The sequence below is a fragment of the Amycolatopsis sp. MtRt-6 genome (assembly GCF_017308975.1).
Classification (GTDB): Bacteria; Actinomycetota; Actinomycetes; order Mycobacteriales; family Pseudonocardiaceae; genus Amycolatopsis.
In genome coordinates, this window is sequence record NZ_JADWPD010000030.1 from 1 (window position 1) to 113,567 (window position 113,567).

Consider the following 113,567-nt stretch of genomic DNA (forward strand, 5'->3'; position numbering starts at 1 on the left):
CCACATCGAGGGTGGCACCATAATTGATCACGTGGGGCCTCTGGAACCTCGGACTTGATCTTCGCAAATCCAGTCCTACCAGGGGCCCCACGCCTTATCCACACACACCGCTACTGAGAAAACCTCATTGGGGCGCTTGGGACCAGGCCGGGCCGGCGAGCGGAGCGGGCGCGACGTCAGTGGCCCGGCACCACGCGGAACCACAGCGTGAACTCCGTCTTCTGCGGCACCAGCCGGTACTGCGGCAGCACCCCCGGCCCGCACGACGCCGTCCCCAGGCCGTGCTGTGCCACGTCCAGCGTCAGGTGCACCACGTCGTCCGGTACCAGGTCGTCCGTGTGCCGCGCCGCCTCCAACGCCGCCGCTGTCCAGCGGCGGGCCGTGAAGTCGAAGACCGGGTCGCCGTCCACGTGGATGCCCGTTCCGTCCGGATCGGTCCAGCGGGCCCAGCGGACCGCTGTGCGGTTGCCGTTCTCCTGGGGGAACACGTACGGCGTCTGCAAACCGTCGACACTGCTCGAGAACCGGCCGATCCGCGCCGCCTGGCGGCTGTCCGGGTACGCCTCGCCCGGGCCGCCGCCGAACCACTCCGCCGAGCCCAGTGTGCCCGGGACCGCCATCGCCAGCCCGAGGCGGGGGAGCGTGCCCGGCAACTCGCCGTCCGGGGTCACCTCGACGCGGAGGCGGAGGCGGTCCTCGAACGCCGTCCACGTGTAGTCCGCGAACAGCCCGAACGCCTGGGCCGGCGGGGCGACTCGGGTGCGCACCACCAGCTCCTCGCCGTCGGCGTCGACCGTGATCACCCGGTGCTGCAGGCGGTGCAGCCCCGCTTCGCGCCACACCTCGGCCGCCGGCCGACCGGCGAACCCGCCCCGGTCGTTGTCCGTCGTCGCGCGCCAGACGTCGAGGCGCGGTCCGCGCACCGCGTGCCCGCCGAGAGCCGACAACGTGCCTGTCGCCGGGTCGAACTCGCCGACGCCCAGCACCAGCCGGCCGCCGGTGCGGAACACCGGCCCGCGCTGGGGGAGCGGCGCCGCGGCCGGTGCCGCCGACACCGGCAGCTGCCCCCAGCCGACGACGTGGCCGGCCGGCGCCCACGTCGTCGCCGACGTCAGCGCCGCCGACACGGTCAACCACGACTCGCCGCTCGTCGCGGGCAGCGCCGGGAGCGGCACCGCGACGCTCTGTCCGGAAGGGACGGACGGGACGTCGAGCACGCCTTGGGCGACCGCGGTTCCCTCGTCCTCCAGTGACCAGCTGAAGGTCAGGTGCCCGGTGTCCACGAAGTCGTAGTGGTTGCCGACGCGGATTCCCGCCGGATCGGCGGAGATCCGGACCGGCTCGATGACCTTCGCGAACTCGGCCAGCCCCGGCGACGGCGTCCGGTCGGGGAAGACCAGGCCGTCGATGACGAAGTTGCCGTCGTGGAGCTGCTCGCCGAAGTCCCCGCCGTAGGCGAAGTGCCCGTCGGCGGCGAGGCCGTGGTCGATCCACTCCCAGAGGAACCCGCCCTGGCAGTTCGGGTACCGCTCGAACAGCTCGCGGTACTCCAGCAGCCCGCCCGGGCCGTTGCCCATCGCGTGCCCGTACTCGCACTGCAGGAACGGCAGGTCCCGGCGACGCGCGTTGTCGTCCTCCCGGCGGCCGATCCGCTCGACGTCCTCGTGCGTGGCGTACATCCGGCTGTGCACGTCCACGTAGGCGCAGTCGTGGTCGCCCTCGTAGTGCACCGGCCGGGTCGGGTCGCGGTGACGCACCCACTCCGCCATCCGCGCGAGGTTCTCGCCGGTGTGGCTCTCGTTGCCCAGCGACCAGAGGATCACGCTGGGCCGGTTCTTGTCCCGCTCCACCGTGCGCCGCATCCGGTCGAGGTAGGCCTCGGCCCACCGCGGGTCGCCGCTCGGGTTGCCGGCCCAGCCCAGCAGCTCGAAGCCGTGGGTCTCCAGGTCGCACTCGTCGATCACCCAGAGGCCGTAGGTGTCGCACAGCTCCAGGAACGCCGGGTCGGGCGGGTAGTGGCTGGTCCGGACCGCGTTGACGTTGTGGCGCTTCATCAGCAGCACGTCGGCCAGCGCCGTCTCCGGCGAGACCACGCGCCCGGTGCGCGGGTCGTGCTCGTGGCGGTTGACCCCGCGCAGCATGAGCGGCCGGCCGTTGACCTTGAGCTGCCCGTTCTCGATGGTCACGGTCCGGAAGCCGATCCGCACCGGCACCCGCTCGGCGGCGGTGGCCAGCGTGCCCGCGTACAGCCGCGGCGTCTCGGCGCTCCACGGCTCGACCGGCAGCTCCAGCGGCTCGCCGGCCGGGTGCCCGGTGACGCCCAGCTCGGGGATGTCCAGCACGACGTCCGGGCCGGTCTCGACCCGGACCGTGCCCAGGCCGGTGGTGTGGTCGTAGTCCGCGCGGACCCAGTAGTCCCCGATGCCGCCGGACGGTCGGGCGAGCAGGGTGACGGCGCGGAAGATGCCCGAGGCCCACCACATGTCCTGGTCTTCGAGGTAACTGCCCGCCGACCACTGGTGCACGCGCACCACGAGGACGTTGCCCGACGGCCGCAGCAGCGCCCCGACCTCGAACTCCGAGGGCAGCCTGCTGCCCTGCGTGACGCCGAGTTCGGTGCCGTTGAGCCAGATCCGCCCGCAGGAGTCGATGCCGTCGAAGCGCAGCACCGCCGACCCGGCGGGCCAGTCCGCGGGCAGGTCGAACCGCAGCCGGTGGTCCCCGGTCGGGTTGTCCGACGGCACGTGCGGCGGGTCGACCGGGAACGGGTAGGGCACGTTCGTGTAGGCCGGGCGTCCGTGGCCGTGCAGCTGCCACAGCGACGGCACCGGCAGCTCGTCCCACGCCGAGTCGTCGAACTCCTCGGCCTCGATCCCGGCGGGCGCGGCCGCGAGGCTCGGCGACAGCCGGAACCGCCAGGCGCCGTTCAACGACAGCGCCGGCGCGTCGGAGGTGAAGGCCGCGCGCGGCGGGAGCGAACCGCGGCCGGGGCCGGGGTCTTCGACGTACGACATGAGGTCCTTTCCACAGGTCCGTGAACGTTCCCGTGAACGTTCACGGCACACTTCGCAGTGTGCTTCGCGGCCGGAACGAGTGTCAAGGATCAGGCGGATTCGCGCAGGTGGAGACGGGCGCGGACGATCAGCTCGGCGGGTTCGAGCGGCTTGGCCCCGGTCACGAGCCGGGCGGCCTGCTCGACGGCCAGCGCGCCGACCGCGCGGGTGTCGATCGCCACGCTCGAGAGCTCCGGCTCGACGAGGGTGCCGAGGGCGAGGCCGTCGAACCCGATCACGGCGAGGTCGGCGGGCAGGCGCAGGCCGAACCGGCGGGCCTCGCGCAGGGCGCCGATGGCCATCACGTCGTTGAAGGCGAACACGGCGGTGACGTCGGGGTGGGCGGCGAGCAGGGCGGCGAGGGCGGCACCGCCGCCGTCGACGGACTGGGCCCCGACGGCGATCCAGCCCGGTTGCACCGCAACCCCGTACTCGGCGGCGGCCCGCAGGAACCACCGGCGGCGGACGCTCGGCGCGGGGTGCCCGTCGAGCATGCCGATCCGCCGGTGGCCGCGGGAGACGAGGTGGGCGACGGCCTCGCGGACGCCGTCCTCGCCGTCGATCCCGATGCCGGGGAACCGCGAGCTGCGCGGCTCGCGGCCGATCAGGACCACCGGGATGCCGGCGGTGAGGCGCGCCAGGTCGTCGTCGGACCGGCCGAAGTAGCCGGCGACCGCGTCGACCTGGGTGCCGATCACCCGCAGCGTGGCGAGCTCCTGCTCGGGGTCGTCGGCGGTGTCGTGGACGACGACGTGCCAGCCGCGGGCCCGGGCCGCCTCCAGCGCCCCGGAGGCGACCTCGGTGAAGAAGGGGTTGAGCAGGTCCGGCACGACGAGCCCGACGGTGGTGGTGTCCGGCCGGACCAGACCGCGGGCGAAGCGGCTGGGGCGGTACCCGAGCGCGCGGGCGGCGTCGAGGACGCGCTGCTTGGTCGAGCCGTCGATCTCGGCCTTGTCGTTCAGCGCCCGGGACACGGTCTGCCGGGAGACCCCGGCGGAGCGCGCGACGTCGTGGATCGTCACCCGCCGGGGTTCCGTGCTGCTCGAAGACACGCGTCGAGTATGCCCGCTACCCGGCCGAGGTGCGTGCGCGGCGCTTCACGAAGCGCCAGCCCACCGCCAGGATCACGGCCAGCACCGGGATCGAGGAGAACGCGATCTTCTCCGCGCCGTCCGAGAAGCCCATCAGCGCCACCACCAGGGCCAGGAACCCGAGGGTCGCCCAGCCGCTGTAGGGCGCCCACGGCATCCGGTACGACGGGCGCTCCAGCTCGCCGCGCAGGGCGGCCTGGCGCAGCCGGAGCTGGCAGAAGATGAGCGTCGCCCACGTGCTGATCACGCCGAGGGACGCGATCGCGATCGCGATGTCGAACGCCTCCTTCGGCACCAGGTAGTTCAGCACCACGCCCAGCACGTACGCCACCGACGTGAAGAGGATGCCGCCGTAGGGCACCTGCCTGCTGCTCATCCGGCTGACGAACGAGGGCGCCTCGCCCTTTTCGGCCAGCGAACGCAGGATCCGGCCCGTCGAATAGAGGCCCGAGTTGACGCTGGACAGCGCCGCGGTCAGGACCACCGCGTTCATCACGTCGCCGATGCCCGGGATGCCGAGCCTGCTGAACACCGTCACGAACGGGCTCTCGTCGCCGCTGTAGAACGGCCACGGCAGCAGCATCGCCAGCAGCAGCACCGAGCCGACGTAGAACACGCCGATCCGCCAGACCACGCCGTTGATCGCCTTCGGCAGCACCTTGCGGGCGTCCTTCGTCTCACCGGCCGCGATGCCGACGACCTCGATCGCCGAGTAGGCGAAGATCACCGCCTGCAACGTCATCAGCGCGACGCCGATGCCCGCCGGGAAGAGTCCACTGTGGCCGGTCAGGTTGTGCGCGCCGGCGGGGGTGCCGCCGATGTCGGCGCTCGTCAGCACCAGGCCGGCGCCGACGACCAGGAAGACGACGATGGCCAGCACCTTGACCACCGAGAACCAGAACTCCAGCTCGCCGAACACCTTCACCGACAGCAGGTTCACCGCCAGCAGGACACCGAGCGCGATCAGCGCGGTGATCCACTGCGGCACGTCCGGCAGCCACTTGTGCACGTAGATGGCGACCGCGGTGATCTCGGCGATCCCGGTCATCGCCCAGTTCACCCAGTACATCCAGCCGGAGACGAAGCCGGCCCACGGCCCGATGAACTTCCGCGCGTAGGTGACGAAACTGCCGGAGCTGGGCTCGTGCAGGACGAGTTCGCCGAGCGCGCGCATCACGAAGTAGGCGGCGATGCCGCAGATCGCGTACGAGAAGATCAGCGACGGCCCGACCTGGTGGAGCTTGCCGCCGGCGCCGAGGAAGAGCCCGACGCCGATCGCGCCGCCGATGGCGATCATCTGCACTTGGCGGTTGCCCAGTGCTTTCGAGTAGCTTTCACCTTTTTCGGTGAGCAGCGAGGAATCCATGGTTATCGGACGCTAGAGCGGTGTGCGGCAGGTCACCAAGCAGGCTAAGGAAGACTTAAGGTGTGCCGGACATCACTGCGAAGTTTGTTCCGCTATCCGCGGATTCGATTTGACACGGGGTGCCCGCCGCCCGCGCCGGGGTGCCTTCTACGCTCGGGGCCGTGGATCTCGCGGCGCTGCTGGACCGGATAGCCGACGACGTCGCGCCGGAGGTCGGCCGCGGCGCCGTCGCTGACTACATTCCCGCGCTGGCCAGGGTCGAGCCGTGGCGGTTCGGCATGGCGGTGGCCGAAGTGGACGGTGCCGTGCACGGCGTCGGCGACTGGGAGCGCCCGTTTTCCGTGCAGAGCATGTCCAAAGTGTTCACTCTCGCGCTGGCGCTTTCGCGCGGGGACGGCGTGTGGGCACGAGTCGGCCGCGAACCGTCGGGCGGCCCGTTCAATTCGCTGGTGCAGCTCGAACACGAGGACGGCATTCCGCGCAACCCGTTCATCAACGCCGGCGCCCTGGTGGTGACCGACGAGCTCGCCCGTCACGGCGACGCGGCGGACGCGCTGCTCGCCTTTCTCCGGCAGGAGAGCGGCCGCGCGGAAATCGCCGTGGACCCCGAAGTGGCCGCGTCGGAGTCGGCGCACGCCGACCGCAACCGCGCCCTCGCCTACTTCATGGCCTCCTACGGCAACATGCGCCACCCGGTGCCGTCGGTGCTGGACCAGTACGTCCGCCAGTGCTCGATCGCGATGAGCTGCGGCGACGTCGCGCGGTCGGCGTTGTTCCTGGCCCGCCACGGCCTCCGCAACGACGGCTCGCGCCTGCTCGGGCTGAGCGCGGCGAAGCGGATCAACGCGGTGATGCTGACGTGCGGCACGTACGACGCGGCGGGCGAGTTCGCCTACCGCGTCGGCCTGCCGGGCAAGAGCGGGGTGGGCGGCGGCATCGTGGCGATCGTCCCGGGCCGGTGCGCGGTGTGCGTGTGGAGCCCGGGCCTGGACGCGCGCGGCAACTCCGTCGCCGGGGTCGCCGCCCTCGACCGGTTCACGACGCTGACCGGCTGGTCGGTCTTCTGAACGAGGTTCTGAAGTCAGCGCAGGTAGTTGTAGACGCTGGCCCGCGAAATCCCGAGCACGTCCGTCAGGGCGGGCACCGCGTTCTTCAGCTCCAGGAAGCCCCGCTCCTTGAGCAACCGCACCAGCTCCTTCTTCGCGGCCGCCGGAAGGCTGCGCGGGGTGTGGCCGCGCTCGCCGGCGTAGTCCTCGACCAGGGCGCGCAGCTCGTCGGCCGTGCGGGCGCGCAGGGTCTCGGCGAGCGGGGCGGGGTCGTCGGCGGTGGCCAGCCGGGTCAGGGCGTGGGCCGCCGACCCGAGCAGGGAGACGTCGAGGTTGAGGCACAGCGCCGCGACGTACTCGCCGGCCGAGTTGCGGAGGCCGATCGACGTGCTCTTCGCCGGGCGGCCGTCCGGGAACCGGTTGGGGTAGTTCTGCAGCACGTCCGGGAACTCCGGGTCGGCGATGCGGGCCAGCCCCAGCTCGGTGGCCGGGTCGCCGACCGTCCGCCCGGACAGGCCGCCTTCGATCGCGCGGACCGCGTGGGCCGGGTCGCGCAGGTCGTGCAGCACCACCTCGCACAGGCCGGGGAACATCCGGCCGACGGCGTGGGCGATCTTCTCCGCCTCGCGCAGCAGCAGCTCGTCCTCGGTCATCCGACCAGCTCCCGCAGCTTGTCCGCGGCCTTCAGCCCGGAGCCGGTCAGCACGACGACCGTGGTTTCGCCGGGCCGGATGGCGCCGCGCGCGCCGAAGACGTCGATGGCCGCCGCGGCCGTCGCGCTGGTGGGCTCCGCGTAGAGGCCCAGGGACGCCAGCCGGCGGGCGGCCGCGGCGATGGCGTCCTCGCCGATCGCCGCGGTGTCCCCGCCCGAGCGCCGGATCGCCGCGACGACCTCCGGCAGCCGCACCGGACGGCGGATCGCCGTCCCCTCGGCGACGGTCGGGGCGAACTCCGGCGGCTCCCGGTCGTGGAAGGCGGCGTCGACGGGGGAGCAGTTCCGCGGCTGCGCGACGAGCAGGCGGGGGAGCCTGCTGATGGACCCCGCCTCGAGGAGCTCTCCGAACCCGAGGTCGCAGCCCAGCACGATGCTGCCCGCGCCGGCCACGGTGACGACGGCGTCCGGCGCGCGGAAGCCGAGGTCCTCCCACAGCTCGTAGGCGAGGGTCTTGGTGCCCTGGAGGAAGAACGGGTGCCAGTTGTGGCTGGCGTAGGTGGTGCGGTCCGCGCGGCGGACGGCTTCGGCGGCGGTGTCGTCGCGGGTGCCCGGCACCAGCTCGACGGCCGCGCCGTACGCGCGGGTCTGGAGGACCTTCGCCGGCGACGTCCCTTCGGGAGCCAGGACGGTCGCCGCGATCCCGGCCGCGGCGCTGTAGGCGGCCACCGACGAGCCGCCGTTGCCGGAGCTGTCCTCCAGGAGCTCACGCACGCCGGCGCCGGCCAGCGCGGAGACCATGACGCTGGAGCCGCGGTCCTTGAAGCTGCCGGTCGGGCTGAACCATTCGAGCTTGAACCGGACCTCTCGATCGCCCCAGACCCGCGGGACGAGCGGGGTGCAGCCCTCGCCGAGCGACACCGGGCGGAGGTCACCGGGCAGCGCGGCCCGGTACCGCCAGAGCGAGCGGACGCCGGTGTCGACGTCGTCCGGGCGCAGGCCGGGCCGGGCGGCCACGGTCAGCGGGGCGCCGTCGTCGCCGCGCCAGCGCAGCGGGTCGCCGGGATAGCGCGTCCCCGACCGCTCGTCGGTGTACCAGTACTCCACCGTCACCCTCCTGGTATGGACAGTGAGTCCAAGTGTAGACGTACTGTCTAGTACTACTCCCGAGTATGCGAAATGTCTTCAGCTTCTTCTCAGGAAAAGCTTGTAACGCGGAGACGGAAAATTACGATCACCGCTGTCCGGTTCGCGCCGGCCGAGGTGCCGGTCGTGGTTGCCCCAATACCGCGAGTCGAACCGGCCGGGCCGCCGATGCCCCCGTTCGTGGTCTTGTGAGCACCGAGAACCCCGGTGCGTGACCAATCCACAGTGGACTTCCGGTGTCGTGCGGGCCCGGCCCGCGTATTCTCCGGACGGTTCTTCCGGTGCTCCGGAAAAGCGTCGAGAAATCGGCGACGAAAACCGGTGAAGTGCGGTGGCGTTAGGGTGGGGAAGAGAACGTCTCCGGACCCGCGCTTTGCCGCCGGGATAAGCGGGGAAGGCGGCCGGGAAACGCCGGACCCGACGGTCGACGTGGTCCGGACCGGTCAACCGCGCCGCGTCCACCAGGCGGGATGGCTTGCGCCGTCCGGTGGCGCGTGCCGGGTGGACCACGGCGCGGAACGCCTCACACGCACGTCCACGCGGCAATCGTCGCCCCCCTCCCGGGGCGGGAACGTGACGGCGACGTTAAATTCTTGCGCCGTCGGCCTGGTCCATCACGAATTTTCTGAACCTCGGCTATGAAATCGCGGTGGGTTGTTGACGGCACGGAAGGAACCCGCTTAAGTACTCCCCGTTACCCATCACCCTTTCGTGCGTAGCGGGAGTTCCCATGCGTCTCTCGAAAGACGACTCCGTGCCGGCCGGGCTGGTCGTCGCCGTGTCGCCGCTGCGATGGCCGTCGGCGCGCGGGGTCGCCGCCGCCGCGCGCGGGGGCGGGCTCGGCGTGCTCGACCTGACGGCCGGGGGCCCCGCGGCCGCGGACGAGCTCGCGCTGCTCGGGGAATGGGGTGTCCCGGCCTTCGGGGTCCGGCTGGCCCAGCCGGCCGACCTGCCCGAGGCCGTGACCACCGTGCTGCTGACCGAAGACGCCCGGTGCGCGCCGCGGGACTTCCCGGGCCGGCGGGTGCTGGCCGAGGTCACCTCCCGGGCGGCGGCCCGCCGGGCGGTCACCACCGGCGCCCACGGCCTGATCGCCCGCGGGCACGAATGCGGCGGCCGGGTCGGGGAACTGAGCACGTTCGTGCTGCTGCAGGCCCTGCTGGGCGACGACACCCTCGACGTACCGGTGTGGGCGGCGGGCGGCATCGGGCCGCACACCGCGGCGGCCGCCGTCGCGGGCGGCGCGGCCGGCGTCGTCGTCGACACGCAGCTCGCCCTGCTCCCGGAAGCCGAGCTGCCGTCGGCCCTCACCACCGCCGTCACCGGCCTCGACGGTTCGGAAACGACCGTCGCCGACGGCGTCCGCGTGCTGGCCCGGCGCGGCACCGACCCCCTCGAAGCGGGCCAGGACGTCTTCCTCGCCACCCGGTTCCGCGACCGCTGGGGCACGGTGACCGCGGCGGTGCGCGGCCTGGCCGACGCCGTCGTCGAGGCCCTGAACGTGCCGGACGCGGTGCTGGGCCCCGGCACCGCGGGCAGCCGCGCGCTCGGCACGGAACTGCCGGTCGCGCAGGGACCGATGACCCGGGTCAGCGACCAGCCCGCCTTCGCCGCCGAGGTCGCCGCGGGCGGGGCGCTGCCGTTCGTCGCGCTGGCCCTCTCCGGCCCCGAACAGACCCGTGACGTGCTGGAACGCACCCGCGCGGCCGTCGGCGACGCGCCCTGGGGTGTCGGGGTGCTCGGGTTCGCCGCCGACGACGTCAAGGCCGCGCAGCTGGCGGTCATCCGCGAACTGCGGCCGACCCACGCGATCATCGCCGGCGGCCGTCCCGCCCAGGCCGTGGCCCTGGAAGACGCCGGCATCGCCACCTTCCTCCACGTGCCGTCGCCGGGGCTGCTGAAGCAGTTCCTCGAAGCGGGCGCCCGCAAGTTCGTCTTCGAAGGCTCCGAGTGCGGCGGCCACGTCGGCCCGCGCACCAGCTTCCCGCTGTGGGAGGCCCAGCTCGGCGTGCTCGCCGACTTCCTCGCCGGCACGCCGGACGCGGCCGCGGACCTGCGGCTGCTGTTCGCCGGCGGTATCCACGACGAGCGCTCCGCGGCGATGGTGGCCGCCCTCGCCGCGCCGGTGGCCGCGCGCGGCGCGGCGATCGGGGTGCTGATGGGCACCGCCTACCTCTTCACCCGCGAGGCCGTCGACGCGGGTGCCGTCCTCCCGCTGTTCCAGCGCCGGCTCCTGGAAGCCGAGCACACCGACCTCCTCGAAACCGCCCCCGGCCACGCCACCCGCTGCGTGCGCAGCCCGTTCACCGAGGAGTACGCCGCGATCAAGGCGGACCTCGCCGAGCGCGGCGTGCCCAGCCGCGACGCCTGGGAACACCTGGAGACGCTCAACGTCGGGCGGCTGCGCCTGGCGAGCAAGGGCATCGAGCGCGTCGGCGACGAGCTGCGGGACGTCGGCGAAGACCGGCAGCTCGCCGAAGGTATGTTCATGGCGGGCGAGGTCGCCGTGCTGCGCTCGGCCGTCACCACGATCGCGGACCTGCACCACTCGGTGGGCGAGGGCGCGAACGCGTTCCTGCGCGACCGGGCCGCCGAGTTCGGCGGCACCGAGACCGAACCGCCCGCGCCGGCGCCGCTGGACATCGCGATCGTCGGCATGGCCTGCATGTTCCCGCAGGCCCCCGACCTGGCCGCGTTCTGGGCGAACGTCCTCGCCGGCACCGACGCGGTCACCGAGGTGCCCCCGCAGCGCTGGGACACCTCGCTGTACTACGACCCCGAGGGACAGGGAGAGCGGACGCCGTCGCGCTGGGGCGGGTTCCTGCCCGAGATCGGCTTCGACCCGCTGAAGTACGGCATCCCGCCGTCGTCGCTGGCCAGCATCGAACCCGTGCAGCTCCTGGCCCTGGAGGCCGCGCACCGCGCGCTGGCCGACGCGGGCTACGCCGACCGCGCGTTCGACCGCGCCCGGACGTCGGTCGTGTTCGGCGCCGAAGCGGGCAGCGACCTGTCGAACGCGATGACCCTGCGGTCCGTGCTGCCGTCCTACCTGGGCGAGCTGCCGTCCGAACTGGACGAACGGCTGCCGCGGATCACCGAGGACTCGTTCCCGGGTGTGCTCGCGAACGTCATCGCCGGGCGGATCGCCAACCGGCTCGACCTGGGCGGGGCCAACTACACCGTCGACGCCGCGTGCGCGTCTTCGCTGACCGCGGTGGACGTCGCCTGCAAGGAGCTGACCGCCGGCACCAGCGACCTCGTCCTCTGCGGCGGCGCCGACCTGCACAACGGCATCAACGACTACCTCCTGTTCGCCTCCGCGCACGCCCTTTCGCCGACCGGCCGCTCGGCGACGTTCGACAGCGCCGCCGACGGCATCGCGCTCGGCGAAGGCGTCGCGTGCCTCGCGCTGAAGCGTCTCGCCGACGCCGAACGCGATGGCGACCGCGTGTACGCCGTGATCAAGGGCGTCGGCGCGGCTTCGGACGGCCGGGCTCTGGGCTTGACGGCGCCGCGGCCCGAAGGGCAGCACACCGCGCTGACCCGCGCCTACCGCAACGCCGGCGTCTCGCCCGCGCGCGTCGGGCTCGTCGAGGCGCACGGCACCGGCACCGTCGTCGGCGACCGGACCGAGCTGGGGACGCTGACGAAGGTGTTCACCGAGGCCGGCGCCGCACCCGGCGCGTGCACGATCGGCTCGGTGAAGTCGCAGATCGGGCACACCAAGTGCGCCGCGGGCCTGGCCGGGCTGATCAAGGCCGCCCTCGCCGTGCACACCGGCGTCAAGCCGCCGACGCTGCACCTGTCGTCGCCGAACCCGGCGTGGGACCCCGCGACAAGCCCGTTCGTGTTCCAGTCGGCGGCGCAGCCGTGGACCGCGCCGCCGGCCGAGCGGCTCGCCGGGGTCAGCGCGTTCGGCTTCGGCGGCACCAACTTCCACGTGGTGCTCGGCGCCCACGACGGCGTCCCGCCCGCGCAGGCCGCCGACGAGTGGCCCGCGGAGCTGTTCACCTTTCCGACGGAGGCCGCGGCGCGGGAGTTGCTGGCCACGGCTTCGGAAGTTCCTTCGCCGTGGCGGCTGCGCGATCTGGCGCTGGCGGCGGCCCAGCGGGCGCACGGGCGTCCGGCGCGGCTCGCCATCGTCGCGTCCACTGTGGACGAGCTGGTCGACTTGCTGCGCAAGGCGTTGGACGGGCACGACGCCCCCGGCGTGTTCCGCGCCGACGACGCGGTGCCGGGCGAGGTCGCGGTGGTGTTCCCCGGCCAGGGCAGCCAGCGGCCGGGCATGTTCGCCGAGCTGTTCGTCACCTTCCCCGAGCTGCAGCGTTACCTGCGCCTCGACCGGGCGACGGCCGAGGTCGTCTTCGGGCCGGCGGCGTTCGGGGAGACGGCGCGGCAGGACGCCGTGGACCGGGTCACCGACACCCGTGTCGCCCAGCCCGCGCTCGGGATGGCCGGGCTGGCCGCGTTCCGGTTGCTGACCCGCGCGGGCGTGCGGCCCGCGATGCTGGGCGGGCACAGCTACGGCGAGCTGACGGCGCTGGCCGCGGCCGGCACTTTCACGCCGGAAGGACTGGTGCACGCGAGCCACGCCCGGGCGACGGCGATCCTCGACGCGGTGCCTGGGGACGATCCCGGCGCGATGGCCGCGGCCTCGGCGTCCGCCGCCGAGGTGGTCGCGGTTCTCGGCGAATCGCGGGTCGTCCTGGCCAACCACAACTCGCCGAAGCAGACGGTGATCTCCGGGCCGACCGCCGACGTCGAGGCCGCGGTCGGGCAGCTGCGGGCCGCCGGGCTCGGCGCGAAGCGGATCCAGGTCGCGTGCGCGTTCCACAGCTCGCTGGTGGCCCCGGCGGGGGAGGCGTTCGGCCGGGCCCTGGACGCGATCGGCGTCGTGCGGCCCGCGGTCCCGGTGTACGCGAACCGGACGGCCGCGCCCTACCCGTCGTCGCCGGACGCGGTTCGTGGTGAACTGGCCGCCCAGCTGGGTGCACCGGTCCGGTTCGTCGAGCAGATCGAGGCGATGTACGCGGCCGGAGCGCGGGTGTTCGTCGAGGCCGGGCCCGGGGCCGTGCTGGCCAAGCAGGTCGCCGCCATCCTCGGCGACCGGCCGCACCGCACGGTCGGGTTCGAACAGCCGGGCCGCCGCGGCCTGCCGGGGTTCCTGGGTGCCTTGGCGCAGCTGGCGGTGTCCGGGGTGAGCGTCGAGACGGGCTGGCTGTTCCGCGGCCGGGACGCGGTGGACGCGTCCACGGCGCCGCGGCCGAAGCGTCCGGGGTGGACGGTCGATGGCCACCTGCTCCGCGCGGCGGACGGCACGATCCCGGCCGGAGCGCTCCGCCCGGCGGAGCGGGTCTCGTTCGGGGTGGCGGCCGCGGCACCGGCGGCCACGTCGGAGGCGATGGTCGCGGACTTCCTGCGCACGAGCCGCGAGATGATCGCGGCCCAGCGCGACGTGCTCCTGGGCTTCCTCGGCACCGACACGCCCCTGCCGGTCCCGGCCCCGGTCATCGAGCACCCCAATGTGGCGTTGGTTGCATCTGACGCACCGAACGCCACATTGGGTGCGTCTGACGCACCGAACGCCACATTGGGGTGCTCTGTGCTGGAGACCGTGGTGGCGGTGATCGGGGAGCGGACGGGGTATCCGGTGGAGATGATCGAGCCGGATCTCGATCTGGAAGCCGATTTGAGTGTGGATTCGATCAAGCGGGCGGAGATCGCGGGTGAGCTGGCGTCCCGGCTGGGGCTGGCGGGCGGTGATGTGGAGGAGTTCGCGAAGGCCCGCACGGCGGCCGCGATCGCCGAGCTGATCGGCGACGAACGTCCCGAGCCGGCGTCGGTGGCTTCGGTGCTGGAGACCGTGGTGGCGGTGATCGGGGAGCGGACGGGGTATCCGGTGGAGATGATCGAGCCGGATCTCGATCTGGAAGCCGATCTGAGTGTGGACTCGATCAAGCGGGCGGAGATCGCCGGCGAGCTGGCGACCCGCCTCGACCTCGACCCGGGTGGCGACGTGGAGGAGCTGGCCAAGGCCCGCACGGCCGCGGCGATCGCCGAGCTGATCGACGGCGAGCGCCCCAAGGTGGCCTTGGTTGCGTTCAACGCACCGAAGGCCACATTGGGTGCGTTGGACGCACCGAAGGCCACATTGGGGCGCTTGGCGCCGGGCGAGCCCGAGCCGCTCGTCGTTGCGCCGAAACGGCTGGTCATGGCCGAAACCGCGCTTCCGGCCGCCGAGACTCCCGGCGTCGCCGGGCGGAAGTTCCTTCTGCTCGGCGGTGGCGCGCTCGCGGAGGCCGTCCGGGACCACCTCGCCGCGCTGGGCGCGGTCGCCGAGGTCGCCGACGACGTCCGTGCCGGGTTCGACGGGGTCCTGTTCATGCAGCCCGTGCTGCCCGCCGCCTTCTCGCAGTACCAGGCCGCCCTCGCCACCGAACCCGCCTGGCTGCTCACCGCCGGCCCCGGCGAAGGCCTGCGTGGCTTCCACCGCAGCCTCGCCCGCGAATACCCGGACACGCTCACCCGCCTCGTCGAACTCCCGAAGGACGACACGCCCGCACGTCAAGCCGCCGCCTTCGTCGCCGAGCTGTCCACAGCGGACCGCGAACCCGTCGTCGTGCGGCACGGAGACCACCGGAGTGGCTTCCGGATGACCGAGCAGGACCTCGGCCCGCTCGGCAGCAGCGGCGCGGGTCCGGCGGGCGACGGCGCCGCCGAAGCCGCCGCGATCGGCCTGACGCGGGACTCGGTCGTCCTGCTCGTCGGCGGCGCGAAGGGCATCACCGCCCGGTTCGCCGCCACCCTCGCCACGGCCGCCCGGTGCCGGATCGAACTCCTCGGCCGGACGCCGGTGCCCGCACAGCAGGACGACTATCCGCAGGCCAGAACCGCGAAGGACCTCCGCGCCGCGCTCATCGGAGCCGGGCTGAAGAGCCCCGCGGAGATCGAACGGACCGTCCGCCGGATCCTCGGCGAACGCGAAGTCCGGCAGACCCTGGCCACCCTCGACGCGCTCGGCAGCCCGGCGCGCTACCAGTCGGTCGACATGCTCGACGCCGAAGCCGTGCACCGCGCGGTCAAGGAGATCCACGCCGAGCACGGCCGGCTCGACGGCATCGTCTACGCGGCCGGCGTCATCGAGGACAAGCTCGTCGCCGAGAAGACGCCGGAGTCGTTCGAGCGCGTGTACGGCACCAAGGTCGACGGCGCCCGCACCCTCCTCGACGCGACCGCCGACCTGCCCGGCGAACCCGCGTTCGTCGTCCTGTTCGGCAGCATCGCCGCGACGCTGGGCAACCGCGGGCAATCCGACTACGCCGCCGCGAACGACGCCCTCGAAACGCTGGGCCGGCAGTGGCCCGCCGGGCGCGCGGTGACCGTCCACTGGGGACCGTGGGCGCCGACCGGCGACCACGACGGCATGGTGACGCCGGAGCTGATGCGCGACTACGCCCGCCGCGGCATCGCGCTGATCGACCCGGAGGAGGGCACTCTCGGTCTGCTGCGGGAGCTGGCCTGGGGCCGTCCGGACACCGGCGCCGTCGTCCACACCGCCTCGGGCTGGTGACGCGGATGCCGGACCCTGTTGCCATCGTCGGGATGTCCGTGCTGCTGCCCGGCGCTCCCGACCTGGCGAGCTACTGGCGCAACCTCACCGGCGGCGTCGACGCGATCACCGACGTGCCGCCCGGGAAGTGGGACCTCGCGCACTACGCGCCGGACGCACAGCGCCGCGCCGACCGGGTCTACTGCCGGCGCGGTGGGTTCGTCGACGAACTGGCCGAAGTGGACGTCACCGGCTTCGGGATCATGCCGAACTCCGTGCCCGCCACCGAACCCGACCAGCTGATCGCGCTGCGGGTCGCGGCGCAGGCCGTCGCGGACGCCGGTGGCCCGGACCGCCTGCCCGCCGACCGCGCGAAGATCGGCGTCGTGCTCGGCCGCGGCGGCTACCTGACGCCGGGGCTGGTCCGGCTCGACCAGCGCGTCCGCACCGCGAGCCAGCTCGTCCGCACCCTCGGCGAGCTGCTGCCCGACCTCGACGCCGACCGCCTCGACGCCGTGCGGCAGGCCTTCACCGACCAGCTCGGCCCCGAGGCACCCGAGTCCGCGATCGGCCTGGTGCCCAACCTGGCCGCGTCGCGGCTGGCCAACCGGCTCGACCTGCGCGGCCCGGCCTACACCGTGGACGCCGCGTGCGCGTCCTCGCTGATCGCCGTCGACCACGCCGTGCGGGAGCTGGCCACCGGCCGGTGCGATGTCGTCCTCGCCGGCGGCGTGCACCACTGCCACGACATCACCTTCTGGAGCGTGTTCACCCAGCTCGGCGCGCTGTCGCCGTCCGAGCGGATCCGGCCGTTCCACCGCGACGCCGACGGCGTGCTGATCGGCGAAGGCACCGGCGTCGTCGTCCTCAAGCGCCTCGCCGACGCCGAGCGCGACGGCGACCGCGTCTACGCGGTGATCACCGGGACCGGCGTCGCCTCCGACGGGCGGACGGCGAGCCTGGCCAGCCCCGACTCCGGCGGGCAGGTCCGGGCCGTCCGCCAGGCGTGGGCCGCGGCGGGCCTCGACCCCGCCGCGGCCGACTCGATCGGCCTGCTGGAGGCGCACGGCACCGCGACCCCGGCCGGCGACGCCGCGGAGCTCGCGACCCTCGCGGAGGTCTTCGGACCGCGGGGGAGCGCGGTGCTCGGCTCGGTCAAGTCGATGATCGGCCACACGATGCCCGCGGCCGGGATCGCCGGGCTCGTCAAGGCGGCGCTGGCCGTCCACCACGGCGTCCTGCTGCCCACCCTGCACTGCGACGACCCGCACCCGGCGCTCGCGGCCACTCGCTTCTCCACTTTGGACACGGCACGACCGTGGGACGCGCCGGTGCGCCGCGCCGGCGTCAACGCGTTCGGCTTCGGCGGCATCAACGCCCACGTCGTCCTGGAACAGGCGCCGGGCCGCGCGAAGCCGGTCGTGGTGCGCGAGCCCGAACGCGTGCTGCGGCTCGCCGCGCCGACCGTCGACGCGCTGCGCGAAGCGTTCGACCGGGGCGGTCACCAGGAGATCGGCGCCGGGCCGGTCCGGCTCGGCATCGTCGACCCGACGGAGAAGCGGCTGGCCCTGGCCAGGAAGGCCCTCGCGCGGGGCCGGGCCTGGCGCGGCCGCAACGACGTGTGGTTCGCCGACCGCCCCCTGCTCGGCCCCGGCGGCGGCAAGATCGCCTTCCTGTTCCCCGGCCTGGAATCGGAACTGACGTTGAACTGCGGCGACGTCGCCCGCCACTTCGGCCTGCCGTGGCAGCACGAGGACGTCGAGGTCGGCGACGTCGGGCGGCAGGGTGCCGCGGTGTTCGAGCTGGGCAGGCTGCTGCACGCCGCCCTCGGCAGGCTCGGGGTCACGCCGGACGCCGTCGCCGGGCACAGCCTGGGCGAGTGGACGGCGATGGCGGTGGCCGGCGTGTACGCCGAAGCCGAGGTCGACGCCTTCCTCGCCGGGTTCGACCCGGACGCGCTCGTCGTCCCCGGGCTCGCCTTCGCCGCGATCGGCGCGCCCGCGCCCCGGGTGCTCGACGAGCTGGCCGGGCGGGCGGACGTCGTCCTGTCGCACGACAACTCGCCGAACCAGGCCATGATCTGCGGTCCGGAAGCCGCCGTCGGCGCGCTCGTGCGGCGGTTCCGCGACGCCGGGATCGTCGCGCAGGTGCTGCCCTTCCGCTCCGGCTTCCACACCCCGATGCTGCGGCCGTACCTGGACCCGATCCGCGAAGCCGCCGAGCGCTTCACACTGCACCCACCGGCCCTGCCGCTCTGGTCGGCGACCACGGTGTCGGAGTACCCGGCGGACGAGGCCGCGGTCCGCGAGCTGTTCGTGCGGCACCTGCTGCAGCCGGTCCGGTTCCGCCCGCTCGTGCGGGCGCTGCACGAGGCCGGGTTCCGCGCGTTCGTCCAGGTGGGCGCCGGGCAGCTCGGCTCCCTCGTCGGTGACACCCTGCACGGCGAAGAGCACCTGGTCGTGGCGGCGCACTCGGCGCAGCGGCCCGGGCTCGCGCAGCTGCGCCGGGTCGCCACGGCGCTGTGGGCCGACGGTCTTGACATCGACTTCGCGCGCCTGCCGGGCGAGCGGCACGTGACACCCAAGGCGGTCAAGCTCGACCTCGGCGGCCGGCTGATCTCCCTGGACGAGCAGGTCCGCGCCCGGATCGCGCTGCCGGCCATCCGGAAGTCCACTGTGGACGACCTGGCCGCGAAGGGCCCGCTCGCCGCGGAGTTCGCCGCCCTGCTGGCCGACACCGCCGAGCTGGCGTCCACCGTGCTCGCCGGACCGGCCCGCCGCCTCCCGCCGCCGCGGGAGCTGGACACCACGCTCACCGTGTCGCTCGAGACGATGCCGTACCTGCTCGACCACTGCTTCTTCAAGCAGCCGCCGCAGGCCGACCCGGGCGACCGCTGGCCGGTCGTCCCGGCCACCACGGTGATCGACCACCTGATGCGGTTCGCCGAGCGGGCCGCGCCCGGCCGGCACGCGGTCGCCGTGCACGACGTCCGGCTCAGCCAGTGGATCACCGCGGTCCCGGCGGTCACCGTGCCCGTGCGCGTCCGGCCCCAGGGCGCCGACCGGGTGCACGCGGCGATCGCCGGCTACTCGCAGGCCGTCGTGGAACTCGCCCCGGAGCACTCGGCCGGCGCGCCGGCGCCGTGGCGGTTCCCGGCGTCGGCCGAGCAGGTCCCCGAGACCACGGCGGCGCAGCTGTACGACGAACGCTGGATGTTCCACGGCCCGCGGTTCCAGGGCGTCACCGAGCTGACCGCCGTCGGCGACCGCCACGTACGGGCCGTGCTGACCACGCCCGCCGCGCCCGGCGCGTTGCTCGACAACGTCGGCCAGGTGCTCGGTTACTGGATAATGTCCCGGCTGCCCGAGCGGACCACCGTCTTCCCGGTCGCGATGCGCGAAATCCGGTTCCACGGCCCGCACCCGGCGCCCGGCGAGCGCCTGGAGTGCCTGGTCCGGATCACCGGGCTGACGGACGAGTTCCTCGACGCCGACATGCAGCTCGTCCACAACGGAGCGGTGTGGGCCGAGTTCACCGGCTGGCGCGACCGGCGGTTCGACAGCACCGCGCACATCCGTCAGGCCGACCGCACCCCCGAGCGCTCGACGCTGTCGCACGAGCAGCCGGGCGGCTGGGCGCTGGTGTGCGAGCAGTGGCCGGACCTGGCCACCCGCGAACTGATCATGCGCAACTACCTCGCCGGCCCCGAGCGCGACGCCTACGACCGCCGTCCACCGCGCGGGCGGCGCCAGTGGCTGCTCGGCCGGATCGCCGCCAAGGACGCGGTCCGCCAGTTCCTCTGGGCCCGCGGCGAACCCGAGATGTTCCCGGCCGAGCTGCGCATCGGCAACGACGAGGCCGGCCGGCCGTTCGCGACCGGCGCCTACGGCCGGGACCTGCCGCCGCTGGCGATTTCCGTGGCGCACCGCGCGGAAGCGGGGGTGGCCATCGCCCGGCACGGGCCGTGCGGCATCGACGTCGAAGAGGTCGCGCCGCGCTCGGAGTCCACTGTGGAGACCGCGCTCGGCCCGGGCGAGCTGGCGCTGTTCGCGAGCCTGCCCGGCGACCCGGAGCGGTGGTTCGCCCGGTTCTGGACCGCGAAGGAAGCCGTCGCGAAACTGCGCGGCACCGGCCTGCGCGGCGAACCCCGGGACTTCGAGGTGGTCGCCGCGACCCCGGGTGAGCTGACCGTCCGCGTCGCGGGCCACGAGTACCGGGTGTGCTGCGCCGACGTCGAAAACCCGCCGGGTGCCCCGCCGCGCCGCTACGTCGTCGCCTGGACCGAAGAGACGAAGGAGACTGCCGGATGAGCATCGAGACCACGGCCGCGAACGAGGTGACCGTGCTCGCCCAGCTGAGCGGGATGCTGCGTGAGCTGCTCGAGGAGTACGGCCTCGACGACACCGAAATCACCATGGAGACGACGTTCCACGACGACCTCGAACTGGAGAGCGTCGACCTCGTGGCGCTGTCCGGGCAGCTGCGCGAGCACTACGGCGACCGCGTCAACTTCGCGAACTTCATCGCCGAGCGCGACCTGGACGAGATCATCGCGCTGACCGTCGGCGAGCTCGTCCGCTACATCGTCGCCTCCCTGCAGGCGACGGCGTGAGCCGGATCCGCGCCGGTGAGCTGGACGTGCACGTCCAGCGGCTCACCCCGGACGTGCCGCCGGACGGGGACGCGCCGATCGTGGTGTGCGTCCACGGCCTGCTCACCGACAGCCTGGCCAGCTACTACTTCACCCTCGGCCCGGCCTTCGCCGCGCGCGGGCTCGACGTGCTGATGTACGATCTGCGCGGGCACGGCCGCACGACGCGGCCGGCGTCCGGGTACCACCTGGAGCGGTTCGTCGACGACCTCGTCGCGGTCCTCGACGCGGCCGAGGTCACCCGGCCGGTGCACGTCGTCGGGAACTCCTTCGGCGCTTCGGTGGCGCTGGGGCTGGCCGCCGCCCGGCCCGACCGGGTGGCCAGCGTGGTCGTGATCGAGGGCGAACCGCCGACCGAGGGGTGGACCCGGCACATGGCCGACGGGCTCGCCGACGCCAAGACCCGGCTGGCGATCGACGAGGTCATCGGCTGGATCGCCGACAACCACGGCGCGCACACCGCGCGGCTGTCCAAGGCCGCGAACAAGATCCTGCAGACCACCACGATCGCCGAGGACATCCCGCGCAGCGCGACGATCGCGGCGGACCTCTCGGCGGTGCGCTGCCCGGTGTTCGCGATCTTCGGCGGCGACTCCGGGCTGGCGGCCCAGGTGCCGCACTTCGAGACGCACCTGGAGAGCTGCCGCTGCGTCGTGCTGCCCGACCAGGGCCACTCGGTGCTGGTCGAGCGGACCGCCGAGGTGATCGAGCTGATCTCGGAGTGGGTCCGCGACACCGCGCGCACGCAGGCCCGGGTGCGGTAGTGGCCCGGTTCCTCTTCGTCGTCCCGCCCCTGGTCGGACACGTCAACCCGGCCGTCGGCGTGGCGGCCGAGCTCACCGCGCGCGGCCACGAGGTCGCCTGGGCGGGCCACGACGAGCTGCTGTGGCAGCTGGCCGGCCCGGAAGCACTCGTGTTCTCCTGCGCCGTGCCGCGCGACCTGCCGGTGCGCCCGGCCGAGCTGAAGGGCCCGGCCGCACTGCGGTTCCTCTGGCAGGACTTCCTCGTTCCGCTGGCCGACGCGATGGCGCCCGGCGTGGCCGCGGCGCTGGCGGCGTTCGAGCCGCACGTCGTGGTCGCCGACCAGCAGGCACTGGCCGGCGGGCTGCTCGCCGAGGCCGCCGGCCTGCCGTGGGTGACGTCGGCGACGACGTCGGCCGAGCTCGTCGACCCCCTGGCGGGGATGCCGAAGGTCGGGGAGTGGGTCGACGCGCTCCTCGACGGGCTGCGGGCCCGGATCGCCGGCGGCCGGGGCGTGGCGGACCCGCGGTTCTCCCCGCACGGCGTCCTCGCCTTCACGACGCGCGAACTGCTCGGCCCGGCCACCCTGCCACCGTCGGTCCGCCTCGTCGGACCCGCCCTCGGCGCGCGACCGGCCACGGCGGACTTCCCTTGGGAGTGGCTTGACCCGCTGTGGCATCCGGGGCTTCGCCCCGGGCCGGGGGCTCCGCCACCCGGAACCCCCGAAAAGCGACTACGGCCGACCGTGCTGGTTTCCCTCGGCACGGCCAACACGTCGGCGGGCGCCGGGTTCCTGACGGCGACGGCGGAGGCGTTCGCGGACCTGCCCGCGCGAGCGGTGATCGCCGACCCGGGCGGCGTGCTCGGCGACGTCCCGCCGAACGTGCTGGTGCGGCCGCAGGTCCCGCAGCTGCCGCTGCTGCCGCGGGTCGACGCGGTGCTGTGCCACGCGGGCCACAACACGGTCTGCGAAGCGCTCTGGCACGGCCTCCCGCTGGTGGTGGCCCCGATCCGCGACGACCAGCCGATCGTGGCGGCCCAGGTGGTCGCGGCGGGCGCGGGCGTCCGGTTGCGGTTCGGCCGCGCGAACGCACCCCGCATCGCGACGGCGGTGGAGGAAGTGCTGACGGAGCCGTCGTACCGGCGCGCGGCCGAGACGGTGGCGGCGTCGTTCCACGCGGCGGGCGGGAGTGCCGCGGCCGCGGGGCACCTGGAACAGCTGGCGTTGGAAAGCCTGGCGCACCTGGCGCTCTGAAGTTGTAATTTACAAGGAAAAAGGCCGCCGTTACCGTCGTTGAGATGATTGTTTCCGAATGTCGTCCCGACGACGTTTCCGAACTTCTCGCCTCGGCCGCCGCCTTGTTCGCCGAGGACGGTGGGAGCCACGATCCGTTCATGGACACCGGCTGGCCCGCCCGCGAAGGGCAGGCCTATTACGCGGGTCTCGTCGAAGACCCGCAGTGCCTGTGCTTGCTGGCGGACGGGGGCGCGGGCCACCTGATCGGACGGCTGCGCCGGCCGGACCCGCTGCGGCCGGACGCCGTGACGGCCGTGCTCGAAAGCATGCGCGTCGCTCCGGAACGCCGTCGCGAGGGCGTGGGCGGCGCGCTCGTGGACCGGTTTCTCGACTGGGCGCGTGCGCACGGCGCGAACGAAATGACTGTGCAGGCGTACGCGCAGAACGCCGGTGCATTCGCTTTCTACCGTGCGCACGGGTTCCGCCCGTTTCTGGTGGCCTTGACGCGCACCTGAGCCGGTCCGGCGTCACACTGGAAGCCATGGGCTTCCTGGACGGGCGGGCCGTCGTGATCACCGGTGCCGGACGTGGGCTGGGGCGGGCTTTCGCGCGGCACGCCGCCGGGAACGGGGCCGCCGTCGTCGTCAACGACGTCGACGCCGAACCCGCCTGCGAGACCGCGGCCGCGATCGTGGCCGACGGTGGGACCGCCGTGGCGAGCGTCGGGTCGGTGGCCGACGCCGGGTACGCCCGGTCGCTGATCTCCCTGTGCGGCAAGCGGTTCGGCTCGCTGGACGGGCTCGTCAACAACGCCGCCGTCGGCTACCACGCGCCGCCGTGGGAAGACGACGATCCCGAGCGGACCCGGGTGTTGGTCGAGACCAACGTCCTGGGGCCGCTCCACTGTGGTACCGCGGCCGCGAAAGTCATGTGCGCGCAGGGGCGCGGTGTCATCGTGAACGTCACTTCGGGGGCCATGATCGGGCAGCGCTGTGCCGCCGCCTACTCCGCGTCGAAGGGCGCCGTGGCCTCGATGACCTACTCGTGGGCCGGGGACCTGGCGGAACACGGGGTGCGCGTCAACGCCGTCAGCCCGATCGCCTGGACCCGCCTGATGGCGGCCGATCCGAAGGGGAACCCCGACGCGCCACCACCGGAACGGGTGGCGCCCCTGGTGACCTACCTGCTCAGCGACCTCTCCGCCGGCGTCACCGGGCAGGTGCTGCGGCTGGCCGACGGGCACCTGCACGCCGTCCGGCAGCCGGCCATCATCCGGCCCGTCCTGCACCGGGAAACCTGGACCGTGGAGGAGATCGCCGCGGCCGTCGGCAGCGAGCTCGTCCTCGAATCGCCGCCGCGGGAGCGCTGGACGCTCTGACCGCGGACCACCGGAACGGGTGGCTATCCACAGTGGACACCGCGCACTAGCTTGAAGAGATGACGGCCACCCCCGGCGCGGCGGCGCCGCCCGTCCTGAGCCGCGGCCGGGTCAACGCCGTCTTCGGCGCCGTGCTGCTGGGCATGCTGCTGGCCGCGCTGGACCAGACCATCGTCGGGACCGCGCTGCCGACCATCGTCGGCGACCTCGGCGGCGCCGGGCACCTGTCCTGGGTGGTCACGTCGTACCTGCTGGCCGAGACGATCATGACGGTCGTCGTCGGCAAGCTCGGCGACCTGTTCGGCCGCAAGCTGATGTTCCAGCTGTCGGTCGTCGTGTTCGGCGTCGGCTCGTTCTGCGCCGGGTTCGCCGACAGCATGGTCTGGCTGATCGTCTGGCGCGCGGTGCAGGGCCTCGGCGGCGGTGGGCTGATGGTGACCTCGACCGCGCTCATCGCCGACGTCGTCCCGCTGCGCGAGCGCGGCAAGTACCAGGGCGTGCTCGGCTCGGTGTTCGGCGTGGTGACGGTGGCCGGCCCGATGCTCGGCGGCTTCTTCGTCGACCACCTGTCGTGGCGGTGGGCGTTCTACGTCAACATCCCGCTGGTCGTCGTGGTGCTGGTGGTGGCGTCTTCGGCGATGCCGAACGCGCGCGCGGCGGTCAAGCCGGTCATCGACTACCTCGGCATCCTGCTCATCGGCCTCGCCGCGACCGGCCTGACCCTGGTCACGAGCTGGGGCGGCACGCAGTACGCGTGGGGCTCGCCGGTGATCGCCGGGATGGCGATCGGCTCGGTGGTGCTGCTGGCGGCGTTCGTCTTCGTCGAGCTGCGGGCGAAGGAGCCGATGCTGCCCATGCGGCTGTTCCGCAACCCGGTGTTCACCGTCGGCGGGATCATGAGCTTCGTCGTCGGCTTCGCGATGCTCGGCGCGCTGTCGTACCTGCCGACGTACATGCAGTACGTCCAGGGCACGTCGGCGACGACGTCGGGGGTCCGGCTGCTGCCGATGGTGCTGGCGCTGCTCGTCGCGTCGATCGCCGCGGGCAACGCGGTGAGCCGCACCGGGCGCTACAAGATCTTCCCACTCGCCGGGGCCGCGGGCATGACGATCGGGCTCTACCTGCTTTCGCGGCTGGACACCGACACCGGGTTCTGGGAGGCGTCGGCGTACATGGCCGTGCTCGGCCTCGGCATCGGGCTCGGCATGCAGGTGCTGACGATCGCGGTGCAGAACACGGTGGACTACGCCGACCTCGGCGTCGCGACCTCGGGCGTGACGTTCCTCAGGTCGATCGGCAGCTCGTTCGGGGCGGCGATCTTCGGCACGGTGTACGCCAACCAGCTGACTCCGAAGCTGGCCGCGCTCCCGGTGCCGCCGGGCGTCGACCCGCGGGCGCTGCAGGTGCCGACGGCGTTGCACGCGCTGCCTTCGCCGGTGTCGGCGCCGGTGATCCGCGCGTACAGCGACTCGCTGCACGTGGTGTTCCTGGCGGCGGCGCCGGTCGGCCTGGTGGCGTTCGCGCTGGCGTTCTTCCTGAAGGAGGTCCCGCTGCGCGACACGGCCCGCGCGGCGGCCCCGGACCTCGGCGACGGCTTCGCGATGCCGGAGGCCCGCACCGACGACCGCGAGCTCGAACGCGCGGTGGCGACGCTGTTCTTCCGCGAGCGCCGCCAGGTGGCGCCGGCGATCGTCGAGCGCGCCGGTGGAGACCTCGACGAGGGCGGGATCTGGTGCCTGCTGCAGGTCCACCTGCGTCGCCGCCGCGGTTCGCCGGCGACGCTCGGGGCGATCGGGTCGTTCTTCGGCGTGCCCGCGCCGGTGCTGGAGCCGGCGTTCAACCGCCTCGAGCTGACGGGGCACCTGCGGTACACGCGGGACGGCTGGGAGCTGACTGCCTCGGGCCGGCAGGAGTTCGACAAGGTGGTCCGGGCCTGGCACGACTGGCTCGCCGAGCGCCTGGGCGATTGGGGCACGGCCGACCGAGCCGAACTGGACGCGGCCATCGGCCGGGTGGCGGCGCGGCTGATGGACCAGAGTGCGGAGTCCCGGACTTACGGCCGCCACGCCCTCGCCTGACGGCCGACCGCGCGCCGGGCGTTCGCCGCGGGTCGGCTGGTTCGGCATGCGCCCCAAGCGCCCCAATGTGGCCTTCGGTGCGTTCAACGCACCGAAGGCCACCTTGGGTGCGTTGGACGCAACCAAGGCCACATTGGGGCGCTGAGGGGCGGCTCGGTCAGCGGCGCCAGAAGTCGTGGGGCGTGCGGCCTCGGCGGAAGCCGCAGGACTCGACCAGGGCTGCCGCCTCGGCGAAGCCGTGGCCGACCAGGGCCGGCTCGTGGGCGTCGCTGCCGAACGCCACCACCGCACCACTTCGCCCGGCAGGGGTACCTTCGTGTTCACCTCCAACGCGCGGCCGCTCGCCTTCAGCGCGCGCAGCACCGTGCGGAACTTCTCCTCGAAGTCCGCCGCCACGAACGGGGGGTGCTCGCGCGGCCACGCACGCAGTGCGTAGTCGATGTGGGCGAGGACCGCGAAGTCCGCCGTCGACTCGACCAGGCCCAGCAGACCCGGCGAAATCGCCCGCTCGCACGAGCCGGCCATCGAGCACGTGACCGTCCGTCGGGAGACTCACCGAGCCGCCTGAGCGAGTAGCGTCTGTCCCATGGCGGACAAGGCTGTGGAGCTCGAAGTCGGCCCGCACACCGTGCGGATCTCCAACCCGGACCGCGTCTACTTCCCGGCCCGCGGTGAAACCAAGCTCGACCTGGTCAACTACTACCTCTCGGTGGGCGACGGCATCGTCAACGCCCTGCGCGAACGCCCCTGCATGCTCCACCGCTTCCCCTCCGGCGTGGCGGGGGAGAAGGTACACCAGAAACGCGTCCCGAACGGGGCGCCGCCGTGGCTGGAGACCGTCCGGGTCAGCTTCCCGCGCTACAACCGGCACGCCGACGAACTGTGCGTCACCGAGCTCGCGCACGTCGCCTGGGCCGTGCAGATGGCCACTGTGGAGTTCCACCCGTGGAACTCGCGGCGGGCCGACACCGAGAAGCCCGACGAGTGGCGGATCGACCTCGACCCGATGCCCGGCTGCGGGTACGACCGGGTCCGGCGGGTCGCGCACGTCGTCCACGAGATCCTCGACGAGCTCGGCGCGGTCGGGTGGCCGAAGACCTCCGGCGGCCGTGGTCTGCATGTTTACGTCCGGATCGAGCCTCGCTGGGGCTTCGCCGACGTTCGCCGGGCCGCGCTGGCCTTCGCCCACGAGGTCGAACGGCGGGCTCCGGATGACGTCACGACCACCTGGTGGCGGAAGGACCGCGATCCGCGGCTGCTCTTCGTCGACTACAACCAGAACGCGCGGGATCACACGATCGCCAGTGCCTACTCGGTCCGGGGGAATCCCGAAGGCACGGTGTCGACGCCGATCCGGTGGGAGGAGATCGACGACGCCGAGCCGGGCGATTTCACCATCGCCACCGTCCCGGGTCGCTTCGCCGAGCTGGGCGACCTCCACGCCGGTATCGACAAGGCCGTGTTCTCCCTCGACCCGCTGCTCGAGTGGGCCGACCGTGACGGTGTCGAGGAGCCGCCCGACCCCGGCTGACGTATTTTCCGCGGGCTGCCGTGGCTCTGCGCGGGGTGAAGGTTGTGCTGTCGGGTTTGGACGCGGCCGCGTGGAGCCTCGTTGCGTTGCAGGTGGTCCTTGAACGGGCCGGTCATGAGGTGTGGAACGTGGGGCCGCGGGCGCCGGTCGACTCGGTGCTGCGGACCTGTCGTTGGGAACGGCCGGGTTGCTTGGTGCTGTCCACCGCTGTCGGCGCTCCGGGTGTGGATGTGCTTCGGCGGGTGCGGGGTGATCCTGCGCTTGCCGGGGTGGCGGTGGTGATCGGTGGCCGGTTGAGTGGTACTCGGGAGGGGTTGCTTGAGCTGGGCTTTGACGAGGTTTTCCCGGCGGGGGACGACCCGGCTGGTGCGGTGGCGGCTCTGCGGGCCTATCTGGTGCTCGGCGCCGGGCAACCGGCTTCTGGTGTTCGCAACCCCGAAGCCCGATTGTGACTACGGCCGGCGGTACCGCGTCAAGGCGGGAAAGCGTGCCTTGACCCGGCACCGCCGGCCGTGTTCTGGCTTCGGATCGGGGTTGCGGGGGTCTGGCTTGCTTCGGGTTCCGGTTGCGGCGTTCGGGGTCAGTCCAGGCGCTCGATGATCGTTGCGTTGGCCAGGCCGCCCGCCTCGCACATCGTCTGCAGGCCGTAGCGGCCGCCCGTTTGCTCCAATACCGACAGCAGCGTTGTCGCCAGGCGGGCGCCGCTGCCGCCGAGGGGGTGGCCCAGGGCGATTGCGCCGCCGTTGATGTTCACCTTTGCCGGGTCCGCTCCGATCTCGTGCTGCCAGGCCAGCACCACGCTGGCGAATGCTTCGTTGACCTCGAACGCGTCTATATCCGCTACCTCCAGGCCCGCCCGTGCCAGGACCTTGCGGGTTGCGGGGATCACGCCCGTCAGCATCAGCAGGGGGTCGTCGCCGGCGACGGCGAAGCTGTGGATGCGGGCTCGTGGCTTGAGGCCCAGTTCGGTTGCCGTCTCGCTGCTGGTGATCAGCAGTGCTGCGGCGCCGTCGTTGATCGGTGAGGAGTTGCCTGCCGTGATGTGCCAGCCCAGGTCCGGGAACCGGTGCTCCCAGACCTCGGCGCGGAACGCCGGCTTCAGCCCGGCCAGGATCTCCGGTGTGGTGCCGGGGCGCACGGTCTCGTCGGTGGTGACGTCGACGAGGCCGCCGTTGGGGCCGGGGGCCTTCAGCGGTGCCACCTCGCCGGCGAACTTGCCGTCGGCCCATGCCTTCGCGGCGCGCTGGTGGCTTTCCGCGGAAAACTCGTCCAGCTGCGCGCGGGTGAAGCCCCACTTCGCGGCGATGAGCTCCGCGCTGATGCCCTGGGGGACCAGACCGTCGGGGTAGCGGGCTGCGACCTGTGTGCCGAACGGGTCGCGTCCGGCCAGCTGGCTGCCCATCGGCACCCGGCTCATCGACTCGACTCCGGAGGCGATGACCACGTCATACGCGCCGGCGATGACGCCCTGTGCCGCGAAGTGGACTGCCTGCTGGCTGCTGCCGCACTGGCGGTCGACGGTCACCGCCGGCACCGACTCCGGCAGCCCCGCGGCCAAAGCCGCCCAGCGGGCGGTGTTCATGCTCTGCTCGCCGATCTGGCCGACCGCGCCGCTGATGACGTCGTCGATCCGGGCCGGGTCGAGGCCGGTGCGTTCGACGAGCGACCGCAGGGCGTGGGCGTGCAGGTCGACCGGGTGCACCCCGGCCAGCGAACCGTTCGGCTTGCCCTTGCCGATCGGGGTTCGTACCGCGTCGACGATCACCGCGTCCGTCATGGCGTCTGCCTCCTCGCAGATCGGGGATATCTTCGGTATACGCCCAGTGGGTTGGATTCCACAACTCGCTTGTTCGGCAGCTCACAGCTATCTGACGTGCTAGGTTGGATTTTCAATCCCTTGGAGGTGGCATGGTTCGGCGTGGTCGCGAATGCTCGGTCGCCGAGGCTCTCGAGGTCGTGGGCGAGCGGTGGACCCTCCTCGCGCTGCGGGAGATCATGCTGGGGGAGCGGCGGTTCAACCAGATCGCCGAGAACACCGGGGCCAGCCGCGACATCCTGGCCGCGCGGCTGCGCAAGCTCGTCGACGCGGGCGTGCTCGAAAAGCGCCAGTACGAAGCCCACCCGCCGCGCCACGAGTACCACCCGACCGAAGCCGGCCGCGCGCTGCAGCCGATCCTGCTCGGCCTGATGGCCTGGGGCGACAAGTACGTCCACCAGGGGGAACCGCCGACCCTCTGGCGCCACGCCTGCGGCGAGGTCCTCGAGCCGGCCACCGTCTGCGCGCACTGCGGCGAGGCGGTGAACGCTCCGGGCACCCGCGCGATCCGGCTGGGTGCCGTGCACGCCTGACCGGAGCCGCCACGGCCTCCTCGCCTCCCGCGAGGAGGCCTTTTTCTGCGCGGGCGTTGACTTGAGACCCACGTCACTGTAACTCTTGAACGAATCGATGAAAGAACCTGACAGAAGCGCGATAGATCGAAGCATCTGCCAGGAAGAATCCGGTTTCGCTCCGAGTCGTCTCCCTCCTCCCCGGATCAGAGGAACTCCATGAGAACGAAGCGAGTGCTGTCACCCGCGGCCGCCTTCGCCGCCCTGTCCCTGCTCCTGGCCGTGCCCGCCGCACCTGCGAGCGCGGCGCCGGCCCCGGTGCCGGCTGTCCTGCCCGCCGCCGAAGCGGCCGTCGCGACCTACACGGCCGGTAGTCAGCTCGCCGGCTACCCCGTCGCCAACGTCGGCGACGGGAACCAGGCCACCTACTGGGAAAGCACGAACAACCAGTTCCCGCAGTGGGTCCAGGCCGACCTCGGCGCACCCACGGACGTCGCGCAGCTCGTGCTCAAGCTGCCGACGGCGAACTGGGGCGCCCGCACCGAGACCTTCAGCGTGCTGGGCAGCACCGACGGGACCACCTTCACCGACCTGAAGCCCTCGGCCGGGTACGTGTTCGACCCGGCCAAGGCCAACACCGTCACCGTGGACGTCACCGGCAAGCCCCGGTACGTCCGGCTGAACATCACGGCGAACACCGGCTGGCCCGCCGCTCAGCTGGCGGAGTTCGAGGTGCACGGGCCCGCCGGTGGGGACACGCAGCCGCCGTCCGCGCCCGGCAACCTCGCCTACACCCAGCCCGCGAGCGGCCAGATCCGGCTGACCTGGTCCGCCTCGACCGACAACACCGGTGTCGCCGCCTATGACGTCTACGCGAACAGCCAGCTGCGCGGCAGCGTCGGCGGCACGGTTCTCACCTTCACCGACAGCCAGCCCGACAGCGCTACCGTCTCGTACTTCGTGCGCGCGAAGGACTCCGCGGGCAACCAGTCGGCGAACAGCGCCACCGTGACGCGCACCGGCAGCCAGGCCGGGACGAACCTGGCGCTGGGCAAGCCGATCACGGCGTCCTCGACGGAGTGGACGTACGTGGCGGCCAACGCCAACGACGGCTCCCTGGCCACCTACTGGGAAGGCGGCGGTGGAACCTACCCGAACCTGCTGACCGCCGCGCTCGGCGCCAACGCCGACCTGAACCAGGTCGTGGTCAAGCTCAACCCCGATCCGGCGTGGGGTCCGCGGACCCAGACGATCGCCGTCGAAGGCCGGGAGCAGAGCGCGTCCGCCTTCACCACGCTGGTCGCCGCGCAGACCTACGGCTTCACGCCCGCGACCGGCAACACCGTGACGATCCCGCTCGGTGGCCGGGCCGCCGACGTCCGCCTGCGCGTCACCGCCAACTCCGGTGCCGGCGGTGGGCAGGCCGCGGAGTTCCAGGTCATCGGCGTCCCCGCGCCCAACCCGGACCTGACGATCTCGGGTGTGTCGTGGTCGCCGCAGAACCCGGTGGAGACCGACGTGATCACCGCGTCGGCGACCGTCCGCAACGCCGGGACGGCGGCCTCCGGCGCGACGAACGTCAACCTCTACCTCGGTACGGCCACGGTCGGCACGGCGAACGTCGGCGCGCTCGCGGCCGGCGCGTCGGCGACGGTGTCGGCGAACATCGGCACCCGGGACGCGGGCAGCTACCCGCTGACCGCCAAGGTCGACGAGGCCAACGCCGTCATCGAGCATAACGAGGCCAACAACGCCTACACCGGCTCGACGGCACTCGTCGTCAGTCCGGTGCCAAGCTCCGACCTCGTCGCGGCGACGGCGTGGACGCCGGGCAACCCCTCGGCGGGCACCACGGTCACCTTCAGCACGACCCTGCGCAACCAGGGAACCGTGGCGAGCGCGGGCGGCGCCCACGGCGTCACGGTGACGATCGCCGACCAGAACGGGACCGTCGTCAAGACGCTGAGCGGCAGCTACACCGGGACCATCGCCGCCGGCGCCACCGCGGCACCGGTGACCGTCGGCACCTGGACCGCGGCCAACGGCCGGTACACCGTCAAGACGGTCGTCGCGACCGACGCCAACGAGTTGCCCGTCAAGCAGGGCAACAACACCGGCACGCAGGCGCTCTTCGCCGGCCGCGGCGCCAACATGCCCTACGACACGTATGAAGCCGAGGACGGCGTCGTCGCGGGCGGCGCGGCGGTGGTCGGTCCGAACCGCACCATCGGCGACCTCGCCGGTGAGGCCTCGGGCCGCAAGGCCGTCACGTTGAACTCGACCGGTGCCTCGGTGGAGTTCACCACCCGGGCAGCCACCAACACGCTGGTCACGCGGTTCTCCATCCCGGACGCTCCCGGCGGAGGCGGCATCACCTCGACGCTGAACGTCTACGTGAACGGCACCTTCCTCAAGGCGATCGACCTGACCTCGCGCTACGCGTGGCTCTACGGCGCCGAAACCGGTCCGGGCAACTCGCCGGGCGCCGGGCCGCGGCACATCTACGACGAAGCGAGCATGCTGCTCGGCACCACCGTGCCCGCCGGCAGCCGGATCAAGCTGCAGAAGGACGCGGCGAACAGCACGAACTACGCGATCGACTTCGTCAGCTTCGAGCAGGCGACCGCGGTCGCGAACCCCGACCCGGCCCGCTTCGCCGTGCCGGCCGGGTTCACCCAGCAGGACGTGCAGAACGCCCTCGACAAGGTCCGGCAGGACCCCGCCCTCACCGGGGTCTACCTGCCGGCCGGGACCTACGCGCTGTCGGGCAAGCTGAACGTCTACGGCAAGGCCGTCACGGTCACCGGCGCCGGGCCGTGGTTCACGAAGTTCTCCGCGCCTCCGGGCCAGGAGAACACCGACATCGGCATCGACGTCCAGGCGAGCGCGAACGGCTCGACGTTCCGCGGGTTCGCCGTGTTCGGGAACTACACCTCCCGCATCGACGGGCCGGGCAAGGTGTTCAACCTGACGAACGTCGCGAACCTGACGATCGACGACATCTGGGTCGAGCACCAGGTGGTCATGGTCTGGGGCACCAACGTGGACAACACCACGATCAAGAACTCCCGGATCCGCGACACCTTCGCCGACGGCGTCAACCTCACCAACGGCAGCACCGGCAACCACGTCACCAACATCGAGGCCCGGTCCACCGGCGACGACAGCTTCGCGCTGTTCGCCGCCACGGACCTCAACCCGGGCAACCAGTACGACAACGTATACGAGAACCTCACCGCGCTCACCCCCTGGCGCGCGGCCGGGCTGGCGGTCTACGGCGGGTACCACAACACCTTCCGGAACCTCCACATCGCGGACACGCTGACGTACTCGGCGATCACGATCAGCTCGCTCGACTTCGGCTACCCGTTCCTCGGGTTCGGGCCGCAGCCGACGACGGTCCAGAACGCCTCCCTGGTCCGGGCCGGCGGCCACTTCTGGGGCAACCAGACGTTCCCGGCGATCTGGCTGTTCTCCGCGTCCAAGGAGTTCCGCGGCATCCGGGTGTCCGATGTGGACATCCAGAGCCCGACCTACAGCGGCATCATGTTCCAGACCAAGTACAACGGCGGGCCGGAGCACCCGGTCGAGGACACCGTGCTGACGAACGTGTCGATCACCGGCGCGCACCGCAGCGGGGACGAGTTCGACGCCAAGTCCGGGATCGGCATCTGGGCCAACGAGCTGCCGGAACCGGGCCAGGGCCCGGCCGTCGGCTCGGCGACCTTCACCGGTCTCACCCTGGCCGACAACGCCGAGGACATCCGCAACCGCACCACCACGTTCACCATCAACCGCGGCTGAGGGGAGCGCGGGTGCCCGCCGGGAAGACCGTTTCCCGGCGGGCACGCACCGTGCCAGGATGGCGCCGGAGGTGGTCGACGTGCGGATCCTGGTCACCGGCGGCACCGGGCAGCTCGGCTCGGCGGTCGTGGCGCGGCTGCGGGCGGCGGACGAGGAGGTCCGCGTGCTGAGCAGGCGCGCCGGGCCGGAGGTCGTCCGCGGCGACCTGCGGACCGGACGGGGCATCGACAGCGCCGTCGCCGGAGTGGACGCGGTCGTCCACTGCGCCACCGACTACTTCGGCCGGGAGACGCAGCTCGCGCGCACGCTGATCGAAGCGGCGCGGTGGGCGGGCACGCCGCACCTGGTCTACGTCTCGATCGTCGGCGTCGACCGCGTCCCGCTCGGCTACTACCGGGCCAAGCACGAAACCGAGCAGCTCTTCGCCACCTCGGGCCTGCCGTACACGATCCAGCGGGCCACCCAGTTCCACGGCCTGGTCCGCGCCATCCTCACCGGCGCGTCCCGGCTGCCGGTGCTGCCGGTGCCGCGGATCTCCTTCCAGCCGGTCGACGTCCGGGACGTCGCCCGCCGCCTCACCGGGCAGGCCCTGGCCGACCCGGCGGGCCGGGCGCCCGACTTCGGCGGCCCGGAGATCCTCACCGTGGCCGAGCTGGCCCGGGCCCTCGGCGAGGCGACCGGCCGGCACCGGCGGACCGTGCCGGTCAAGGTGCCGGGAGCGACGTTCCGGGCCTACGCCGGCGGCGGGCACCTGGCTCCCGGGCACCGCGAAGGCGAGATCACGTTCCGCGAGTACCTCGCCGAGCGAGCCGATCACGGGTAACCGGGCCATCCCGAAGAATCTTGACCACCGGACCGGATAGGTCATATGTTTGGCGGGCTTCGCGGCCGTTTTCCGCCCAACGCCGAACGGATGACCCATGCCCGAACTGCCTCTCCCGCCGTCGCGGCGGTCCTTCCTCAAGCTCGGTGGCGCGGTCGGCGCCGGTGTGGCGCTGGGTGGGCTACGTCCCTTTGGTGCCAACGCCGAGGTGATCCGACCGGTCGGTGAGGAGCTCGTCCCCGACACGCGGGCCACCACGCTGTGGTACCCGTCGCCCGCGACCGAGAGCAAGCTCATCGAGCAGGGCCTGCCGATCGGCAATGGTCGGATCGGTGCGCTCGTCGGCGGTGACCCGGCCGCGGACTTCCTCTACCTCGCCGACGCGTCGCTGTGGACCGGCGGCCCCAACGACGTCCTCCAGGACGACGGCCAGTTCCCCTACGAGACCGAGAAATTCGGCACGCTCGGCCTGCTCGCGAAGCTGCGGATCGCGGTGCCGGCGCACACCGGCGTCACGGACTACCGGCGCACCCTCGACCTCAGCAACGGCCTGGTCGTGATCACCTACCGGCACCAGGGCGTGCAGTACCGGCGCGAGTACTTCGCGAGCCACCCCGACGACGTCGTGGTGATCCGGCTCAGCGGCGGGCCCGTCACCGGCTCGGTGACGCTGGAACCGACCCGCGGCGAGCCGGCGGCCGGCGCGGGCGCGTTCACCGGCACGTTCCCCAACGGGCTGAAGTACGCGTGCAGCGTGACGACGTCCGGCGGGATCTCCTTCAGCGGGCAGCGCGAGGTCGTCGTCGTGCTCAGCGGCGGCACGAACTACGTCCCCGACGCGGCGCGGAAGTTCCTCGACGCGGCGCTCGATCCACTCGCCCTGGCGAAGCGGAAGGCGGCGGCCGCGCTCGCGGTGGGCGGGCGCGTCCTGCGGGCCACCCACGTCGCCGGCTACCGGCGGCTGTACGACCGGATGAGCGTGGACCTGGGCCAGTCGCCGCCGGCGAAGCGGGCCCTGGACACGTGGTCGCGGCTGGTGGCCCGGCACGCCGAGCCGGGCGTCGCCGACCCGGAGCTGGAAGCGAGCTACCTGCAGTTCGGGCGGTACCTGACGATCACCGGGTCGCGCGACGGCCTGCCGATGGGCCTGCAGGGCCTGTGGCAGAACAACAACACGCCGGACTGGATGAGCGACTACCACACCGACATCAACGTCCAGATGAACTACTGGCTGGCCGACCGCGCGGCGCTGCCGGAGAGCTTCACTGCCCTGGCCGACTACTGCCTCGCGCAGCTTCCCGTGTGGACGGACAGCACGAAACGGCTGTTCAACGACCCGCGCAACAGGTTCCGGAACACGAGCGGCAAGGTCGCCGGCTGGGCGGTCGCGTTCTCCACCAACATCTACGGCGGCTCCGGCTGGTGGTGGCACCCCGGCGGCAACGCGTGGCTGTGCAACTCGCTCTGGGAGCACTACGCCTTCACCCAGGACAAGGCGTACCTCGCCCGGATCTACCCGCTGCTCAGGGGAGCGGCCGAGTTCTGGGACGCGCGGCTGGTGCCGATGACCGTCGACGGCCGCGAAGTGCTCGTCGACGACCACGACTGGTCACCCGAGCACGGCCCGCAGGACGCCCGCGGGATCACCTACGCCCAGGAGATCGTCTGGGACCTGTTCGAGCACTACCGCGAAGCCGTCGCGGTCCTGGGCCGGGACCGCGCGTACGGCGACCGGATCGGCGGGCTGCAGCAGAAGCTGTACCTGCCGAAGGTGAGCCCCACGACCGGCTGGCTCGAGGAGTGGATGTCGCCGGACAACCTCGGCGAGACCACGCACCGGCACCTGTCCCCGCTGATCGGCTTCTTCCCGGGCGACCGGATCGCGGCCGACACGGCCCCGCGCGAGCTGCTCGACGGCGTCCGGGCGTTGCTGGTCGCGCGCGGCATGGACAGCTACGGCTGGGCGACCGCGTGGCGCTCGGCGTGCTGGGCGCGGCTGAAGGACGCCGACCGCGCGTACCAGCTGCTGCTCACCGTGCTGCGGCCGTCGGTGAACAACGGCAACGGGACCGCGCCCAACTTCTTCGACATGTACAGCCAGGGCAGCTACGCGATCTTCCAGATCGACGCGAACCTCGGCGCGCCCACCGCGATGCTGGAGATGCTGGTCCAGGCGCGGCCGGGGGTGCTGGAGCTGTTGCCGGCGTTGCCTTCGGCGTGGGCAGCGGCCGGCCGGGTGACCGGGATCGGCGCCCGTGGCGGGTTCACGGTCGACCTCTCCTGGCGCGACGGGAAGGTGACGCAGGCGGTGATCCGCAGCGTCGGCGGCACCCGGACGGAGGTGCGGGCCGGGACCTGGCGGCGCACGGTGACCCTGCGGCCCGGGGCGTCGGTCACGGTCCGGCCGTGAACGTCGTCGCGGGCGGGGCACCCCGGCGTGGCGGGGCGGGGAACAACGCGGTCCACAGGGCCTTCCACGACTTGGCCGGCGGCCGTTCCCGCACCACCGGCAGCGGGCGCGGCCCGGCCCGGTAGTCCATCTCCATCCGCACCCAGTCGTGGATCCAGTCGCCTCGCATGGCGGCTCCTTTCGTCGTGGAGCCCACGATCGTCCTGAGGGGCGGGCGGCCGCATCGGGTGATCACGCAGTCCGGCGCCGGCCGGCCCCTTACCCGCTATCGTGGCCGGGTGGCCGCGACGACGTACCTGTTCGTGCCCGGCGACCGGCCCGATCGCTTCGGCAAGGCGCCGGCAAGCGGCGCCGACGTCGTGATCCTCGACATCGAGGACGCGGTCGCCCCGGCGGGTAAGGACTCCGCGCGCGGCGGCGGGGGAATGGTTCTCGACGGTGCGGATCAACGCGCCGGGCACGCCGCGGACGCGGAGCCGGTGGCCGCGCGCGGTGTGCCGGTGCTGGTGCCGAAGGCCGAGACACCGAGGTGGTCGCCCTCGTCGAGACCGCCCGCGGGGTCGAACGCGCCGGCGAGCCGGCGGCGGTGCCGTCGGTGACGCGGAGGACGTCCGTTGTGGACGGCCGGATGGTGGACAAGCCGGTGCTCGCCCGGGCCCGGCACATCCTGGGGGAGTGAACCGTGCCGCACCGGATCGAGCTGCGCCGGCTGCACCGCAGCGCGCCCACCACGAGCGGAACTTCGACGCGTCGCACACGCGGATCATCACGGTCGACGGCCACGACGCCGGAGTGCTGACCGTCCTCGACGGCGGCCCGGAAGTGGTCCTCGGCCTGATCGAGATCGACCCGGCGTACCAAAGCCGCGGCATCGGCGGCCACGTCGTCCGGGCGCTGGCCGACGAAGCGGCGTCACGCGCCCAGGATGTCGTGCGGCTGGGCTTCGTCGAAACCGGCCGTCCGCGCGAGCACAAGATCGCCCTGCGCTACACCGCGCCCTGACCGCGCAGGGCCGCCGGGTCGAAGCCGAACTCCGCCAGGACCGCGTCGGTGTGCTCGCCCAGTGCCGGGACCGGGGCCATCCGGGGTGCGCGGCCCGGGACGGTGATCGGGGGCAGCGTGGCGCGGATCGGCCCGGCGGGCGTCGGCACCTGCGCGAACCGGTCGCGGGCGGTGAGCTGCGGGTGCGCCAGGACGCCGGGCAGGTCGCGGCGGCGGGCGTGGGCGATCCGGCCCGCGCCCAGCCGTGCCGCCAGCTCGGGGCCGGTGAGTGTCGCGAAGATCGCGTCGATCTCGCCCTCGAGCGCGGCCCGGTTCGCCACGCGGGCGCTGCCCGTCGCGAACCGCGGGTCGGTGACCCAGTCCGGCCGGGCGACGGCGTGCTCGCAGAACGCCGCCCACTCGCGGTCGTTCTGCACCGCCAGGACCACCTCGGTCCCGTCACCCGCGGCGAAGGTGCCGTAGGGCGCGATCGCGGCGTGGCTGGTGCCCGTCCGCGGCGGCGGTGTCCCGCCGTAACCGGCGTAGTAGAGCGGAAAGCCCATCCACTCGACCAGCGAGTCGAACAGGCTGACCTCGAGCTCGGTGCCCAGCCCCGTGCGTTCGCGGTCGTACAGCGCGGACAGGATCCCGGAGAAGGCGTACATGCCGGCCCCGATGTCCGCGGCGGGGATGCCGCTCTTGGTCGGCTCGGCCGCGGACCCGGTGACCGAAACCAGCCCGGCTTCGGACTGGATGAGCAGGTCGTACGCCTTCGCGTCGCGGTACGGGCCGGTCGAGCCGTACCCGGACACCGAGCAGGTGATCAGGCGCGGCCGGGTGGCGCGCACGGCCGCCGCGCCGAGGCCGAGCCGCTCGGCGACGCCGGGTGCGAAGTTCTGCACGAACACGTCGGCGCGGTCCAGCAGGGCGGCCATGACACCGGGTGCGGCGGCGCTCTTGAGGTCGAGCGTGACGCTCTCCTTCGACCGGTTGAGCCAGACGAAGTGGCTGGAGAGACCGTGCACGGTTTCGTCGTAGGCGCGGGCGAAGTCGCCGCTGCCCGGTCGCTCGATCTTGAGGACACGGGCCCCGAGGTCGGCCAGGTGCCGGGTGGCCAGCGGCGCGGCGACCGCCTGTTCGCAGGACACGACCGTGACGCCGTCGAGGGGCAGGGAACGCATGGCCGCATCCTGCCACCCGCCGCCGGTAAGGCCGGGCCGGATCCGCTGGAGTTTCGGGCAAAACCGTTGACGCGTCCGGAAGCGGGCTTGCACTCTGAATCGATCAGCTGACCCCGGCGAGCGAGGTACCCGATGGGCAGGGTCCGGCAGACCGACATCGCGCGCGCGGCCGGGGTTTCGCAGGCGACGGTGTCCGTCGTCCTGGGCGGCAACCGCACCGGGGTCCGGCTGGCGGAGTCGACGCGGCTGCGGGTGCTGGAAGCGGCGCGGCAGCTCGGTTACGCCGATCCACTGGGGAAACGGGCGGCGCACACCGGCCTCTTCGGCATTTGCGCCGCCGGCCCGGCGTTCGAGGCGCACCAGCCGGTCCTGGCCGGCATCGAAGCCGAAGCGGCGGCGCTCGGCAAGGACCTGATCATGTTCACCGCCTCCGGCCGCGCCCGGCTCGCCGACGGCTGCCTGTTCCTCGGCGGTCCCGTTCCCGCGGAGCTGCTCGCCACCGGCTTCCCGGTCGTCCACATCGGACGGCTCGCGGAGCCGGGCAGCCGCGTTTCGTGGGTCGACGCGGACTACGCGTCGGCGTCGGCCGAAGTGCTCGCCCGGCTGAGGCGCGCCGGACACCGGCGGATCCGCCGGCTGCGCGCCCCGGCCGGAACCCTCGACGCGGCGACGGTCCGCGGCTGGCTCGACGAGGGCGCGACGGCGCTGGTGGTCGACGAGGCGGTGTTCGCCGCGGCGCACCGGGCCTTGCGCGCCGCGGGGGTCGAGGTCCCCGGCGACCTCTCCCTGGCGGTCCTCGGCCGGCCGCCGTCCGGGACGGCGGGCCCGGAGATCAGCGGCTTCGAGGTGCCCTGGCGGGCCCTCGGCCGCGAGGCGGTGCGGCTGCTGGCGTCCGTCGTGGCCACCGGGGCAGGCGAGCACCGGCTGCTCACCTGCCCACCGGTGGCCGGGGCGACGATCGCGCCCCTTGCCTGAAGCTTCAGGACAGGGCGCCGTTGTAGTCGGGCAGCTTGAAGGTCCGCTCGGCGTGGCCGCCGTCGAGGTCGGTCAGGTTGTTGCCGATGTTCGCGACGATGGTGTAGCCGGCCTGCTCGATGGCGATCCGGGCCTTGGTCTTGTTGGTCTGCACCGGGTCGAAGTTGAACAGGGGACGCAGGTAGAGCCCGTCGGTCGGGTACCCGACCGCCTTGAGGTTCCCCTCGGTCGGCCACCGGATCACTTCGGTGCGGTCGCTGACGAACAGGACCGCGGCGCCTTTGGCCTTGGCGAGCTCGGCGAGCGCGAGGACCGGCTTGATCGCCGGCGTCGTGAACGCGGGGTTGTAGTGGGTCTCAAGGCTGGTGTTGTCGATGTCGAGCACGATCGCGTTCCGGCCACCGGGCACGGCGAGCCGCTGCTCGAGGTAGGCGGCGGCCGGGGTGGTGACCGCGGTGACGTCGGCGATCCAGGTGGCATAACTTGGCGCGGCGGCCGCCACCGCGGTGGACGTGGCGGCAGGCTGGGCATCGGCGGTGCCGGCGCTGCCGAGCAGCAACAGGGCGGCGGAAGCGGTGCCGGCCACGGCGAGGCGGGCTTTCGAGGGTGACATGGCTGTCAGTTCACCAGCCGGTCGGGGCGAAAGATACCGACGAGTAGCCGAATTTGTTTCATGTTCGACTCGTCGTCATGAAATGGCGAGGGCCCCGCCCCGATGAGGACGGGGCCCTCGGTATCTCCCCGCCGCGCGTGCGCGGTGGGTCAGGGGTGAACCTGCTGCACGATCAGGTTGGCGGCGTCGAGTCGCTCCGGCAAGGCGCCGAGTTCGTGCAACTTGTCCGAGACCCGCTGGATCGGCAGAACCTCCAGCGTGGAGACGTAGTGCGGCAGGGTTACGAGTGCCGCCGTCCGTTCGGTGACCTTGGTGTACTTGGGCAGTAGTGGCCGGATGTTGTCGAGGTTCGAGTTGGTGTCGCGCGTGGCCCTCAGCATGGCGAGCTGAAAGGCGGCCATCGTGTTCTTGTTCTTCTCCGCCCACTTCGCCGTGGCGGCGAAGCCGGTGATCGGGAAGTCTTTCGTGCTGCCGGAAGCGACGTCCACAATCGGCGTGGCGCCCATCGAGTTCGATGCCTCGGTCTGGAAGGGCTCGGGCATGTACGCCGCGTCGACCTGGTTGTCCTTCAGTGCCGCCGCCATGTTCGGCAGGAGCACCGGCACCCATTTGACGGTCGAGTAGTCGACGCCGTGGTCCCGCATCATCGACCGGGTCAGGATGTCCGAGGCGGCGTTCTTCGACGTGATGGCGATGCGCTTGCCCGGCAGGTCTTCGACCGACTTGACGGGCGAATTCGGAGCGACCATCAGCTGGTTGCTCTTCGGGCTCGCCGAGGTGGCGCCGGCCACCAGCCGGAGGTCGACCGCCTTGCTCTGCTGCGCGATGAAGAACAGCGGGTAGGTGGTCAGTGCGATGTCCGCCTCGCCGTTGATCACCTTGCCCTGGGACGCCGCACCGCTGTCGGCGTTCTCGGCTTTCACGTCCAGACCCACGGCCCTGAAGTAGCCCTCGTCCAGCGCCTTCCAGAACGGCACGAGGTCCACGCTCACCAACGTCGCGACCTTGATGGAGGTCTTCTCCAGGGCGCCGGACCCGCCGCCGGCCGGCTCGTCGTCGGCCCCGCCCAGCGCGGAACACCCGCTGACTCCGATCATGGCCGCGAAAGCCATGCAGCACACCATTTTCCAACGTCTGACAGTCATGTTTCTGCCTTTTCGTGTGGTGGGACGGGGCATGCGCGCGGATCTCGGGTGCTGTCGCTCACCCGAGGTCCGCGCCGATGGCGCTCATTTCCGTGACAAGGCTAGAGCGCCGGCCAGGTGGAGAACGGCGCTTCGGCCTCGCGACCGGACAGGATGCGGGGGAGAACCGCCGAGCAGGCGCGCAGCCAGCGCACCCGGCCATCCGGGTGATAGGAATGGCCGGTGACCGAACCGAACCTGATCGAAGCCGCCGCGGCCGAGGCCGTCACGCTGACCAGTGAGCTCATCCGCATCGACACGACCAACACCGGCGATCCCGACACGCTGGTCGGCGAGCGGGCGGCGGCCGAGTACGTCGCGGAGAAGCTGACCGACGCCGGGTACGAGATCACCTACGTCGAGTCGGGTGGGAAGAACCGGCACAACGTGATCGTCCGGCTCGAAGGGGCCGACCGGTCCCGGGGTGCCCTGCTGATCCACGGTCACCTCGACGCCGTGCCCGCCGATCCGTCGGAGTGGTCGGTCCACCCCTTCTCCGGGGCGATCCAGGACGACTACGTCTGGGGGCGCGGCGCGGTCGACATGAAGGACATGTGCGGGATGGCGCTCGCGCTGGCCCGGCACTACAAGATGCACAACGTCGTGCCGCCGCGCGACCTGGTCTTCGCCTTCCTGGCCGACGAGGAGGCCGGCGGCCACTACGGCGCGCAGTGGCTGGTCGAGAACCGCCCCGAGCTGTTCGAAGGCGTCACCGAGGCGATCAGCGAGGTCGGCGGCTTCTCGATCACGCTCAAGGACGACGTCCGCGCCTACCTCATCGAGACGGCGGAGAAGGGCATCCGCTGGATGAAGCTGCGTGTGCGCGGCACCGCCGGGCACGGCTCGATGATCCACCGCGACAACGCCGTCACGAAGCTGGCCGAGGCCGTGGCCAAGCTCGGCAACCACCGCTTCCCGCTCGTGCTCACCGACTCGGTCCGGGAGTTCCTCGCCGGCGTCACCGAGATCACCGGGTGGGACTTCCCCGAGGACGACCTGGAGGGCTCGGTCGCCAAGCTGGGCAACATCTCGCGGATGATCGGCGCGACGCTGCGCGACACGGCCAACCCGACCATGCTCACCGCCGGGTACAAGTCGAACGTCATCCCGTCGGTCGCCGAGGCGGCGGTCGACTGCCGGATCCTGCCCGGGCGCCTGGAGGCCTTCGACCGCGAGCTCGACGAGCTGCTCGGCCCGGACATCGAGAAGGAGTGGATGGAGCTCCCGCCGGTCGAGACGACCTTCGACGGCGCGCTCGTCGACGCCATGAGCGCCGCCGTGCTGGCCGAGGACCCGGGGGCGAAGACGCTGCCGTACATGCTCTCCGGCGGGACCGACGCGAAGTCGTTCCAGCAGCTCGGCATCCGCAACTTCGGCTTCGCGCCGCTCAAGCTGCCGGCCGACCTCGACTTCTCGGCGCTGTTCCACGGCGTCGACGAGCGGGTCCCGGTCGAGGCGCTGAAGTTCGGCACCCGCGTGCTGGACCGGTTCCTGCGCACCAGCTGATGACCGGGTTCGCGCTCGCCGACGGCACGTCCCTGCAGCTCATCCGCAGGGGCGACCCGGCGGCGCCGGTGACCGTGGTGTTCGTCCACGGCTACGCGCTCGACCAGCGCAGCTGGGGCCGCATCGCGCCGCTGGTGCCGGACGCCGCCGACGGGCCGGTGGCCGTGCTGACCTACGACCAGCGCGGCCACGGCGGCTCGGGGCGGGCGCGGCGCGGCACGGCGACCATGGCCCAGCTCGGCGACGACCTCGCCGAGCTGCTGACGCGCGAAGTGCCCGAGGGCCGGGTCGTGCTGGTCGGCCACGACATGGGTGGCCTGGCGATCATGTCGCTGTCCCAGCGGCACGCGGACCTGTTCGCCGCGCGGGTGTCGGGGCTGGTGCTGCTGGCGACGTCGTCGGGCACGCTCGCCGCCGAGGTGTCCGCGACCTGGCCGAACGCGCTGGGGAAACTGGCCCGCGACCTCGAAGCGGTGCTCGGTTCGAAGCTGTTCGGCGTCGTGCGCGAGCACACGAGCCGGGCGGTGAGCGCGGGCCTGCGCTGGTGGCTGTTCGGCGACGACCCGGACCCGGACCTGGTCGAGCTGACGGTGAAGATGATCCGCGGCAACTGGCCCCACACGGTGTCGCTGTTCCGCCCGGCAATGGACGCCTACGCCCGCGACGCGGCCCTGGCCCAGGTCGGTGGCCTGCCGGTGACGGCGATCGTGGGGGAGCGGGACCGGATCGTGCGGGCGTCCGATGTGGAGCAGTGGGTCCGCGGCCTCGGCAACGGGACGGCGGTGGTGCTGCCCGGCGTCGGGCACGTGGTGCCGCTGGAAGCCGCGGCTCAGGTGCTGCCGCGGGTCGTCGCGCTGGTCAACGCGAGCCTCCGGAGTTAGTGCCCGCGGCGACGAAGATCGGCACCGCGACGAACAGCCGGTCTTCGCGGGCCCGGGCCGTCTGCTCGGCCAGCCAGGCGCCGTCGCCGCCGAGGTTGGCCAGCACCGGGAGGGCCGCCGCGTCCGTCCACACCAGCGTGCGGACCTCGACCGTGACGTCGGTGAACCCGTGGTCCAGCAAGAGGTTCCGGTACCTCCGGGCGATCCGGGGGTGCGGCATCCCGTCCGCGCGCGTGTGGACGATCCGCCGGGTGCGGACCGGGTCGTCGGAGTCGACGACGATCGTGTCCCAGTCCTGGCCGGTGAGCACCGCGCGGCCGCCCCGGGCCAGGACGCGGCAGGCCTCGGCGACCGCGCGGGCGGGGTCGGGCACGACATGCAGGACCTTGTCGGCGCGGTAGCCGGTCACCGAACCGCCGGCGAGGGGCAGTGCACCCGCGTCGGCGATGTGGAACTCGCCCCCGGGCCAGCGGGCAGCCGCCGTCGAGACCATCGCGGGATCGGCGTCGACGCCGATGGCCCGGACCCCGCGGGCGGCCAGCTCGCCGACGGCCCGGCCGCTGCCGCAGCCGACGTCGACCACGGTGTCGCCGAGGGCTTCGTAAGTGCGTTCCCGCAGGTCGACGGCCTGCGGGCGGTCGTCGAGGGCATCGAGGAGCGTGAGCAACGTGGACATGGCGCCCATCCTGCGACTTAATGCCGACATGAAGTCAATCGGCGAAGTGGCGGCCCGCTTCGGGCTGCCCGCCCACGTGCTGCGGTACTGGGAGGCGGAAGGGCTGCTGACCCCCGCCCGCGTGGGCGCCCGGCGCCGCTACACCGACGCGGACCTGCGCCGGGTGGCCGCCATCCTGGTCGCCAAGGAAGCCGGGTTCGAGCTCGCGGACATCCGGTCGATGCTGACCGACTCCTCCGCGGCCGGCCGCGCGGCGATGGCCGCCCGGCAGCGGGAGCGGCTGCGGGCCCGGATCGCCCGGGCGCAGGCCGCGCTCGAACTCCTCGAGGGCGACTGTCCGCACGACGACCTCATGACGTGTCCGCACTTCCGGACCCTCCTGGACCGACAGCTCGATCGTTCTTGACAATTTCTCTGTTCGGCTGGATGCTGGGCGCATGTTTCCCGTGGCGGTGATCGAAGACGCGGCGGCGGCCGAGGTGTCGCTGGACCCGGTCCGGGCCCGGCTGCTGGCCGAACTGGCCGAGCCGGCCTCGGCGACGATGCTCGCCGCGCGCGTCGGCCTGCCCCGCCAGAAGGTCAACTACCACCTGCGGGCCCTGGAGAGCCACGGGCTGGTCGAGCTGGTCGAGGAGCGCCGCAAGGGCAACGTCACGGAGCGGATGATGCGGGCGACGGCGGCGTCGTACGTCATCTCGCCGACGGCGCTGGCCGCGGTGCAGCCGGACCCGGCGCGCTCACCCGACCGGCTTTCGGCGCGGTGGCTGCTCGCTGTCGCCGGACGGCTCGTGCGCGACGTCGGCCTGCTGATCACCGGCGCGGCGCGGGCCAAGCAGCGGGTGGCGACGTTCGCGCTCGACGGCGAGGTGCGGTTCGCCTCCGCCGCCGACCGGGCCGCGTTCGCCGAGGAGCTCACCGCCGCGGTCACCACACTGGTGGGGAAGTACCACGACGAGACGGCCGAGAAGGGCCGCAACCACCGGGTGGTCGTCGCCGTCCACCCCAGCGTCCCGGAGGAGCCCGCCCATGGGGCATGAGTTCGAACTGACCGACGCCGCCGAAGTCGCCGCGACGCCGGAGGAGGTCTGGGACGCCATCGCGACCGGGCCCGGCATCGACTCGTGGTTCATGGGCCGCAACGAGGTCGAGGGCGGCACCGGCGGCACGATCCGCGGCGCGTTCGGCGCTTACCAGCCCGAGTACCGGATCCGGGAATGGGATCCGCTCGAACGGCTCGTCTACGGCAGCGACACCGCGCCGGACGGACGGCGGATCGCCTACGAGTTCCTGATCGAGGGCCGCGACGCCGGCAGCACGGTCATCCGCTGCGTCACCAGCGGCTTCCTCCCCGGCGACGACTGGGAGGACGAGTTCGAGGCGATGACCACCGGCGGCGAGCTGTTCTTCCGCACCCTGGTCGAGTACGTCACGCACTTCGCCGGGCGGACCGCGACCCCGGTCACCGCCTTCGGCCCGCCGGTGCGGGACTGGGACGAGGCGTGGACGCGCCTCGGCGCGGCGCTCGGGCTGCCGGCGCGGCCCGCCGCGGGCGACCGGGTCCGGATCGGCCAGGACGGCGTGGTCTACGCCGTGAACGACCAGACCGTGGGCGTGCGGACGGCGGACGCGATGTTCCGCTTCCTGCGCGGCTTCCACGGCCCCATGGTCGCCGGCCACCACCTCTTCGCCCCGGGCGCGAACCCGGAGGTCGAGGAGAAGGCCTGGAGCGACTGGCTGAACCGCGTGTTCGGCTAGGTCGGCAGCGCGCCGGGCAGGCTCTGCGCCGTCTTCTTGCGGCGCAGCCAGACCCGGCGCGTGCCGTCGGCGTAGAGCCGGACCGTGCGCAGTTCCCAGCCCGCGAACTCCGCGTGGATGGAGAGCTGGATCGCCGCCGCACGCCGGGACACACCCGGGGGGAGGTGCAGGCGGCGATACTCCCAATCCCCTTCGACCACCGCCTCGCTGACCGCTGTCATGGCTGGATCACCTGGGTCCCTTCTCCGGCGGCCGAGCCCACGATCACCCGGCCGCTCTTCTCGTCCACCCCCACCGAGTCCGGCTGGCGCACGGTGGGGAACCGGTACTTCTCCACGGGCTCGCCGCCGCGGACGTCGAACCCGACGACTTCGTTGCGTTCGGTGAGCGTCACCCACGCCAGGCTGCGCGTCGCGTCGTAAGCGATCCCGTACGCCCCGCCGGGCACCGGGTACCGCTGCCGCAGGATCAGCGGACCGGCCGAGAACGCCAGCAGCGCCCCCGCTCGCGCGTCGGTCACCAGCACCCGGCCGTAGGAGTCCGCCACGGCGTTCGCGGCGCCGTCGCCCGCCCGCAGGCCCTCCTCGACCTTGCCGCCGGCGACGTCGACCGAGAACACCGCGGTCCGCAGCCGGTCCAGCACCACCACGCCGTCGCCCGTGTCGACGACGTCGTCGGCGCTGTAGAGCTGCCCGCCGATCGTCCGCGCCGGACCCGCCGCCGGCAGCACCTTGATGTCCTTGCCCGCCCCCATCGCGACCAGCCTGTCCGCGCCGTACACGATGCTCGACGCCGGCTGCCCGCCGGTCTTCGTCTCGGTCAGCTTCCGGTCCGGCAACGTCAGCTGCTGCACCACACCCTGGCCGGGTTCGGCGATCTCCACCCGCCCCGGCGTCACCGTCAGCCGGGACGCGATCCCGTATAACGGCATATTCACCGGGGGTGACGCGAGCGCGTTCAGGTCGTACAGCCGCAGGGCCGGAGGCGAAGAAACCGCGACGACGAGGGTCGACGTCTTCGCGTCGACGGCGACGGCCGACACCGAGCCGTCACTGAGCACCTGACCGGCGGGCTTCACGGTCACGGCGGGGGAGACGGCCGGGCGCGCGGCGGTCGGGTTCGCCACGATCTGCAGGTCGTCGGAGGTCGACTGGGCCGACGAGCAGCCCGAGAGCACCAGGGCACCGGCGAGCGGGAGCGCGATCCACGACACGGCGGCGAGCCGACGCACGTTGCGGCCTCCAGGCGTTCCTCGGCGGTTGGTCTTCACCAGCATGCTCCTCGATCCCCGTGCCGTCACGTGCGTGTCACCGAACAGACACCTGGCGCTCACCGCGGCCAGCGTTCGGGATAGCCGACCTCGATCGCGCTGACGTCGTCGAGCGCGGACCGGATGGCGGGCGGGAGGGTGATGTCCTCCGCCGTCAGCGAGCCGGTGAGCTGGCCGGTGTCCCGCGCGCCGACGACCGGGGCGACGACGCCGGGCCGGTCGCGGACCCAGGCCAGTGCCACCGCGAGCGGGGACGTGCCGAGCCCGTCGGCGGCGGTCGCGACGGCCTGCACGATCCGGGCGGCGCGGTCGGTGCGGTGGTGCTCGACGTACCCGGCGTAGGCGCTGTTCGCGCCGCGGGAGTCGGCGGGCGTGCCGGTGCGGTACTTGCCGGTGAGCACGCCGCGGCCGAGCGGGGCCCATGGCAGCAGGCCGATGCCGTGGTGCGCGGCCGCGGGCACGACCTCGCGGTCGACCCCGCGTTCCAGCAGCGAGTACTCGACCTGGGTGGAGACGAGGGGAGCGGCGGCCGAGGCGCCGGCGGCCGCGGTGGCCAGCTGCCAGCCCGCGTAGTTCGAGACGCCGACGTAGCGGACCTTCCCGCTGGTCACGGCGTACTCGAGCGCGGAGAGCGTCTCGGCGAGCGGAACGTGCTCGTCCCAGGCGTGCAGCTGCCAGAGGTCGATGTGGTCGGTGCCGAGCCGCTTGAGCGAGCCGTCGAGCGCGGCGAGCAGCGCGCCGCGCGAGGCGCCGCCGCCGAAGGGCCCGTCGGTGCGCTTGGCGACGGCTTTCGTCGCCAGGACGACGTCTTCGCGGGGCACGAGGTCGCCGAGCAGCGAGCCGAGCACCCGCTCGCTTTCGCCTTCGCCGTAGATGTCGGCCGTGTCCACCAGGGTGCCGCCGGCGTCGACGAAGGCGACCAGCTGGCTGGCCGCTTCCTCCGCGTCGGTGTCGCCACCCCAGGTCATGGTGCCGAGCGCCATACGGGAGACGCGCAGTCCCGAGCGGCCGAGCAGTCGCTTTTCCACGACCGCCGAGCCTAGTGGGCTGCCCCGTCCGGAGGAGACCAAGGTGAGTCGTGTCGCGATCAAGGCCCCCGTTAGGGTCTGGCCCCGTGCGACTCGGACTCAATCTCGGCTACTGGGGAGCGGGGAACGACCCCGCGAACCTGGCCCTGGCCAGACAGGCGGACGACCTCGGTTACGCGGTGGTGTGGGCCGCGGAGGCCTACGGCTCGGACGCGGTGACCGTGCTGTCGTGGATCGCGGCGCGGACGTCGCGGATCGACGTCGGGGCCGCCGTGCTGCAGATCCCGGCCCGCACGCCGGCGATGACGGCGATGACCGCGGCGACGCTCGACACGCTGTCGGGTGGCCGGTTCCGGCTCGGCCTCGGCGTGTCCGGCCCGCAGGTGTCCGAGGGCTGGCACGGCGTCCGGTTCGCCTCGCCGGTGGGGCGCACCCGGGAGTACGCGCAGATCGTCCGGACCGCGTTGCGCCGTGAGCGGCTGAAGTTCGAGGGCGAGCACTTCACGCTGCCGCTGCCGGACGGTCCCGGGAAGGCGCTGCGGCTGACGGTGCGGCCGGCCCGCAAGCACATCCCGCTGTACCTGGCCGCGATCGGCCCGAAGAACCTGGAGCTGGCCGGCGAGATCGCCGACGGCTGGCTGCCGGTGTTCTTCTCGCCGGCGCACGCGGGGGAGCAGCTGGCCCACGTCCGCGCCGGCGCCGAGCGGGCCGGGCGCGACCTGGCCGGCTTCGACGTCGTCCCGTCCGTGCCGCTGGTGCCCGGCGACGACTGGCGGACCTGCGCGGACGCCGTCCGCGGTTACGCGGCGCTGTACCTCGGGGGGATGGGGAGCAAGGAGAAGAACTTCTACAACCGGCTGGCGTGCCGGATGGGATTCGCGGCCGAGGCCGCCGAAGTGCAGGAGAAGTACCTGGCGGGCGACCGGGCGGGGGCGATGGCGGCGGTGCCTGCCGAGTTCCTCGACGCGACGTCGCTGCTGGGCCCGAAGGAACGGATCGCGGAGAAGATGACGGAATACGCCGAAGCCGGCGTGACGACCCTGTCGGTGTCGCCCTACACGCCGGAGCCGGCCGCGGCCTTGCGCACGGCCGTCGAGGCGCTCGAACTGGCGGGGGTGGCCTGACGTGGGCTGGTTCGAAGCACTGGTCCTGGGCCTGGTCCAGGGCCTGACGGAGTTCCTCCCGATCTCCTCGAGCGCGCACCTGCGGATCGTCGCGGCCCTGGCGGGCTGGGACGACCCGGGCGCGGCGTTCACCGCCGTCACCCAGATCGGCACCGAGCTGGCGGTGATCATCTACTTCGGCTCGAAGATCGGCCGGATCCTGCGGGCGTGGTTCTTCTCGGTGTACAAGCCGGAGTGGCGCCGTGACCCGGACGCCCGGCTGGGCTGGCTGATCATCGTCGGCTCGCTGCCGATCGTGCTGCTCGGGCTGCTACTGCAGGACCAGATCGACAGCGCGTTCCGCGACCTGCGGATCACCGCGTCCGTGCTCATCGTGTTCGGCCTGATCTTGCTGGTCGCCGACCGGATCGGGAAGCAGGAGCGGACGCTGGACGACCTGACCGTGCGGCACGGGCTCGGGTTCGGCTTCGCGCAGGCGCTGGCCCTGATCCCGGGCGTGTCCCGTTCGGGTGGCACGACCAGCGCGGGCCTGCTGCTCGGCTACACCCGCGCGGAGGCGGCGGAGTACTCGTTCCTGCTCGCGCTGCCGGCGGTGTTCGGGTCGGGGGTGTACAAGCTCAAGGACATCGGCTCGGGTGACGTGCCCGCCCAGTGGGGTCCGACGATCCTGGCCACGCTGGTCGCCTTCGGCGTCGGGTACATCGTGATCGCGTGGCTGATGGCCTACATCAAGAAGCGCAGCTTCGTGCCGTTCGTGGTGTACCGGCTGGTGCTGGGCGTGCTGCTGTTCGTGCTGATCTTCACCGGCGCGCTGGACCCGAACGCGGGTCCGGTCGGCCACTGAGCCCGTGATCCGCCCGCGTGGGGACCGCTTGATCGGTCCCCACGTAGGGTGGGGCCCGTGAGTACGGTCATTCTGCTCAGGCACGGCAAATCGACGGCCAACGGCTCCGGCGTCCTGGCCGGGCGGTCCCCGAAGGTCAGTCTCGACGACACCGGACGCGGCCAGGCGGAGAAGCTCGTCGAACGGCTCGACGGTGTGCCGCTGGCCGGGCTGGTCGTGTCGCCCATGCTGCGGTGCAAGCAGACCGTCGCCCCGCTGGCCGCCGCGCGCGGGCTCGAGAAGCTCGTCGAGCCCGGATTGTCCGAAGTGGACTACGGCGACTGGACGGGCAAGGAGATCAGGCACCTGGCGAAGGAGCCGCTCTGGCGGGTCGTGCAGGCGCACGCCTCGGCCGCGGTGTTCCCGGGTGGCGAGGGCCTCGCCCAGATGCAGGCGCGGTCGGTGGCCGCGGTCCGCGCCCACGACCGGCGGATCGCCGCCGAGCACGGCGACCACGCCGTCTGGCTGCTGTGCAGCCACGGCGACGTCATCAAGTCCATCCTGGCCGACGCGCTCGGCCAGCACCTCGACGCCTTCCAGCGGATCGTCGTCGACCCGGCGTCGATCTCGGTCGTGCGCTACACCGAGACGCGGCCGTTCGTCATGCGGGTCAACGACCACGGCGGCGACCTGCGGGGCATCGTGCCGCCGGAACCGAAGCCGAAACGGGGCAAAAAGACCACGTCGAGCAGCGACGCCGTCGTGGGCGGTACCACCGGGCGGTGAGCTTGGCCACCTCCGGAAAGCGCTGACATCCACCCAGGCGGACCCCGTAGGGTGACGGGACCGAGTGTTTGTCCCCGACCAGGAGCCTGCCCGATGATTTCGCCGGACAATCCGTTCGCCGCACCCAGCGAGCTGCCCTACGCCCTGCCGCCCTTCGACCGGATTTCCGACGAGCACTACCGGCCCGCGTTCGAGGCCGGGCTGGCCGAGCACGCGGCGGAGATCGAGCAGATCGCGGCGCAGGACGCCGAGCCGACGTTCGAGAACACCATCGTGGCCCTCGAGCGCGCCGGCGAGCTGCTGGGCCGCGTGGCGAGCGTGTTCTACAACCTGGCCGGCTCCAACAGCACCGACGAGATCCAGGCCATCCAGGCGGAGTTCGCGCCGAAGCTGGCCGCCCACCACGACGCGATCCACCTGAACCCGCAGCTGTTCGCCCGCATCGACGCCCTCCACGCCCGCCGCGGTGAGCTCGGCCTCGACGAGGAGTCGCTGCGGCTGCTGGAACGGCGGCACACCGACTTCAGCCGCGCCGGCGCGGGTCTCGGCGCGGCCGAGCAGGCCCGGCTGCGCGAGCTCAACGAGCAGCTGTCCACGCTGCAGACGAAGTTCCAGCAGAACCTGCTCAAGGACACCAACGACCTGGCCGTCGTCATCGCCGACCGCGCCGAGCTCGACGGCTTCGGCGACGGCGCGATCGCCACCGCGGCCGAAGCGGCGTCCGCCCGCGGCGAGGACGGCAAGTACGTGCTCACGCTGAGCCTGCCGACCAGCCAGGCGTCCCCGCTGGAGACCCTGCGCGACCGCGAGGTCCGCGAGCGCATCCACACCGCGTCGATGGCACGGGGCAACCGCGGCAACGCCTGCGACAACAACGCCGTCGTCGCCGAGATCGTGCGCCTGCGCGCGGAACGGGCTGCCCTGCTCGGCTACCCGAACCACGCCGCGTACGTCATCGCCGACGAGACGGCGAAGACGGCCGAAGCCGCCGCCGGGCTGCTGGAGCGGCTGGCGCCCGCCGCCGTCGCGAACGCCCGCGCCGAAGCCGCGGAACTCCAGCAGTTGCTCGAAGCCGACGTGCCGGGCGCCAAGCTGCGGCCCTCGGACTGGCCGTTCTACGCCGCCCAGGTCCGCCGCGAGCGCTTCGACGTCGACACCGAGGCGCTGCGCCCGTACTTCGAGGCCGACCGCGTGTACCTCGACGGCGTCTTCTTCGCCGCGACCCGGCTGTACGGCCTGACGTTCACCGAGCGCGACGACCTGCCGAAGTACCACCCGGAGGTCCGGACCTTCGAGGTCTTCGACGCCGACGGCACCCCGCTCGGCCTGTACCTGCTCGACCTGTACACCCGCGACGCCAAGCGCGGCGGCGCCTGGATGAACACCTTCGTCGACCAGTCCGAGCTGCTCGGCCGCAAGACGGTCGTGGTCAACGTGCTCAACGTGAACAAGCCGCCGTCGGGCGAGCCGACCCTGCTCACCTTCGACGAGCTCGTCACCGCGTTCCACGAGTTCGGCCACGCCCTCCACGCGCTGGTCTCCGCGGTCCGCTACCCGACCTTCTCCGGCACCAACGTGCCCCGCGACTTCGTCGAGTACCCGTCGCAGGTCAACGAGATGTGGATGCTGTGGCCCGAGGTGCTGGCGAACTACGCCAAGCACCACGAGACGGGGGAGGCGCTGCCGCAGGAGCAGGTCGAGAAGCTGCTCGCCGCCCAGCAGTACGGCGAAGGGTTCTCCACCACCGAGTACCTCGCGGCCTCCCTGCTCGACCAGGCCTGGCACGGCCTCGGCGTCGACGACCGCGTGGCGGAGGTGCAGCGGTTCGAGGCGGAAGCCCTCGTGAAGGCCGGCGTCGCCGTCGACGCGATCCCGCCGCGCTACCGCACCACGTACTTCGCCCACATCTTCAGCGGCGGCTACAGCGCCGGGTACTACTCCTACATCTGGAGCGAGGTCCTCGACGCCGACACCGTCCAATGGTTCCGCGACAACGGGGGACTGACCCGCGAGAACGGCGACCACTTCCGCCGCACCCTGCTCGGCAGGGGAGGGAGCATCGACCCGATGGACGCGTTCCGCGCCTTCCGGGGCAGGGACCCCGAGATCGAGCCGTTGCTGGCCCGCCGAGGTCTCGGCGGAGCCTGACCACCCGGCCGCGTCAGTGACCTCAATAAGTGTATAACGACCTATACGCCGGAGCGATTTTTGAAAAATCGCTCCGGCGGCTTTGGTGCCCGAAAACCGCAAGGACGGGGTGGGGACCCGACTGAGCCCGGCTGCTCGGACGGCTTGCCGGAACCCTGTGGTCAGCCGGCGGCGACGATGTGGTCGACGAAGCCGTACGTCAGGGCTTCGTCGGCGTCGAACCAGCGGTCGCGGTCGGCGTCGGCGGTGATGCGCTCGACGGTCTGGCCGGTCTGCCGTGCGGTGATTTCGGCGATGCGGCGTTTCATCTTGCCGAAGACCTCGGCCTGGATGGCGATGTCGGTGGCGGCGCCGCTGATGCCTGCCGAGGGCTGGTGCATGACGATCCGGGTGTTGGGAAGCAGGTAGCGCTTGCCGGGGGTGCCGGAGGAGAGCAGGAACTGGCCCATGGAGGCGACGAAGCCGAGTCCCCAGGTGGAGACGTCGGGTTTGACGAGCTGCATGGTGTCGTAGATGGCCATGCCGGCGGTGACGGAGCCGCCGGGTGAGTTGATGTAGAAGGTGATGTCCTTGGCGGGGTCGTCGGCGGCGAGCAGGAGCAGCTGGGCGATGATCCGGTTGGCGACGTCGTCGTTGACTTCGGAGCCGAGGAAGACGATGCGGTCGCGGAGGAGCTGTTCGTAGACCGAGTCGGTGGGGGTTTGGCCGGGCGCCTGCAGGCCGGGTAGGGCGAGAAGGGTCATGGGGCGACGGTACGGCCGGCGATCATGGCCGGGGCGCCGGTTTCGCTGTGAGCGTTCGGTGTTCGCTGCGGGCGAGAAACCGCCAATGGGGGGGAAGTTCTGCGATGGGCGGATGATGTGACTTATATGCCACATATGTCCGTTTCTGGGTAAGGTCGATCATGTGTGGGACATCGTGGTGGTCGGAGCCGGCTTCGCCGGGTTGCACGTGCTGGACCAGCTTCGCCGGCGGGGGTTTTCGTGCCACGCCTACGAATCGGCCTCGGGGGTCGGTGGCACGTGGTTCTGGAACAGGTATCCCGGTGCCCGGTGTGACGTGGAGAGCTTGGATTACTCGTATCTGCACGACCGGGAGCTGTACGAGTCCTGGCAGTGGTCGGAGCGGTTTGCCGGTCAGCCGGAGATCCTGCGCTACGCCGAGCACTTCGCCGATCGGCGGGGGTTGTGGCCGCACATCACCTTCGGGACGACGGTCGTCGGTGCGGTGTTCGAGGACGGTGGCTGGTCGGTGCGCACCGACGCCGGGGAGCGGGTGCGGTGCCGGTTCCTGGTGACGGCCGTGGGGTGCATGTCGGCGGTGCACACGCCGGCCTTCCCCGGTTTGGACAGCTTCGGCGGGACGGTGTTGCGGACGTCGCGGTGGCCGGCGGAGCCGGTCGGGCTGGCGGGGCGGCGGGTCGGGGTGATCGGCACCGGCTCGTCGGGGATCCAGGTGGTGCCGGAGCTGGCGAAGGAGGCCGCGGAGCTGGTGGTTTTCCAGCGGACGGCCAACTTCAGCGTGCCGGCGCGCAACCGGCCGTTGACGCAGGCGGAACGGGACGCGGCGGTCGCCGGGTACGAGCGGAAGCTGGTGGACGCGCGGACGACGCGGTTCGGGCATCCGGTGACCGGGACCGGCCGGGCCGCGCTGGAGACCGATCCGGCGGAGCGGACCGCGGAGCTGGACCGGGCGTGGGCGCGTGGGGGGACGCACATCGTGGCGACGTTCACCGACACGGGGCGTGATCTGGCGGCGAACGCGGTGCTGGCGGACTACTTCCGGGAGCGCGTGCGTGCGGTGGTGCGGGATCCGGGGACGGCGGAGGCGCTGGTGCCGTCCGGGTATCCGATCGGGACGAAGCGGTTGTGTGTGGACGACGGTTACCACGAGACGTTCAACCTGCCGCACGTGCGGTTGGTGGATCTGCGTGCGGATCCGATCGAGGCGGTGACGGAGAAGGGGGTCCGCACGGCGCGGGGTGAGCATGTGCTGGACGTGCTGGTGCTGGCGACGGGGTTCGACGCGTTCACCGGGGCGTTGACGCGGCTGGGGGTCCGGGGGCGCGGTGGGCGGTCGCTGGGTGATGTCTGGCGGGACGGTCCGCGCAGTTACCTGGGGCTGGCGGTGGCGGGGTTTCCGAATCTCTTCACGGTGACGGGGCCGGGTAGCACGATGGTGTTGTCGAACGTGCTGCGGGCGATCGAGCACCATGTGGAGTGGTTGTGCGATCTGCTGGTGGCGGCGCGGGATCGGGGTGCGGTCGAGGTGGAGGCGCTGGAGTCCGCGCAGGACGAGTGGGTGGCGCGGGTGGCGGAGCTGGCGGGGCGGACGTTGTACCCGCGGACGGATTCCTATTACGTGGGGGCGAATGTCGAGGGGAAGGCGCGGGTGTTCGCGCCGTTCGCCGGGGGGTTGGACGCGTACCGGCGGATCTGCGACGGGGTCGCGGCGGAGGGCTATCGGGGGTTCCGTTTCGCATGACGACGGTCGAGCAGGGGAGGCTGGGGCGTGCGGGGCTGGCGGTGGTGTTGCTGGCGGCGTTGCTGCCGATGACGGATGCGTTCATCGTCAACGTGGCGCTGCCGGCGATCGCGGGTGATCTGGGGGCTTCGGGGGCGGAGCTGGAGCTGGTGGTCGCCGGGTACGGGTTGGCGTTCACGGTGTTTCTGGTGCTGGGGGGCCGGCTGGGTGACGCCTGGGGGCGGCGGCGGGTGCTCGTGGCCGGGCTGGTGGGGTTCACGGTCGCGTCGTTGTTGTGCGCGGTGGCGGGCTCGGGTGGGTGGCTGGTGGCGGCGCGGGTGTTGCAGGGTGCGGCGGGGGCGTTGATTCCGCCGCAGGTGCTGGGGACGATCCAGGCGGCGGAGTCGCCGGAGCGGCGGCCGCGGGCGATGAGTTTCTATGCCGCGGCGGCGGGGTTCGCGGCGATTCTCGGGCTGGTGCTGGGTGGCGTGCTGGTGCAGGCGGACCTGTGGGGGACGTCGTGGCGGTTGGTGTTCCTGGTGAACCTGCCGCTGGGGGTGGTGGCGGTGGTGCTGGCGGTGGTGCTGGTGCCGGACACGCGGTCGCCGCGGCCGATGGGGGTGGATGTGCGCGGGACGGTGTTGCTGGCGTTGGTGATCGTGTTGCTGCTGGTGGGGTTGAACCGGGGGCCGGTGCTGGGGTGGCCGTGGTGGGTGGTCGTGGTGCTGGCGCTGGTTCCGGTCGCGGTGGTGGCGTTGTGGCGGACGGAGCAGCGGGTGGTGGCGCGGGGGCGGGTGCCGTTGCTGCCGCCGTCGGTGCTGGCCGCGCCGAAGGTGCGGCGGGGGTTGCTGGTGGTGGCGCCGTTCCTGGCGGCGTGGGCGGGGTATCTGTTCGCGTTGCCGTTGACCGTGCAGGACGGGTTCGGGTTGGCGCCGGCGGTGGCCGGGCTGACGGTGGTGCCGATGTCGGCGGCGTTCCTGGTGGGGTCGTTCGCCGTGCCGCGGTTGCGGGTGAAGCGGGGCGACGGGGTGCTGGCGGCCGGGGCGCTGGTGCAGGCCGCGGGGGTGGTGTGGCTGCTGGGAGTGCTGGCGGCCGGTGGGGCGGTGTGGTGGATCGTGCCGGGTCTGGTGCTGGTCGGCCTGGGGCAGGCGCTGGTGGTGGGGTCGTCGCAGATTTCGGTGCTGGGTGCGGTGCCGGGGGAGTTCGCGGGGGCGGGCGGGGGTGTGCTGGTGACCACGCAGCAGGGGGCGATGGCGGTGGGGGTGGCCGGGCTGGGGTCGGTCTACACGGGACTGGCCGGGGCCGGGTACGCCACCGCGTTCGCTGTGGTGCTGGGGGTGCAACTGGTGGTGGCGATCGCGGTGGCGGTGGCGGGTCAGAGGGAGGCCATGTCCAGTTCGGCGATCTGAGCCAGGGACATGTCCATTTGCTCGTGGAGGAAGCGGGGCATCGTCCAATGGGGCAGGGCGTCGGCTTCGAAGGGGCCGAAGGCTTCCTGGTAGAGGGGGATCCATTGGAGAGCTTCGGTGGCGGTGCGTTCGCGGGGTGTTTCGCCGGCGTATTCGGTGTAGCCGATGCTGCGGTGTTCGATGAAGAACGCGCCGGGCAGGCGGGCGCAGAATTCGCGGTATTCGCGGGTTTGCAGGATGAGGTAGTGCCAGATTTCGTCGATTTCCTGTTCGACCGGGAGGAAGGTGCCGGCGAGGCGGTCCTGGTGGGCGGAGACGAGGTAGAGGTAGCGCAGGCATTCGAGGACCTGGCGTTCGACGAAGGTGGCGGGGTGGTCGGTTTTCGCGGTGAAGTATTCGACCACTTCGGCGTGCAGGTCTTCACCCAGCAGGGCGCGCAGGTCGGCGGGGGTGACGGGCACGGTGGGCTCCTTTGCCGGTAGTCAGCGGGTGCGGGATTCGGGGTGCAGCCAGGCGTACTTGCCGGACTTGCCGATCGGGATGTGGGTGCGGTGGACGGGGTGCACGGTGAGGTGGAGGTGTTCGGCCAGGGCGGCGGTGAGGGCGGTGGTGTCGGTGGGGTGCCGGTCGAAGGTGGTGTATTCGAGTTCGGCGGTGGTGTCTTCGCCGACGCGGAGGCGGTAGAGGAACACTTCCGGTGCGGTTTCGCCGATCCAGCGGTCGAGGTCGCCGTGGCAGAGCAGGGTGGCGCCGACGCGGACGAGTTCTTTTTCGCGGCCGCAGAAGCGGGTGATGCGCGTCGGGTCGGGGGTGCCGTCTGCGGTGCGGGCGAGGTCGCCGGAGCGGTAGCGGATCAGGGGCATCCATTCGTTGCGGATGCTGGAGACGATGAGGGCGTAGAGGGTGCTGCCGGGTTCGACGGGGAGCAGTTCGACGGCCATGCGGTCGAGGTACGGGTGGTAGGTGCCGTTGTCGTCGCTGTAGTAGAGGTAGCCGAGTTCGGTGCTGCCGAAGAGGTCGACGATCGGGCAGCCGAGGTGGGTGCGCAGGTAGCGGGCGACGTTGTCCGGTGTGTACTCGTAGGCGTGCACGACGCTGGCGGGGGCGGGCAGGGCGAGGCCGAACTCGCGGGTTTTGTCCAGGAGGTGCGCGAGGTGGTAGCTGGAGCAGTCGAGGTGGTATTCGCCGCCGGCGCGGATGAGGTCGATCTCGGTGAGCATGCGTTCGACGTCGGCGCGGGTCCACAGTGCCGGGTCGAGGTGCTGGTTGAGGTAGACGGTGCGGTCGTCGAGCCTGCGGTCGGCCAGCGGCGGGTGTTCCCGTGGGGGTTCGCCGCGTTTCCTGGCGTTGACGCGGGCGACGTGTTCGGTGGCGAGCACGGTGGTGACCGATACGCGGGGGCAGCCGGCGTCCCAGGTGTGGCGGATGGCGGGGTGTTCCGACCAGAGGCGGTAGTAGGACTTGAGGAGGAAGTAGGGCGGGCGGATCAGCTGCATGCGTGCGTGGTTGGTGCCGGTGGAGAGGACGAATTCGGCGGCGCCGGTGTCGAGGGCGCCGGCGAGGGCCGGGGTCATGAAGTTGTCCGGGAACCCCTGGCTGATGGTGTCCTTTTCCAGGACCGGGAAGGTGCCGGTGGCCAGGGATTCGCGGTAGAGCGGGACGTCGCGGATGTGGTCGAGCATCTCGGCGGTCGGGTGCACGCGGTGGTCTCCTCGTCGGTGGGCGGGCAGCGCCGGGCGGCAGGTGACGGAGGGCCACCTGCCGCCCGGCGGGGTGGGGCGGTCAGCCGTGCGGCGGGGGGGGGGGGGGGGGGGGGGGGGGGGGGGGTGGGGCGGGGGGCCCCCCGCCCCCCGGGGGGGGTGGGGCGGTCAGCCTGCCTGGGAGATGCAGCCTTCCTTGCGGGAGATGCAGCCTTCCTTGGCGGACAGCTGGGAGTTCGCCTCGACCCACTTGGCCCACACGTCGTCGCGGGCGATCTTCTCGGCCAGCTTCTGCATGTTGCTCCTCCGTTTCACTGGGGGAAGTTTCCTGTCCGTACCGTGGTGCGGTTTTTTCGGACAGGCTCGACTGTGAAGTTACCAGAGAATGTCCGTTATGTCCGGTATGCGAGGTTTTTCACGCGAATTGCGGAGTGCGTCGACGATTTCACTGAAACTGCCTGCTCCTCGGCAGTTCGGTGGATGTGCCACCGGTGCGCCGGAACTAGCGTCGGGCGTGCTCGAGTCGGCCCCAACCCGTGAGGACAACGATGAACAGGATCGAAGAAGCCGCCCGTGCGCAGGCCGGCACGCTCGTTCGGTTGCAGGTGGAGATGCCGGTGCTGCCGGTGAGCTGTGCGGCCGCTGCCGCCGGGGCCACCGCGAGGGCGACCGCACACGCGGCGTTCGGCAAGGCGGCCGGGTGGGCGCTGGGGTTCATCGCGGCGACGGCGGCCGCCTACGGTGCCGGTGTGGCGCAGGGCTACGTAGAGACCCGTGACGACGTCACCGGGGAGGTCGGCGTGCGTGGCGGGCTGAGTGCGGAGGATCTGCTGCGGGCGCGTTCGGATCTGCTGACTGCCTGATGTGGAAAAAGGGGCCGTCGTCACGTGGTGACGACGGCCCCTTTCGCGTGGTGGGCTCAGATGAGGCCGAGCTTCTGCACGGTGTCGCGTTCCTCGACGAGCTCCGCGACGGAGACGTCGATGCGGGCGCGGGAGAAGTCGTCGATCTCGAGGCCCTGGACGATCTTGTACTGGCCGTTCTCGGCGGTGACCGGGAAGGACGAGATGAGGCCCTCGGGGACGCCGTAGGAGCCGTCGGAGGCGACGGCGGCGGAGGTCCAGTCACCGGCCGGGGTGCCGTTGACCCAGGTGTAGACGTGGTCGATGGCGGCCGAGGCGGCCGAGGCGGCGGAGGAGAGGCCGCGGGCTTCGATGATGGCGGCGCCGCGCTTGGCGACGGTGGGGATGAAGTCGCTTTCGAGCCAGGCCTGGTCGACGGCGTCGGCGATGCTCTTGCCGCCGAACTCGGCGTGCTGGACCGACGGGTATTGGGTGGCGGAGTGGTTGCCCCAGATGGCGACCTTCTTGAGCTCGGTCACCGGGACGCCGAGCTTCTTGGCGAGCTGGGCGAGGGCGCGGTTGTGGTCGAGGCGGGTCATCGCGGTGAAGCGGTCGGCGGGCACGTCGGGGGCGTGCGAGCGGGCGATGAGGGCGTTGGTGTTGGCCGGGTTGCCGACGACGAGGACCTTGATGTCGTCGGCGGCGCCGGCGTTGATGGCCTCGCCCTGGGGCTTGAAGATGCCGCCGTTGGCTTCGAGGAGGTCGCCGCGCTCCATGCCCTTGCTGCGGGGGCGGGCGCCGACGAGGAGGGCGATGTTGGTGCCTTCGAAGGCCTGCTTGGGGTCGTCGAAGATGTCGGTGCCGGCGAGGAGGGGGAACGCGCCGTCTTCGAGCTCCATCGCGGTGCCCTCGGCCGCCTTGACCGCCTGCGGGATTTCGAGCAGCCGCAGCTTCACCGGGACGTCCTGGCCGAGGAGCTGACCGGACGCGATGCGGAAGAGCAGCGCGTAGCCGATCTGGCCGGCGGCGCCGGTGACGGTCACGTTGACGGGGGCTTGGCTCATTGCGGTTCTCCAGCTTGAGACGACTTTGGCTTGTGCTGTGGAGCCTATCCCTCCCCGGGGTTGCCGGTCGGGTGCGTCCAGTCACTGTTGCGAGGATCGCTTTTCAGCTGCCGGTGATGTTGCGGGCGAGCTGGGCGAGTTCGGGTTCGGTGCGGCCCTGGCGGAGGCGCTGGTCGTGGGCGGTGGCGAGGTGGTGGTGAGGGTGGCGCCCTAGATGCCGACGGCCTCGCGCGGGGCCGCGATGGCGACGGCCGGTGGCCGGCCGGATACGGCTGAGCCCGATCGGTGCCCCGTTCGTCCCGATCGGCTGGGTGGGCGCACTGATCGCCCGAGCCGGACGTCACGCGGGTGATCGTGGGCGGTCGCCGGGGGAGCGGGGGGCGAAATCGTTTTCTCCGCCCCCTTTATTCACAGCCACCGGAATGGGCTTTGGCAAAATTGTCGAAACGTGAGCAATGCCGCTTGGTGGGACGAGACGTGCAGTGTTGCTCCGTTCAGCGGGGTTTGCTTCCATGATCCTTTCGCTACCATGGTCCGGCCCCCGTCCCCAATTTGAATGTATTGGGAAGGATTCCGATGCTGTCTGCGGTCGTTGCTGCCGTAATGGCGCTGTCCTCAGTGGTCGCCCCGCATTCGTGGAACACTCCTCCGCCGCCCGACAAAATCGTCATCGACGTCGTGAACGCCATCGGCTCGGGCTGCCCGCTCGGCACGTCCGCAGTGGCCGTTTCGCAGGACAACACGGCGTTCACCGTGACATACAGCGCCTACACCGCCCTGGTCGGGGTCGGCGCCGGGCCGCTCGACGCGAGGAAGAACTGCCAGATCGGCCTGCGCGTGCACGTGCCGCAGGGGTTCACCTACGGAATCGCGCAGGCGGACTACCGCGGGTTCGCGCACCTGGAACGCGGAGCGACCGGCCTGGAAAGAGCGAACTACTATTTCCAGGGTAATTCGCCAACGGCCTACATTCAGCACCCGTTGACCGGGCCGTTCGAAGACGACTGGCATTTCACCGACAAGACGGAAGTCGGGGCGATCGTGTTCAAGCCCTGCGGCGAGGAACGCAATCTGAACATCAACACCGAATTGCGCGTCGCGGCCGGCACGTCCGACCCGAAGAAGACCACCAGCTACGTCACCATGGACTCGACCGACGGCAGCATCACCACCGTCTACCACTTCGCGTGGCTGAGCTGCCCGTAACCGGCACGAACCGGGGCGGCGCGCGGCGCGCCGCCCCGGCGGTTCACCTCGCGGGGGCGCGGGGATCAGTGGCTTCGACACCGAAGACGCGGCCGAGGGACACCAGGGCCTCGTCGAGGTGGCTGAGGCTGGACAGGACGGCCCGGGTTTCGGCCGCATCGACGCGGTCGGAGACCGGGGTGCCGTCGTCACGCACGAGCGTGCCGGGTGTGGGGCCACCCGGTGCGTCCAGTGCCTTGCGCACGACGTCGATGTTGGCCAGCAGCCGTCCGGTGAACTGCCGGAGCCGGTCGGCGTCGGCGCCGGTGAGCTGGCCGGGCTGGGCGCGCGCGGCCACGTGCCGGGCCCGGAAGGCGATCGTCTCCAGCGTGGTCAGCACGTGCCAGCCGTAGTCGCGGCGGGCGCTGCGGAGGTTGACCGGGTGGGTCAGCGGCTCGATGGTGGCCCGGACCTGCTCGACCGCGCGGTCGAGGTCGCGGGACAGCTCGATGATGTTGACGTTCTCCTCCCCGGCGAGCAGGCCGCGGGTGTGCTCGAGGAACTCCGCCAGCTCGTCGAGCACTTCGCCGATGTCGTCGAGCATGACCGAGCGGGTGCGGACCGGCACGATCACGACCGCGGCCAGGATGCCCGCCGCGGCTCCGACGGCGGTCTCGGCGACGCGGATCCAGAGCACTTCGAGGCTGAACGTGCCGAGCAGGCTGTAGAGCAGGCCGAGCATGCTCGTGACGAAGAAGGCCATCACCACCTGGGAGACCCGCGCGGTGTAGACCATCCCGAAGACGCACACGAGGATGAGGCCGAGCGTGGCCGCGGTGCTGCCGCCGACCAGCAGTGCGAGCAGGACGCCGCCGACGATGCCGATCAGGGTGCCGCCGAGGCGGCGGACGCCCTTGACGAACGTGGCGCCGGCGCTGGAGGCGCCGATGAACACCACGAACACGGTGAGCACGGCCCAGTACCAGCGCTGGTGGGAGACGAGTTCGCCGCCGAGCACGGCGAGCCCGCCGCCGACGACGGCCTGGATCGCGCTGCGGGTCCGGTTGTCGTAGGCGAACCTCGGTGCCGGCTCGTCGTCGTCGGGGGCGAGCGGGTCCGGGGTGGCCTCGGGGGCGGCGGCCCGCTGGGCGCGGTCGTCGGCCAAGGCCAGTTCGGCCAGTGCCTTGCGGACGCCGTCGCCGGGCTCGGCGTGCGAGCCGATGCGGCTGCCTTCGACGAGCAGCCGGCTGTATTCGCCGGTCTCGCTGATCAGCGGCAGCTCCCGTGGGTCGCGTTCCATCAGGGCGCGGAAGCGGGCGAGCCGGGCGATGAGGTCGTCGCGGACGTCGGCGGTGAGCTCGTCGGAGCAGGTGCGCTGCACGGTGCTGGCCAGCCACTGCACGGCCAGCTCGACCTCGATGGCGCGGCGGCGCAGCCGGTCGGCGGCTCGGGCGTCGACGACGTCGGGGGCGGCGTCTTCGATGAGCAGGACGCATTCGTGCAGCCGCGCCAGCGCCGTGCGCAGCTGCTTGCGGGTGCGCTCGCTGCCGTTGACCGCGAGGTAGGCCTCGGTGGCGCGGACGACGGCGGCGAGCCGGGCCCGGAAGGCCCGCCGCACGCGCAGGAACTCGGCCTCGGCGTTGTGCCGCAGCAGCACGAACCGGACGACGGCGTTGGCGAGGACGCCGACGCCGAGCGCCATCAGCAGCTGCGGCACCTGCTTGACGTGGGCCTGCAGGAACATCGGGAAGAAGAACAGGAAGAAGGCGATCGAGCCGAGCGCGGTGCCGCGCGGGCCGAAGCGCTGAGCGTAGACGGCCACGAAGATCAGCAGGACGAACACGACGCTGTCCAGCGGCGGCAGGGCCGAGCCGAGGCTGGCGACGGTGATCGACGCGGCCCCGGTGAGGAAGGCCAGGACCAGGGTGACGGCCTGGCCGCCCGGGGTCGGGTCGGTGACGGTGAACGCCGTCATCATCGCGGCGATGGCCCCGACGAGGGTGACGGTCAGCGGGACGTGCGCGGGCAGCAGCGCGGCCACGGCGAGGACGATGCCGAGCACGGCGGAGCCGGCCAGCCGGAGCCGGACCAGGCCGGGGTCGGCCGCCACGAGCCGGTCGAGCGCGGCGGTGCGGAGGTGGTTCATCGGGCGAGGAGCTCCCACTGGGCGAGGGTGGCGCGCCGGCCGCGGGTGGCGGTGATCCGCAGCCGGTAGCGGGCGTGCGCGGCCGGGGCGGCGAGGACGAACGGGCGGGTCTGCCGTCGCCAGCGGAACAGCTCGCCGTCGCGTTCGTCCAGCGTGGTCCATCCGGTGCCGTCGTCGGAGCCCTCGAGCACCCACGCGCTCGGGTCGCCGCGGCGGGCACCCGAGGTCAGGGTGTAGATCGTGACTTCGCGGGGTTCGCCGGTGACGGTGAATTCGACGGCCGGGGTGGCGCCGCGGAAGGTGACCTGGGTGCGGCTGGTGTCGTCGAACAGCGCGTCGAGCTTGGTGCCGTCGGAGCTGGTCGCGGTCCCGGTGAGGTCGGTGACCGGCACCGGGCGCTCGGCGGGCGGCGGCGGGGCACCCCAGCCGGTGGGTTCGGTCGTCAGGTCGAAGACCAGCTCGGCGCCGCCGGCGAGGGTGGCGTGGGCGATCGACGTCGTGTCGTGCGGTTCGCCGTTGACCGTGAGCCCGCGGACGTAGACGGTCTCGCCGGTGTTGCCGGGTGCGTGGACCACCAGCTTCCGGCCTTCGCCCAGGTGCACGGTCGCCTTCTCGAACAGCGGCGAGCCGATGGCGTAGCGCGGGCTGCCGATCTGCAGCGGGTAGAAGCCGAGGGCGCCGAAGACGTACCAGGCGGACATCTCGCCGTTGTCCTCGTCGCCGGGGTAGCCCTGGCCGATCTCGCTGCCGAGGTAGAGCCGCCGCAGCACCTCCCGCACGACGGCCTGGGCCTTCGCGGGCGCGCCGGCGAGGTTGTAGACGTAGGGGATGTGGTGCGAGGGCTGGTTCGAGTGGCCGTACTGGCCCATCCGGACGTCGCGGGCCTCGGTCATCTCGTGGATCAGGCCGCCGTACGCGCCGGGCCGCCGGCCGGTCTCCGGGGTGGCGAAGAAGGTGTCGAGCTTGGCTTCCAGGCCGGCGGTGCCGCCGTGGAGGGCGGCGAGGCCGGGGCCGTCGTGGGGTGCGGTGAAGGCGGTGTTCCAGGCGTTGGTCTCGACGAAGTCGCCGCCCCACGCGGCCGGGTCGTAGCCCTCGGGTGCGAACTTGCGGCGGCCGTCGCGGTGGCGGCCCTGGAAGAAGCCGATCTCCGGGTCGAAGTGGTGGACGTAGTGCTTCGCGCGCTCGCCGAAGTAGGCGGCGTACTCGGCGTACATCCGGGCCCGCGGCCCGTCGCTTTCACGGGAAAGCGCCTCGGCGAGGTTGGCCAGGCCGAAGTCGTTGACGCACCCCTCCAGCGCCCAGGACAGTCCTTCGTGGACCGACACCGGCGTGTAGTGCAGGAAGATCGACTCCTCGAGGCCCTTGCGGCCGACCGCGCGCCGCGGCGGGGCGACGGTGGCGTTCTTCAGCCCGGCGTCGAAGGCGGCCTCGACGTCGAAGTTGCGGACGCCCTTGAGGTAGGCGTCGGCGAAGGCGACGTCGGAGCTGGTGCCGGTCATCAGGTCCGCGTAGCCGGGGGAGGACCAGCGGGCGATCCAGCCGCCCTCGCGGTACTGCTGGACGAAGCCGTCGATCATCCGGCCGCAGCGCTCCCGGGCGAGCAGCGCGTACGCGGGCCAGGTGGTGCGGTAGGTGTCCCAGAAGCCGTTGTTGACGTACAGCTCGCCGTCGACGACCTTCGCCCCGGTCCGCCGCCGGGTGCTCGGCCACCACCGGCGCACCACCGGGCTGGCGTGGCGGATACCCTTCGGCGTGTTCTCGTGCGCGACGTTCGGGTACAGGAACAGCCGGTACAGGTTGGAGTACAGCGTCGTGCGCTGGTCCTCGGTGGCGCCCTCGACCTCGACCCGGCCGAGCTCCTCCTGCCACAGCCGTCTCGCCTGGGCCTTGACCTGCTCGACCGTCGTCCCGGCCGGGATCTCCAGCTCCAGGTTGCGCTTGGCCTGGGCGAGGCTGATCAGCGACGTCGCGATCCGCAGCGTGACGTCGGGCCCGTCGAACTCGAAGTACCCCGAGACCCGCCGCCACGGCGGGAAGCGGACCTTCGCCCCGCGGGTGGCGGGCGCGTCGGTGACGCCGTAGACGAACATCCGCCGCGCCCCGGCCGACAGCCGGCTGCGGACACTGGTGTACCCGCTGATCACGCCGGTGTCGGCGTCGACGCGCAGGCGGCCGCGGTTGCAGACGTTGTCGAACAGCAGCCAGCCGTGCTTGTCCGGGAAGGTGAACCGCATGATCGCCGCGTGCGACGTCGGCGCGAGGTCGGCGGTCATGCCGTTGGCGAACCGGACGCCGTAGTGGTGCGGCGAGTCGGTCTCGTCGTCGTGGGAGAAGGCCAGGGCGCGCTTGCGGTGGTCGGGCTCGACCGGGCCGGTGCCGGGCATGACGTGGAAGGTGTGCCGGTCGCCCATCCACGGGCTCGGCTGGTGCGACAGCGCGAACGCCTGCAGCGCGGGACGGTTCTGCTCGTCGTTGTGGCGGTGGTAGGAGTAGAGCCAGTTGGTGACGCCGGCGTCGGTGACCGGGGTCCAGAAGTTGAAGCCGTGCGGCACCGCCGTGGCCGGGAAGTTGTTGCCCCGGGAGAAGTCGCCGCTGGAGTGGGTGCCGCGGGTCGTGCGGACGCAGTCGACGGGGTCGCGCGGCGGCTCGGGGCGTTCGGCGATCCGCACGTCGTCGAGCCAGCCGGTGATCTCGCCGGGCGCGTCGGTGCGCAGCACGAGCCGGCTGATCCGGCGCCCGGCGAAGGCCCCCAGCGGACGGCGGACGAGGTTCCACTGGTCCACCCACAGCGTCTTGTCGTCCACCGGCTCGAACCCGGCGGCGGTGCCGTCGGCGAACTCGACGTCGAGGCCGACCCGGGTGGCGTGGTAGGCGGGGATCTCGCCGTCGGCGACCGGGAAGACCACATAGGACAGCTCGGTGTGCTCGGTCACCGGGACATCGAGTTCGAAGAGGACGGCGTGGGGCCGGGCGGTGTAGCGCAGGGCGCGGGTGCCGGTGAAGCCGACGCCGGTCTTGGCCGTGGGGGAGCGGTCCGGGCCGCCGCCGACCTGCAGGCCGGGGTCCGCCGGCCGCGGATCACCGGTTTCGAAGGACGAGAAGAACACGGCGTCGGGCATGCGCCCACCGTAACCGCCGCCGAACGGCCCAGCGTGCCGAACACCGCTGCCCGGGGCCCGGGCAGCGGTGCTGGTCCTACGCGACGGCGGTGCCCTCCAGCTCGACCAGCTGGCCCGGGATCGCCAGGCGGCTCACCCCGAGCATCGTCGTGGCCGGCGCCACCCCGGCCGCGCCGAGCCGGGCCGCCAGCACGCCGTAGTGCGGGAACAGCCCGTCGACGTCGGTGGTGTAGACGTTCAGCCGGACGAGGTGCGCCAGGGACATGCCGGCCGCGGCGAGCACGGCCTCCAGGTTGTCGAGGCTCGCCGCGAGCTGGGCGGCCATGTCCCCTTCGTGCTGGGGCTTGCCCTCGGCGTCGGTCGCCGTCTGGCCCGAGCAGTACAGGGTGCGGGTCTGCCCCGAGACGACCTCCCCCTGGTTGAAGCCCAGCGCCAGTGACCACGTCACCGGGTTGACCGCCGTTCGTTCCAGTGCCACTTCAGCTCCGTTCGTCGCGATTGCTGCGCCGGGGAGCTTTCCGGGCAATCACGACATCTTGTGTCGTGTATTCGCTACGGTTCTCCGGGTGCGTGCCGACCGGCTGGTTTCCCTGGTGCTGCTGCTGCGCGGGCGCGGCCGGCTGACGGCGGACGTGCTGGCCCGCGAGCTGGAGGTGTCCACCCGCACGGTGCTGCGCGACATCGACGCCCTGTCGGCGGCGGGCGTCCCGGTGTACGCCGAACGCGGCCGGCACGGCGGGTTCGCGCTGCTGCCCGGCTTCCGGACCGAGCTGACCGGGCTCAACCACGACGAAGCCCTCGCCCTGCTGACCACCGGCCGCGCGTTCGGCCTCGGCCCGGCACTGGACTCGGCGATGCGCAAGGTGGCCGACGCCCTGCCCGAAACCCACCGGGCGACCGCCGCGCGCTTCCTCGTCGAGCCCGAGACCGACCTGCTCTCCCGCCGCTCCCGTGCGGAGGAGGTGGACCGCCCGACGATGCTCGCGGTCCGCGGCGCGGTCCTCGGCGGTCGCCGGCTGCGCCTCCACTACGCGGCCGCGGGCCAGGAACCCCGGTGGCGCACGGTGGACCCGATCGGCCTGGTCACCGTCCGCGACCGCGGCTACCTGCTGGCCACGCGGGCGGGCGCGGACCGCACGTACCGGCTGTCGCGGATCCTGGCCGCCGAATCGCTCGACGAACCGGCCTCGCGGCCGGCGGAGGTGGACCTGGACCGCATCTGGCGGCAACGCTGCGCCGCCTTCCTGGCCGACGGTCATCTCGCGGTGCGGGTCCGGGTCCGCCCGGCCCGCCGGGAGGACCTGCTGGGCACGGCGGTGGCGGTCCGCGCGGAGGAGGCCGAGGCGTCCGGTTGGCTGCGGTTCGAGGTGACCTATCAGGACGCCTGGCACGCGGAGTGGGCGCTGTGGCAACTGGGGACGGACGCCGAGGCGCTGGCGCCGGAGTCGTTGCGCACGGCCCTGCGCGAACGAGCCGCGGCGATCGCCGACCGCTACGGTGCCCGAAATGCGTGAAGGCCACCCCGAGAACCCCGGGATGGCCTTCACCGCACTACCGCGGACCTACATCTTCGCGCACTGCCCGACGTTCGGCCCGCGCACCGTGTTCGGCAGGTCGTGGTCCGTCGGCGCCGGGTTGTTCAGCGCGCACGCCAGCGGTCCGCCCACCGTGCTCGACGTCAGCACCGGTCCGTGGTTGCCCGTCAGCGCCGCCGGGCCGCCGATCCCGGTCAGCTCGATCGACACCTGACCGGTCGTCCCGGTGATCGCCACCGGGCCGCCCACCTTCGTGCGGTTCAGCACCACCTGCGCCGCCCCCGTCGCCGCCAGCGGGCCGTTCAGCGCGCCGCCGCGGACGACCAGGGCTGCGCCGTGACCGACCGTGACCGGGCCGGAGACCGTCGCGTTCTCCAGGCACACCGTGCCCGACGTGACCGACAGCGGGCCGGACGAAGCACCCGTGATCGTGCGGGTGCACGCCGCGTCCGGCTTGCCCAGCAGCTCGAACTCGGCCAGCTGCGCCGGGGCGCCGGTGCTGGTCGCGGTCACCTCGAGCCGGTAGTACGCGTAGTGCGCCGGGTTGGCCACCTTGAACGCGCGGGTCTGCTGCCGCCAGCTGAACGCCTGGTTCTCCTGCCGGTCGGTCACCGCCCACGTCTTGCCGTCGTAGGACCCCTTCAGCACCCAGCTCTTCGGGTCGCCCGCACCGGTCTGGGACGTCAGCGTGTAGTGCGTGACGGCCTCGTCGGTCGAGTTCAGCTGGTACTGCACGGCACCGGTGACCGCGGCCTGGGTGCGCGAGGTGTTGTCCACCAGGGCGGCCGCGTTCGAGCCGTCCGAAGTGGACAACGTCCCCTTGCCCGGGCCGGTCTCGTCGTGCAGCGGCGCGGGCGCCGCGTCACCCGTGGTGATCGACTTCGGCGCGTCGTCCGGGCCGGTGCCCCACGACGAGGGGTTCGGGCCCATGTCGAAGTCGATCTTCCCGCCGCGCGCGATCAGGTCGTGCGGCAGCGACGTCGAGGAATACGCCTTGCCGTTGACCTTCACGCCCTGGACGTAGACGTTCTTCGCGCTGTTCTTCGGCGCGTTGATCACCAGGTCCTTGCCGCCGGCCAGGTGGATCGTCGCCTTCTTGAACAGCGGCGACCCGATCGCGTAGTCCGGGCTGCCCATCTGCAGCGGGTAGAAGCCCAGCGCGCTGAACGTCCACCACGCCGACTGCTCGCCGTTGTCCTCGTCACCCGCGTAGCCCTGGCCGATCTCGCTGCCGGTGTAGAGCCGCGAGAGCGCCTCGCGGACCTTCGCCTGCGTCTTGGCCGGCTGGCCCGCGTAGTCGTACATGTAGAGCGTGTGGTGCGAGGCCTGGTTGGAGTGGCCGAGCTGCCCCATCCGGACGTCGCGGGCCTCGCGCATCTCGTGGATCACGCCACCGTAGGAGCCCGGGAAGTTCGCGGTCTCCTGGTCGGCGAAGAAGGCGTCCAGCTTCTTCGCCAGGCCCGCCTTGCCGCCGTAGAGGTTCGCCAGGCCCTGCCCGTCCTGCGGCACGGAGAACGCCATGCCCCAGCCGTTGGTCTCGGTGTAGTCGATGCCCCACACCCGCGGGTCGTACTCCTGCGGCGACCGGCTGAACTTGCCCTGCGCGTCCCGGCCCTGGAAGAACCCGACGCTCGGGTCGAACAGGTTCACGTACTGCTGCGCGCGGCTGGTGAAGTACTCGTAGTTCGCCAGGTACTCCGCCTTGCGCGGGTCGCTCGCCGGGGCTTCGTCGTAGAGCTTCTTCGACAGGTTCGCGATGCCGTAGTCGTTGACGTACCCCTCGATCGACCACGAGAACCCGTGGTCGGCCGTGTTGGGCGAGTAACCCAGGAAGATGCCCTCGTCGAGACCCTTGCGGCCGACCGCGTTGTTCGGCGGGGTCACCGTCGCGTTCTTCAGCGCCGCGTCGTAGGACGCCTTGACGTCGAAGTTGCGCACGCCCTTGAGGTAGGCGTCGGCGAACGCCACGTCCGAGCTGGTGCCGGTCATCAGGTCCGCGTAACCGGGCGAGGACCACCGCGAGATCCAGCCGCCGTCGCGGTACTGCTGCACGAACCCGTCGACCATCTTCCCGGCCATGTCCGGCGTCAGCAGCGCATACGCCGGCCAGGTCGTGCGGTAGGTGTCCCAGAACCCGTTGTTGACGTACGTCTGGCCGTCGACGATCTTCGCCCCGGTCTGGGTCGGGGTGTCCGCCCCTGCCTTGGGCGAGACGAAGCTGGCGTACTGGTACTTCGGCTTCTCCGGCGTGCCGGTGTTCTCGAACCCGGAATTCGGGTAGAGGAACAGCCGGTAGAGGTTCGAGTACAGCGTCGTGAGCTGGTCCTTCGACGCGCCCTCGACCTCGATCACCTTCAGCTGGTCGTCCCACAGCCGCTGCGCGGCGTCGCGGACGGAGTCGAAGGTCGCGTCCGGCGCGATCTCCTGCGCCAGGTTCTTCTTCGCCTGCTCCACGCTGATCAGCGACGTCGCGATCCGCATGGTCACCGTCTTGTCGGCGCCGGCGGCGAACCGCAGGTAGCCGGCGACGTCGTCGTGGCCGGTGCCGGTGAGCTTCGCCCCCGCGGTGACCGGCTTGTCGAACGTGGCGTAGACGAACATCCGGCCCGCCCCGGCCGACAGGCCGCTCTTGACGTCGGTGTAGCCCGAGAGCGTGCCGCCCGCGGGGTCGAGGGTCAGCCCGCCCTGGTTCTTGTAGTTGTCGAAGATCAGGCTGGTGTCGGTGCCCGGGAAGGAGAACCGGAACACCGCCGCGTGGTCGGTCGGGGCGATCTCGGTCTTGATCCCGTTCTCGAACTGCACCCCGTAGTAGTGCGCGCGAGCGGTTTCGTTGTCGTGCTTGAACGCCAGCGCCCGCGCGTCGCGGTCGGCCGAGGGCACCCCGGCGGCCGCGGACGGCATCACCTGGAACGTCTGCCGGTCGCCCATCCACGGGCTCGGCTCGTGGCTGACGCTGAACGCCTGCAGCTCCGGCAGGTTCTGCTCGTTGTTCTGGGAGTGGTAGTTGTACATCCACCGCACGTCGCCGTTGTCGGCGTTCGCGTCGGTGACCGGGGTCCAGAAGTTGAACCCGTGCGGCACCGCCGTCGCCGGGAAGTTGTTGCCCCGGGAGAACGTGCCGTTGGCCATCGTGCCGCGCGTGGTCAGCACGTTGTCACTCGGGCGGGTGCTGGCCGGCGGGGTCGGCGTCGCCGAGATCTTCACGTCGTCCAGCCAGCCCTGCAGTGAACCGGGGCCGTCCGGGTTGTCGAAGCCGACCAGTATCCGGTCGACCGTCTTGCCCTTGGCGACCGTGCCGATCGCCGAGCGCACCAGGTTCCACTGGTTGGTGTAGAGGACCTTGCTCCTGCCCTGGCCCTCCGGCGTCAGCGGGAACCCGTACTGGTCGGTCGCGCCCAGGTCGCGCAGCCGGGTGCCGTCGGTGAAGACCAGGTCGATCGCCACGTTCGTGCTCTGGTACTTCAGGTCGCCGGTGATGAACTGCGGCTGCACCTTGTACGTCAGCTCGGTCGAGGGCACGACCGGGATGTCGACGTCGAAGACCTTGTTGTAGGACCAGCCGTGGGCCTGCGTCTGGCTGCCGGAGTAGCGGAACGCCTTGAGCCCGGTGAAGCCGACGCGGTTCTTGTTCGTGTACCCGCTGGTCGGCCCCGAGTCGGTGAAGCTGCGCATGTTCGGCAGCGGCGGCGGCGCCGGCTCGTCGTTGGCCAGCAGCAGCTCCGACAGCTGCAGGATCGGCCCGCCGTTGTTGCGGGTGACGTTCAGCCGGAAGAACTTGAACGCCGGCGTCGGCGCGGCCAGCGGGTAGTCCTTCTGCTGGAACCGCGCGGTGAACGCCTGATCGGCCTGCTTGTCCAGGTCGCTCCAGGTCAAGGCGTCGTTGGAGCCCTGCAGCGTCCAGTCCCTCGGGTCGCGCTCGGCGAAGTCGTTGGCCGAGGAGATCGCGTAGTGCGTGATCGACGTCGGCTCCGACAGCGCGATCTGCGCCCACGCCGTCGGGTTCCACGACAGCCACTTGGTGTCGGTGGTGCCGTCGACGAGGTTCGAGACGACCTCGCCGCCGCTGGTGTTCTCGCTGCTGGCGCTGGTTTCGGTCACCTTGCCGCGGATGTCGCCGGGGATCGCGGTGCCGTTCGCGCCGTTGATCCCGGACGCGCGCGGCTTGCCCGCCGCGTCGGTGTCGACGGTGTCGGTCCACGTCGGCTGGACGTCACCGGGCTCGAAGGAGGACGAGAAGTCGGGCGGAAGGGCGTCTTCGGCGGCGGACGAGGCCGCGGGGAGGGCGACCAGGCCGGCGGCGACCACGGCGGCGGTCACCAGGAAAGCGACCGGCGGTCTGGCGCTTCGGGGCATCGTTGCTCCAAGCTCGGAGGGCGGATTCAGCAGCGCCGCGCAGGCGGGGACCGGCGGCGCCAACGAAGGGAAACGCGCGGGTGACATCGATGTCAAGACCGCTCGCCAAACCTGACCGGAATCAGACAACGCGGAAAACGGGGGCCCGATGAGAACGTTCAGGATCTTCTCCGCCATCACCGCCTTGACCCTCGCCACCACCACATTCACCCCCGCCACCGCCACCGCCGCCGCGGCGGAGGCGGCCATCCGGCCGGTGAGCACTTGCGCCGACCTGGTCCGCGGCTTCGCCCTTCCGGACGCGGCGACCCACGTCACCTCGGCCGCCGTGGTCGCGGCCACCGGCGGCGACCCCGAATACTGCGGCGTGCGGGGCCACGTCGAACCCGCCGTCCGGTTCGAGCTGCGCCTGCCCACCAGGACCTACGCCGGGCGCTACCTGCAGTACGGCTGCGGCGGCTTCTGCGGCCTGATCGTCCCGCCCGCCTTCCCCGGCTGCGGCCTGCCCCACGGCGGCGACTTCGCGGTCGCGGCCACCGACGACGGCCACGTCGGCACCACCCCCGGCGTCCTCGACGACGGCCGCTGGGGCGCGAACGACCAGGCCGCCCGCAACGACTTCGAGTTCCGCGCACCCCACGTCGTCTCCCGGGCCGCCAAGGCGATCATCCAGGCCTTCTACGGCGCCCCACCGCGCAAGTCCTACTTCTCCGGCTGCTCCGACGGCGGCCGCGAAGGCCTCCTGCTCGCCCAGCGCTACCCCGCGGACTTCGACGGCATCGACGCCGGCGCGCCCGCGAACTACTGGGGACCGCTGCTGGGCGTCTACCAGACGTGGCTCGCCCGGGTGAACAGCGCCGCCGACGGCAGCCCGATCCTCACCGCGGCCAAGCTGCCCGCCCTGCACAACGCCGTCCTCGCCGCCTGCGACCGCCTCGACGGGCTCGCCGACGGCCAGCTCGACGACCCGCGCGCCTGCCGCTTCGACCCGGCGACGCTGATCTGCACCGGCGCCGACACGCCGTCCTGCCTCACCCCGGCCCAGGCCGGCGTCGTCTGCAAGCTCTACGCGCCGCCCACCGACGCCCACGGCACGCTGCTCTACCCCGGCGGCCAGGAACCCGGGTCCGAGCCGGCGTGGGCCGGGTGGATCATCCCCACGCCCGAGACCGGCGGCCTCGCCTTCGCCCGCACCCTCGCCGACAACTACCTGCGCTACCTCGGCTACCCGATCGGCGCGCCGGCGTCCACCGTCGACACCTTCGCCTTCACCCGGCGCGAATTCGACCGGCTCACCCCGGTCGGCGTCCGCTACAACGCGATGAGCCTCGACCTCTCGGCGTTCCAGCGCCGCGGCGGCAAGCTGCTGCTCTGGCACGGCTGGGGCGACGAAGCCATCCCGCCGGCCGGCACGCTCGACTACTACCAACGGCTCACCCACGGCCGTCCGCAGGACTGGGCGCGGCTGTTCATGGTCCCGTCGCTCCACCACTGCGGCGGCGGCACCGCGCTCACCGAGTTCGACCCGCTGCGCGAGCTGGTCACCTGGGTCGAGCGCGGCACCACGCCCACGGTGGTCACCGCGACCGGCCGCGCCGCCGACGGCACCGTCACCCGCACCCGGCCGGTGTTCGCCTACCCGCAGCGGGCGGTCTACGACGGCACCGGCAGCATCGACGAGGCAGCCAGCTTCCGGCCCGCCCCGCCGACCTCGCCGCCGGCCCGCGACGTCGTGCACTGGGCCGGGGAGAAGCTGCACGCCATCCCGGGACCGGTCGCGCCGTAAACCGCTCCCCGGGTTCCGGCGTCGTCGCTATCGTCACGATCATGACGACGCCGGAACCCGCCGACCGCGTACTCGCCCGCGCCTCCCTCGCCGACGGCGACCCCACCGCATGGTTCGACCAGCTCTACACCGCCGCCGCCCGCGGCGAAGCCGAAGTCCCCTGGACCCGCGGCGAACCGAACGCCGACCTCGCCGCCTGGGTCCGCCCGGGCGGCGGCCGCCGCGCCCTGGTCGTGGGCAGCGCGCTGGGCGACGACCCGGAACTGCTGTCGGCCCACGGCTGGGCCGTGACCGGCTTCGACGTCGCCCCGACCGCGGTCGCCGCCGCCAAGAGCCGGTTCCCGGACTCCACAGTGGACTACGTGGTCGCGGACCTGCTGAACCCGCCGGGGGAGTGGACCCACGCCTTCGACCTGGTCGTGGAGATCATCAACATCCAGGCCATGCCCCGCGACTACCGCCCCGCGGCCCTCAAGTCGCTGGCCTCGTTCCTCGCCCCGGGCGGCACGGCGATCGTGTGCGAAGTGGCGGAGGAGAACATGGACATGGCGAACTGGCAGAGCCCACCCTGGCCGTTCAGCCGCGCCGAGGTCGAATCCGTCGCCCAGGACGGCGTCCGGCTGGTCAGCCTGGACACCGTCCGCGAGGGCACCCGGTACTGGGCCACCTTCACCCGCTAGCCGGAAAACTTCCGGAGATTTCCTCAGCAAAGCGGTCGATGTGCGCACGCCCGGGGATTCCTGGGCTCCGGGGGACGCCTCCCGGCGTCGGCCGATGTCCGATGGATCCGGAGTTCTCATGACCAACCGTGTCGAGCTCGCCGCCCGGCAACAGCTCCGCAACCCGCTCGAACTGTCCGAATCGGCGCACCCGGTCTCGTGCGCCCCGCTCGAGGCCGCCGCGGCCGCCGCCAACGCCGCGCACCGCGCCACCGAGGTGCGGCTGGCCGCGCGGGCCTTCAACCAGTGGGCGCACACCGCGCACGCCGACATCGGCTTCGCGCCCGGCGGCGAGCCGGCGGCCCGCGTCACGCTCACGGCCGGCCCGCTGCCGCTGTCCGGCCTGCTGGCCTACTGCCGAGCCTGCTGACCGGCGCTGGTGGCCGGGTCCGGCGGGACCCGGCCGGCGGTGCTCCGGTGCCGGCCGGGCGTCGTGCCCACCACGGCCGTGAACGCCGCGATGAAGTGGCTCGGGTTCGCCCAGCCGCAGGCCCGCGCCGTCGACGCGGTGTCGTGGCCGTCGGCCAGCAGGACCAGGGCGTGGCCGATGCGCACCTGCGTCCGCCACTCGTGGAACGTCATGCCCAGCTCGTCGCGGAACAGCCGGCTGAGCGTGCGCGGGCTGGCGCCGATCCGCTGCCCGAGATCCGCCAGCGGGGTGTTGTCCCCGGGCTCGTCGTAGAGCCGCCGCGCGAGGGCCCGCAACCGGTCATCGCGCGGCTCGGGCAGGTGCAGCGGCCGCTCGGGTGCTTCGCGCAGCTCGTCGACCAGGACGCGGCGCAGGCGGGCACTCGCCGCCCGGCCGTACTCGCGCGGGCCGGTGAGGGCCAGCAGCACCTCCCGCGCCAGACCCGACGCGGTGAACACGGCGGGGTGATCGGGGACCAGCCGGGCCAGCGACGCCGGCAGGAACACGATCCGCATGTCCGTGTGGCCGTGCGCGCGGTGCCGGTGCACGAACCCGGCCGGGGTCCACGCCACCCGGTTCGCCGGCACGATCGACGTCCCCCGCTCGGTGTGCAGGGACAACACACCCCGCGCCGCGTAGACCAGGTGCCCGCGGTCGTGGGAGTCCGCCTCGCCGGCGCTGCCCGGCGGCCACCGGTGGGCGCCGCCGGACGGCCAGATCCGCGACGTCGGCACAGCTTGGCGGCCAAGGGGCATGACTTGGCATCCTACCGGTGGTCGGCCACGCGTCCGGCTGGTGACAGTGGGACGCATGAAGACGATGCGAGCGGCGGTGTGCGTCCGCGCCGGCGGACCGGAAGTGCTGGAGATCCACGAACGGCCCGTGCCGGCGATCCGGGACGGCTGGAGCCTGGTGCGGGTCAAGGGCGCCGGCCTGAATCGGTCGGAGCTGCGCACCCGCCAAGGACACTCCCCGGACGTCGCCTTCCCGCGCGTGCTCGGGATCGAATGCGCCGGCACCATCGCCGCCTCGACCGACCCGCGGCTGCCCGAGGGCACCACGGTCGCGGCGATGATGGGGGAGATGGGCCGCGCCTTCGACGGCGGCTACGCCGAATACGCGCTGCTGCCCAACCGGCTGCTGATGCCGGTCACCACCACCCTGCCCTGGGAGGTCCTGGCCGCGCTCCCCGAGACGTACCTGACCGCGCACGGCGCCCTCGACGCGCTCGGGATCGGCCCGCACAGCACCGGACGGCTGCTGATCCGCGGCGGCACGTCCTCGGTCGGACTGGCCGCGGCCGCCATCGCGACCGGCCACGGCCTCGACGTCGCCACCACCACCCGCAGCCCGGCCAAAGCAGCGGCACTGACCGGCCACGTGCTCATCGACGACGGCGGCCCGCTGACCGGCCTGGCGCAGCTGTGGCCCGACGGCCCGGACTGGGTTCTCGACCTCGTCGGCGCCCGCACGGCGGTGGAGTCCCTGCGCCTGGTCCGCCGCGGCGGCATGGTCTGCGTGGCGGGCTCGCTCAGCGGCTGGATCGTCCCGGACTTCGAGCCCATCGCGAAGATCCCTTCCGGGACCAGGCTGACCGCCTTCCACAGCGACAACCTCAAAGGCAGCACGGAGCTGCTGCGGCGGATCGTCGGCGAAGTCGAGGCCGGTGCTTACCGGCCGCACGTCGACCGGGTCTTCCCGCTGGACGACATCGTCGCGGCTCACCGGTACATGGAAGAGGACCGTGCCACGGGAAAACTCGTCGTGGTGCCCTAGCAGCTCTCGAGGAACCGGGCCAGGACGCGGGTGCCGAAGTGCAGGCCCTCCACCGGCACCCGCTCGTCCACCCCGTGCGCCATCGCCCGGTACGGGAACCCCTTCGGCAGCCACAGCGGCGCGAAGCCGTAGCAGGCGATCCCCAGCTGCGCGAACGCCTTCGCGTCCGTCCCGCCGCCCAGGCAGTACGGCACCACCACCGCTTCGGGGTCCTCCGCCCGCAACGCCGAGGCCATCGCGGAGAACCACGGCGAATCCACCGGTGCCTGCACCGGCGGCTGGTGCGCGACGAACTCGCGCGTCACGCCCTCGCCGAGCAGGTCGTCCAGTGCGGCGAACAACGACTCCTCGGTCCCGGGCAGCACCCGCACGTCGACCTGGGCGGTCGCCGTCGTCGGGATCACGTTCACCTTGTAGCCCGCGGCCAGCATCGTCGGGGTCGTGCTGTTGCGGACCGTCGGCAGCACCAGCGCGCCCGCCGGGCCGAGGGCGGCCACCGCCGCGTCCACGCCGTCCGAAGAGGACAGATCCACCGGGACGCCCAGCGCCGAGCCGGTCCGCTCCAGGAACGCCCGGACCGCCGGCGTCAGCGACACCGGCCATCGGTGGGACGCGATCCGGTGCAACGCCTCCACCAACCGGGTGACGGCGTTCTCGTCGTTCGGGCGCGAGCCGTGCCCGGCCCGGCCACGGGCGGTCAGCCGCAGGTGCGCCGTCCCGCGCTCGGCCGTGCCCACCGGGTACAGGCGCACGTCACGGCCGTCGGCGGCGGGTACGTGGTAGGTGTAGCCGCCCGACTCGCTGATCGCCGCCACGCAGCCCTCGAACAGTTCCGGATGGGAAGCGACCAGCCAGTGCGCGCCCCACTCGCCGCGGTCCTCCTCGTCGGAGACGAACGCCAGCACCAGCTCCCGCCGCGGCCGCGCCCCGCCGGCCAGCGCCGCCAGCACCATCGCCACGAAGTCCTTCATGTCGGTCGCGCCGCGGCCCCACAGGTACCCGTCGCGCACCTCGCCGGCGAACGGCGGCACCGACCAGTCCGCGGCGTCCGCCGGGACGACGTCCAGGTGTCCCTGCACCAGGAGCGCCGGCAGTGACGGATCGGTGCCCGGCACCCGCGCGATCACGCTGGCCCGGCCCGGCGCCGCCTCCAGGATCCGCGAGGGGATGCCCAGGCCGTCGAGGAACGCGGCCACGTACTCCGCGGCCGGCCGCTCCGGGTTGGCGTCGTTGTTCCCGCGGTTGGTCGTGTCGAACCGGATCAGGTCCGCGCACAGCTCGACGACGTCAGCCATAGATACCCTGCACCGCCCCCGCCGCGATCGCCGTGACGACCTTGAAGCACTTCATCGCCTCGGTCATGTCCGGCGCGTCGAACCCGACCCGCCGCGTCCCGATCTGCTCCACCGTCGGGATCACCGCCGTCGCCTGCGCCAGGTGGCTCGCGTCGAACTCCACCTCGATCCGGTGCGCGCGCACCCGGCGTTCCTCCCGGCCCGCGCGCGCCATCGCGTCGGCCGCCGCGCCCGTCAGCAGCTCCGCCGTGCGCGAGGGCGGCAGGCAGATCGCCGCGTACCGGCTCACGCACTCCTTCACCTGGACCAGCTCCGCCTCCGGAGCGTAATCACGAGCGTCCTCACACGTTTTGTCGTCACCCGAAACGAGCAGGACAGGGACGCCGTACTCCGCGGCCATGCCCGCGTTCAGCCGCCCCTCGCTCGCCGGCACGTCGTCCAGCCACACCCCGGTGATCTGGTTCTCCAGGTACGTGTGGGAAAGAACCCCGTCGAAGCCCGCCCCGGCGTGGTAGCCGAGGAACACCACACCGTCCACACCGGAATCGACGCCCTGCATCATCGACAGCGGCTTGTGCCGCCCGGTGAGCATCCGCGCCCGCGGGTCCAGGTCCTCCAGCAGCAGGTTCCGCTGCGACGAGTGCGCCTCGTTGACCAGCACATCGCTCGCCCCGGCCGCGTACAGCCCGGCCAGCACCGCGTTGACGTCGCCGGTGAACAGCCGCCGGAAGCGGTCCCACTGCGGCGAACCGGGCACGACGTCGTCGGTCCAGGTGACGCCGGTGGCGCCCTCCATGTCCGCCGAGATCAGGATGCGCATGCCGGGCACTCTAGCCAGCGCACCCGGTGCCCGGACGCGGAACGCCCGCATTGCCGAATATCACTCAGCGTGACGATCAGGCGGTCGATAACGATCGGGCACCTGCCGAGGCCGCAACATATTGCGCGGTTGTCCCGATATGTGGTTACTTCTCGTCTTCGGGGAGGCTCACAAGCGAACGATGGGGTGGTTTTCGGTGCAGTTCCAACGCAGATCCGGGCGTTTCGCCCGCGTGGGCGCGGTCGTCGCGGCCGCGACACTGGTGGCGATCCCGCTCGCCGTGCCCGCCCAGGCCCAGCAGGGCAAGGTGCTGCGGGTCGCGCTCACCACCGGCATCGACCACCTCAACCCCTTCACCGCCGTGCTCTCGGCCTCCACGCAGATCGGCCGGTTCACCTTCGAGTTCCTGACCATCCCGAACGCGGAGAAGGCCGAGGCCTCGCCCGCGCTCGCCGAGTCCTGGACCCCTTCGGCGGACAAGCTCACCTGGACCTTCAAGATCCGCAGCGGCGTCAAGTGGAGCGACGGCAAGCCGGTGACCGCCCGCGACGCGGCGTACACCTTCAACCGCATGCTCACCGACGAGAACGCCCGCACCGCCAACGGCAACTACGTCGCCAACTTCGAGACGGTCACCGCCCCCGACGACACCACCCTCGTCATCAAGACCAAAGCCGTCCAGGTCAACATGAACCTGCTCGACGTGCCGATCGTCCCGCAGCACATCTGGGAGCCGATCAAGGACCTCAAGGACCCCTCGACCGACACCCTCGCCGTCGCCGGCGTCTCCGACGGCCCGTTCCAGGTCACCGAGTACAAGCCGAACGAGTACGTCAAGTTCAAGGCCAACAAGGACTACTGGCGCGGCGCCCCCAAGATCGACGAACTGCAGCTGCTGCAGTTCAAGGACACCGAAGCCGCGGTCAACGCGCTCAAGCAGGGCGAAGTCGACGTCATCAACCGGCTCAACCCCAACCAGTTCGCCGCGCTGCAGGGCCAGCAGGGCATCACCACCAACGCCGCCCCCGGCCGCCGCTACGACGAGCTGGCTATCAACTTCGGCGTCACCGACAACGCCAACAACCCGATCGGCGACGGCAACCCGGTCCTCAAGGACATCAACGTCCGCAAGGCCATCACCCAGGCGGTGGACACCCAGGCCATCGTCGACAAGGTCCTCAAGGGCCTCGGCCAGGTCGGCGGCGGCGTCGTGCCCGCCATCTACGCCGACTACCACTGGGACCCCAGCGACAGCGAGAAGGTCAAGTTCGACCTCGCCGCCGCCAACACCACCCTCGAGCAGGCCGGCTACAAGAAGGGCCCCGACGGCGTCCGCACCGCCCCCGGCGGCGCCAAGCTGGAACTGCGCCTGACCGGCCATTCCAACCGCAGCTACGACCAGGGCGTCGCCCAGTACGTCACCGGCTGGCTCAAGGACATCGGCATCACCGTCAAGCAGGACCTCGTCTCCGACGACGAGCTCTCCGACCGCACCGCCACCGGCAAGTACGACCTCGCCATCGGCGGCTACGGCACCAACCCCGACCCGGACTACGCGCTGTCGCTGCACACCTGCGCGGCCCGGCCCAGCGCGGACGGCAAGGGCGGCAGCACCGACACCTTCTTCTGCGACGCCCAGTACGACGAGCTGTACAAGAAACAGCTCACCGAAACCGACGACGCCAAGCGCGCCGAGTACGTCAAGCAGGCACAGGCCCGGCTCTACAGCCAGTTCCCGACGATCGTGCTCGACTACCAGAACACCCTCGAGGCCTACCGCTCCGACAAGTTCTCCGGCTTCACCACCCAGCCGCAGCCCAAGGGCGCCATCCTCGAGCAGACCGGCTACTGGGGCGTCTACGGCGCCACCCCCGCCGGCACCACGAACACCGCCGGTTCCGGCAGCGGCAACACCGTGCTGTGGATCGTCATCGGCGCCGTCGTCGTGGTGGTGCTCGTCGGCGGCGGCATCGCACTGGGCCGCCGCAACAAGACCTCGGAAGACCGCGAGTAACAAATGACCGCCCCCGAACAAGCCGCGGTGCTCGCCGACCCCGACGAGCACCGCGGCGGAACCGGCACGGCCCGGTTCGTCCTCACCAAGATCGTCGAAGCGCTGATCAGCATCGTCCTGGTGGTCGTGCTGTTCTTCTTCCTCTTCCGGATGCTGCCCGGCGACCCGGTCGCGGCGATGACCCGCGACCGCGTCACCAGCCCCCAGCAGCTGGCCGAGCTGCGCGAGAAGATGGGCGTCGACAAGCCCGTCCTCGTGCAGTTCGGCAACTACTTCTGGAACCTGCTGCACGGCGACCTCGGCGAATCCCGGCTGCTCAACAACGGCCGCCCGGTCGCCGACATGATCGGCGAACGGCTCTGGCCGACCATCCTGCTCGTCGGCAGCGCCACCCTGCTCGCCGTCGTCCTCGGGCTGTGGCTGGGCATCCGCGCCGCCTGGCGCCGCGACAGCTTCTTCGACCGCAGCCAGACCGGGCTCGCCCTGACCCTCTGGTCGGTCCCGCAGTTCTGGCTCGGCCTGATGCTGCTCGTCGTCACGAACGGGCTGTTCCCCAGCCGCGGCATGCACTCGCCCGACGCCGCTCCGGACTTCCTGTCCCAGACCCTCGACGTCCTGCACCACCTGGTGCTGCCGTGCGTGACGCTGCTGGCGGTGTTCTACGCCCAGTACATGCTGATCATGCGGTCGTCGCTGCTGGGGGAGATGAACGCCGACTACCTCACCACCGCCCGCGCCAAGGGCCTGCGCGACGACCTCGTCCGCCGCCGCCACGCCGTCCCCAACGCCCTGCTGCCCACCACCACGCTGGTGTTCATGCAGTTCGGCTCGGTGCTGGCCGGCGCGGTCACCGTCGAAGCCGTGTTCAGCTGGCCCGGCCTCGGCCAGCTGACCTACGACGCCCTGCACGGCCCCGACCTGCCGGTGCTGCAGGGCGTGTTCACCGTGCTGGCGGCCGCGGTGGTGCTGATGAACCTGCTCGCGGAACTGCTCTACCGCGTGCTCGACCCGAGGGTGCGTACCTCATGACCACCGCCGAGACACCGCGGCAGATCGCCTGGAGCCGCCGCCGCGCGTCGCTGGCCAGGACCTGGCGCGAGTTCGCCGGCCAGCGGGCCGCGCTCACCGGGCTCGTCCTGCTCGGCGTCACCGTGCTCGTCGCCCTGCTCCTGCCGCTGATCAGCGACGAGAGCGGCCTCGACGTCACCAAGGCCACCGGGGCACCGCTGTCCCCGCCGAACGCCGAGTTCTGGCTCGGCACCGACAACTTCGGCCGCTCGGTGCTGCTCATGACCGTCTGGGGCACCCGGATCTCCCTGCTCGTCGGGTTCTCCGCCGCCCTGCTGTCGGTCGTCATCGGCACCCTGATCGGCATCACCGCCGCCCACTTCGGCGGCTGGGTGTCGGCGACCCTCCTGCGGTTCACCGACTTCTTCCTGGTCCTGCCCTCGCTGATCCTCGCGATCGCGCTCTCGGCGGTGCTGCCCAAGGGCGTCGGCACGATCATCCTCGCCATCGGCTTCACCGCCTGGCCCAGCACCGCCCGGCTCGTCCGCGCCCAGACGCTGACCATCGAAAGCCGGCCCTACATCGAGCGCGCCCACGCCCTCGGCGGCGGCCACCTGCACATCGTCGGCAAGCACGTCCTGCCCGGCGTGATGCCGCTGGTCCTGGCCAACACCACCCTGGTCGTCGGCAACGCCGTCATCGCCGACGCCACCCTGTCGTTCCTCGGCGTCGGCGACCCCAACTCCGTCACCTGGGGCCTGGTGCTGGAAAACGCGCTCAACAACGGCGCCATCAGCCGCGGCGCCTGGTGGAACGTGCTCCCGCCCGGCATCGCCATCGTCCTCGTCGTCCTCTTCTTCACCCTGGTCGGCCGGGGCCTGGAGACCGTGTTCAACCCGAGGTTGAAGAAGTGACCACCCCGCTGCTGCAGCTCACCGACCTGAACGTCACCTACGCGGTGGGGGACAAGGAGGTCCCCGCCGTCCGCGGCGTCGGCCTCACCCTCGACCCCGGCGGCACCCTCGGCGTCGCCGGCGAATCCGGCTCCGGCAAGTCCACCGTCGCGATGAGCGTGCTGCGGCTGCTGCCGCGCACGGCGAAGATCACCGGCGAGATCCGCCTCGACGGCGAAGACGTCACCACCATGAAGTGGGGAAGGCTGCGCGCGGTCCGCTGGGCCGAGGCGTCGGTGGTGTTCCAGGGTGCCATGCACGCGCTCAACCCGGTCCGCAAGATCGGCGAGCAGATCGCCGAACCGCTGCGGCTGCACCCGCCGTCCGGCAAGGCCCTCACCGACGCGCAGGTCGACGCCCGCGTCGCCGAACTGCTCACCCAGGTCGACCTGCCCCCGAGCCGGGCCGGCGCCTACCCGCACGAGCTGTCCGGCGGGCAGAAGCAGCGCGTCATGATCGCCATGGCCCTGGCCTGCTCACCCCGGCTGATCATCGCCGACGAACCGACCACCGCCCTCGACGTCATCGTCCAGGCCCAGGTCCTCGCCCTGCTCTCGCGGCTGGTCGCCGACCAGCACATCGGGCTGATCATGATCAGCCACGACCTGTCCGTGCTCGCCGCCACCTGCGAACGCATCGCCGTCATGTACGACGGGCAGATCGTCGAAGAAGGCCCCAGCGCCGACGTGATGGGCTCGCCCAAACACGAGCACACGCAGGCGCTGGCCGCGGCGTTCCCGACAGTGGGCGACCCCGTGTCGCGGTTCGCCCCGGCCACCAGCAACCCGCTGCCACCCGAACCCGCGGACCGGGTGGCGGGCGAGCCGCTGCTGGCCGCGGAGAACCTGCGCGTGTCCTTCCGCGACCGCACCGGCAAGCGGATCAACGCCGTCGCCGGCGTCGACCTCACCGTGGCCCGCGACGAGATCGTCGCCCTGGTCGGCCAGTCCGGCTCCGGCAAGACGACGCTGGCCCGCACGCTGCTCGGCCTGCAGAAACCCGACTCCGGCGTGGTCCGCTACGCCGGGCACCCGGTGCCCACCGGTGGACCGGGCCTCAAGGCCTACCGCCGCCAGGTGCAGCTCGTCCTGCAGGACCCGACGAGCGCGCTGAACCCGGCCCACACGGTGTACGAGGCCGTCGCGGAGGGACCGCGGATCCACAAGCTCGCCGACGAGCGCGCCGTCGTCCACCGCGCCCTGGAGGCCGCGGAGCTGCGGCCGGCGGAGAAGTACGCCGACCGGTTGCCGCACCAGCTGTCGGGCGGCCAGCGCCAGCGCGTGGTCATCGCCGGGGCCCTCGCGCTGGAGCCGTCGGTGGTGGTGGCCGACGAACCGGTCGCCTCGCTCGACGCCTCCGTCCGCGGGGAGATCCTGGCGCTGCTGCTGCGGCTGCGCCGCGAACTCGGCCTCGCGGCACTGGTGATCACCCACGACCTCGGCCTGGCCTGGAACATCGCCGACCGCGTCGCCGTGATGTACCGCGGCGAGCTCGTCGAGACCGGTACCGTCGAACAGGTCCTGCTCGATCCGCAGCACGAGTACACGAAGTCCCTCCTGGCCGCTCTCCCCGGCGGCACCGCCCAGCGCCGCACCGTCGAAACCTGATACTGCGGGAACTCCACACGAGCGCGTTGTGTAACCTCCGAACGGAAATGGCGACCACCACCGACCCCGCACAGACGCCCTCGACCGGACTGGCCGAGCGGCTCCGCGTGCCCTCGCGATTCCCCTACCGCACGATCGCGATGGGCACCGTCGGCAGCACCCTGCTGATGATCGCCGCCCTCGGTGCGGGCGGCATCCTGATCTCCGACCCCGTGCTCGGCCACGGCCCGCTCTCCTGGGTCCGCTACGGCCACGGGCGCATGCTCGCCAACGCCGTCCTCTACACCGGCTTCGGCATGGTCGTCTGGGCGTGGGTCCGGCTCGGCCGCTACGTGCTTGCCGGCCGCGTCGGCAGCCGCCCCGTCCTGGTCGCCGCGGGCTGCTGGATGGCGCCGCTGCTGATCTCGCCCCCGCTGTTCACCCGCGACGTCTTCTCCTACCTCGGCCAGGGCGCCCAGCTGCTCTACGGGCTCGACCCGTACGCCAACGGCCCCGCCGAGCTCGACGTGCTGCCGAACGTCGTGCAGAACGTCCACCCGCTCTGGCAGACCACCCCGGCCCCGTACGGGCCGCTGTTCCTGCTGATCTCCAAGGGCGTGGTCGCCACCACCGGCGACAACATGATCCTCGGCGTCATCCTGATGCGCGTCGTGCTGCTGGTCGGGCTCGCGGGAACGCTGTGGGCGCTGCCTCGGCTGGTCAAGCACCTCGGCGGCAAGCTCCCGGTCGCGCTGTGGCTCGCGGTCGCCAGCCCGATGATGGTCATCCACCTCTTCGGCGGCCCGCACAACGACCTGATGATGCTCGCCTTCCTCACCATCGGCGTCCTCGCCGCCCTGGAACGCAAGCACGTCGTCGCGGTCGTCCTGGTCACCATCGGCATGCTGATCAAGCCCACCGCGGCGATCGCGCTGCCGTTCATCGTCTGGATGTGGGCCAACCACCTCACGGGCGAGTCGAAGGTCCGCAACTTCCTGCGCGCCGGCGCCGCCTCGGTGGGCCTGTTCCTGCCGGTGTTCGTCGCGGGCACCTGGATCTCGCTGGGCTCGCTCAACCTCGGCTGGTGGTCCGGGCTCAAGGCCCCGCAGCTGATCGCGAACTGGCTCAACATCCCGACCGGCATCGGCGAGGTGTTCTACAACCTGGTCCACCTGATCGTGGACGTCCAGGTCTCGCCGTTCGTGACGGTCGCCCGCGCGGCGGGCATGCTCCTGCTGATCGCCTTCGGCGTCCGCCAGTGGTGGCTCGCCCGCGGCGGCGGCACCGAGGCGGTCTACCGGGCGGGCATCTCGCTCCTGGCCGTGGCGATCCTCATGCCGCCCACCCTGCCGTGGTATCTGACCTGGGGTTTCGTGCTCCTGTCGGCGTTCAAGTGGCAGCCTCGCCACCTGGCGCTGGTGGTGGCGGTGTCGGTGTTCGTGACGCTGGTGTACTACCCGACCGGTGAGCAGGCCCTGTACGACTGGTGGTTCATCGCCGGGGTCGTGCTGGCCAGCCTGTACTCGGCGGCGTCCCTGCTGCGGCCCGACCCGCTGGGCCTGATCGACGCCTGGCGGCGCCCGGAGAAGTTCCTCCGCGGCTAGAGCTCGCGGTAGTACACGGTCAGGGGCAGCGCGGTGCAGCCCAGGCGCTCGTAGAGGGCCCGCGCCGGCGCGTGGAACGGGTCCCCGCCGGTGCCGATCTCGACCACCTCCGCACCCTGTGCCTTCATCGCGGCGAAAGCGTGCTCGCACAACAGCGTGGCCACGCCGCCCCGGCGGTGCGCCGCCGCCACCGCGACGTGGCTGATCGTGCCGTTGCGCTTGGCCGGGTCGACGCTCCAGGCGACGTACCCACCGATGACCCCGTCCAGTTCGGCGACGGCGACGTGGCGGTGGCTGCCGGGATCGTGCAGCCGCGGCACCTCGGCCCGGTAGTCCTCCCGCCAGCGACCGTGCTGGTTGGCGAAGACCACCTCGCCGACCAGCGGCCGGAAGGACTCCTCGTAGAACGGCCCGAACGTCTCGACGGTCAGCTCGACCAGCCGAGCCAGGTCCTCGGTGGTGCACGGACGGATCAGCATCCGGCCAGCCAAGCAGCCGGCGACCGGCCGCGGCCACCGATTTACCCGCCCGCCCAGCCGCTCCACCGGTGCACGTCCGTGACCACCACCGCGTGCTCCGGCGGCCGGGCCACGTACTGCTCGTACTTCGCCACCAGCCACGACACCGGCTCGCCGCCCGGCGGCTCCACCCGCGCGACCCCGTCCGCGCGGGCCCACCACAGCCGCGACCAGTCCTCGGCGTAGCCGTCGGCCAGGAAGCACACCGCCGGGTTCGCCGCGATGTTGCGGAGCCGGCGCAGGGCGGTCGTCGACTTCGGCTTGTGGTCCACCGCGAACACCACCGTGTCGCCGCGCACCGCGAACGTCACCGGCACCAAGTGCGGCGTCCCCTCGGCCGAGACCGTCGCCAGCCGCGCGACTCGCGCGGCGGCGAAGCGGTCCCGTGCCTCTTCCGGGGTCATGTCAGCGCCGGCTCGTCGAACGTCAACGTCCCCAGGTCCGCGTCCAGCGTCACCGGTACCCCCAGCGGCAGCGTCGGCGACGACGCCACGTGCCCGAACCCGAACTCCTCCACCAGCGGCACCCCCAGCGGCCCCAGCCGGTCCACCATCAGCGCCCGCACGTCCGCCGGGTCCCCGCACGCCGCCCACGAACCCAGCACGATGCCGCGCACCCCGGCGAACCAGCCGCCGCGCACCAGCTGCGTCAGCATCCGGTCCAGCCGGTACACACTCTCCGTCACGTCCTCCAGCAGCACGATCGCGTCCCGCGCCGACCCGTGCTCCGGCGTGCCGATCCCCGCCGCCAGCAACGACAGGTTGCCGCCCGTCAACACCCCCGACGCCCGGCCCGGCACGATCGCCGACCCGCCGCGCACCACCAGGTTCCGCTCCGGTTCGAACAGCGACCGCCGCAGGTGCTCGACCGCGAAGTCGTCGAACAGCACGCTCGCCGGCATCGGGGAGAACATTGTGGACAGTCCGAGGTGGACGTCCACCGCCCGGTGCAACGCCGTGATGTCCGACGACCCGGCCAGCACCTTCGGGCCGGCCGCCCGCAACGCCGCCCAGTCCACCAGGTCCAGCATCCGCTGCACGCCGTACCCGCCCCGGGCCGCGAGCACGCACCGCACGCCCGGGTCCAGCCACGCCTCGGTGAACTCCGCCGCCCGCGCCGCGTCCGGCGCGGACAGGTACGGCGGCGACCCGGGCGACGCACGCACGCACGGCCCGACCCGCACCTCGACCCCCCAGCCGCGCAGCACCGGCAGCGCCTTCTCCAGCAGGTCCGCCGGCACCGGCCCGGCCGGCGCCACCAGCGCCACCGTGTCCCCGGCCCGCAACCGCGGCGGCCTCACCGCGACAGCTCCAGCCGCGCCACACCCGGCGTCTCGAACCCGAACACCTGGCCGTAGAACGACAACTCCGCCTCCAACGCCGCCACGATCGTCGCCGCCTGCCGGAACCCGTGCTGCTCACCGGCGAACCGCTGGTAGGCGTACGGGATCCCGCGCCCGGCCAGCCGCGCCACGAACCGGTCGGCCTGCTCCGGCGGGCAGATCCGGTCTTCCAGCCCCTGCTGGAACAGCACCGGCCCGGCCAGCTCCCCGACGTTCGCCAGCGGCGAACGCTCCACGTACCGCTGCCGCGCCGACGGCAGCGGCCCGACCAGCCCGTCCAGGTAGCGCGACTCGAAGTCGTGCGTGTCGCCCTCGGTGCCGGTCCACCCGGCCAGGTCCAGCACCGGGAACATCACCGTGCCCGCCCGGTAGGTCTTCGTCGTCGTCAGCGACGCCGCCGCGGTGAACCCGCCCGCGCTGCCGCCGCGGATCCCCAGCCGGTCACCGTCGGCCAGCCCGGCCGCCACCAGCGCCTCGGCCACGGCGACGCAGTCGCCGACGTCCACCACGCCCCACTGCTCCCGCAGCCGCTCCCGGTAGGCCCGCCCGAACCCCGTCGACCCGCCGTAGTTCACCGCCGCCACGCCGATGCCGCGGCTGGTGAAGTACGCGATCTCCAGGTTCAGCTCGGCGAAGTGCTGCCCGGTCGGGCCGCCGTGGACGTCCACCAGCAGCGGCGGCCGCTCACCGTCGGGCGCCGCGAAGTCCGGGTTCCGCGGCGGGTAGAAGACCACCGGCACGGCCTCGCCGCCCGCCGTGCTGAACACCCGCTCCTGCGGCACCGGCAGGTACGCCGAGGGCAGCTCCGGCTGCGGCGTCAGGTCCGTCACCGCGCCGTCGAGGGCCACCCGCACCACGGCGGACTCGCGAGCCGGCCCGCCCGCCACGCCCACGACGTCGTCACCGGCCACCGCGAGTCCCGTCGAAGACCACGCCGTCAGCTCGCCGGCCAGCGGCGTCACCGAACCGTCCGCCTCGTCGAGCACCGCCAGCCGGCCCGAGGCGAGCACCGCGTGCCGCCCGCCGCCCAGCGGCGCGAACCACCGCGAGCCCGCCTTCCACAGCGGCCCGCCCAGCTCCTGCTCGACCGGCGCGAGGTTCACCACCGACCCGTCCAGGCCGACGCGGTGCAGGTTCCACCAGCCGTCCGGGTCCGCCAGCGCCAGCAGCGTCGCCGTCGTCTCCCATTCGACCTGGCACACCGAGACGTCCGCGCCGCCGGCCAGCACCCGGTGCGGGCCGAACGCCCCGCTCCCGTCGACGGGGGCCACGCACAGCTCGGTGCCGTCCCACGGCATCAGCGGGTGGTCCCAGCCGAACCAGGCCGCGTGCCGCCCGTCCGGCGACAGCTTCGGCACGGTCAGGAACCGGTGGCTCGCGGCCAGGACCCGCTCGCCGCCGCCGGCCACCGCGATCGCCACCAGCTCCCGCTCGACGTCGGTCGGCCGCGGCCCGGTGGCGCGCTCCCGGACCGCCCACACCTCACCCGGCCGCCCGGCCCGCAGGTCGCCGTAGCGGACGCCCTGCGGCTCCTCCGGGGGCGGCGTGAGCGCCACCACGCCGGTTTCGCTCTGCGCGTACACGCGCTGATCGGCCCAGTGCGTGAACACCACGACCCCACCGATCACCGCCCACGGCCGGCCGCCGTACTCGTGCAGCCGGTTGCGGACGTTCCACGGCGCCGGCAGCACGTCCTCGGTGCCCCCTGGCACCGCCCGGACCAGCGCGACCCGGCCCTGCTCGCCGGGTCGCGCCTCCGCCCACCACACCTCTTCACCGACGACGTCGAGCCACTGCGGGCCGCCACCGGCGGCGGCCACCTCGGCGGCGGTGATGGGCGAAGACCAGGTTCCATACGGGGAGATCCGAGACACCCCCCGAGGCTAGCGGCCCGCGAACCATGGGGCGGCGGATGCCGATCATGCGCCGGTGGCCTAGGGTCGTCAGTGCTATGTCTCGCGTAATCCACGTCTTCCGCCAGCCGGATCGGTTCGTCGCCGGCACCGTCGGCGAGCCCGGCGATCGCACGTTCTACCTCCAGGCGTCGGAGGACGTGCGCACCATCAGCGTCACCATCGAAAAACAGCAGGTCGTCGTCCTCGCGGAACGGCTGAGCTCGCTGCTGGAGGAAGTCGCCAGCCGGTTCGGCGCCGACGTGCCCGACGACGCCCCCGAGGACCTCGTCGACCTCGACCCCCTCACCGTCCCGGTCGAGGAGGAGTTCCGCGTCGGCACCATGGGCCTGGGCTGGGACGCCGACAGCAGCGCGGTCGTCATCGAGCTGCTCGCCATCACCGAGGGCGAGGTCGACGAAACGGTCGTGCTCGACGACACCGAGGAGGGCCCGGACGCCGTCCGCGTGTTCCTCAGCCCGGCCGCCGCCCGGGCCTTCGCCGAGCGTGCCGACCGCGTCGTCAACGCCGGCCGCAAGCCGTGTCCGCTGTGCGCCGAGCCGCTCGACCCCGCCGGGCACATCTGCCCCCGGCAGAACGGCTACCGGCGCGAGACCGACGCGGGCGAAGACTGACCATGACGCCTGCCCCGGCCGACCCCGCCTCCCGCGAGCTCGTCACCCACGGCCGCATCGACGTCGAAGGCCGGCTGGTCGACGCCTCCAACGTCACGCTCTTCTGCGCCATCGAGCTCGACGGCGTCACCGGCCGGGTCGTGTACAAGCCGGTGTCGGGGGAGAAGCCGCTGTGGGACTTCCCCGACGGCACCCTGGCCGGGCGCGAGGTCGCCACCGCGATCATCGCCGACACCACCGGCATCGGCGCGATCCCGCCCACGGTGCTGCGCGACGGCCCGTTCGGCCCCGGCATGGTCCAGCTGTGGATCGAAACCACCGAAGACGACCTGGTGGAAGTCCTGCCGCCCGGCGACCTCCCCGACGGCTGGCGCCCGGTGCTGCACGCCCACGACCGCGACGGCGAGCCGGCGGTGCTGGCCCACGCCGACCACCCCGGCCTGCGCGACCTCGCCGTGCTCGACATCATCGCCAACAACACCGACCGCAAGGGCGGCCACCTCCTGCCCGGCGTCGACGGCCGCGTCTACGGCGTCGACCACGGCATCTGCCTGCACACCGACCCGAAGCTGCGGACCGTCCTGTGGGGCTGGATCGGCGAGCCGCTGCCGCCGGACACGGTCGAGAAGCTGCGCAAGCTGCGGTCCGAAATCGACGGCGGCCTCGGCAAGACCCTCGCCGAGCACATCACCGGGGTCGAGATCCGCGCGCTGGCCGACCGCACCGACGTCCTGCTCGCCGAGGGCATCTTCCCCGAACCGGGCGACGACTGGCGGGCCATCCCGTGGCCGCTGTTCTGATCGACGACGACGCCCGCGCCCGCCTCGTCGACCGCTTCGGCGCCGAACTGGCCGAACCCTGGTGCGACGGGCTCCCGGACCTGGTTGCCCGCCTGACCGCTCGATGGCGGCTCGATGTCCGCGAAGCCCGGCCCGGGAACACCGGCCGGACCCTCCTGTGCACCGGGCCTGCTGGTGACCTGCGGGTCCTCAAGCTGACCCCGGACCCCGAGGTCGCCCGGCTGGAGTTCACCGGGCTGAGCGCGTGGGCCGGGTGCTCCCGCGTCGTCCAGATCCTCGACGCCGACCTCGACGCCAACGCGATCCTGCTCGAAGGCCTCGTTCCCGGCACCGAGCTGTCCGGCCGCGACGTGCCGTGGGCCGAGCTCGGCGAGCTGCTCGACCAGCTGCACGCCGCCGAACCACGCGGGGAGCTCCGGCGGCTGGCCGAGGGCATCGAGTTCATCTTCGACCTCTCCGAACGCCGTCGTGGCGCGTCCGCGGCCGCCGCGCACATGAGCGCGGAGGTACTGGCCAAGGGGCGGGAGCGTGCTCTCGAACTCGCCACCAGCGGCCCGGTCACGCTCGTCCACGGCGACCTGCACCCGGCCAACGTCCTCGACGCCGGCCCCGGGCGCGGCGCGGTGGCCATCGACCCGCGGCCCGGGCTCGGCGACCCGTCCCTCGACGCCATCGACTTCGTCTACGTCCCGATGACCGCCGGTGGCACTCTCGACGACGGCATCGCCGCCCTCGCCCCGCACGTGACGGACTTCGACGCCGAGCGCGTCCGCGCCTGGTGCGTGGCGATGGCGCCGCTGATCGCGCTCCCGTCGTTGCGCCGCGGCGAGCGGACGCCGTTCACCGACGCGGTCCTGGAACTGGCGCGCTGACCGGCGTGGCATGCCCCTGCCCAGCGTCCGCGGCCACTAGGTTTCCAGGTCGTGCGCTCCCACTCCTATGACGACGTGCTCGCCGGCCCGCGCCGCAAGAAGGTGCCGGAGGTCCCCGCCGAACCCGGCCTGGTCGTCGAGGACCCGGCCAGTGGCTTCTGCGGCGCCGTGGTGAAGATCGAGTACGGGAACGTCGTGCTCGAAGACGCCAAGGGCCGCCACCGCGTCTTCCCGCTCGCCCCCGCCGGGTTCCTCCTCGAAGGCAAGCCGGTCACGCTCGTGCCGTACCGGGCGCCGGCGAAGCCACCGGCCCGGCAGATCTCGGCGTCCGGTTCGGTGCGCGTCGAAGGCTTGAAGGCCCGCGTCGCCCGCGACTCGCGCATCTGGGTCGAAGGCAAGCACGACGCCGAGCTCGTCGAACGCGTCTGGGGCCACGACCTGCGCGTCGAAGGCGTCGTCGTCGAGCCCCTCGACGGCGTCGACGTCCTCGCCGACCGCATCGCCGAGTTCGGCACCGGCCCCGGCCGCCGGCTGGGTGTGCTCGTCGACCACCTCGTGCCCGGCAGCAAGGAATCCCGCCTCGTCGACGCCATCCGCGACGAGAACGTGCTGGTCACCGGCCACCCCTACATCGACGTCTGGGAGGCCGTGCGGCCCGAAGCCGTCGGGATCGGGGCCTGGCCGAAGATCCCGCGCGGGACCGAGTGGAAGCAGGGGATCTGCGCCGCGCTCGGCTGGGGGCAACCTTTCGAAGGCTGGCAGCGTGTCCTGAGCGGGGTGAGCAGTTTCCGCGACCTCGAGACCCCGCTCATCGGGGCCGTGGAACGGCTCATCGACTTCGTCACCGAGCCGGCGGAAGAGGGCTGAATGTCCGTTTTGTCCAAGGTCACGCGAAGGTTACGTCCCGTCACTGCGCCGGTGCGAACCGGCGCGATCTGAGAGCATGAAGCCATGTCTTGGGCACTGATCTGGTTGATCGTCGGGATCGCCTTGATCATCGCCGAAGTCGTCTCCGGCGACTTCGTGCTGATCATGCTGGGCGTCGCCGCGCTGTTCGGTGCCGGTGCCGAGGTTCTCACCGGGAACCTGGTCATCGACGTCGCCGTGTTCGCCGTCGCCTCCGTCGGCATGCTGCTGCTGGTCCGCCCCGCGCTCAAGCGGCGCTTCCTGACCGGGCCGACCCACCACACCGGCATCGAAGCGCTGATCGGCGCCCGCGCCGTCGTGGTGTCCACAGTGGACGCCGAGACCGGGCAGGTGAAGCTGGCCGGCGACGTCTGGTCGGCCCGCAGCCTCGGCGAGCACCTCCCACCCATTGCCCCCGGCACGCAGGTCACGGTCGTCGAGATCTCCGGTGCCACCGCCGTCGTGTCGGCCGAGCCGTGAGCCTGGGACTCGTGACCGTCGGCGCGGGCCACGCCGCGGTGATCGAACGCGGCGGGCAGTTCCGCACGGTCCTCGGCCCCGGCCGCCACTTCGTGCTCCCCTTCGCCGACCGGGTCCGCGCCCGGTTCGACCTCGGTGACCAGATCCTCTCGGCCCCGCCCCGCCCGGTCGAAGCCGGCGACGGGCACGAGCTCCTCATCGGCTTCGAGGTCGTCTTCGCCGTCACCGACCCGCGCCTGGCCACCTACGAAATCGCCGGCCCGGCACTCGCGATCGAGCAGCTGACCCGCACCGCGCTGCGGCAGGAAGCCGGCCTGACCACTGCCGAGCGCGCCGTCACCGCGCCCGGCGACCTGCACCGTACAGTGTGGACGGTGCTGCACGACACGACCGGCCGCTGGGGCGTCACCACGAAGGAACTGCAGCTCGCGGTGAGCCCGCCCGCCGCGCCCGGAACGCCGTCAACCGCGCAAGAATGGTACTAGGTAAGGGGAAATTCTCTTGACCGGATTTGTGATCGGCCTGGTCATAGCCTTGGCCTTGCTCGTGGTCATCACGATAGCCAAGGCGGTCATGGTGGTGCCGCAGGCGCAGTCCGCCGTGATCGAGCGGCTCGGCCGGTTCCGCACGGTCGCCTCGCCCGGCCTCAACATCCTCGTGCCGTTCCTGGACAAGGTGCGCGCCCGGATCGACCTGCGCGAGCAGGTCGTCTCGTTCCCGCCGCAGCCGGTGATCACCGAGGACAACCTGACGGTCTCGATCGACACCGTCGTGTACTTCCAGGTCACCGACTCGCGCGCCGCGGTGTACGAGATCTCCAACTACATCGTCGGTGTCGAGCAGCTGACCACCACCACGCTGCGCAACGTCGTCGGTGGCATGAGCCTCGAACAGACCCTGACCTCCCGCGACTCCATCAACAGCCAGCTGCGCGGCGTGCTGGACGAGGCCACCGGCCGCTGGGGCATCCGCGTCGCCCGCGTCGAGCTGAAGGCGATCGACCCGCCGCCCTCCATCCAGGACTCGATGGAGAAGCAGATGCGCGCCGACCGCGAGAAGCGCGCCATGATCCTCACCGCCGAAGGCCAGCGGGAATCGGCGATCAAGACGGCGGAAGGCCAGAAGCAGAGCCAGATCCTCGCCGCCGAAGGTGCCCGGCAGGCGACCATCCTCGCCGCCGAGGCCGAGCGGCAGTCCCGCATCCTGCGGGCCCAGGGTGAGCGGGCCGCGCGCTACCTGCAGGCGCAGGGCCAGGCGAAGGCGATCGAGAAGGTGTTCGCCGCGATCAAGGCCGGCCGCCCGACCCCGGAGGTGCTGGCCTACCAGTACCTGCAGACGCTGCCGCAGATGGCGCAGGGCGACGCCAACAAGGTCTGGATGATCCCCAGCGACTACGGCAAGGCCCTCGAAGGCTTCGCCCGCGCGCTCGGCGCCCCGGGCGACGACGGCGTGTTCCGGTACGAGCCGCCGAAGGACGACGACGTCCCGGCCAAGCCCGACCTCGAGGACGACGAGGTCGCCGACTGGTTCGAGACCAAGAGCGACCCGAAGGTCGCCGAGGCCGTCGCGGCCGCGGAAGCGGTGGCGCGCAAGGAGGTCCCGGCGATCGGGGCGCCGTCGTCGCCGCCCGCGCGGCCGTCGATCCCGCGCCCGGCGCAGCAGCAGGCCGAGCCGGAAGCCGACGAGGACCGCGGCACCGAGGCCGTGCCCCCGCCGTCGCCGCAGCAGCCGCCGACGCCGCAGGGCGGTCTGCCGCAGCCGCAGGCCCCGGCCGGTCCGCCGCCCGGCGGCCAGTACCAGGGGCAGCCGCCGCAGGCCCCGCCGCCGGGTCAGTTCGGCGGCCCGCAGCAGCAGAACCCGGGCAGCGGCCCGTTCCCGCAGCAGCCCCCGTTCGGCGGCCCGCGCCGCTGACAGCCCAGCGCCCCAATGTGGCCTTGGTTGCGTTGAACGCACCCAAGGTGGCCTTCGGTGCGTTGAACGCACCGAAGGCCACCTTGGGGCGCTTCAGGCCCGGCGGTAGATTGTCACGTCGTCGATGTCCGCTTTGGACCGGTCCGTCAGGAAGACGACGCACAGGACGGTGACCACCGCGGACAGGATGATGTAGCCGGAGATCGCGTACGGCGTCCCGGTCGTGTGCAGCAGCCACGTCGCCAGCAGCGGCGCCGGTCCGCCCGCGAACACCGACGCCAGCTGGTAGCCGAGCCCCGCGCCGCCGTAACGCAGGTGCGTCGGGAAGCTCTCGCCGATCAGGGCCGCCTGCGGACCGTACTGCAGCGCGTGCGGGACGAAGGACACGACGACCGCGGCGAACACCAGCGCGTGGCTGCCGTGCGCCAGGATGGTGAAGTACGGGAAGGCGATCAGCCCGGTCAGCACCGCCCCGCACAGGTAGACCCGCTTGCGGCCGAAGGTGTCCGACAGCGCCGAGAACAGCGGGATCAGCGCCAGCTCGCAGGCCGCCCCGACGAGGACCGCGTTGAGCACGAAGGTCTTGCTGAACTCCGGCCGCGACACAACGTAGATGAGCACGTAGCTGGTGAACAGGTAGAACGGCATCTGCTCGCTGAACCGCACGCCGGCGGAAAGCAGGATTTCCCGCCAGTGGTGCCGGATCGCGTCGAGCACCGGCGTGCGGGCGGTCTGCCGGTTCTGCACGAGCTTGGCGAACATCGGCGTCTCGAGGATCTTCAGCCGGATCACCAGGCCGACCGCGACGAGCGCCAGGCTGAGCAGGAACGGGATCCGCCAGCCCCAGGAGTCGAAGGCGCTGGGGGAGAGCGTCGCCGACAGCAGTGTCATCCCGCCGGTGCCCAGCACCAGCCCGACCGGGACGCCGATCTGCGCGAAACTGCCGAGCAGGCCGCGTTTGCGCTGGTCGCCCCATTCCATGGCGAGCAGGACCGAGCCGCTCCACTCGCCGCCGATCGCGATGCCCTGCACCAGCCGCAGCAGCACCAGGATCAGCGGCGCGGCGAAGCCGATCGCCGACGTCCCGGGCAGGATCCCGACGATGCCGGAGGAGATGCCCATCAGCAGCAGCGTGACGATCAGGGTCGCCTTCCGGCCGATCCGGTCGCCCCAGTGCCCGAAGATGGCGGCGCCGACCGGCCGCGCGGCGAACCCGACCGCGTAGGTCGCGAAGGACTGCATGGCGCCGGCGTAGGCGCTCGAGGCGGGGAAGAACAGCTGCGGGAAGACCAAGGCCGCCGCGGTGTTGTAGAGGAAGAAGTCGTACCACTCGATGGTCGTGCCGACGGCGCTCGCCAGCGCCGCCCGCCGTACCTGCACTCTGCTGTCCGCCGTCACCTGGTGAGTGACGCCGTTGTCGCCCAGAACCATCTCGCAACACCTCCGGTGACTGATGTCACACAACAGTGTGACGCTCGACCACGATTTCGGCGATCGATGACCGGTTTCTCGTCCAGTCGGTGACGGACCAACCGGATAAACCGGACCAAAATATTGCCGACTGAGCAACTTTGCAGATTCGGCAAGTTTCGCTACCGTGGCCCCATGGACACCGACCGTGCCGGCCTCCGCGAACGCAAGAAGCGGGAAACCCGCATCGCGCTGAGCTGGGCGGCGATCCGGCTCACCGTCGAACGCGGCTTCGCCAACGTCCGGATCGAAGACATCGCCGCCGAAGCCGGGGTGTCCACCCGGACCTTCAGCAACTACTTCGGCAGCAAGGGCGAAGCCATCGTCGCCCGCCACCACGACCGGGCCCGCGCGATCGCCGCCGCCCTGCGAGACCGGCCGGCCGGCGAACCGATCTGGGACGCCGTCACCCAGGCCGCGCTGGACGGGTTCGCCCTCGGCGAGCCGATGCCCGACCAGGGGGCGCCCGACCGGTCGTGGCTGACAGGGCTGCGGCTGATGGTCGCCGAACCCGCGCTGCAGAGCGAGTTCCAGAAGACCGGCGCGGCCGCCGAAGCCGAGTTCGCGCTCGCCGTCGCCGAACGCACCGGCACCGATCCCACCCGGGACGTCTACCCGCGGCTCGTGGCGGGTGTCGTCGGTGCCGCGCTCAACGTCGTCACCCAGCAATGGCTCGTCGCCGAGCCGGCGCAGTCCCTGGAAAGCATCCTGCGGGACGTGTTCGGACGGCTCGCCGCCGGCCTGCCCGCCCCGCACTGAACCGCGCCGCACCTCGCCCGCGTCCGCCGGGCTGCTTCGGCGTGCCCATTTTCCCCGCCACCGCAAGGAGTTCTGTCATGGAAGACGTCGTCATCGCCGGTGCCGGCCCCAACGGCCTCATGCTCGCCTGTGAACTCGCCCTCGCCGGCGTCCGGCCGTTGGTCCTGGAACGGCTGCCCGAACCCACCACCGAAAACCGCGCCAACGGCCTCGTCGGCCAGGTCGTGCGCCTCCTCGACCGGCGTGGCCTGCACGACCGGCTGGCCGGCCCGATCACGCCGGCCGCGCCGGCGTTCGTCTTCGGCGCGCTGCGCCTCGACCTCACCCTCGCCGAACGCAACTCGCTGCACATCCTCGGCGTGCCGCAGCGGCGCGTCGAAGCGATGCTCGGCGAACGCGCCGCCGAACTCGGCGTCGAGGTCCGCCGCGGCCACGAGCTCACCGGCCTCGCGCAGGACGCCGACGCCGTCACCCTCGGCGTCACCGGGCCCGACGGGCCGTACCGGCTGCGGACGCGGTACCACGTGGGTGCCGACGGCGGCCGCAGCGTCACGCGCAAGCTCACCGGGATCGGCTTCCCGGGGGTCACCGAAGACCGCACGCTGTCCTACACCGCGAACGCCACCGTGCCGGAAGAGTTCACCGACCCGGAATCGGGCGGCCTGCGCGTGCCTGGGCACGGCGTCATCCCGCCGTTCTTCCACTACCGCACCGAAACCGGCCTGTTCGTCTACGCGCCGTTCGCCGCCGGCACCCTCGTCACCACCATGGAGTGGACCGACGGCGAAGAACCCGGAAACGAACCGCCGATGACCCTCGACGACCAGCGTGCGAGCATCCGCCGCGTCCTCGGGTTCGACCTGCCCCTCGGCGCGCCCGAGGGCGACGGGCCGCACCTGCTGCGGCGGCTGCGCGGCCGCAACACGCGGCTGGCCGGGAAGTTCCGCGAAGGCCGGGTCCTGCTGGCCGGCGACGCCGCGCACGTCCACTCCGCGATCGGCGGTCCCGGCCTCAACCTCGGCCTGCAGGACGCCGCCGGTCTCGGCTGGAAGCTCGCCGCCACCGTGCGCGGCTGGGCGCCGGCCGGTCTGCTCGACACCTACGAGAGCGAACGCCGCCCGGTCGCCGAGCGCGTCGTCATGCACACCCAGGCGCAGTCCGCGCTCCTCGCCCCCGGCCGCGACGTCACCGCGCTGCGCGAACTGTTCGGCGAGCTGCTGCGGCTGCCGAGCGCGGTGCAGCACGTCGCCGACCTGATGTCCGGGGCGGACGTCCGGTACGAGCCGGGCACCGACCACCCGCTCGACGGCCGCTGGGCGCCCGACCTCGTGCTGGCCGGCGGCACCCGGCTCGCCGAGCTGACCGCGACGGCCCGGCCCCTGCTGCTGGACTTCACCGGCTCGCTCGGCGACGAGCTGCGCGGCTGGACCGACCGGGTCGACCTGGTTTCCGGCCAGGCGGACGGCGACGCGAGCGCGCTGCTCGTCCGGCCCGACGGCTACGTCGCCTGGGCGACGAGCTCCGCCGAGCCGGCCGACACCGAACGCAAGGCCCTGCGCGCTGCCCTCGAACGGTGGTTCGGCCGGCCCCTTGACGCGTAGGAGATATCCTACGTATCGTCGCGGACATGACGATCACCCACGTGCAGTTCCTGACCCTGCCGGTCGCCGACCACGCCCGCGCGCGGGACTTCTACGTCGGCAAGCTCGGGTTCGAGGCCCTTGTCGACCGCCGCACGCCCGAAGGCGGGCGGTTCGTGATGGTCGCGCCGAAGGGGGCGAAGACCGGGGTGGTGCTGACCGACCGGCAGGTCACCGGGATCGAGCCGGGTCCCCGGCACTTCCAGCTGCAGACCACCGACGTCGACGCCGATGTCGCCGCGCTGCGGGCGGCCGGGGTCGAGGTCGCCGATCCGGACGAGCGGCCGTGGGGCCGGGCGACGTCGTTCCAGGACGTCGACGGGCACCCCGTCGGCCTGCTCGAGCCGTCGGACTTCGGCGCCGTGCCGCGCTGATGCCGGTCAACGACGACGTCTTCGCGGCGCTGGCCAGCCCGGCGCGGCGCGAAGTGCTGCGGCTGCTGCTCGACGGCCCGATGGCCGCCGGCGCGATCGCCGAGCGGTTCGCCATGGCCCGGCCCAGCCTTTCCGAGCACCTGCGGGTGCTGCGGGAGGCGGGCCTGGTCAGCGAACAGCGCCAGGGCCGCCACCGCGTCTACCGCCTCGACGCGGCCCCGCTCGAAGAGGTCGCGGACTGGCTGACCCCGTACGAGCGCTTCTGGCGCACCAAGCTGGCCAACCTGCGCGACCTGCTGGACGAAGAGGCAGACCTGTGACCGAGGGCGACCCGACCGCGATCCACGTCGACCAGTTCCTCGCCCACCCGGCCCGCAAGGTCTGGCGCGCGCTGACCGAGCCGGACCTGCTGGAACGCTGGATCGGCATGCCCAACGACATCAAACCCGTGGTGGGACACCGGTTCGAGCTGCTGGCCGAGCCAGTGCCCGCGGCCGGGTTCGCGGGCGGCCCGGTGGCGTGCGAGGTCCTGGAAGTCGTGCCCGAGCGCAAGCTCAGCATCCGCTGGGGTCCGCAGTGGACGGTGACGTGGCGGCTGGAGCCGGAGGGCACCGGCACCCGGCTGTTCCTCAGCCACGAAGGGTTCGACCCGGACGACGAGTTCCAGCGCGTCTCGCGGCGGATCATGGGCGGCGGCTGGCGTTCCCACGTGCCGCGGGCGCTGGCCCGGTTGCTGGACACGCTGCCCGATCCGGCGCCGTTACGATCGGGAGGTGACCCCCGCCGCCGCTGACCCCGCCGAGTCGAAACCGCTGCGTGCCGACGCCCGGCGCAACCGGGCGCGCGTGCTGGAGGCGGCGGAGAGCGTGTTCGCGGCGAAGGGCACCGGGGCGCCGACCGAGGAGGTCGCCCGCGTCGCCGGCGTCGGCATCGGCACGGTGTTCCGGCACTTCCCGACGAAGGAGGCGCTGCTCGAAGCGGTGCTTTTCGCGCGGCTGAGCCGGTTCGTCGACGAGGCCGAGGCGGCCGTGGCCGCGGAGTCCGCCGATCCGGGCGGCGCGTTCTTCACGTTCCTGGGCAGCTGGGTCGAGATGTCGAGCGCGAAGAACGCCTACTTCGAGGCGCTGACCGCGGCCGGCGTCACGGTGCCGGTGGCGAAGTCCGACATCGGCGCGCGGCTGCTGGCGGCTCTCGGCGTGCTGCTTTCGCGCGCCCAGGCTGCGGGCGCGGTCCGCGACGACCTCGTCGTCGGCGAGCTGATCCCGGTGATCATCGGGGTGGCGCGGGCCGCCGAGTACGCGGGCCCGGACGCGACCTTGCGCGACCGGGCCGTGGCGATCCTCTTCGACGGCCTTCGCCCGTCAGCGGGGGAGCGGCGCTGAATCCACCGGCGCCAGCGTCGGGCGCTTCGCGGCCAGGGTGTCTCCGGACGACTCGCCCTTCACCCGGCGACGCACCCACGGCAGCGCGTGTTCCCGCGCCCACTGCAGGTTCTGGCTCCGGCGGGCGGCCGGGCTCAGCACCACCCGCGGTGCCGGTTCCGGGTTGACCAGCGGATGCTCCACGCCCAGGACCCGCAGCACCTCGATGGCGACCTCGGTGTGCCCGAGCTCGTTGAGGTGCAGGCGGTCCGGCGCCCAGAACCGCCGGTCGCACAGCTGCCGCATCGACCACAGGTCCACCAGCAGCGCGTCGTGGCGGACCGCGATGCCGCGCACGAGCTCGTTGTAGATGGCCACCCGGCCGCGGATCGTGCGGAACAGCGGGTCCTTGACGCCGTCGACCCCGGTGAACAGGATGAGGCGGGCACCGGTCGCCCGGATCTTCGCGACGGCGGCTTCGTAGCCGACCATCAGCGCGTCGATGTCGACCTTCGGTCGCATGAGGTCGTTGCCGCCGGCGTAGAGGCTGACGAGGTCGGGCTCCATGGCCAGCGCGGGCTCGAGCTGCTCGCCGAGGACCTGCGGCAGCAGCTTGCCGCGGATGGCGAGGTTGGCGTACCGGAAGCCGGGCTCGTGGGCGGCGAGCTGCTCGGCAACGCGGTCGGCCCAGCCACGCACGCCGTTCGGGGCGGCCGGGTCGTCGTCCCCGACGCCTTCGGTGAACGAGTCCCCGAGGGTCACTAAGCGCTTGCTCATGTGCTCAGTCTAGGCAGGCCGCGGGAGGGGGTTCCGGAGACCATCGCCGACTGGTACGAAACCACGCTCATCCCCAGCCGGCGGGACGACCCACTGGAGTTCGAGCCGATGCTGCGCGACCTCCTCGGGCCGGGCACGGGACCCTGTCTCGAACTGGGCTGCGGCACCGGCGCCCACGCAGAGCGGATCCGGCGGCTCGGCCGGACCTCACTCGGCGTCGGCGTCTCCGCGGGGATGCTGCGCCACGCCGCCGCGCGGCTGCCGGTCGTGCTCGGCGACGCCGCCGCGCTGCCGATCGCCTCCGGGGCGCTGCTCGCCGTCGTCGCGGTCATGGTCCACACCGACATGCCCGCATACCCGGCGGTGCTGGGCGAGGCGGCCCGCGTCCTGGCGCCCGGCGGGGTGTTCGTGCACATCGGCGTGCACCCGTGTTTCTGCGGCGGGTTCGCCGACCGCGGCGACAGCCGGGCCGTCGTCATCCGGCCCGGCTACCGCGAGACCGGCTGGACGGCGGCGCACCCACACCGACGGTCTTCGCGTGGCGGGCGAGAAAGCCTTACGCCGAACGAGCCAACCGATGATCGTCCGGACCGGATCGCTATCCTCCCGCGATGACTGGGGAAGTCCGAATCGGTGATCAAGCTCGCGCGGCGGCCACCCGCACAGTCGACACGGCGTTACGCGAAGGCCGGCTCGACCTGGCCGAGTACGAACGGCGGCTGGCGATCATCCAGGCCGCCAAGGTGCGGAAAGACCTGACACCGGCCGTCGCCGATCTGCCCGACGGTTCCGGCCGGACCGGACCGGGCCTGCGGATCGCCGCCGCAGACCGGGAACGAGCGCTGGTGCAGCTGGCCGGCGCTCTGACCGACGGTCGCCTGGAGGCGCGCGCCTACGCCGACGCCGAAGAGCTGGTGAACCGAGCCGTCACCTACGCCGACCTCGACGCCGTCGTCGGCAACCTGGACGCCAAGGTGAGCCACACCGAACGCGACCAGGCCATCGCGCGCATCGAGGCCGCGGTGACCGGCGGGCGGCTGGAGCCGGGCGAACAGCACGACCGCGTGGCCGCGGTCCGGCGCGCGACCACCGACGCCCAGCTGGCCGCGCTGGTGGCCGACCTCCCCGCCGGTTCGGGTCCGGCCCGGTCGCCGCGGGCCTCGAACGCCGACCGCGAAGCCGTTGCCGCGCAACTGCACGACGCCGTCGAGGCCGGCGTGCTGGACCTGCCGGAGTTCGACGAGCGCGTCCGCGCGGTGTATGCCGCCCGGTGGCGCGACGAGCTGTCGAGGTTGGTGGCGGATCTGCCGCGGCCGGCGCCGCCGACCGCCTTTCCGGCCGCGCCGCCGGTCGACCTGCCCCCACGGAAGCCGCCGTCGTTCGAGGCCGGGATGACCGCGGCCAAGGTCGCGGGCTTCGGCATGTTTCCCATGATCGGCCTCGTGATCGTCCTGGGGATGGCGGGACTGGCCGCGGTGGCCATCGTGGTGGGGGCCGTCTGGGCGGTCGTGTTCACCGGGCTGCTGGTGTGGGCCAAGCGCACCACGACGGCGGCCATCGCCGCGGAAAGCTCTTCCCACGTCGGATACCCGGTCCAGCCGGTACCGATCGAGGAAGCGACGTGGGTCGACGTCGACCCGGCCGAGTGGACGCCTCGCACCCGGACACTGGGCGCGCACAAGGGCGGCCTGGTGGCGGTCACGACGCTGCTCCTGCCCGACGGCACCCCGCTGGCGATCACCGGCGGCCGCGACAACACCGCGAAGGTGTGGGACCTGACCGACGACTCGCTGCGCCACACGCTCAGCGGTCACACCCACGACGTGCAGGGCGTCGCGGCGATGGTCCTGCCGGACGACGTCCCGGTCGCGGTGACCGTCAGCCCGGACCGCACCGCCCGCGTGTGGGACCTTCGTGACGGGTCGCAGCGCGGCGCGCCGGTGCAGCCGGGCTTCGAGCCGGACGAGGTGAAGTGCCTGTCGCTGGCCGACGGCACCCCGGTCGCGGTCGTCCACAACGTGTCCGAGGGAATCCGGTGGTGGGACCTCCGGGACAACAAGATGCTCGGGAAGGTCGCCGACAGCGCTTACGACACCTTCGTCGACGGGATGTACGCGGTGGTGCTCCCGGACGGCACGCCGGTCGCGCTGGCCACCGGCTGGGAGGGGCCGATCAAGGCGCTGGACCTGAAGACCGGGAAGACCCGGTTCGAGCTGCTCGGCCACACCCATCCCGTGCGGGCGATCGACACCACGGTGCTGCCCGACGGCACGCCGGTCGCCGTGTCCGTGAGCGGGGACAAGACGATCCGCGTCTGGGACCTGCGCGGCCGGACCCTGCGCCACACCGTCGCCGGCCTGCTCGAAACCCAGCACGCCGTGGTGTGCACGACCCTGCCGGACGGCACCCCGGTCGCCGTCACCTGCGACTGGGACCGGAACACGGCGGTGTGGGACCTCCGGGACGGCTCCGCACTGCCGTCCCGGCTCGAGCTGTGGGGCGACCTTCTGAGCGCGATCGCCCTCCCGGACCAGACCCTGGTCCTCGGCCTGTCCGACGACGACGGCGCCGCGGCGGTCCACTCCCTGACTTAGGCGCTGACCTGCCGGGCCCGGTGCTCGGCCACGTGCACCCGCGTCGCACAGCGCGTCGAGCAGAACCGCCGGCGGCCGTTGCGCGAAGTATCGACGTACGCCGTTTCGCAGCCTTCGCGGCTGCAGATGCCCAAGCGGTCCGGGGCTTCGCACACCAGGTGGGCCAGGCCGCCCGCGGTGTACGCGCGGACCCGGCCGACCGGGCCCGCGTCCGCCGCCGAGTAGTGCAGGTGGGGTGGCTTGCCGTCGTGGGTGGTGATGTACGGGCGGCACGCCGCTTCCGCCAGCAGTTCGTTGACCAGCTCCGGCCGGTCGCCCGGGCTTGCGGCGAACACCGGCCGCAAGCGGCGGGCCCACGCGGCGATCCGGTCGGCTTCGGTGTCGGTCAGTGCCTTGATGGCCATGCCGTTGCCGACCATGCCGGCGAGGAGCTCGCTCGCGGACCCGGCGTTGACCAGGTCGGCGGCCACCAGCGCGGCCGGGCCGCCGTAAGGGTTGAAGTGCACTGAGCCATTACAGCACGATCGACGGCATGGACCGCAACCGTTGCCCCCGCTGCGGCTGGCCGCTCGCCGAACTCCCGGCGGCCGCGGCGCAGCCCGTCACCCACCGGCTCGACTACGTGCGCTGCGTCTGCGGCAGCTGGCTCGCCCGCCTGGACGGCGAAGTCGTCGGCGCCACCCGATCGGCGCCGTGACCGCCCTTCTCGCACTGCCGAGTGTCTCGGGAGCTCCGGCGCGCGGGCGCCGTGACTCAGAGGTCGAGCGCGCCCGCCGCGTTGTCGTTCCACTGGTCGACGCGGCGGATGTACTCGTACAGCGCCCGGCTGCCGCGGACCCAGCGGCCCTGGTCGGCGATCGCGAGGTCGTCGGCCCCGGCCCGGCGGGCCTCGGTCGCGAACCCGGACCGCAGCGAGTGCCCGGTCACCGGGTACGGCAGCCCCGCCCGCACACCGGCGCGGGTGAGGATCTGGTTGACGCCGGTCGTGCTCAGCGCGGGCTCGCCGACGTTGCCGTGCCGGTCGACGCGGCGGAACGCCGGGCCCTCGGTGATCCCGGCGCCGGAGCGCCACGCGAACCACGCCCGCACCGGGTCGGTGTCGGCGTTCTCGCGCCGCGGGACGACCATGTCACCGGTGCTCTTGCCGTGCCGGACGGTCACCGCCAGCCCCCGGTCGTCCACCGGCTGCACGTCGGTGACCAGCAGGTTCGCCAGGTCCGAGCAGCGGGCGGCAATCGGGAAGCCGATCAGCAGCATCGCCCGGTCCCGGGCGCCGGCGAGGGTGTCGGGGCACGCGCGCGACATCGCCCGCAGGTCGGCCAGGGTGACCATGGTGGCCTTGCCGCGGCCGCGCTGGATCCCTTCCCGGGCCAGCCGCTGCCGGTACCCCTTCAGCGCCCGCCACGCGGCCCGGCTCGCTTCGGGATCGACGACGACCTTGTGGTGCCGCAGCCCGGCGAGCGCCCCGGTGAGCCGCCGCTCGATCGTCGACGGCGCCGCCGGGGCCGCGCGTTCGGGCACTTCGGGCACGGTCCGCTCGTCCGGCCGCAGCGTCCGCCCCCGTTCCAGCCACACGACGAACCCGGTCAAGGCACCGATCGTCGCCGACAACGGCGGGATCCCGGCTTCGGCGGTGTAGTCCTGCCACACCTGCCAGTCCTGGGCGTAGGCCTTGAGCGTGTTGGGCGGCCGCTGCTCGTCGACGTGCCGGGCGGCGGCCTCGTCGAGCAGCGCCAGCCGCTCGAGCGCGGCCTCGGTCACCGGTTCCAGGTCGGGCACGCGCCGAGGTTAACGGCTCCGGCTGATCTTCATCTGCTGCCACCCCGCCCGGGGCCGGGCGATCCGGGCGGACCTGGTGGTCAGCGGGTGCCCGGGGAAAGCACGTAGGAGAACCGGCGGACGCGCGGCACCCAGGCCTGGAAGACGCTGACGTCGGACAGCGTGAGCGCGCTGGAGAGTTCGGCCAGGCTGCCGTGGAGGTGGGTCCACTGCGCCACTTCGGCCGGCGCGATCGGGCCGACGGCCGTGCTGGACCACCGGCCTTCGTGCTCGGCCGGCCGCAGGCCGGTCACGAACCCGGCCCACGGGGTCTGCGGTTCTTCGCGGAGCAACGCGTCGGCGAACCGGCCGAGCAGGCGCCCGTGCGCGGTGAACGCGCCGAGCAGCACGACGACGGCCTCGTACTCGCCACCGAGGAAGGCCGACGCGTCGGACAGGTCCCGCGTCGCGCGCAGCATCCGGTAGAGGTTGATGAGGCGCTTGGCGTCCCGCGGGGTGTCGACCAGCCCGTCCAGCCGCGAGAGCAGCGCGATCTCCGGCTCCGTCAGGGGCCGCGGCAGCTCGGCCGGCTTGGCCGGATCCAGCTGCGTGGCCACCGGCGAGCCCGCCTCCACCGGGATGTCGCCGGCCGGGCTTTCGTCCGGCGCCGCGAAGTCCGCGGCCCGGCGCTCCGGTGGCGGGCGCTCGCCGGAACCGGCGGACGGGGTCTCGACCATGCCCCGCAGCAGCTGCCGGAGGCTGCCCGCCGGCATCCGGGGCAGGACCAGCGGGATGTTGAGGATCTTCTCCAGGTAGTCCTCGGGCGTCACGTGCCAGCCGTCGGCCGGCACGACGGCGTCGCCTTCGATCAGCCTGTCGTAGTGCGTGCTGAGCGAACGCAGCAGCCAGCGTGGATCGACCCCGACGACGACCACGAACAGGTCGAACGCGAGCAGCAGGTGCACCGCCTGCAGCACGTCGACGACCTGGTGGGGGCTGCAGCGGTCGAGGTCGTCGATGTAGAGCACGATCCGGTCCAGCGGGCGTGCCTCGCCCTGCGCCGGAGCCGTCATCAGTGCGACGAGCTTTTCGAAGTCCTTCCGGATCGTGGAGATCAGGCCCAGGTTGCCGTGGTAGTCGGCGGCGCGGGAGCGCTCGGCGAGGAAGGCGTACAGCCGCCGTCCCGGCGTGAGCTCGGTGAGCTGCCTGCCGAGTTCGCCGATGCGGGCGACGACTTCTTCGAGCTGCCGTTCGGCGATCTGCCGCTCGGCGTCGGCCTTGCGCAGCGCGATGACCTCCCGCTGCGCGGTGTCGTCCAGGCCGCCCTGGATGTCCTCGGCCAGGGACCGCAGCCGGCTCAGCCCGGTCCGGGCGGCGGTCACCAGCTTGAGCCCGACGGCGAGCAGGGTGGCGCACACCGCGGCGCCGGCTCCGGTCAGCCAGGCCCGGATGTCCGGCAGGAACGGGACGAGGCACGCCCCGGCCAGCAGCAGGACGCCCGCGGCGGCCAGCACGGCCTTTCCCTGGCGGTACCGCGAGATCCGGCGCAGTTCCCCGGCTTCGTCGCGTGTTCCCTGGATCTCGTCGGCCAGCAGCCTGCCTTGCTCGGCGAGGTCGTCGACGCCGAGTTTCCGCCACACGCCGGAGTACTGCGCCCGCAACGTCTCCGACGTCGCCACGGCCCGCACGAGGTTGAGCGCCCGCGTCTTGCGGTTCTTGCGGGCTTCGCCGATCTTGCGCTGAAGGGCCGCGGCCTCCGCCTGGGCGCGCTGGGTCACCGCGGTCAGCTGCTTGCGCTGTTCGAGTTCGGCGGCGAGCCGTTCGCGCAGCTTCGCGCCTTCCGCGAGGCGGGCCCGGTGTTCGGCGTCCGCCTCGCCGGGGTGGCGGACCGGTTCGGCGAGCTGGCGGAAGATCTCGTCCCCGAGGCTGGCCCAGAGGTTGGCGTCCGTGTAGTGCCACGCGTTGAACCCGACCTGGGCGATCTTCGCGCAGTGGCCGGGCGTCCCTTCCAGCTGCTTGACCTGGCCCCGCAGCAGGCCCATGAAGTAGCTCTTCCCGGAGCCCCATTCGCCGAACACGCCGATCGACAGCGGCAGCGGCGTGTCTTCCGCGGCGATCACGGTGGCCAGCATGGACACGTACGGACCGACGCCGAGGTGGTCCCGCGTCAGCGGGATGTACTCGTTCGGGTCGACGAGGTCCTTGGCGACACCGCCGGCGAGCTGGTCCGCCGAGTACACCGACGGCGGGGCGGGCGTCACGGGCTTGGTGCTCGTCTTGCTCTCCGGGAGGGCGGCGGCCTGCCACTGCTCCCGGAGGGCGGTGACGTGCTCGCGCTGGTTGGAGAAGAAGACGACGTGGCGAAGGGCGGGGTGGGCGCTCAGCGCGCCCCGCACGAGCGCGGCGGCGGCGACGTCCGGGGCGACACCGAGCCGTCCGGCGGCGAACAGCGGCACGGCAATGGCTGTGGCGCCGGCCTGGGCCGCTTTGGTGATCGCGGCGGCGGTCGCCGTGGTGATCGAGGCCGATGTCGGCGAACTGCGCCCGCCGCGGGGGTGCGAAGTGGCCACCACCACCAGGCGCAGGGGCCGGCTTCCGGTCTGTACGCCCAGGTCGAGCAAGACGGGGGAGCCCGGCGTGATGGTGCCGAGCTGGATCGGCGCCCAGGCCGCGTCGGGGAACTGCCGGGCGAGGTCATCGCCGACCCCGCCGAGGCCGCCGCTGCCCACCGAGATCGTCAGGGCGTCGACCGGCAGCTCCCACGGCCGGCTGGTCAGCGCGACCTCGTAGGAGACGCCGTCGACGGTCTGCAGTGGGGTCAGTTCGTACGGCGGTTCCATCTTTTTGACTCGCCGGTTCCGGGGCCGTTGTTACGCCTCCGGGTTCCAGACCACTCGTCCGGGCCCCGTCCGTCTCCTGCCGGGTTCTGAGTTGGGATATGTGACCTTATCCCAACTCAGCGACGTGACAGTCAATCTTTTGATTTTGAACAGATGCTTCTAGTTCTGATCAGAAGCTTTGATAGAGTGCCCTGCGTGACAGAAGACGCTGGTCAAGTGCGCGTGTGCGAGTACCGGAGGTGCGGGGCGCCGCTGCCGCCGGCGGTGGGGCGGGGCAGCCGGGCGCGGTTCTGCCAGGACGGGAAAACCTGGGGGCGCCGGAACCTCAGCTGCCGGGACGCCGAGGCGGTGCTCTCGGACGCGGAGTCGCTGCGGGAGAGCGACACCGAGCTGGACGACACCGCCGTCACGGCGCTCGCCGGCCAGGTCGACCGGGTGCTGGAGCCGGCGCGCGGGCTCGTCGAAACGCTCACGACGCTGCGCCACCAGCTCGAAGCGACGACCGCCGCCGCGCTGACCGAACGGGACGCCGCTCTCGCCGAAGCCGACGAGCACCGCCTGCACCGCGGCCGCGCGGAAGCCGAAGCCGCCCAGGCCCGGGAGGTCGCCGCGGCGGCCGTCGCCGCGGCCGCCGCGGCGGAGCGGGAAAAGACGGCCGCGGTCCGGGAGCGGGACGAGGAACAGGCCGCCCGGCGGGCCGCGGTCCAGGAGCAGCAGCGGGCCGAAGGGCAGCTGGCCGCGGTCCGCGACGAGCTGGCCCGCGTCGCCGATCGGGCCGACGCCTCGGCGGCTCTCGCCGGCGAACGCGCGGCGGCGATCGCCACCCTGACCGCCGAGCTGGCGGCCGCCCGGACCGCACTGGAAGAGGAACGCGGCCGCGGTCAGGCCGCCGTGGCGCGGGCGGAGGCGGTCCAGGACCGGCTCGACGCGGCACGCGCCGGCCACGAAGCCGCACTCAACGCCGCTCGTGACGACCATGCGAAAGCGGCCGCGGCGCACGAAGCGGCGCTCGACCGCGCTCGCGTCGAGGCCGAGCGCCTGCGTGCCGGGTTCGACCAGCGGATCGCCGAGCTGCAGGCGGCCCACGAGCAGACCGTCCGGTCGATGCACGAGACCACGACGAGCCTCGGCGCCGAACTGCGTTCCGCGCTCGGCCGGGCCGGCACGGCCGAGCGCGAGCTGGCAGGAGTGTTCGCCGCCCTGCGCGAGACCCCGGAGCTGCCCCAGACACTTAAGCAGTTACTTGACTGTTGGCGACCCCAGGCATAACTTAAGTAGGTGCTTAACCATGAGGAGTCGCTGGACCTGGTGTTCCGTGCCCTGGGCGACCGGACGCGGCGGGCGCTGGTGGAGCGGCTGGTGCGCGGTCCGGCGTCGGTCAGTGAGCTGGCCGAGCCGCTGACCATGTCGCTGGCCGCCGTCGTGCAGCACCTGCAGGTGCTGGAGACCGCCGGGATCGTGCGGTCGGAGAAGGCCGGGCGCGTCCGCACCTGCCGGATCGAACCGGAGGCGCTGCGCGCCGGCGAGCGGTGGCTGGCCGGCCGGCGCACCACGTGGGAGAGCAAGCTCGACCGGCTCGGCGGCTTCCTCGCCGAGCCGCCCGGAGCGTCGGAAGGGAGCACGTCATGACCGTCCTGCACAGCACGTTCAGCCTCGAGCGCAGCTACCCGGTGCCGCCGGAGCGGGTGTTCGCCGCCTGGGCGGACCCGGCGGCGAAGGCGCGCTGGTTCGTCCCCGACGGCACGCACGGGCTCGATTTCCGGGTCGGCGGCACGGAAACCGTCGACGCGCGCGGCCCGGACGGCACGGTGCTGAGCGTCGTCTCGACCTACCACGACATCGTCCCGGACCGGCGGATCGTCTACTCCACGACCCTCAGCGGCGGCGAGGTGCTCGCGACGGTCTCGGTCACCACGGTCGAGCTGCACGAGGAGAACGACGGCACCCGGCTGGTACTCACCGAGCAGGGCACTTTCCTCGACGGCGCCGAGAAGCCGCAGTGGCGCGAGCAGGGCACCGGTGACTGGCTCGCCCGGCTCGGCGACGCACTGAAGTGACGCATCACTCCGGCGCGAGTGGCATCACGCTCGCCTCCGGTAGTGCTGCGGGCTGGCGCCGAACTCGCGCTTGAACGCCGCACTCAGCGCGAAGGCGCTGCCGTAGCCGACCTGGTGGGCGATTGCGGCGATCGTGGCCTCCGGGTGCTGGCGCAGCAGGTCCGCCGCCAGCGCCAGCCGCCAGGCCGCGAGGTAGGCCATCGGTGTCTCGCCGAGCGTGGCGGTGAACCGGCGGGCCAGTGCCGCCCGGGACACGCCGACGTCGGCGGCGAGCTTGGCCACCGTCCACGGCTCGGCCGGCTGGTGCTGCAGCAGCCGCAGCGCCTGGCCGACCACCGGGTCCTCGTGCGCCCGGTACCACGCCGGCGCGCTGGTGTCCGGGCGGTCGAACCAGGCTCGCAGCGCCGCGATCAGCAGCAGGTCGAGCAGCCGGTCGAGGACGGCTTCCTGGCCCGGCACGTCCTTGCCGATCTCGGTGGCGAGCAGGCCGACGAGCGGGGTCGGCCAGTCGGCCGCGCGCAGGACGAGCACCGCGGGCAGGGCGGCCAGGAGCCGCTTGCTCAGCTCGCCTTCCATGCCGTAGGTGCCGGTGAGCAGCACGACCGGGCCGTCGGCGCCGTGGCCCCAGGTGCGGACGCCGGCGTCGGTCAGCGCGGTCAGGTGCCCGCCGTCGGGGGTGCGGCACTCCTGGCCGGGCAGGATGACCGCCTGCGGCGGCGTCCCGGGGTGGTCGGCGACCAGGTACGGGTCGGGGCCGCGCGCGATCGCGACGTCGCCTTCGCCCATCGAGACGGCTTCGCCGCCGTCGGGCACGATCCACGCTTCGCCCCGCACCACCGACACCACGGTCAGCGGTGCCCGGTCTTCGATGCGCAGCGACCACGGTGGTGTCAGCACGGATCGGAGCAGGAACGCGCCGTGGGCGCGCGGTCCGTCGAGCAGTGCGGCGAGCGGGTCCATGCCTTCGACTGTAGACGCTG

Annotated in this window: 97 protein-coding genes; 60 read left to right on the forward strand and 37 right to left on the reverse strand. The window is 72.3% G+C overall.

The genetic code is table 11. The annotated features are described in order from the left end of the window. Nucleotides 1–176: 176 nt before the first annotated feature. From I4Q55_RS37070 to I4Q55_RS37080, 3 genes are all read right to left on the reverse strand, one after another. Entirely contained in the window at nt 177–3,014 is a 2,838-nt protein-coding gene (locus I4Q55_RS37070; protein WP_206794827.1) for a glycoside hydrolase family 2 TIM barrel-domain containing protein, read from the reverse strand. Nucleotides 3,015–3,103: 89 nt separating this feature from the next. Then, entirely contained in the window at nt 3,104–4,105 is a 1,002-nt protein-coding gene (locus tag I4Q55_RS37075; protein WP_307793413.1) for a LacI family DNA-binding transcriptional regulator, read from the reverse strand. Nucleotides 4,106–4,121: 16 nt separating this feature from the next. After that, entirely contained in the window at nt 4,122–5,510 is a 1,389-nt protein-coding gene (locus I4Q55_RS37080) for an amino acid permease (protein ID WP_206794829.1), read from the reverse strand. Between the two features lie 161 nt (nt 5,511–5,671). On the opposite strand from I4Q55_RS37080, the gene I4Q55_RS37085 reads away from it, so the two are divergent. After that, a complete protein-coding gene (locus I4Q55_RS37085) occupies nt 5,672–6,577 on the forward strand; it encodes a glutaminase (protein ID WP_206794831.1) in 906 nt (301 codons plus the stop codon). A 14-nt stretch (nt 6,578–6,591) separates the two neighbouring features. Here the strand turns inward: I4Q55_RS37085 and I4Q55_RS37090 are convergent, their stop codons facing one another. Then, nucleotides 6,592–7,209, reverse strand: a complete 618-nt coding sequence (locus I4Q55_RS37090; protein ID WP_206794833.1) for a transcriptional regulator — start codon at nt 7,207–7,209, stop codon at nt 6,592–6,594. Beyond that, a complete protein-coding gene (locus I4Q55_RS37095; protein ID WP_206794835.1) occupies nt 7,206–8,315 on the reverse strand; it encodes a pyridoxal-phosphate dependent enzyme in 1,110 nt (369 codons plus the stop codon). Before I4Q55_RS37095 ends, I4Q55_RS37090 begins: the two co-directional genes overlap by 4 nt. A 769-nt stretch (nt 8,316–9,084) precedes the next feature. Here I4Q55_RS37095 and I4Q55_RS37100 point away from each other — a divergent pair. From I4Q55_RS37100 to I4Q55_RS37135, 8 genes are read left to right on the forward strand one after another with little or no spacing between them, the layout of a single operon-like run. Beyond that, a complete protein-coding gene (locus I4Q55_RS37100; protein WP_206794839.1) occupies nt 9,085–15,924 on the forward strand; it encodes a type I polyketide synthase in 6,840 nt (2,279 codons plus the stop codon). 5 nt (nt 15,925–15,929) lie between these two features. Continuing rightward, nucleotides 15,930–20,213, forward strand: coding sequence for a beta-ketoacyl synthase N-terminal-like domain-containing protein (locus tag I4Q55_RS37105; RefSeq protein ID WP_206794841.1), 4,284 nt, complete (start codon nt 15,930–15,932; stop codon nt 20,211–20,213). Next, complete coding sequence (locus I4Q55_RS37110; RefSeq protein WP_206794843.1) at nt 20,210–20,515, forward strand: acyl carrier protein; 306 nt, start codon at nt 20,210–20,212, stop codon at nt 20,513–20,515. Before I4Q55_RS37105 ends, I4Q55_RS37110 begins: the two co-directional genes overlap by 4 nt. Then, on the forward strand, nt 20,512–21,318 hold the full coding sequence (locus tag I4Q55_RS37115) for an alpha/beta fold hydrolase (RefSeq protein ID WP_206794846.1): 807 nt from the start codon (nt 20,512–20,514) through the stop codon (nt 21,316–21,318). The genes I4Q55_RS37110 and I4Q55_RS37115 overlap by 4 nt, the downstream gene beginning before the upstream one ends. Next, the gene (locus I4Q55_RS37120) at nt 21,318–22,550 is read left to right on the forward strand and encodes a glycosyltransferase (protein WP_206794848.1); all 1,233 of its coding nucleotides are present in this window, start codon (nt 21,318–21,320) and stop codon (nt 22,548–22,550) included. The genes I4Q55_RS37115 and I4Q55_RS37120 overlap by 1 nt, the downstream gene beginning before the upstream one ends. Nucleotides 22,551–22,594: 44 nt before the next feature. Beyond that, nucleotides 22,595–23,047: an N-acetyltransferase gene (locus I4Q55_RS37125; protein ID WP_206794850.1), complete on the forward strand. Its 453-nt coding sequence runs from the start codon at nt 22,595–22,597 to the stop codon at nt 23,045–23,047. A 26-nt stretch (nt 23,048–23,073) separates the two neighbouring features. Further along, on the forward strand, nt 23,074–23,910 hold the full coding sequence (locus I4Q55_RS37130) for an SDR family NAD(P)-dependent oxidoreductase (RefSeq protein WP_206794853.1): 837 nt from the start codon (nt 23,074–23,076) through the stop codon (nt 23,908–23,910). Between the two features lie 59 nt (nt 23,911–23,969). Beyond that, on the forward strand, nt 23,970–25,988 hold the full coding sequence (locus tag I4Q55_RS37135; protein WP_206794855.1) for an MDR family MFS transporter: 2,019 nt from the start codon (nt 23,970–23,972) through the stop codon (nt 25,986–25,988). 157 nt (nt 25,989–26,145) lie between these two features. Here I4Q55_RS37135 and I4Q55_RS50365 read toward each other — a convergent pair whose 3' ends face one another. After that, nucleotides 26,146–26,271, reverse strand: a complete 126-nt coding sequence (locus I4Q55_RS50365) for a hypothetical protein (RefSeq protein ID WP_277992048.1) — start codon at nt 26,269–26,271, stop codon at nt 26,146–26,148. Nucleotides 26,272–26,574: 303 nt separating this feature from the next. On the opposite strand from I4Q55_RS50365, the gene ligD reads away from it, so the two are divergent. Further along, nucleotides 26,575–27,519 carry a non-homologous end-joining DNA ligase gene (gene ligD, locus I4Q55_RS37145; RefSeq protein ID WP_206794857.1) on the forward strand — a complete coding sequence of 315 codons (945 nt, stop codon included), beginning with the start codon at nt 26,575–26,577 and terminating at the stop codon, nt 27,517–27,519. 35 nt (nt 27,520–27,554) lie between these two features. Then, complete coding sequence (locus tag I4Q55_RS37150; RefSeq protein ID WP_206794859.1) at nt 27,555–27,971, forward strand: cobalamin-dependent protein; 417 nt, start codon at nt 27,555–27,557, stop codon at nt 27,969–27,971. 128 nt (nt 27,972–28,099) lie between these two features. On the opposite strand, the gene I4Q55_RS37155 is transcribed toward I4Q55_RS37150, so the two are convergent. Beyond that, nucleotides 28,100–29,296 (reverse strand): thiolase family protein, encoded by a 1,197-nt coding sequence (locus tag I4Q55_RS37155; RefSeq protein WP_206794862.1) that lies wholly within the window; start codon nt 29,294–29,296, stop codon nt 28,100–28,102. 131 nt (nt 29,297–29,427) lie between these two features. On the opposite strand from I4Q55_RS37155, the gene I4Q55_RS37160 reads away from it, so the two are divergent. From I4Q55_RS37160 to I4Q55_RS37175, 4 genes are all read left to right on the forward strand, one after another. Next, on the forward strand, nt 29,428–29,868 hold the full coding sequence (locus I4Q55_RS37160) for a helix-turn-helix domain-containing protein (protein WP_206794864.1): 441 nt from the start codon (nt 29,428–29,430) through the stop codon (nt 29,866–29,868). A 198-nt stretch (nt 29,869–30,066) separates the two neighbouring features. After that, nucleotides 30,067–33,651, forward strand: coding sequence for a discoidin domain-containing protein (locus I4Q55_RS37165; protein WP_206794866.1), 3,585 nt, complete (start codon nt 30,067–30,069; stop codon nt 33,649–33,651). A gap of 58 nt (nt 33,652–33,709) precedes the next feature. Next, nucleotides 33,710–34,474: an SDR family oxidoreductase gene (locus tag I4Q55_RS37170; RefSeq protein ID WP_206794868.1), complete on the forward strand. Its 765-nt coding sequence runs from the start codon at nt 33,710–33,712 to the stop codon at nt 34,472–34,474. Nucleotides 34,475–34,571: 97 nt separating this feature from the next. Further along, nucleotides 34,572–36,884 carry a glycoside hydrolase N-terminal domain-containing protein gene (locus I4Q55_RS37175; RefSeq protein WP_206794871.1) on the forward strand — a complete coding sequence of 771 codons (2,313 nt, stop codon included), beginning with the start codon at nt 34,572–34,574 and terminating at the stop codon, nt 36,882–36,884. On the opposite strand, the gene I4Q55_RS37180 is transcribed toward I4Q55_RS37175, so the two are convergent. Then, entirely contained in the window at nt 36,868–37,053 is a 186-nt protein-coding gene (locus tag I4Q55_RS37180) for a hypothetical protein (RefSeq protein WP_206794873.1), read from the reverse strand. The genes I4Q55_RS37175 and I4Q55_RS37180 overlap by 17 nt on opposite strands. Nucleotides 37,054–37,162: 109 nt before the next feature. On the opposite strand from I4Q55_RS37180, the gene I4Q55_RS50370 reads away from it, so the two are divergent. Together I4Q55_RS50370 and I4Q55_RS37190 are read left to right on the forward strand one after the other, a co-directional pair. Continuing rightward, nucleotides 37,163–37,483, forward strand: coding sequence for an aldolase/citrate lyase family protein (locus I4Q55_RS50370; protein WP_307793414.1), 321 nt, complete (start codon nt 37,163–37,165; stop codon nt 37,481–37,483). 76 nt (nt 37,484–37,559) lie between these two features. Next, nucleotides 37,560–37,886 (forward strand): GNAT family N-acetyltransferase, encoded by a 327-nt coding sequence (locus I4Q55_RS37190; RefSeq protein ID WP_206794876.1) that lies wholly within the window; start codon nt 37,560–37,562, stop codon nt 37,884–37,886. Here I4Q55_RS37190 and I4Q55_RS37195 read toward each other — a convergent pair. Continuing rightward, the gene (locus I4Q55_RS37195) at nt 37,871–39,046 is read right to left on the reverse strand and encodes a CaiB/BaiF CoA-transferase family protein (protein ID WP_206794878.1); all 1,176 of its coding nucleotides are present in this window, start codon (nt 39,044–39,046) and stop codon (nt 37,871–37,873) included. The genes I4Q55_RS37190 and I4Q55_RS37195 overlap by 16 nt on opposite strands. Before the next feature lie 132 nt (nt 39,047–39,178). On the opposite strand from I4Q55_RS37195, the gene I4Q55_RS37200 reads away from it, so the two are divergent. Then, the gene (locus I4Q55_RS37200; protein ID WP_206794881.1) at nt 39,179–40,021 is read left to right on the forward strand and encodes a substrate-binding domain-containing protein; all 843 of its coding nucleotides are present in this window, start codon (nt 39,179–39,181) and stop codon (nt 40,019–40,021) included. A 4-nt stretch (nt 40,022–40,025) separates the two neighbouring features. Here I4Q55_RS37200 and I4Q55_RS37205 read toward each other — a convergent pair whose 3' ends face one another. Continuing rightward, nucleotides 40,026–40,634: an HAD family acid phosphatase gene (locus I4Q55_RS37205; protein WP_206794883.1), complete on the reverse strand. Its 609-nt coding sequence runs from the start codon at nt 40,632–40,634 to the stop codon at nt 40,026–40,028. 149 nt (nt 40,635–40,783) lie between these two features. Beyond that, nucleotides 40,784–41,812 carry an ABC transporter substrate-binding protein gene (locus I4Q55_RS37210; RefSeq protein ID WP_307793415.1) on the reverse strand — a complete coding sequence of 343 codons (1,029 nt, stop codon included), beginning with the start codon at nt 41,810–41,812 and terminating at the stop codon, nt 40,784–40,786. Nucleotides 41,813–42,001: 189 nt separating this feature from the next. Here I4Q55_RS37210 and I4Q55_RS37215 point away from each other — a divergent pair, with 189 nt between their 5' ends. Together I4Q55_RS37215 and I4Q55_RS37220 are read left to right on the forward strand one after the other, a co-directional pair. Beyond that, nucleotides 42,002–43,324 (forward strand): M20/M25/M40 family metallo-hydrolase, encoded by a 1,323-nt coding sequence (locus I4Q55_RS37215; RefSeq protein ID WP_206794885.1) that lies wholly within the window; start codon nt 42,002–42,004, stop codon nt 43,322–43,324. Continuing rightward, entirely contained in the window at nt 43,324–44,205 is an 882-nt protein-coding gene (locus I4Q55_RS37220) for an alpha/beta fold hydrolase (RefSeq protein ID WP_206794887.1), read from the forward strand. The genes I4Q55_RS37215 and I4Q55_RS37220 overlap by 1 nt, the downstream gene beginning before the upstream one ends. On the opposite strand, the gene I4Q55_RS37225 is transcribed toward I4Q55_RS37220, so the two are convergent. Further along, on the reverse strand, nt 44,183–44,881 hold the full coding sequence (locus I4Q55_RS37225) for a methyltransferase domain-containing protein (RefSeq protein WP_206794889.1): 699 nt from the start codon (nt 44,879–44,881) through the stop codon (nt 44,183–44,185). The genes I4Q55_RS37220 and I4Q55_RS37225 overlap by 23 nt on opposite strands. Before the next feature lie 28 nt (nt 44,882–44,909). Between I4Q55_RS37225 and I4Q55_RS37230 the strand changes: the two genes are divergently transcribed. The 3 genes from I4Q55_RS37230 to I4Q55_RS37240 are packed head-to-tail and all read left to right on the forward strand — an operon-like array spanning nt 44,910 to nt 46,636. Beyond that, nucleotides 44,910–45,287: a MerR family transcriptional regulator gene (locus tag I4Q55_RS37230; RefSeq protein WP_206794891.1), complete on the forward strand. Its 378-nt coding sequence runs from the start codon at nt 44,910–44,912 to the stop codon at nt 45,285–45,287. Between the two features lie 31 nt (nt 45,288–45,318). After that, nucleotides 45,319–45,918, forward strand: a complete 600-nt coding sequence (locus I4Q55_RS37235; RefSeq protein ID WP_206794893.1) for a helix-turn-helix domain-containing protein — start codon at nt 45,319–45,321, stop codon at nt 45,916–45,918. Next, nucleotides 45,908–46,636: an SRPBCC domain-containing protein gene (locus I4Q55_RS37240; RefSeq protein ID WP_206794895.1), complete on the forward strand. Its 729-nt coding sequence runs from the start codon at nt 45,908–45,910 to the stop codon at nt 46,634–46,636. The genes I4Q55_RS37235 and I4Q55_RS37240 overlap by 11 nt, the downstream gene beginning before the upstream one ends. On the opposite strand, the gene I4Q55_RS37245 is transcribed toward I4Q55_RS37240, so the two are convergent. The 3 genes from I4Q55_RS37245 to I4Q55_RS37255 all read right to left on the reverse strand — a co-directional run bounded on the left by I4Q55_RS37245 (nt 46,633) and on the right by I4Q55_RS37255 (nt 48,934). Next, on the reverse strand, nt 46,633–46,857 hold the full coding sequence (locus I4Q55_RS37245) for a DUF5703 family protein (RefSeq protein WP_004561940.1): 225 nt from the start codon (nt 46,855–46,857) through the stop codon (nt 46,633–46,635). The genes I4Q55_RS37240 and I4Q55_RS37245 overlap by 4 nt on opposite strands. Beyond that, nucleotides 46,854–47,867, reverse strand: a complete 1,014-nt coding sequence (locus I4Q55_RS37250) for a YncE family protein (protein ID WP_206795087.1) — start codon at nt 47,865–47,867, stop codon at nt 46,854–46,856. The genes I4Q55_RS37245 and I4Q55_RS37250 overlap by 4 nt, the downstream gene beginning before the upstream one ends. A 98-nt stretch (nt 47,868–47,965) precedes the next feature. Beyond that, nucleotides 47,966–48,934, reverse strand: coding sequence for an aldo/keto reductase (locus tag I4Q55_RS37255; protein ID WP_206794897.1), 969 nt, complete (start codon nt 48,932–48,934; stop codon nt 47,966–47,968). Between the two features lie 86 nt (nt 48,935–49,020). Between I4Q55_RS37255 and I4Q55_RS37260 the strand changes: the two genes are divergently transcribed. The 4 genes from I4Q55_RS37260 to I4Q55_RS37275 all read left to right on the forward strand — a co-directional run bounded on the left by I4Q55_RS37260 (nt 49,021) and on the right by I4Q55_RS37275 (nt 53,815). Next, nucleotides 49,021–50,058 carry an LLM class F420-dependent oxidoreductase gene (locus tag I4Q55_RS37260; protein ID WP_206794899.1) on the forward strand — a complete coding sequence of 346 codons (1,038 nt, stop codon included), beginning with the start codon at nt 49,021–49,023 and terminating at the stop codon, nt 50,056–50,058. A 1-nt stretch (nt 50,059) separates the two neighbouring features. Next, nucleotides 50,060–50,902, forward strand: coding sequence for an undecaprenyl-diphosphate phosphatase (locus I4Q55_RS37265; RefSeq protein ID WP_206794902.1), 843 nt, complete (start codon nt 50,060–50,062; stop codon nt 50,900–50,902). Nucleotides 50,903–50,959: 57 nt separating this feature from the next. Further along, on the forward strand, nt 50,960–51,667 hold the full coding sequence (locus I4Q55_RS37270) for a histidine phosphatase family protein (RefSeq protein ID WP_206794904.1): 708 nt from the start codon (nt 50,960–50,962) through the stop codon (nt 51,665–51,667). A 93-nt stretch (nt 51,668–51,760) separates the two neighbouring features. After that, nucleotides 51,761–53,815: a M3 family metallopeptidase gene (locus tag I4Q55_RS37275; RefSeq protein ID WP_206794906.1), complete on the forward strand. Its 2,055-nt coding sequence runs from the start codon at nt 51,761–51,763 to the stop codon at nt 53,813–53,815. A 161-nt stretch (nt 53,816–53,976) separates the two neighbouring features. Here the strand turns inward: I4Q55_RS37275 and I4Q55_RS37280 are convergent, their stop codons facing one another. Continuing rightward, on the reverse strand, nt 53,977–54,558 hold the full coding sequence (locus I4Q55_RS37280) for a ClpP family protease (protein WP_206794908.1): 582 nt from the start codon (nt 54,556–54,558) through the stop codon (nt 53,977–53,979). A gap of 178 nt (nt 54,559–54,736) precedes the next feature. Between I4Q55_RS37280 and I4Q55_RS37285 the strand changes: the two genes are divergently transcribed. Together I4Q55_RS37285 and I4Q55_RS37290 are read left to right on the forward strand one after the other, a co-directional pair. Further along, complete coding sequence (locus I4Q55_RS37285; protein ID WP_307793420.1) at nt 54,737–56,299, forward strand: NAD(P)/FAD-dependent oxidoreductase; 1,563 nt, start codon at nt 54,737–54,739, stop codon at nt 56,297–56,299. Further along, nucleotides 56,296–57,687 carry an MFS transporter gene (locus tag I4Q55_RS37290; protein ID WP_206794910.1) on the forward strand — a complete coding sequence of 464 codons (1,392 nt, stop codon included), beginning with the start codon at nt 56,296–56,298 and terminating at the stop codon, nt 57,685–57,687. Before I4Q55_RS37285 ends, I4Q55_RS37290 begins: the two co-directional genes overlap by 4 nt. Here the strand turns inward: I4Q55_RS37290 and I4Q55_RS37295 are convergent. From I4Q55_RS37295 to I4Q55_RS50375, 3 genes are all read right to left on the reverse strand, one after another. Further along, on the reverse strand, nt 57,654–58,148 hold the full coding sequence (locus tag I4Q55_RS37295; RefSeq protein WP_206794913.1) for a hypothetical protein: 495 nt from the start codon (nt 58,146–58,148) through the stop codon (nt 57,654–57,656). The two genes, I4Q55_RS37290 and I4Q55_RS37295, sit on opposite strands and share 34 nt — an antisense overlap. A 21-nt stretch (nt 58,149–58,169) precedes the next feature. Further along, complete coding sequence (locus I4Q55_RS37300; RefSeq protein WP_206794915.1) at nt 58,170–59,387, reverse strand: hypothetical protein; 1,218 nt, start codon at nt 59,385–59,387, stop codon at nt 58,170–58,172. Nucleotides 59,388–59,555: 168 nt separating this feature from the next. Next, nucleotides 59,556–59,684: a hypothetical protein gene (locus tag I4Q55_RS50375; protein WP_277992049.1), complete on the reverse strand. Its 129-nt coding sequence runs from the start codon at nt 59,682–59,684 to the stop codon at nt 59,556–59,558. Nucleotides 59,685–59,935: 251 nt separating this feature from the next. Here I4Q55_RS50375 and I4Q55_RS37305 point away from each other — a divergent pair, with 251 nt between their 5' ends. After that, nucleotides 59,936–60,250 carry a hypothetical protein gene (locus I4Q55_RS37305; protein WP_206794916.1) on the forward strand — a complete coding sequence of 105 codons (315 nt, stop codon included), beginning with the start codon at nt 59,936–59,938 and terminating at the stop codon, nt 60,248–60,250. A gap of 56 nt (nt 60,251–60,306) precedes the next feature. Here the strand turns inward: I4Q55_RS37305 and I4Q55_RS37310 are convergent, their stop codons facing one another. Then, complete coding sequence (locus I4Q55_RS37310; protein ID WP_206794919.1) at nt 60,307–61,293, reverse strand: malate dehydrogenase; 987 nt, start codon at nt 61,291–61,293, stop codon at nt 60,307–60,309. Nucleotides 61,294–61,869: 576 nt separating this feature from the next. On the opposite strand from I4Q55_RS37310, the gene I4Q55_RS37315 reads away from it, so the two are divergent. Continuing rightward, nucleotides 61,870–62,499 (forward strand): DUF4360 domain-containing protein, encoded by a 630-nt coding sequence (locus tag I4Q55_RS37315; protein WP_206794920.1) that lies wholly within the window; start codon nt 61,870–61,872, stop codon nt 62,497–62,499. Nucleotides 62,500–62,542: 43 nt separating this feature from the next. Here I4Q55_RS37315 and I4Q55_RS37320 read toward each other — a convergent pair whose 3' ends face one another. The 3 genes from I4Q55_RS37320 to I4Q55_RS37330 all read right to left on the reverse strand — a co-directional run bounded on the left by I4Q55_RS37320 (nt 62,543) and on the right by I4Q55_RS37330 (nt 68,215). Continuing rightward, nucleotides 62,543–64,624: an FUSC family protein gene (locus I4Q55_RS37320; RefSeq protein WP_206794923.1), complete on the reverse strand. Its 2,082-nt coding sequence runs from the start codon at nt 64,622–64,624 to the stop codon at nt 62,543–62,545. Continuing rightward, nucleotides 64,621–67,743 carry a GH92 family glycosyl hydrolase gene (locus I4Q55_RS37325; RefSeq protein ID WP_206794925.1) on the reverse strand — a complete coding sequence of 1,041 codons (3,123 nt, stop codon included), beginning with the start codon at nt 67,741–67,743 and terminating at the stop codon, nt 64,621–64,623. The genes I4Q55_RS37320 and I4Q55_RS37325 overlap by 4 nt, the downstream gene beginning before the upstream one ends. A 76-nt stretch (nt 67,744–67,819) precedes the next feature. Further along, nucleotides 67,820–68,215: a RidA family protein gene (locus I4Q55_RS37330; protein ID WP_206795091.1), complete on the reverse strand. Its 396-nt coding sequence runs from the start codon at nt 68,213–68,215 to the stop codon at nt 67,820–67,822. A 94-nt stretch (nt 68,216–68,309) separates the two neighbouring features. Here I4Q55_RS37330 and I4Q55_RS37335 point away from each other — a divergent pair, with 94 nt between their 5' ends. Further along, nucleotides 68,310–69,257, forward strand: coding sequence for a YafY family protein (locus I4Q55_RS37335; RefSeq protein WP_206794927.1), 948 nt, complete (start codon nt 68,310–68,312; stop codon nt 69,255–69,257). Nucleotides 69,258–69,305: 48 nt separating this feature from the next. Here the strand turns inward: I4Q55_RS37335 and I4Q55_RS37340 are convergent, their stop codons facing one another. Next, nucleotides 69,306–73,631 (reverse strand): GH92 family glycosyl hydrolase, encoded by a 4,326-nt coding sequence (locus I4Q55_RS37340; protein ID WP_206794929.1) that lies wholly within the window; start codon nt 73,629–73,631, stop codon nt 69,306–69,308. A 148-nt stretch (nt 73,632–73,779) separates the two neighbouring features. On the opposite strand from I4Q55_RS37340, the gene I4Q55_RS37345 reads away from it, so the two are divergent. The 3 genes from I4Q55_RS37345 to I4Q55_RS37355 all read left to right on the forward strand — a co-directional run bounded on the left by I4Q55_RS37345 (nt 73,780) and on the right by I4Q55_RS37355 (nt 76,506). After that, a complete protein-coding gene (locus tag I4Q55_RS37345; RefSeq protein ID WP_206794931.1) occupies nt 73,780–75,417 on the forward strand; it encodes a tannase/feruloyl esterase family alpha/beta hydrolase in 1,638 nt (545 codons plus the stop codon). A gap of 41 nt (nt 75,418–75,458) precedes the next feature. After that, nucleotides 75,459–76,097, forward strand: coding sequence for a bifunctional 2-polyprenyl-6-hydroxyphenol methylase/3-demethylubiquinol 3-O-methyltransferase UbiG (locus tag I4Q55_RS37350; protein WP_206794933.1), 639 nt, complete (start codon nt 75,459–75,461; stop codon nt 76,095–76,097). 118 nt (nt 76,098–76,215) lie between these two features. After that, nucleotides 76,216–76,506, forward strand: coding sequence for a hypothetical protein (locus tag I4Q55_RS37355; RefSeq protein ID WP_206794935.1), 291 nt, complete (start codon nt 76,216–76,218; stop codon nt 76,504–76,506). On the opposite strand, the gene I4Q55_RS37360 is transcribed toward I4Q55_RS37355, so the two are convergent. Beyond that, nucleotides 76,488–77,300 carry a helix-turn-helix domain-containing protein gene (locus I4Q55_RS37360; protein WP_242547434.1) on the reverse strand — a complete coding sequence of 271 codons (813 nt, stop codon included), beginning with the start codon at nt 77,298–77,300 and terminating at the stop codon, nt 76,488–76,490. The genes I4Q55_RS37355 and I4Q55_RS37360 overlap by 19 nt on opposite strands. A gap of 55 nt (nt 77,301–77,355) precedes the next feature. Here I4Q55_RS37360 and I4Q55_RS37365 point away from each other — a divergent pair, with 55 nt between their 5' ends. Continuing rightward, on the forward strand, nt 77,356–78,321 hold the full coding sequence (locus I4Q55_RS37365) for a zinc-binding dehydrogenase (protein ID WP_206794937.1): 966 nt from the start codon (nt 77,356–77,358) through the stop codon (nt 78,319–78,321). On the opposite strand, the gene I4Q55_RS37370 is transcribed toward I4Q55_RS37365, so the two are convergent. Next, nucleotides 78,318–79,616 (reverse strand): M20/M25/M40 family metallo-hydrolase, encoded by a 1,299-nt coding sequence (locus I4Q55_RS37370; RefSeq protein ID WP_206794939.1) that lies wholly within the window; start codon nt 79,614–79,616, stop codon nt 78,318–78,320. The two genes, I4Q55_RS37365 and I4Q55_RS37370, sit on opposite strands and share 4 nt — an antisense overlap. After that, nucleotides 79,609–80,436, reverse strand: coding sequence for a M55 family metallopeptidase (locus I4Q55_RS37375; RefSeq protein WP_206794941.1), 828 nt, complete (start codon nt 80,434–80,436; stop codon nt 79,609–79,611). The genes I4Q55_RS37370 and I4Q55_RS37375 overlap by 8 nt, the downstream gene beginning before the upstream one ends. A gap of 181 nt (nt 80,437–80,617) precedes the next feature. Here I4Q55_RS37375 and I4Q55_RS37380 point away from each other — a divergent pair, with 181 nt between their 5' ends. The 5 genes from I4Q55_RS37380 to mptB are packed head-to-tail and all read left to right on the forward strand — an operon-like array spanning nt 80,618 to nt 87,601. Then, nucleotides 80,618–82,450 (forward strand): ABC transporter substrate-binding protein, encoded by a 1,833-nt coding sequence (locus I4Q55_RS37380; protein ID WP_206794942.1) that lies wholly within the window; start codon nt 80,618–80,620, stop codon nt 82,448–82,450. A gap of 3 nt (nt 82,451–82,453) precedes the next feature. Then, entirely contained in the window at nt 82,454–83,479 is a 1,026-nt protein-coding gene (locus tag I4Q55_RS37385) for an ABC transporter permease (RefSeq protein ID WP_206794945.1), read from the forward strand. Continuing rightward, the gene (locus tag I4Q55_RS37390) at nt 83,476–84,372 is read left to right on the forward strand and encodes an ABC transporter permease (protein ID WP_206794947.1); all 897 of its coding nucleotides are present in this window, start codon (nt 83,476–83,478) and stop codon (nt 84,370–84,372) included. Before I4Q55_RS37385 ends, I4Q55_RS37390 begins: the two co-directional genes overlap by 4 nt. Beyond that, nucleotides 84,369–86,018 (forward strand): ABC transporter ATP-binding protein, encoded by a 1,650-nt coding sequence (gene nikE, locus I4Q55_RS37395; protein ID WP_206794949.1) that lies wholly within the window; start codon nt 84,369–84,371, stop codon nt 86,016–86,018. Before I4Q55_RS37390 ends, nikE begins: the two co-directional genes overlap by 4 nt. 47 nt (nt 86,019–86,065) lie before the next feature. Next, nucleotides 86,066–87,601 carry a polyprenol phosphomannose-dependent alpha 1,6 mannosyltransferase MptB gene (mptB, locus tag I4Q55_RS37400; protein ID WP_206794951.1) on the forward strand — a complete coding sequence of 512 codons (1,536 nt, stop codon included), beginning with the start codon at nt 86,066–86,068 and terminating at the stop codon, nt 87,599–87,601. Here mptB and I4Q55_RS37405 read toward each other — a convergent pair. The 4 genes from I4Q55_RS37405 to I4Q55_RS37420 are packed head-to-tail and all read right to left on the reverse strand — an operon-like array spanning nt 87,598 to nt 91,335. Then, nucleotides 87,598–88,080 (reverse strand): GNAT family N-acetyltransferase, encoded by a 483-nt coding sequence (locus I4Q55_RS37405; protein WP_206794953.1) that lies wholly within the window; start codon nt 88,078–88,080, stop codon nt 87,598–87,600. The two genes, mptB and I4Q55_RS37405, sit on opposite strands and share 4 nt — an antisense overlap. 41 nt (nt 88,081–88,121) lie before the next feature. After that, on the reverse strand, nt 88,122–88,523 hold the full coding sequence (locus I4Q55_RS37410) for a TIGR03668 family PPOX class F420-dependent oxidoreductase (protein ID WP_206794955.1): 402 nt from the start codon (nt 88,521–88,523) through the stop codon (nt 88,122–88,124). Further along, nucleotides 88,520–89,419 carry an LD-carboxypeptidase gene (locus tag I4Q55_RS37415; protein WP_206794957.1) on the reverse strand — a complete coding sequence of 300 codons (900 nt, stop codon included), beginning with the start codon at nt 89,417–89,419 and terminating at the stop codon, nt 88,520–88,522. The genes I4Q55_RS37410 and I4Q55_RS37415 overlap by 4 nt, the downstream gene beginning before the upstream one ends. Then, nucleotides 89,416–91,335: a prolyl oligopeptidase family serine peptidase gene (locus tag I4Q55_RS37420; protein WP_206794959.1), complete on the reverse strand. Its 1,920-nt coding sequence runs from the start codon at nt 91,333–91,335 to the stop codon at nt 89,416–89,418. Before I4Q55_RS37420 ends, I4Q55_RS37415 begins: the two co-directional genes overlap by 4 nt. A 77-nt stretch (nt 91,336–91,412) precedes the next feature. On the opposite strand from I4Q55_RS37420, the gene I4Q55_RS37425 reads away from it, so the two are divergent. The 7 genes from I4Q55_RS37425 to I4Q55_RS37455 all read left to right on the forward strand — a co-directional run bounded on the left by I4Q55_RS37425 (nt 91,413) and on the right by I4Q55_RS37455 (nt 96,957). Next, nucleotides 91,413–91,988 carry a DUF3090 domain-containing protein gene (locus tag I4Q55_RS37425; RefSeq protein WP_091311892.1) on the forward strand — a complete coding sequence of 192 codons (576 nt, stop codon included), beginning with the start codon at nt 91,413–91,415 and terminating at the stop codon, nt 91,986–91,988. Nucleotides 91,989–91,990: 2 nt separating this feature from the next. Continuing rightward, nucleotides 91,991–92,788 carry an SCO1664 family protein gene (locus I4Q55_RS37430; RefSeq protein ID WP_206794961.1) on the forward strand — a complete coding sequence of 266 codons (798 nt, stop codon included), beginning with the start codon at nt 91,991–91,993 and terminating at the stop codon, nt 92,786–92,788. Continuing rightward, on the forward strand, nt 92,773–93,660 hold the full coding sequence (locus I4Q55_RS37435) for an aminoglycoside phosphotransferase family protein (RefSeq protein ID WP_206794963.1): 888 nt from the start codon (nt 92,773–92,775) through the stop codon (nt 93,658–93,660). Before I4Q55_RS37430 ends, I4Q55_RS37435 begins: the two co-directional genes overlap by 16 nt. A 51-nt stretch (nt 93,661–93,711) precedes the next feature. Further along, nucleotides 93,712–94,527: a DUF3097 domain-containing protein gene (locus I4Q55_RS37440; RefSeq protein WP_206794965.1), complete on the forward strand. Its 816-nt coding sequence runs from the start codon at nt 93,712–93,714 to the stop codon at nt 94,525–94,527. An 84-nt stretch (nt 94,528–94,611) separates the two neighbouring features. Then, a complete protein-coding gene (locus I4Q55_RS37445) occupies nt 94,612–95,046 on the forward strand; it encodes an NfeD family protein (RefSeq protein ID WP_206794967.1) in 435 nt (144 codons plus the stop codon). 11 nt (nt 95,047–95,057) lie between these two features. Beyond that, on the forward strand, nt 95,058–95,531 hold the full coding sequence (locus I4Q55_RS37450; RefSeq protein ID WP_307793416.1) for an SPFH domain-containing protein: 474 nt from the start codon (nt 95,058–95,060) through the stop codon (nt 95,529–95,531). Between the two features lie 88 nt (nt 95,532–95,619). Next, the gene (locus I4Q55_RS37455; RefSeq protein ID WP_374194515.1) at nt 95,620–96,957 is read left to right on the forward strand and encodes an SPFH domain-containing protein; all 1,338 of its coding nucleotides are present in this window, start codon (nt 95,620–95,622) and stop codon (nt 96,955–96,957) included. 93 nt (nt 96,958–97,050) lie between these two features. Here the strand turns inward: I4Q55_RS37455 and I4Q55_RS37460 are convergent, their stop codons facing one another. Further along, nucleotides 97,051–98,388 (reverse strand): MFS transporter, encoded by a 1,338-nt coding sequence (locus I4Q55_RS37460; protein WP_206794973.1) that lies wholly within the window; start codon nt 98,386–98,388, stop codon nt 97,051–97,053. A gap of 174 nt (nt 98,389–98,562) precedes the next feature. Between I4Q55_RS37460 and I4Q55_RS37465 the strand changes: the two genes are divergently transcribed. The 6 genes from I4Q55_RS37465 to I4Q55_RS37490 all read left to right on the forward strand — a co-directional run bounded on the left by I4Q55_RS37465 (nt 98,563) and on the right by I4Q55_RS37490 (nt 102,582). Then, nucleotides 98,563–99,186, forward strand: coding sequence for a TetR family transcriptional regulator (locus I4Q55_RS37465; protein ID WP_206794975.1), 624 nt, complete (start codon nt 98,563–98,565; stop codon nt 99,184–99,186). A gap of 77 nt (nt 99,187–99,263) precedes the next feature. After that, complete coding sequence (locus tag I4Q55_RS37470; protein ID WP_206794977.1) at nt 99,264–100,787, forward strand: FAD-dependent monooxygenase; 1,524 nt, start codon at nt 99,264–99,266, stop codon at nt 100,785–100,787. A 26-nt stretch (nt 100,788–100,813) separates the two neighbouring features. Continuing rightward, nucleotides 100,814–101,200: a VOC family protein gene (locus tag I4Q55_RS37475; RefSeq protein WP_206794979.1), complete on the forward strand. Its 387-nt coding sequence runs from the start codon at nt 100,814–100,816 to the stop codon at nt 101,198–101,200. Then, nucleotides 101,200–101,520 carry a metalloregulator ArsR/SmtB family transcription factor gene (locus I4Q55_RS37480; protein ID WP_206794980.1) on the forward strand — a complete coding sequence of 107 codons (321 nt, stop codon included), beginning with the start codon at nt 101,200–101,202 and terminating at the stop codon, nt 101,518–101,520. The genes I4Q55_RS37475 and I4Q55_RS37480 overlap by 1 nt, the downstream gene beginning before the upstream one ends. Next, the gene (locus I4Q55_RS37485) at nt 101,517–101,993 is read left to right on the forward strand and encodes an SRPBCC domain-containing protein (protein WP_206794982.1); all 477 of its coding nucleotides are present in this window, start codon (nt 101,517–101,519) and stop codon (nt 101,991–101,993) included. The genes I4Q55_RS37480 and I4Q55_RS37485 overlap by 4 nt, the downstream gene beginning before the upstream one ends. After that, nucleotides 101,974–102,582 carry a TetR/AcrR family transcriptional regulator gene (locus tag I4Q55_RS37490; RefSeq protein WP_206794984.1) on the forward strand — a complete coding sequence of 203 codons (609 nt, stop codon included), beginning with the start codon at nt 101,974–101,976 and terminating at the stop codon, nt 102,580–102,582. The genes I4Q55_RS37485 and I4Q55_RS37490 overlap by 20 nt, the downstream gene beginning before the upstream one ends. Here I4Q55_RS37490 and I4Q55_RS37495 read toward each other — a convergent pair. Then, nucleotides 102,562–103,338, reverse strand: a complete 777-nt coding sequence (locus I4Q55_RS37495) for an SGNH/GDSL hydrolase family protein (protein WP_206794986.1) — start codon at nt 103,336–103,338, stop codon at nt 102,562–102,564. The genes I4Q55_RS37490 and I4Q55_RS37495 overlap by 21 nt on opposite strands. Between I4Q55_RS37495 and I4Q55_RS37500 the strand changes: the two genes are divergently transcribed. Together I4Q55_RS37500 and I4Q55_RS49740 are read left to right on the forward strand one after the other, a co-directional pair. Beyond that, a complete protein-coding gene (locus I4Q55_RS37500) occupies nt 103,339–103,953 on the forward strand; it encodes a class I SAM-dependent methyltransferase (protein ID WP_206794988.1) in 615 nt (204 codons plus the stop codon). Continuing rightward, complete coding sequence (locus I4Q55_RS49740) at nt 103,950–105,932, forward strand: DUF1707 domain-containing protein (protein WP_242547435.1); 1,983 nt, start codon at nt 103,950–103,952, stop codon at nt 105,930–105,932. The genes I4Q55_RS37500 and I4Q55_RS49740 overlap by 4 nt, the downstream gene beginning before the upstream one ends. Here I4Q55_RS49740 and I4Q55_RS37525 read toward each other — a convergent pair. After that, a complete protein-coding gene (locus I4Q55_RS37525) occupies nt 105,929–106,438 on the reverse strand; it encodes a CGNR zinc finger domain-containing protein (protein ID WP_206794990.1) in 510 nt (169 codons plus the stop codon). The two genes, I4Q55_RS49740 and I4Q55_RS37525, sit on opposite strands and share 4 nt — an antisense overlap. 26 nt (nt 106,439–106,464) lie before the next feature. Between I4Q55_RS37525 and I4Q55_RS37530 the strand changes: the two genes are divergently transcribed. Continuing rightward, nucleotides 106,465–106,629, forward strand: a complete 165-nt coding sequence (locus I4Q55_RS37530) for a hypothetical protein (RefSeq protein ID WP_206794992.1) — start codon at nt 106,465–106,467, stop codon at nt 106,627–106,629. Between the two features lie 56 nt (nt 106,630–106,685). Here I4Q55_RS37530 and I4Q55_RS37535 read toward each other — a convergent pair whose 3' ends face one another. Together I4Q55_RS37535 and I4Q55_RS37540 are read right to left on the reverse strand one after the other, a co-directional pair. After that, a complete protein-coding gene (locus I4Q55_RS37535; RefSeq protein ID WP_206794994.1) occupies nt 106,686–107,711 on the reverse strand; it encodes a site-specific integrase in 1,026 nt (341 codons plus the stop codon). An 80-nt stretch (nt 107,712–107,791) separates the two neighbouring features. Next, a complete protein-coding gene (locus I4Q55_RS37540) occupies nt 107,792–110,530 on the reverse strand; it encodes a P-loop NTPase fold protein (protein ID WP_206794996.1) in 2,739 nt (912 codons plus the stop codon). A 195-nt stretch (nt 110,531–110,725) separates the two neighbouring features. On the opposite strand from I4Q55_RS37540, the gene I4Q55_RS37545 reads away from it, so the two are divergent. The 3 genes from I4Q55_RS37545 to I4Q55_RS37555 are packed head-to-tail and all read left to right on the forward strand — an operon-like array spanning nt 110,726 to nt 112,587. Further along, complete coding sequence (locus tag I4Q55_RS37545; protein ID WP_307793417.1) at nt 110,726–111,799, forward strand: hypothetical protein; 1,074 nt, start codon at nt 110,726–110,728, stop codon at nt 111,797–111,799. Nucleotides 111,800–111,808: 9 nt separating this feature from the next. Further along, on the forward strand, nt 111,809–112,159 hold the full coding sequence (locus I4Q55_RS37550) for a metalloregulator ArsR/SmtB family transcription factor (RefSeq protein WP_307793418.1): 351 nt from the start codon (nt 111,809–111,811) through the stop codon (nt 112,157–112,159). After that, nucleotides 112,156–112,587, forward strand: coding sequence for an SRPBCC domain-containing protein (locus tag I4Q55_RS37555; protein ID WP_206794998.1), 432 nt, complete (start codon nt 112,156–112,158; stop codon nt 112,585–112,587). The genes I4Q55_RS37550 and I4Q55_RS37555 overlap by 4 nt, the downstream gene beginning before the upstream one ends. 24 nt (nt 112,588–112,611) lie before the next feature. Here I4Q55_RS37555 and I4Q55_RS37560 read toward each other — a convergent pair whose 3' ends face one another. Further along, nucleotides 112,612–113,547: an AraC family transcriptional regulator gene (locus I4Q55_RS37560; RefSeq protein WP_206795000.1), complete on the reverse strand. Its 936-nt coding sequence runs from the start codon at nt 113,545–113,547 to the stop codon at nt 112,612–112,614. Between the last annotated feature and the right edge of the window lie 20 nt (nt 113,548–113,567).

What these genes read in the sequence shown, in the direction of transcription:
- I4Q55_RS37070 (WP_206794827.1), bottom strand. Translation starts at nt 3,014, where the DNA reads ATGTCGTACGTCGAAGACCCCGGCCCCGGCCGCGGTTCGCTCCCGCCG.
- I4Q55_RS37080 (WP_206794829.1), bottom strand. Translation starts at nt 5,510, where the DNA reads ATGGATTCCTCGCTGCTCACCGAAAAAGGTGAAAGCTACTCGAAAGCA.
- I4Q55_RS37090 (WP_206794833.1), bottom strand. Translation starts at nt 7,209, where the DNA reads ATGACCGAGGACGAGCTGCTGCTGCGCGAGGCGGAGAAGATCGCCCAC.
- I4Q55_RS37100 (WP_206794839.1), top strand. Translation starts at nt 9,085, where the DNA reads ATGCGTCTCTCGAAAGACGACTCCGTGCCGGCCGGGCTGGTCGTCGCC.
- I4Q55_RS37105 (WP_206794841.1), top strand. Translation starts at nt 15,930, where the DNA reads ATGCCGGACCCTGTTGCCATCGTCGGGATGTCCGTGCTGCTGCCCGGC.
- I4Q55_RS37110 (WP_206794843.1), top strand. Translation starts at nt 20,210, where the DNA reads ATGAGCATCGAGACCACGGCCGCGAACGAGGTGACCGTGCTCGCCCAG.
- I4Q55_RS37125 (WP_206794850.1), top strand. Translation starts at nt 22,595, where the DNA reads ATGATTGTTTCCGAATGTCGTCCCGACGACGTTTCCGAACTTCTCGCC.
- I4Q55_RS37130 (WP_206794853.1), top strand. Translation starts at nt 23,074, where the DNA reads ATGGGCTTCCTGGACGGGCGGGCCGTCGTGATCACCGGTGCCGGACGT.
- I4Q55_RS37135 (WP_206794855.1), top strand. Translation starts at nt 23,970, where the DNA reads ATGACGGCCACCCCCGGCGCGGCGGCGCCGCCCGTCCTGAGCCGCGGC.
- ligD (WP_206794857.1), top strand. Translation starts at nt 26,575, where the DNA reads ATGGCGGACAAGGCTGTGGAGCTCGAAGTCGGCCCGCACACCGTGCGG.
- I4Q55_RS37155 (WP_206794862.1), bottom strand. Translation starts at nt 29,296, where the DNA reads ATGACGGACGCGGTGATCGTCGACGCGGTACGAACCCCGATCGGCAAG.
- I4Q55_RS37160 (WP_206794864.1), top strand. Translation starts at nt 29,428, where the DNA reads ATGGTTCGGCGTGGTCGCGAATGCTCGGTCGCCGAGGCTCTCGAGGTC.
- I4Q55_RS37165 (WP_206794866.1), top strand. Translation starts at nt 30,067, where the DNA reads ATGAGAACGAAGCGAGTGCTGTCACCCGCGGCCGCCTTCGCCGCCCTG.
- I4Q55_RS37170 (WP_206794868.1), top strand. Translation starts at nt 33,710, where the DNA reads ATGGCGCCGGAGGTGGTCGACGTGCGGATCCTGGTCACCGGCGGCACC.
- I4Q55_RS37175 (WP_206794871.1), top strand. Translation starts at nt 34,572, where the DNA reads ATGCCCGAACTGCCTCTCCCGCCGTCGCGGCGGTCCTTCCTCAAGCTC.
- I4Q55_RS37180 (WP_206794873.1), bottom strand. Translation starts at nt 37,053, where the DNA reads ATGCGAGGCGACTGGATCCACGACTGGGTGCGGATGGAGATGGACTAC.
- I4Q55_RS37195 (WP_206794878.1), bottom strand. Translation starts at nt 39,046, where the DNA reads ATGCGTTCCCTGCCCCTCGACGGCGTCACGGTCGTGTCCTGCGAACAG.
- I4Q55_RS37200 (WP_206794881.1), top strand. Translation starts at nt 39,179, where the DNA reads ATGGGCAGGGTCCGGCAGACCGACATCGCGCGCGCGGCCGGGGTTTCG.
- I4Q55_RS37205 (WP_206794883.1), bottom strand. Translation starts at nt 40,634, where the DNA reads ATGTCACCCTCGAAAGCCCGCCTCGCCGTGGCCGGCACCGCTTCCGCC.
- I4Q55_RS37210 (WP_307793415.1), bottom strand. Translation starts at nt 41,812, where the DNA reads ATGCCCCGTCCCACCACACGAAAAGGCAGAAACATGACTGTCAGACGT.
- I4Q55_RS37220 (WP_206794887.1), top strand. Translation starts at nt 43,324, where the DNA reads ATGACCGGGTTCGCGCTCGCCGACGGCACGTCCCTGCAGCTCATCCGC.
- I4Q55_RS37225 (WP_206794889.1), bottom strand. Translation starts at nt 44,881, where the DNA reads ATGTCCACGTTGCTCACGCTCCTCGATGCCCTCGACGACCGCCCGCAG.
- I4Q55_RS37230 (WP_206794891.1), top strand. Translation starts at nt 44,910, where the DNA reads ATGAAGTCAATCGGCGAAGTGGCGGCCCGCTTCGGGCTGCCCGCCCAC.
- I4Q55_RS37235 (WP_206794893.1), top strand. Translation starts at nt 45,319, where the DNA reads ATGTTTCCCGTGGCGGTGATCGAAGACGCGGCGGCGGCCGAGGTGTCG.
- I4Q55_RS37240 (WP_206794895.1), top strand. Translation starts at nt 45,908, where the DNA reads ATGGGGCATGAGTTCGAACTGACCGACGCCGCCGAAGTCGCCGCGACG.
- I4Q55_RS37245 (WP_004561940.1), bottom strand. Translation starts at nt 46,857, where the DNA reads ATGACAGCGGTCAGCGAGGCGGTGGTCGAAGGGGATTGGGAGTATCGC.
- I4Q55_RS37275 (WP_206794906.1), top strand. Translation starts at nt 51,761, where the DNA reads ATGATTTCGCCGGACAATCCGTTCGCCGCACCCAGCGAGCTGCCCTAC.
- I4Q55_RS37280 (WP_206794908.1), bottom strand. Translation starts at nt 54,558, where the DNA reads ATGACCCTTCTCGCCCTACCCGGCCTGCAGGCGCCCGGCCAAACCCCC.
- I4Q55_RS37290 (WP_206794910.1), top strand. Translation starts at nt 56,296, where the DNA reads ATGACGACGGTCGAGCAGGGGAGGCTGGGGCGTGCGGGGCTGGCGGTG.
- I4Q55_RS50375 (WP_277992049.1), bottom strand. Translation starts at nt 59,684, where the DNA reads ATGCAGAAGCTGGCCGAGAAGATCGCCCGCGACGACGTGTGGGCCAAG.
- I4Q55_RS37305 (WP_206794916.1), top strand. Translation starts at nt 59,936, where the DNA reads ATGAACAGGATCGAAGAAGCCGCCCGTGCGCAGGCCGGCACGCTCGTT.
- I4Q55_RS37310 (WP_206794919.1), bottom strand. Translation starts at nt 61,293, where the DNA reads ATGAGCCAAGCCCCCGTCAACGTGACCGTCACCGGCGCCGCCGGCCAG.
- I4Q55_RS37315 (WP_206794920.1), top strand. Translation starts at nt 61,870, where the DNA reads ATGCTGTCTGCGGTCGTTGCTGCCGTAATGGCGCTGTCCTCAGTGGTC.
- I4Q55_RS37320 (WP_206794923.1), bottom strand. Translation starts at nt 64,624, where the DNA reads ATGAACCACCTCCGCACCGCCGCGCTCGACCGGCTCGTGGCGGCCGAC.
- I4Q55_RS37325 (WP_206794925.1), bottom strand. Translation starts at nt 67,743, where the DNA reads ATGCCCGACGCCGTGTTCTTCTCGTCCTTCGAAACCGGTGATCCGCGG.
- I4Q55_RS37340 (WP_206794929.1), bottom strand. Translation starts at nt 73,631, where the DNA reads ATGCCCCGAAGCGCCAGACCGCCGGTCGCTTTCCTGGTGACCGCCGCC.
- I4Q55_RS37345 (WP_206794931.1), top strand. Translation starts at nt 73,780, where the DNA reads ATGAGAACGTTCAGGATCTTCTCCGCCATCACCGCCTTGACCCTCGCC.
- I4Q55_RS37350 (WP_206794933.1), top strand. Translation starts at nt 75,459, where the DNA reads ATGACGACGCCGGAACCCGCCGACCGCGTACTCGCCCGCGCCTCCCTC.
- I4Q55_RS37355 (WP_206794935.1), top strand. Translation starts at nt 76,216, where the DNA reads ATGACCAACCGTGTCGAGCTCGCCGCCCGGCAACAGCTCCGCAACCCG.
- I4Q55_RS37360 (WP_242547434.1), bottom strand. Translation starts at nt 77,300, where the DNA reads ATGCCCCTTGGCCGCCAAGCTGTGCCGACGTCGCGGATCTGGCCGTCC.
- I4Q55_RS37365 (WP_206794937.1), top strand. Translation starts at nt 77,356, where the DNA reads ATGAAGACGATGCGAGCGGCGGTGTGCGTCCGCGCCGGCGGACCGGAA.
- I4Q55_RS37370 (WP_206794939.1), bottom strand. Translation starts at nt 79,616, where the DNA reads ATGGCTGACGTCGTCGAGCTGTGCGCGGACCTGATCCGGTTCGACACG.
- I4Q55_RS37375 (WP_206794941.1), bottom strand. Translation starts at nt 80,436, where the DNA reads ATGCGCATCCTGATCTCGGCGGACATGGAGGGCGCCACCGGCGTCACC.
- I4Q55_RS37380 (WP_206794942.1), top strand. Translation starts at nt 80,618, where the DNA reads ATGGGGTGGTTTTCGGTGCAGTTCCAACGCAGATCCGGGCGTTTCGCC.
- I4Q55_RS37385 (WP_206794945.1), top strand. Translation starts at nt 82,454, where the DNA reads ATGACCGCCCCCGAACAAGCCGCGGTGCTCGCCGACCCCGACGAGCAC.
- I4Q55_RS37390 (WP_206794947.1), top strand. Translation starts at nt 83,476, where the DNA reads ATGACCACCGCCGAGACACCGCGGCAGATCGCCTGGAGCCGCCGCCGC.
- mptB (WP_206794951.1), top strand. Translation starts at nt 86,066, where the DNA reads ATGGCGACCACCACCGACCCCGCACAGACGCCCTCGACCGGACTGGCC.
- I4Q55_RS37405 (WP_206794953.1), bottom strand. Translation starts at nt 88,080, where the DNA reads ATGCTGATCCGTCCGTGCACCACCGAGGACCTGGCTCGGCTGGTCGAG.
- I4Q55_RS37410 (WP_206794955.1), bottom strand. Translation starts at nt 88,523, where the DNA reads ATGACCCCGGAAGAGGCACGGGACCGCTTCGCCGCCGCGCGAGTCGCG.
- I4Q55_RS37425 (WP_091311892.1), top strand. Translation starts at nt 91,413, where the DNA reads ATGTCTCGCGTAATCCACGTCTTCCGCCAGCCGGATCGGTTCGTCGCC.
- I4Q55_RS37430 (WP_206794961.1), top strand. Translation starts at nt 91,991, where the DNA reads ATGACGCCTGCCCCGGCCGACCCCGCCTCCCGCGAGCTCGTCACCCAC.
- I4Q55_RS37445 (WP_206794967.1), top strand. Translation starts at nt 94,612, where the DNA reads ATGTCTTGGGCACTGATCTGGTTGATCGTCGGGATCGCCTTGATCATC.
- I4Q55_RS37455 (WP_374194515.1), top strand. Translation starts at nt 95,620, where the DNA reads ATGGTGGTGCCGCAGGCGCAGTCCGCCGTGATCGAGCGGCTCGGCCGG.
- I4Q55_RS37460 (WP_206794973.1), bottom strand. Translation starts at nt 98,388, where the DNA reads ATGGTTCTGGGCGACAACGGCGTCACTCACCAGGTGACGGCGGACAGC.
- I4Q55_RS37465 (WP_206794975.1), top strand. Translation starts at nt 98,563, where the DNA reads ATGGACACCGACCGTGCCGGCCTCCGCGAACGCAAGAAGCGGGAAACC.
- I4Q55_RS37470 (WP_206794977.1), top strand. Translation starts at nt 99,264, where the DNA reads ATGGAAGACGTCGTCATCGCCGGTGCCGGCCCCAACGGCCTCATGCTC.
- I4Q55_RS37475 (WP_206794979.1), top strand. Translation starts at nt 100,814, where the DNA reads ATGACGATCACCCACGTGCAGTTCCTGACCCTGCCGGTCGCCGACCAC.
- I4Q55_RS37480 (WP_206794980.1), top strand. Translation starts at nt 101,200, where the DNA reads ATGCCGGTCAACGACGACGTCTTCGCGGCGCTGGCCAGCCCGGCGCGG.
- I4Q55_RS37495 (WP_206794986.1), bottom strand. Translation starts at nt 103,338, where the DNA reads ATGAGCAAGCGCTTAGTGACCCTCGGGGACTCGTTCACCGAAGGCGTC.
- I4Q55_RS49740 (WP_242547435.1), top strand. Translation starts at nt 103,950, where the DNA reads ATGACTGGGGAAGTCCGAATCGGTGATCAAGCTCGCGCGGCGGCCACC.
- I4Q55_RS37530 (WP_206794992.1), top strand. Translation starts at nt 106,465, where the DNA reads ATGGACCGCAACCGTTGCCCCCGCTGCGGCTGGCCGCTCGCCGAACTC.
- I4Q55_RS37540 (WP_206794996.1), bottom strand. Translation starts at nt 110,530, where the DNA reads ATGGAACCGCCGTACGAACTGACCCCACTGCAGACCGTCGACGGCGTC.
- I4Q55_RS37555 (WP_206794998.1), top strand. Translation starts at nt 112,156, where the DNA reads ATGACCGTCCTGCACAGCACGTTCAGCCTCGAGCGCAGCTACCCGGTG.
- I4Q55_RS37560 (WP_206795000.1), bottom strand. Translation starts at nt 113,547, where the DNA reads ATGGACCCGCTCGCCGCACTGCTCGACGGACCGCGCGCCCACGGCGCG.